Below are 114,205 nucleotides of genomic sequence, written 5' to 3'. Positions count from 1 at the left end.
GTCGACCAAAAGCGGCACCGACGCACCCGATGTGCTCACCGGTGTCGAGCAGATCAAGTTTGCCGACAAAACCATCGACATCAAGTACACCGAGCTGACCCAGTCCCTGTACGTGAGCTATTTCGGCCGCGCCGCCGATGCGGGCGGGCTGGTCAGCTTCCAGGACCAGCTGGCGAAACTGAACGCACCGACCACCGTCAACGAGCTGGCGGCCAAGTACAACACCGACCAGAACATCCGCAGCCTGATCGATTCCTTCGGCCTGAGCGCCGAATCTAAAGCCCTGTATTCGGGCGACAGCAAGGCCTTCGTCAACGCCATCTACACCAACGTGCTCAACCGCGCTCCCGACCAGGAAGGCCTGGCCTTCTGGGCCAACGCCATCGATTCGGGCGCATTGACGCGCGCCAACGCCTCGCTGTCGATCATGGCCGGCGCGCAGAACAACACGACGGCCCAGGGCTTGTCGGACAAGGCGATCGTGGCCAACAAGGTCGACATCGCGTCGAACTTCACCTTCACGCTCGATACCCCTGAAAAAGCGGCGGTGTATTCGACCGCCTCGGCCGCCGCCACCGTGCGCGACCTGCTGGCGTCGGTCAGCCCATGGAGCAATGTGCCGAACTTCCAGAAGGACGTCGACCGGGCCCTGGTCAAGATCAGCACGCCGAAGAGCGCACCCGACCATGCGGGCGATGTGCCGTTCGCGCAGGCGGACAGCCCGGCGATCGAACTGGTCGGCCTGGAAAGCGCGGGCGACGCACCGGCCCTGTTCTTCTAGGACCCGGGCGCCGGCGTCACCCCGGCCCCGGGGTGACGCGGCCATGTCGGCCCGCCGCAGCGCAATCGACATGCGCTGCGGCGGGCCGCCGCCGTTTACGGCGCCGGTTTACTGCGCCGCTTTACTGCGCCGCTTTACTGCGCCGGTTTACTGCGCAGGCTTACCGCGCCGGTTCACTGGGCCACGATCCGCAGCAACTGGCCGTTATCTTCGTCCGTCATCACGTACAGATGGCCATCCGGCCCCTGGCGCACATCGCGCACGCGCTTGCCGATATTGAGGCGTTCCTGCGCGACCACGTTCGCATCCTTGTCGAGCACGATGCGTCGCAGGTCCGTGGTGGCCAGGCCGCCGCTGAACAGGCTGCCGCGCCATTGGGGGAACTGGCTGCCGCTGTACTGCACCAGGCCGGACGCGCCCGGCGATGGCACCCACGCAATCCGGGGTTGGGTCATGCCGGGCACCACCGGCTGGCCGACCGCTTCGCCCGTGCGGTAATCGCGCCCGTAGCTTTGCAGCGGCCAGCCATAGTTTTGACCGGCTTCGACCAGGTTCAGTTCATCGCCGCCGCGCGGTCCGTGTTCGGTCGCCCACACGCGGCCGCTGGCGTCGAGCGCCATGCCCTGGATGTTGCGGTGGCCGTAGCTCCAGATTTCCGGCAGCGCGCCCGGACGGCTGGCCAGCGGATTGCCCGGTGCGGCCTTGCCGGCATCGGTCAGGCGCAGGATCGAACCGTTGTGGCTGCCCAGGTTCTGGGCCTGGTCGCGCGCCAGCATGCCGCCGATCTGCTGCGGCGGATTACCGCCATCGCCGATGCTCATCAACAAGGTGCCGTCCTTGTGCCACAGCAGGCGCGAGCCGAAGTGCTGGCCGCCGCTCTTGTCGGGCTGGGCGCGGAACAGGGTCTTGATGCCGCTCACGCGCTTGCCGTCGAACACGCCCTGCACCAGGGTGGTCCGGTTGGCCTCGTCGGTACCGGTGGCCATGGTCATGTAGATGCGGGGATTGGTCTTGTCGCCCGGATGGACGGCGATGTCGAGCAAGCCGCCCTGCCCGTTGGAGAAGACCGGCGGCAAGCCGTCCATCGGCACCTCCTCGAAGCGCTTGCCCTTGAGCAGATACAGCTTGCCGTTCTTGGTAGTGACCAGCAGGCGGCCGTCCGGCAGCCAGCCCATGGCCCAGGGATGCGACAAGCCTTCGCTCACCGTTTCCGCGCGCCAGCCTTTGGCGGCGGGCGGCGCATCGCTGGTGGGCAACTGGGCCAGCGCGGCGGGCAGCGCCAGCGCGCTCAGTGCGGCAGCGATACAGCAAGACAATGGGGTAGGCAACATCAGGTTTCTCCTTCGACGATTGGGGTTCTCCCTTCATCGTACCGGATCGCTGCCGAATGCGCACGCCCGCTCGCGGAGCCGGGCGTGCCGTATTGACGATGCGCCAGCCGTCACCGGCCATGCGCATCGGGGGAGTTACCGCTGTTTCAAGGGCGATTAGTGCTGATAGGCGCCGATGTCGAAACCGGTGCTGGTATCGCGCGGACGTTCCAGGAAGTCGTACGGCAACGCCTCGGTCGGGGTAGCGCGCCCGATCGCAGGCGAGCTGCTGCTCAGGCGCAGGTCCGGCGTGCCGGTGCGGGTGTACGACACGAACAGGGGCTCGGAACTGACGGTGCCCGAGTGGCTCAGGCCATTCTTGAGCTGGAAGTTGTAGGTCGAGTTCTTGAATACCAAGTTGTTGCGGTAGGTATTGTTCTTGCCCGTCTTGCCCTGCTCCGAAATGCCCATCTTGTTGTCGTATACGATGTTGCTGTACACGGCAATGTAATCGGCCGGTCCCCTGGTGTGATAGAAGTCGCCGCCGCCGACGATGATGCCGGTGTTCGAGGTCGTCACCGTGTTATTCGTGATGATCACGCGGTTGGCGTCGTGCCACAGGTGGATCGCGCCTTCCGACACGCGGTAGACCACATTGTTCTTCACGCTGCCCGAGGTGCTGACATAAATGCCCTGGATAAAGCGGCAGCCGGCCGGGCCGATATCGTGCACGAGGTTGCCGACCACGTCCGACTTGACGCCCTTGTAGTAGCTGTCCACGCCGATCGCCGACCCGCCGGCGCTGTTGCAGCCGACACCCTTGGCGACATGGTGCACGTAATTGCCGCGAATCATATCGTAGGAACCGCCGTTGTAGATGCCGCTGGTCCACTTGCCGCCGTTCCCGTTGACTTCGAAGCCGACGATATCGACGTAGTTGCCGCGATTATCCCAACCGGCCTTGCCGCTGGAACCGGCAACGACGATCTTCGCGCCCCATTTGGTGGTCGAGACAAAGTAGATGCGCCCCGAGGCATTGCCGCTGACGGTGGTCTTGATGCCGCCGGCGTAGGTGCCGGGCGCCACAAAGACGGTGGTGCTGGCCCTGGCGGCGCGCGCCGCCCGGGCGATCGTCCTGAACGGCGCGGACGCGCTGCCGGCGTTGTTGTCGTTGCCGTTCGGCGCCACGTAGAACTTGTAGGTCGTCGAGGGAATCACGGCCGAGGCCGGGGAACTGGCATCGGCGCCCAGGGGCGCGCCGGCGGCGGCCAGCGCAGCCGCATCGGTGGCGCCGTAGGCGGTGGCGCTGGCGGGCATGGCGTCGCCGGCGCCGTAGCCGACCAGGGCAAAATCCTTTTCGCTGTAATTGGCTGGGGCGGCGTCCGCCGCCTGGACGGCGATATCCTGGGCGACGACAGCAGCGGATCCGGATTGCTCGCCATCGGCACGGACGGCCATCAGCGCGTCGGCCGGCGACGCCTCGGTGGCGGCGGCGGCGACACTGACCATGGTGCCGGCGGTCTGCGTTTGTTGCTTAGCCTGGGACAAGCCCTGTTCGCCGCTGCCGCCGCCGCAAGCGGCCAGCAAGACCGTCATGCTGCTGCAAAGCAACGCGTTGACACGGATTTCCGAAGCAAAGGTGACAAATTTTTTCATTACAGGTTCCTTACCTTGTGACGTGAATGAGCAAGGTTTGAGCGGGATCAAATGATTAGGTTCAATGATTTGACAGGAAAATTTTTGTCAAGTATGTGAACCATACTTGTATTTTCCGGATGGAAATCAAACGCGGCGGTGCAACTCGCGTGCGTCGGGCTGCTCTAAGGAGGACAACCACCATGACGGAGCCCCCATGCGCGACTACACCGCTGTCAAACACACCCTCCCCGCCGGCGAGCACTACGCTGGTTTAATACTTGGAAAGAACAACAGCCGCGACCACCACCTGGTGCTGTTGCCGGAAGAAGTGGAAGATGTTCCGTGGGGAATCGCCCGCGATTGGGCGCTGGCCTGCGGCGGGGAATTGCCGACGCGGCGCGAGCTGGCCCTGCTGTACGCCAATCTGCACGAACATTTCCAGCGGGTATGGTACTGGTCATGCGAAACGCAGGAGCCGCGTGCGCACCTGGTGTGGGGGCAGAATTTCACGAGCGGCATCCAGACCATGTACGGCCGCCCCTTCCGCGGCCGCGCCCGCGCCATCCGCCGCGTCCCGGTCGACTAAAAACGCCCCCGCCGGCAACGACACCGCTGCCCAACGCCGAGTCCGTGTCCACCCCGGTGCCAGGTCTGACATTCGGACACGAGCTGAGCCACGTTGATGCCGAGGCCGTGTCCCACCCGGTGCCAGGTCTGACATTCGGACACGAGCTGAACCACGTTGATGCCGAGGCCGTGTCCCTCCCGGTGCCAGGTCTTGTCCCTCCCGGTGCCAGGTCTGAGATTCGGACACGAGCTGAACCACGTTGATGCCGAGGCCGTGTCCGATTGTCAGACCTGGCACTGGTGTGGACATGACATTCGGACACGAGCTGAACCACGTTGATGCCGAGGCCGTGTCCGATTGTCAGACCTGGCACCGATGTGGACAGTCAGACCTGGCACCGATGTGGACAAGCTGAACCACGTTGATGCCGAGGCCGTGTCCGATTGTCAGACCTGGCACCGGGGTGGACAGTGTCCGATTGTCAGACCTGGCACCGATGTGGGCAAGCTGAACCACGTTGATGCCGAGGCCGGGTCCGATTGTCAGACCTGGCACTGGTGTGGACCTGACATTCGGACACGAGCTGAACCACGTTGATGCCGAGGCCGGGTCCGATTGTCAGACCTGGCACTGGTGTGGACCTGACATTCGGACACGAGCTGAACCACGTTGATGCCGAGGCCGGGTCCGATTGTCAGACCTGGCACCGGGGTGGACAATTGTCAGACCTGGCACCGGTGTGGACACGAGCTGAGCTGCATTAATGCCGAGGCCGTGTCCGATTGTCAGACCTGGCACCGATGTGGACAAGCTGAACCACGTTAATGCCGAGGCCGTGTCCGATTGTCAGACCTGGCACCGGGGTGGACAATTGTCAGACCTGGCACCGGGGTGGACAATTGTCAGACCTGGCACCGGGGTGGACAATTGTCAGACCTGGCACCGGGGTGGACAGCTGTGGACACGAACCGAGCTGCATTAATGCCGAGGCCGTGTCCGATTGTCAGACCTGGCACCGGGGTGGACAGATGTGGACACGAACCGAGCTGCATTAATGCCGAGGCCGTGTCCGATTGTCAGACCTGGCACCGGGGTGGACAGTGTCCGATTGTCAGACCTGGCACCGGGGTGGACATCCGCCCGCGCCAGACACCGGCTTATGTGCCCTACCGAACGGATCGACGCATGCTTTTCCGATATCGTCGGTTCTGTCTACTCCGACGCACTACTTATATAACAACAGCCGTATAGGAAAACAACAATGAATATCCTCATCAGCCTCATCATCTACCTGGTCATCTTCGGATTGATCTGGTGGCTCGTCAGCATGCTGCCACTGCCCGCCCCGGTGGCGCAGATCGTCCGCGTGCTGTTCATCATTCTCCTGATCCTGATCGTCCTGTCGGTCTTCGGCATCATTCCAGGCGGCTACCTGCCACGCCTGAACCTGTAGTCGATCCACGCTCATCCAGCCCGGCCAGTTCCCAACGGAACCGCCGGGCTTTTTCACGCCTTGCCGCCGCGCCCGGTCAGCTTATAATCGCGCCATGACGACCGCCATCCATTCCACGCCAGCGCAGATCCAGCCCTTCTTCGACGACAGCACCGCCACCGTCACCTACGTGGTCCACGCGGGCCCCGGCACGCCATGCGCGATCATCGATCCGGTGCTCGATTTCGATCCCACATCCGGGCGCACGTCCACCACATCGGCCGACCGCGTCGTCGCTTTCGTGCGCGCGCACGCACTCACGGTGGCGTGGCTGCTCGAAACCCATGCCCACGCCGACCATCTGTCGGCCGCGCCTTACCTGGCCGCGCAACTGGGCGGACGCACCGCCATCGGCGCCGGCATCCGCACCGTGCAGCGCGCTTTTTCGGCGCTGTTTGCCGATGCGGGCGAGCCGACCCGCTTCAACCACCTGTTCGAACCGGACGAACAATTCGCCATCGGCGAGCTGCAAGCGCACGCGCTGCACGTGCCGGGACACACACCGGCCGACATGGCCTACCGCATCGGCGACGCCGTGTTCGTGGGCGATACCCTGTTCATGCCCGATGTGGGCACGGCGCGCTGCGACTTCCCCGGCGGCAGCGCATCGCAGCTGTTCCGGTCGGTGCGGCGCATCCTCGCCCTGCCCCCGGCCACGCGCCTGTTCATGTGCCACGACTATCCGCCGCAAGGCCGCGCACCGGCATGGGAAACCACGGTCGCCGACCAGCGCGCCCACAACATCCATGTGCACGACGGCGTGAGCGAAGCCGACTTCGTGGCGATGCGCACGCGGCGCGACGCCACCCTGGCCATGCCGACCCTGATCCTGCCGGCGATCCAGGTCAACCTCAACGCCGGCCACCTGCCGGACCCCGAGGACAACGGCGTGCGCTACCTGAAGATCCCGCTGAACGCTTTCTGAGCGGTCGCCTATTGTCTGGCGGCGTCCACCCAGCGCGCCACCGGCTTGTCGGTGTTGGCCAGGAACCAGGTGGTGGCGGTCATCAAGGCCACATGGCGGCGCAGGTTTTCCGGGTCGACCTTGTCGAGCGTATCGGCCGCCGTATGGTGATAGTGGAAGTAGGTCGATGTGTCGATCAGTGGCGAAAAACTCGGCACGCCCGCCTGTTCGAGTTCGTGCAGGTCGCCCGTGCTGAGCACATCGGCGCGCTGGAAGGCGCCGGCGCCCATCGGTTCCAGCGCGGCCTGCAGCGGCGCAAATTGCGCCACATCGCGCGCGAGCACGCTGGCGCGCAGGCCGAACGGGCGCCCGGCGCCGGAGTCGCTTTCGATGGCGGCGATCTGCTTGCCCACCGCCGCCTTGTTCGCCTCGTAGTAGGCTTGCGCACCGCGCCCGCCGTTTTCCTCGTTGGCCCAGGCGATCACGCGGATGGTGCGGCGCGGGCGGTAGTCGAGCTTTTTCAGCGTCTCGATCACCGCCATCGCGCTGGCCACGCCGGCGCCGTCGTCGTGGGCGCCGGTGGCCAGGTCCCAGGAATCGAGGTGGCCCGAGACGATCACGATTTCGTCGGCCTTGTCGGTGCCGGGCAGGTCGGCGATGACGTTGAAACTGTCGGCGTCGGGCAGGTTCTGCGGCGTGAGCGTCAGGCGCATCGAGAGCGGCCCGCGCGCGGCCAGGCGCACCATCAGCATGGCGTCTTCGGCGCTCACCGCCGCCGCCGGAATCCGCGCGCCGTCCTGCATGCCGCCGGTGCCGGTGTGCGGCAGGCGGAAGTCGGCGCCGCCGACCGAGCGCACCAGCGCCGCCGCCGCGCCCATCTCGGCGGCCATGCGCGGCCCGCCGACCCGGTAGCGGGCGCCCTGGCGGTAGGCTTGCGAGGCTTGCCCGCGGTCGGCCATGCCCTGGTCGAAGGCCACGTCGAACAGCACGATGCTGCCCTTGACGGCGGCGCCGCGCGCCTTGAGTTCGTCGAAGCTGCGCACCACGATCACCGGCGCCACCAATCCCGCCGCCGGGGTGGCCGACGAGCCGCCCAGGGCGGTCAGCACCACGCGCTGGGTCACGCCGGCCGGACGCCCGCGATAGTCCACCAGTTCGCCCTTTTCTTCGCCGCGCACCCAGTGCGGCACCTTGACCGGCTGCAGCGTGACGGTGGCGCCCAGCTTGCGCATGGCGTCGGCCACCTGGGTCACGGCGGCGGCGGCGCCGGCCGATCCGGACAGGCGCGGACCGATCAGGTCCGTCATGTCGGCCAGGCGCTCGTAGGCCCAGTCGCTTTCGAGCGCGGTGTCGCGGATCTTCGCCAGCGCGGCGGGGTCGTTGCCGGGTGCGGCGGCGAACGCGCCGCCACTGATCATGCTGGCGGCGAGAAGGGACAAGACGGGCTGGCGGAGCGTGCGTGACATGCGTTCAATCCTTGAAGATGGCAGAGGGATGCCAACGATAGCGCATTTGCGCCATCCGTGCCGGGGATGGTTGCGGTCAGGCTGTCACCAGGCGCACGCGCGTGATCTCGGACGGCGCGCCGAAGCGCTTGGGCGGCCCCCAGTAGCCGGTGCCCCGGCTGGTGTACACCCATAGTTCGCGCATGCGGTTCAGGCCCGCCGTGAACGGCTGCTGCAAGGGCACGAACAGGTTCCACGGGAAGAACTGGCCGCCGTGCGTATGGCCCGACAGTTGCAGGTGAAAGCCGGCGTCCGCCGCCGCCGGCGCGCTGCGCGGCTGGTGCGCGAGCAGGATGCGCACCGCCACGTGAGCGGGCGCGCCGGCCGCCGCCGCGCGCGGATTGCTGCGGTGCGATTCGTTGAAGTGGTGGGCGGTGAAGTCGGTCACGCCGGCGATCATCAATGCCGCGTCGCCGCGTTCGCACACGACGTGCTGGTTCATCAGCACCGTCAGGCCGAGGCGGCGCATCTCGGCGATCCATTCGTCGGCGCCGGAATAGTATTCGTGGTTGCCGGTGACGAAAAATGCGCCGTCGCGGGCCGACAGGCGCGCCAGCGGCTCGGTGTGCAGGCGCAGGCGCCGCACGCTGCCGTCGACCGTGTCGCCGGTGATCGCGATGGCGTCGGGTTCGAGCGCGTTGACCTTGGTGACGATGGCGTTCAGGTAGCCGCGCTTGATGGTCGGGCCGACATGCAGGTCCGAGATCTGCACGATCGAGTAGCCGTGCAGCTCCGGCGGCAGGCCGGCGATCGGCACGTCCACCTCGACCACGCGCGCCACCCGGCGCGCGTTGACCAGGCCGACCAGGGTCACGCCCAGCGCCACCAGCGGCACCGCAATCGCCGTGCCGCGCACCACCTGGTCGCCGGCGGCGCCGAACACGGTCAGCGCCAGCAGCGCCAGGTCGCGCAGCAAGGTCAGGACCAGCAGCGACGAGAACAGCCCCATGGTCAGCATGCCGGCCCACGCCAGCTGGTCGGACCAGCGCCAGCGCTTGAAGCGGACCGACAGCAGGCCGGCCGGCATCAGCAGGGTCGATGCCGCCAGCAGCGCGATGGCCACGGCCACGCCCGGCGGCCCGGGATCGATGGCGGGAACAAGCCGCATGCCTATATACACATGCAACATTGACAGAAGTGCCAGTACGATGAAGATGGCGCGCGCATGCATGGGCAAGTCCGGAATCGGGAGGGTAACCGGTATCAGATGGGGCGGCGGGCGGCATACGCAAGGGGAAAGATCGCTGGCCGGCCTTGTTACACGATGCCCGGATTTGTAAGATTATGTATTAAGAATGGTGTTCGCATGAAGCGGGACTATAGTGGAGTCATGCCCCAGCGCTTGCGTGATCATCCCGATCTCGGTTGAGGCCAAAGGAAACGCTATGTTGAATACAAAATTTGTTGGTGCGGTGATGCTGGCCGCAGCGGCCCTCTCCTCCACCGCAATGGCTAGCGACCGTGGCGTCAATACGGCGATCGGCGCAGTGGCCGGTGCAGCCATCGGGCACAGTACCGGATCGCGCAACGGCGCCCTGGTCGGCGGCGTGCTCGGTGCGGTGGTCGGCAATTCGGTCAGCACCCGCGACAGCAACCGTGGCTACTACGACAACCGTTACGATACGCGCTACGAGACCCGCTACGACGAGCGCCGCTACGAGCGTCCGTACCGCGAGCCGGCACGCGTGTATGTCGAATCGCGCAGCTACTACCAGCCGGCCCCGGTGTATTACGCGCCGCCTCCGCGCTACTACGGCCCACCGGCGGTCGTGTATGTCGAGCGTGGCCGCCGCCACCATCACCACGGCTACGGCCATGGACGCGGTCGCGGTCATGGATACGGCCACGGATACGGCCGTTAATCGCGGCCAGCGCTTCCTGTTTTGCCCGGGGCACGAGATTATCGTGCCCTTTTTTTGTCGACCCGCCCCTTTCTCGCCCCCTCCGCTATTGACCTGCTGACGGCAGGTGCCGGCGCCACGGGGGGACAGCATGGAAACAGCGGAAGCGATCATCGCACTCGGCGCGGGCCAGTACCGCCTGTGCGGCCAGTTGGGCGGCTCCGCCTACGGCGTCGTGTGGAGGGCGATGGGCCCGCGCGGCGAAGTGGCGCTCAAGCTGGTCAACCGCGACCAGATGGCGCGCGCCCATCCCTTGCAGCAGGAACGCTGGATCGCCAGCGCCCGCAAGGAAATCGCCTTCCTGCGGTCGCTCGCGCCATGGGACGAGCGTCACCTCGTGCGCCTGCTCGACAGCGGCGAACACGATGGCCTGCCGGTCATGGCGCTCGAACTGCTCGACACCGACCTTGGGCGGCATATCGCCATCGAACGCGATGCCGGCCGGCCGATAAGCAACGCGCAGCTGCTCGACTGGCTGGCGCAGATCAACCAGGCGCTGGCCAAGGTGCACCAGTACGGATGGTCCTACCTGGACCTGAAGCCGGCCAACGTGCTGCTGTCGCGCCGGCACGGCAGCGTCAAGCTGGCGGACTTCGGCACCAGCCGCCTGCTGGCCGACGGCCGGGCCGGCACCTACGCCGGCACGGCCAGCTGGCAGGGGCCGGAACAGTTTTTCCCGGATGCCGACGGCAGCTACCATACCGACACCCGCACCGACTACTTCGCCCTGGGGGCGCTGTTCTACTACCTCGTCACGGGAGGCCTGCCGCTGCGCTTTTGCAGCGACTGCGGCCAGGCGTACCGCGAACACCGCGGCGAAGGCGCGGCCATGCTGCTGGCACGCCACGGCAACCGCCTTCCTCCGACCCTGCACGACGATGAAGCGGCGCATTTCGCGCGCGCCTTCGGCCGCCAGGGCGACGGCGGCGCATCCGAGGCGCTGCACCTGCTGCGCACCCTGCTCCAGGCCGAGCGCGCGCAACGCCCATCCCACGCCATGCAGGTCAGCCGCATGATCGGCGCCATCCGCGCCGTCCTGGCGCCGGGCGCGCAGCCATGATGCGCCTTGCCGGCCGTTCTCCCGGTTTTCTCCTGACCGCCGCCCTGCTCGCGGTCCTGTGCCTGCTGCAGCTGGTCTGCCTGTGGCGCGCGCCGCCGGCCTGGTCGCCCGAGCGGATTTCGGTGACGCTGCGGCCCGGGGAAGCGCTCACCGTGGGCGGCGCCGAACTGGCCGCGCCCCAGGCCGACCACGCCCACCTGGGCCTGCGCCGCGCCGCCGACGGCAGCTGGTGGGCCAGCAACGTCAGCGCCGGCAAGCAAGTGCTGCTCCAGCGCGATGGCGTGGATCGCCGCATGGGGTCGACCGCGCTGCGCGCCGGCCAGAGCTTGCGTATCGGCGCGGCGCGCTTTGTCGTGAGCGAGGCCGACCCGCGCCGGCTTGCCTTTTCCGGCCCAAGCGCCGAATGGCGCTACGACGGCGCCACCCTGTACCGCAACGGCGGCGCGCAGGCGGCCTGCCCGGACGCCGGCCTCGCCGCGCGCGCCATCGCGCTGTGGAACCGCGCCATGCCGCAGGCGCTGACGGTGGCGCGTCCGCTCAGCTTCGGCGGCAATCTGTACTGCGGCAACCGGCTCGGCATCGCTTATGTGGAAGGCGCCAGCGCCAGCATCGCGCGCGCACGCGACGGCCTGCTGCTGTCCGGCGCGGCCGAACGCGCGCCGCTGATGATCTCGACGCCCGAAGGACAGGCCGACCTGGCGCGCAGCGCCGAAGCGCTCGATGGCGTGCAGACGCTGGTGGCCGGCCGCACCCGCATGGGCGTGCGGATCGACGGCGCCGTGCTGCACCTGCTGCCGCAGCGCCATGTGGCGCTGTATGCCGAAGCCGACGCGCTGCTGCCGCCGCAAGTGGCGTGGCAGTGGCGCAAGCGCGGCATCTGGACGCTGCCGTCCGGGCGCCCGTGGACGGTGGCGCTGGGCCTGTGCCTCCTGCTGGCGGTGGCGGCGGGGGTGAACTGGCAGCGCGGAGCCTGGCCATTTATGCGCGATACCGGGCGTGCGATCCGGCTGGCGGCCGGCGCCAGTGCGCTCTTGGGCGTCGCCGGCGTGGCCGCGCTGCTGTTCCAGCGCTCCGGCAGCGCGCCGGGCGTGGGCTGGTCGATGCTGCTGGCCTGGGCCGCGCTGTGGGGCTGCCTGCTGGTGCCGGCGCGCCTGACCCTTGCCACCGCCGCCGGCGTGCTGCTGCTGGCGGTGGGCCTGCTGGCGCAGCTCGAACTGGGCTTCGGCGGCGCCGAATCGGCCGCGCTGCGCCACTTCCAGAAATCGGTGGCCTTGCTGGCGATCGGCCTTGGCGCCGGTGCGCACCTGCGCCTGCGGATGCGCGCCACGGCGCCGGCCATGCCGCAAAATCGCCTCGAATGGGTGCTCGCGCTGTTCGCGCTGGCGGCGCTGGCCGCGTTGCTGATGCAGGTCGTCTTCGGCGACGAGACCGGCGTGTTCGACCTGCAGCCGGTCGAATTTGCCAAGCTGGCCCTGACCGCCCTGAGCGCGCATTGCCTGGCCATCGGGCTTGGCTGGCATGCGCACATGCCGGAGCATTCGAGTCCCGCGCGGCGCTGGCTGCGCCTGGCCGCGCCGGTGCTGCTGTTTGCCGCGCTGCTCGGGCTGGCCCTGGTCCAGGTGGACGATTATTCGCCCCTGATCCTGTTGCTGGTGTGGTGCATGGCGATGGCCCTGGCCTGGTCGCTGGCCACCCGCAAGCACGCCGCCACCGCCGCCCTGTTCGGCGCGGCCTGCGTGGCCGCCGGCAGCATCGCCTGGCTGCGCAGCGCGGGCGTGGCCGAAGTGGCGCAGTGGGGCTTTTATGCCGACCGCTTCATGGTGTGGCTCGATCCGGCCCGGCACCCGCATACCGGCCAGCAGTTGCTGCTGGCCGCGCGCGCCATCGCCGAAGGCGCGTGGTGGGGTGCCGACAGCCGGCTGGGCCTGGGCGCCATGGGCCAGCCGGGCGGCAGCGCGCTGCATATTCCGGCGGTGCAGGACGATTTTGCGCCCTCCTTCTTCCTGAACCGCCACGGCTTGCTGGGCGCCCTGGCCCTGTGGGCGCTGCAGGCGCTGTTCCTGGTCGGGCTGCTGCAGACGGCGGCGCGCTGTTTCGGGGCCAGCGAGCGCACGCGCGACTTCCGCCAGGCCTGGCTGTGGCGCTTCCGCTGCTTCGCCCTGTGCGGCGGCGCGGCTTTCGTGCTGGGTCATTTTCTGCTGTCGTGGGGGACCAACCTGGCGATCTTCCCGATCATGGGCCAGCCCATGAGTTTTCTGTCGGCCGGCGGCAGCCACCTGCTGTTTTTCATCTGCCCCCTGCTAGCGTTCAGTGCAATCAGTGCGCAATCATTCGAGGAGAATCAACCATGCCGGTCTACGTCCAACATGAAGTCCTGGGCAAGGTGAACGATGTGTTCAACGCCGAAACGCTGTGGCAGGCGCCCGGCCTGGCCCTGTTCTCGCGCCGCCCCCTGCTGCGCGACCTGCTGGAGCGCTCCCCGCGCGAGCATCGCGGACGCGCGCCGACGCGCTGCTTCTCCCACATTACCCTCATGCTGGCGCAGGACGAACTCGACGACGACCGCCACCTGACGCGCGGCGCCCGCGTGCGCGACCTGGCGCAGTCGCTCACGGCCCTGCACCAGAAGGACTTCGGCGACCTGCTCGGCAGCGACGACGTGCGCTACGACGTGGTCGGCACCGATGCGCTGGAACCGGGCCAGGTCGAAGTCAAGTTCGGCCACGCGGTCTACCTCCCGGCCGCCGGCGAACAGCCCTTGTATACAGTGGAGACCTCGCGCGACAGCGTGGTCTGGCAGGCGGTATGCCCGATCTACCCGCAGCAGCGCCTGGCGCTGATCGGCCACGACGCCGACAGCGCCAGTCACGCGGTGCCGGCCTGGCCGTTCGGCGGGGCGGGCGCGATCTTGCTGGTGAACGATGGCCCCGACGCCCCGATCGAGGTACAGGTGCGGCCCAAGGGCGCATTCGACTGCGCGCTCGACGCGCTGACCGGCCATTACGTCGCCAGCGCCAAGGGCGACCCGGCGGCGCGCCTCCTGATGCGTGTACGGCGCAGCGGTTCGGCTCCGATCCCCGCCCCGGCGGCAAAACCGGCCGCCGTCTGGAAGCCGCGCGCCACCCCCGGCATCGACAGCGGCGACACCGCCGTGCCGTTCAGTCATCGTCCGGCCCCCAGCGACGCCACCTACGCCCCGCTGGCGCAACAGCGGGTCAGCCTGGTCGGCCTGGCGCTGCCCTGCCTGTCGCGCTACCGCGATACCGGCGCCGTGTCGATGGAAATCGGCCTGGCCCCGTCGCTGATGCTGGCAAGCGAAGGCGAAGCGGCGGTGCTCGGTGTCGGCGTCGATGCGGACGACCAGCTGTACGCGCTCAGCGGCGCCGGCCGCCAGCCGATCGCCGCACCCGCCACCTTCACCCCGGCCGACGCGCGCGCGGTGGACCTGCTGGCGGTCGCTCCCGCCATGGCCGAACGCTATTGCGCCATCCTGCGCCTGCCGCACCCGGTCGCCGAGCCGGTGGCCGGCGGTGCGCGCTTCGCCTTCGGACGCAGCGCGCCGATGCTGGCCGCGCTGCGCGTGCTCGATTCGCCGCGCTTCCTGCGCCTTGCCGGCGGTGCCGACAGCGCCAGCGCCGACCGCATCGGCCTGTCGCGCAGCGCCTTCAGCTTCGAAGCGGGACCGGGCGGCTACCTGATCGGCCGCCTGTCCGCCACCCAGGCCCTGTATCACCTCGACGAGAAGCTCGCCTTTGTCGCCAGCATCGGCGAGGCCAGCGCCGACCAGCCCTACCTGCTGCCCGCCGGTCACCATCTGGTGGCGGGCCACTATGTGCTGCGTTTCGACGCATAAGGAGACAGCCATGCCAAGCGCCACCTACCTGACCGTGCTCGCCTATGCGGCCGGCCTGATCGCCACGCTGGTGCTGGCGGCGTGGCTCACGCCCGCGCGCTGGTGGCGCCGCCCGAACCTGCGCGCGGCCAGCATCCTGGCCGCCGGGACCTGGGGCCTGGGCGCCCTGCTGCTGTCGCTGCTGCCGGCGGCGCAGCCGGTCATGGCCGCGACGGCGCAGCCGCTGCTGGCGGGCGTGAGCTACACCGTCTTCGACGACCTGAACCTGCGCGCTGGCAAAGGCATCGGCGCGCCGCGCATCGCGGTGGCGCCGGCAGGCACGGTGGTCACCACGACCGGCCTGCGCGACGGCGACTGGTGGCAGGTCAGCGCGCGCATCGACGGCAGGGACGTGCGCGGCTGGTCGAGCAGCCTGTGGCTGCGGCGCGCGGAGGAAGCACGGCGTTGACGCAGCGTCAGGCCGGCCGCTGCATCGGGTTGAAATACAAGCCATTGACGCACTGCATCGGCGCGCTGCGCTCGAAGCCCATGGCTTGGTAGACCGGCAGCGCGTAGTTGGAGGCGTTGACGGTAAAGCTGCCGTCGCCGCCGGCCACGATCGCCGCGCGCCGCGCCACGTCCCACAGGGCGCGGGCGACGCCGCGCCGGTGGAAGCGCTTGGCGACGAACATGTGATACAGGTGCTGGCGCTCGCGAATGGCGATGAAGCCGGCCAGTTCGCCGTCGATCTCGGCGACGTGATAGGCATGTCCCAGGCGCAGAAAACCCTGGAAACCTGCCTCGTCATTGTCGCGCAGGAAGGTGGCGGCCGCTTCCGGCGGCGATTCGTGGACAATGAATTCGGTGGCCAGCGCGCGGAATAAAGCGGCCACGGCCGGGACATCGCTGTGCTCGATAGGACGGATACGCATGCTCGCTCTGGTCGGATTGGCAAGCCGCCATTGTGCACCTTTGACCGCGAATGTGAAACCATTTGTGTCTGCGTGTTGACGCACGGCACGGGCGCGCCGTAGACTGGAACGATCATGTCCAAACCGAGCCTGTCCGTCCCCTTGCCGGCGCCGTCGCTGCGCGCAAAGGTGCCCTTGTCGAAGCCGCTGCGCCACGCGCGCTTCCGGCAGCTGTGGACCGCCAACCTGATATCGAACCTCGGCACCTGGACCCAGACGTTCGCCTCGGCCTGGCTGATTACGCTGGTGGCCAGCTCGGCGTCCACGGCCAGCCTGGTGCAGACCGCCAGTTACATTCCCATCTTCCTGTTTGCCCTGTTTGCCGGCGTGATTGCCGACGCCGTCGACCGGCCCAAGTTTTTGTTCTTCTGTAATCTGTTCATGGCCCTGTGCGCCTGCGTCATGGCGGCGCTGGCGATCAGCGGGCGGATTTCGGCGGGGCCCGTGCTGGCATTGACCTTCTGCATGGGCACCGGCGCCGCCTTCATGTGGCCGGCATGGCAAGCGTCGATGTCCGGCCTGGTCGAGCCGGACGAGGTGGAAGCGGCGGCCACCCTGAACAACCTGAGCTACAACGTGGCGGCCATCCTCGGGCCGGCACTGGGCGGCTTGCTGTTCAACTGGGTCGGCGCCGGCGCGCTGTTCCTGGTCAATGCACTCTCTTTCGTCGGTTTGCTGACGGTGTACTGGTCGTGGTGGCGCGACGGCGTGCCCGAACCGCGCGGCAGGATCGATTTTGCCAGCAGCCTGAAACTCGGCGTGTCGACCGCGCTCGGCTGCGGGCGCTACCGGCACATCCTGCTCAACGTCTGCACCGTGTTTTTCTCGACGATTGCCTTTGCGGCCTTGCTGCCGGTGTTCGTCAAGCAAGTGCTGCACATGGATTCGAGCGTGTTCGGCATCCTGATGGGCAGCCTGGGCGCGGGTGCGGTGTGCGGCGCCTTCGTGCTGCCCTCGCTGCGTTGCCGCATCGGTAAGACGCGCCTGCTCAGTGCCTCGCTGCTGGTCTACGGCGCCATGCTGTGCCTGCTGCCCATGATCCGCTCGCTGATGGTGCTGGTGCCGCTCATTGTCGTGGCCGGGATGGCGTGGTCGGCCACGGTGTCGACCCTGAACGCGGCGGCGCAGCTGGCTTTTCCGCCAAGCATACGCGCACGCACCCTGTCGATCTACCTGTTCGTCATGGCCGGCGGCTACACGCTCGGCAGCATGGTCTGGGGCGCGCTGGCCGACAAGGTCGGCGTGCAGGCCGCGCTGGCCGCCGCCGGCGCCTGCGTCATCGTCAACGCCATCGCACTCGCGACAGGAAAGCGGGAAACCTCCATCTGATCGTCGTTTTGCTGCGGCAAGGTCTCGGATAAGCTGTCACCATTGCCACACACTGCGTCAAACGCGATGACAACTGTCACTCCCAGCCTCGATTGCGGCCCCTATCTCGACGTGTCGGTGCAGTCCAGCGCCGGCGCCGGTGCGCCGCCACGCCTGGAGAACCAGGATAATTACCTCGTCATCGACAGCAGCGGCAGTGCCGCATTCCTGCACGAACAAGCCGGGCAGCGCCAGCAGGTGGCGGACTGGCCGGCCGGCCACCTGCGCGTGGCGGTGCTCGACGGCATGGGCGGACATGGGCGCGGGCGCGAAGCGGCCGAAGCGGTCGTCGGCGGCCTGCTGGCGATGCCGGCCTGCCATTCGCTGGGCGAACTGTCGGCGCGGCTCGACCTGCTGCACGCCCAGCTGCAGGCGCATTTCGGCGTCGACCCGGCTTCCGGCAAGCGCCCCGGCACCACCCTGACCATGCTCGAACTGCGCCCCGGCAAGCCCGCCCTGCTGTACCACGTGGGCGATTCGCGCCTGTACGAAATTATCGATATGCAAGTCACGCCGATGACCATCGACCATGTTCCGGCGACGGCATTTGCGATGTGCGGCCTGCTGGGCGAACACGAGTGGTGGCAGCAGGTGCACGGCGAGCATCGCTGCCAGATTTCGCAAGCGTTCATCCTCGGCAATGCCTTCGCCAATCCGGCCGAACTGGCCGATGGGCTGTACGAACTGTCGCCGCGCAACCTGCCCTCGTATCTGTACCACCTGCCCGACCGGCGCGCGCTGGAACTCGATCCGCGCGCGGTGTACCTGCTGGCCAGCGACGGCTTCTGGGCCTGCGCCGATCCCTGCGCCTGGCTGGCGCGCTGGCCGGGCTTGTTCAAGGCGCAGCACAGCGCGCGCGCCATGACCGAGGCCCTGTTTGCCGAAATGACAAGCAATCCGCCGCCCGAGCTGCATATCGACAACCTGACCGCCATCGTGCTGCGCCCGCTGATGAACGATGACACGGCGGCGCCGATAGCGAGCGAACAACTTTGTCGCGGAGCACCTTGATGACCCGACAATATGTTGTTTCAAAACACAAATATTGTTGTTAGGCACAGACGTTTGGCGTGCCACACTTCAAGAAAAGCGCGTAAGCTTTGACACTCACGAACGGCGAATATTGCTATGAAAAAATGCAACAATCCCTTGCATCCGCATTGCACCTTCTGGGTCATGCCAGGGGAAACTGCATGCGCGAACGGTCATGCCCAGGCTGCCATTCCGGCGCCGGCGGCCGTGGCACCGGCCAATTCCAGTTATGAGCTGATCACCGCCCTGCGCAGCGCGCGCCCGAGCGCCAAACCCGAGGCGGCCCCGTTCAGCTATCCGGACGAGGCGCCGCCGCTGCTCCAACGCCCTCACCTGCACGTCAGCGGCTTCGACCCGCGCGCCGCCGGCGGACGCCAGGCCATCAAGGTCGAGCTGCGCGGCATGCCGCCCGACAGTGCGCCGCTGGTGACGATGCAACTGCAATCGGCGCTGATCGCGCAGGGCAATGCGCGCCACTCCTTCGTGCGCACCCTGCGCGGCGACTGGCGGCCGCTGTTCATCGAATTTTCCTCGCGCGACAAGGAACACGGGCAATACCGCATCGAAGTCGAGCTGTTCAACCAGCAAGACGGGCGGATTCGCCACAAATGGGTCTGCACGCTGGTCATCCTGGTGCCGCGTCCGGACGCCACCCTGACCGAAATCCACCAGACTTTCCTGTCGACCCACAAGAACGTGCGCGTGATGGCCGACGACGCTTCCATCGCCCGGGTCGACGCCCAGGCCGGCGGCGGCCGGCTCGACATCGACGTGCATGCGCGCAATGCGTCGATCGCCAACCTGAACCTGGACGCCAAGCCGGGCAAGGTCGACATGGGCTTTTCGACCATCGCCTGGGACGAAGACCTGATCGAGATCGACGTGCCCTCGCAGGCCGAGCCGCATCCGCACCCGACCGCCTGCGCCTGCCTGGTCAACGCGGCGCCCGAGGCCGGTTCGCAGCGCCAGGTGCGCCTGTTCGCCATGCCGGAATGCGTGCTGGGCCGTTTCGAACTGTACGACCCCGAGGCGGACGTGCTGCTGACCCACTTTGGCGAAGACGGACAGGACCGCGACGGCCTCACGCGCCGCCTGTCGGGGCGCCACGCGGTGATCCGGCGCGGCATGAACGGCTTCGAGATCGAAGATGTGTCGCGCTACGGGATCCTGCTCGACGGCGTCTGGCCGGGCAAGAACAAGCCGGTGCCGCTGCGGCTGGGGATGCGCATCGAGCTGTCGGCCAGCATCAAGGGGATCGTGGTGCTCAATGTCACGGCGGTGATGCCGCACGGGGTGATCGTGCACCGAATCGACCAGGGCGCGCATGCCGAGTGTTTTTACTTTTTAGAGCCGGGCAAGCATCCGGGTTTCCCGCTGGCGCCGTTCGGCGCGGCCCCGAGGGCGGCCGTGATGCCGGTCCTGTATCACCAGAATGGCGGTTTCTGGCATCTGGACCCGGCCACCGGCAAGGAAACCGCGCTCAGTCCCGGCGCGGCGCTCGACCGGCTGGCGCAGTTCCCGCGCCATACGCGCTTTGCCAGCGAGTCGTATCCGGAATGCTGGATCGTGCGCACGGCGCTGAAATCGACGCATGCGGCGGTGGAGATGTACACCGCGTAGTCAGCTGCCTTGCTTGATGCGCCGCAGCTGGGCCGCCTGATACGCCCCGAAAACGTCGTTGAACAGGCAGCGGATCAAGGGGTCGTCCACCAGTTCCGCATCGCGCAGATCGGCCTCGGTCTGCGCATCGAATACCGCATCGTTCATGCGCATGTACATCGACGTCAGCGCCTCGCCCAGTTCCAGCGCCGCATACAGCCTGGCGCCTGGTACTTCGGTCGTCCACGACAAGGCATCCGGCGCGCCGTCAATCGGCTCGATAGCGTCGCCCTCGATCCGGTAATGAAAATGCGTGCCCTCTCCCGCATGATCGAAGACCGATAAACGCCACACGCGCGGCTTCTCGAAAAAACTCTCTTCCGGCAGTTCCATGCCGCGATATTTGTCCAGCAGGCCCGATGCGCAGTAATCCATCACGCGCGTTTGCTGGGCCGCCGTCAGCGGCGCGAAATGGCGCGCAATGTCGGCCGTGCGCGGCGGCGCCGCATGGCCTTGGTAGCGGTAATCGACATCCTGCTCGCCCACCGGCACCACCCACGCCAACGGCGGCGCAGCGGTAAGCCCATCGCGATCGAGTACGAACGAGACCGAGGGATTCATGCGCACGATCCGGGCATCCGGCAAGGCCGCGCCCACTTCCTCCTCGAACTGGCGGTAGGCGATCGGGAAAAACGCGTGGTTATACCAGGACCACGGCTCCTGCACGAACTGGCAGGAACTGGGCACCACATAGCGCGGCTTGAGCGCCGTCAGCTGGTCGATCCATTCTTCCGGCAGGCGCGGCGGCGCGGGTGCGGCGCGCGATGGCGACAGCACCTCGATTTCGCGCATGGTCTGGAATGGCCACAGCACCATGTCCCACGGCGCAAAGCGCGCCAATGCCGGCAGCATGTGCGGATCGATCCACGAATCGACGACATTGAGCACATTGAGCCCGCCGGCCTGGATGTGGAACATCGAATCCACGTCCGCATCCATCGCTTCGCGCGGGGTCACGGTCATCGCGCCGACCTGCACCGGCGTGTCGATGCGCAGCGGGTAAACGTGAACGAAGCCCAGTTCGCGCACCATGTCGAACAATTCGTCGAACAGGCAGTAGATATACATCGGCGTGGCGCGGTCCAGCAGGTCCAGGCTGTCGAACGAGCAGTGGTCGTCGTGGAAGTGCGAAATGAAGACGGCGTCGAAACGCACGTCGCGCAACTGCGCATGATCGAAACGGACGTCGGGAAAGGCGTGGCAATTGCGGCTGAACGGATTTTCGACCACGGGATCGAAAGCGATGCGCGCACCCGCGCATTCGAACACGTAGCCGGCGTGGAGAATCCTGGAGATGGTAAGCGTCATGGCGGCCATTATCTCACGCGCCATGCCATCCCGACATGCCGGCTGCTGCTGCGGCGGCGGATCGCCTATCATGGCGGTATTGGCCGACCTCCGGCGACTCACTTTCTGCAAGCGGACAAACAATGACGATCATCGAACTCCCGTTTCGGGCGACCACCGAACAATCCTGCGCCTGGCTGGAACAGCAAACCGGCACGCCGTGGACCCTGGCCAGGCTGCTGGAAAACGGACTCACGCCTTACGTCTGGCTCGATTACGACGCCAATCACGCCGACCTGTTCGGCGACGCCAACGGCGGCTATGCGGCGCCGATCTTCCTGGAAGCCGACACCGCGCGCCTGGCGGCCGGCAGCGAGGATGTGCTGATCACGGTCACCAAGGACGTCTATAGAATCGTGGCGCAGCTGCCGGCGCCGGGTTTCCGGCGCGCGCTGCACGAGCTGCGCTTTCTCAAAAAGGAGCTGGAACGGCTGGTCGTCAAACTCAAACGCGATGCGGAACCGAAGCCGGCGATCGTCGAATCGGCGCTTGAAGCGCGGGTCGGCATCAGCAAGGATGAGGCGATGGCGGCCTTCAGCGCCATGCTGCGGATCGACATGAGCCGCGCGCTCGACGACGCCGGCGGGATCTTCGGCGATGAAGGCGCGCGCATCAAGGGCAGCGCGCGCAAATCGAAAAAGCAGGCCATGTGGAATCCGGTGACGCTCGCGCTGGGAATGAACGATGTGTACCGGGTGCCGATTTCGCAGCTGAAACGCGCGTTCCAGGCGCACGATTTCCTCTATCCGTGGCTGGGACAGTGGAATGCGTCGCTCGCCCTGCTCGGCAAGTAAGTTAAACTACGTCCCTTACACTCCAGTTTCGAACCTATGACCACCAAAAAACAGCCTCCGGCCAAACGCGCGTCCGAGGAACCAGCCGGCCGCCCGGACAATCCCTTCCTCAGCACCGAGTTTTTCTCGCGCATGCGCGATTACACCGAGCGCGATGCCGCCTTTTCCAAGGAAATCAAGGCGATCGGCGACCGTGGCGCTGGCAAGCTGTCGACCGATGCGCGCACCGCGCCGTCGCTCGAACCGCTGCGCGGCGTGATCAAAAAAGGCTTGCCGCTCAAGGATATGTTCGACCGCATCGTGCAGGGCGTGGAATCGGGCCTGTGGGAACCTTGGCTGACCGCTTTCGGCTTCGAACTGCGCGGCGTCAGTTACGCCAAGACGGGTGCGCGCAATGCCCGCCTGGCGCTCGATATCAGCCTGGCGTCGAAAGCGACCGCCGTGTTTGCCAATGCCGGCATTCCCAACTGGCGCAGCCTGGTGGCGGAAGACAGCGCCCAGGTCCAGATCGAAAAGCCGACCGAAAAGACCCCGGCCAAGGCCTACGCCATCTTCTGGCTGGACGCCGACGACTGATCGGCCGCAGCGAGCGCCTTCCATCCCCACCAGGTGTAATGCGATTCGCGCTCTTGCACATGGAAGCGGCTCCCGCAATGGCGGCAGGTGCAGGCGAGGTCCGCGCCCCATGCATCTTGCGGGGTGGTGACGGCGTCGATGCGCACGTGTCCATCCTGCTCTTCCCGATGCGGGTTATACATCAGGTATTCCGGGTACAGCGCGCACAGGCAGCCCTGCCGGTCGCGATGAAATTCCAGCTTTCTCAGCGCGAAACGCAGGTGCTCCGCATTCGGAAACACGGCCCCGCCCAGCGCGAGCGTGCCTGTCGCGCGCCGCATGTCGTCGCTATGCGCAGCGAGCACGTCGAGCGCCGCGCTGTCGCGCAGCCGAATCACCGCTCCCGCTGCGGACCACACCCGATGCGGGTCGCGCGAGAGCATATCGTCAAGTAGTTTTTTCATCACCGTGCAGCATGTTGGACCTTGCCGCATTTTATACGACAGGCGAGGCGGCCACGTTAATGCCAGCCGCCTCGCCCTTGCCGCTTACTTCATCGTGAAGGTCTGCTGCGCCGTATCGACGGCGTAGTTCTTCGCCACGTCCCAGTACGTAAAGTTGTACCGGACCACATCACCCGCCTTGAGGCCACCTGCGACATAGGTGTTGTTACCCGCATCCTGGCGCAGGCGGATGTTTTGCTGGCCGCCGTTGTTGACCGTGTAATGCACGTCCGCCCAGCTCGACGTGCGCACCGAGAACTGCAGCGTCGCCGCGCCGGTCTGGGTGGCGCTGACCGGGGCCGGCGTTGGCGTCGGCGTTGGCGTCGGCGTCGGCGTTGGCGTCGGCGTCGGCGTCGGCGTCGGCGTCGGCGTTGGCGTCGGCGTCGGCGTCGGCGTTGGCGTCGGCGTCGGGGTCGGCGTCGGGGTAGGGGTCGGGGTCGGCGTTGGGGTCGGCGTCGGTGTCGGCGTACCCGACTCCCACACGATATCGTCGATCGCCATCTGGAACGGCGCCGTCGGCAGTTGCGTCGCTTCGCTCGAAAACTGGAACAGGTCCAGCATCGACTGCAAGGCCACTTTCGGTCCGACCAGGGTCGATACCGGAATCGTGGCAGTGGCCCATTCGCCGTTGCGCACCAAGCCATAGGTGGTCGCGTTGGCCGGGAACTTGACCGCGTTCTGGTTGGTGTAGGTATCCTGGATACTCACATTGAACGCCACATTCGCCGGGATCTTGATGCGGAACTTGAGATTGCCGTTCCTGAAATTGCTCATGTCATGCGCCTGGCGCGACTGCACGCTGCCGCCGAACCACTGGTTTGGCGCAGTGTAGTTGAGCGCAAAAACATTGCTGCCCTCGTAGGGCGCGATATTCCCGGCCGACGTCGATGCATTGTTCCACACGAAGACATCGGAACTGGTACCGGCCACCTGCTTGTTGTTGACCGCCGTATTATCGGTAAAGACCCCGAACTTGCCCACTTCCGGCGTCGACTGGTTGCCCAGCTTGACCGATCCCTTGCCGTCGAGCTGATACACGCGCACATAGTCGACATACATGGTGCCCGGCAGCGGCGCGGTCACCTGCCCCGGCGAGGCGGCATCGGTAAAATTACCGCCCACGGCGAGATTGAGCAGCAGGTAGAACGGCGCCTGCAGCGCGGTCGAATTGACCGGCAGCGGGTTATCGTACAGATTGCGTTCGACGCCGTTGTCGATGGCCGTAAAGCGCATCTGCGACTCGGTCCAGTACAGGCGATAGGTGACGAAGCGGTTCGCCATCGAGGTCGGCGCGATATACCAGTTCTTGGTTTGCCAGGCGGTCGACGCGGCGCAGCTTTCGTTGCCCGGCACGCAGGCGGCCTGCTGCCAGGTGATCACATTGGCGCCGACGAAACTGTCGATCGGCGCATTGCCGGCGGCCGCGCGCGAACTGGCGCGGTGGCCCATCTCGATAATATCGATCTCGCCGTTGCGCGGCCAGGTTTGCGGGCTCACGCCCAGCATCCACGCGGCCGGCCACAAGCCGGTGCCGAGCGCCGGCGTGCTGACGCGTACTTCGATCATGCCGTACTGCACCTGGACCTTGCCGGCCGAGGTGATCTTGCCGGAGGTGAAGGAGTTGCTGCCCACCGTCTGGCGCTGGGCCTTGATCGCCAGCGCGCGCGAGTTCGATTCGAACGGCACGTTGACGATGGACAGGTTGTTGGGGCTGTAATACTGCAATTCCTGGTTGCCGTAGCCGCACAGGTTGATCTGGCATCCGTTGCCGTCGTCCGCCGTCCAGACCGAGGTGTTGAGGGCCGGGCCGTTGAATTCTTCCGACCACAGCAACTGTCCGATGACGGGATTGGTGACGCTGGCGCCCGCGCCGCTGCCGTAGAGGGCGAGGATGCCGCCGGCAATGGCGGAGAGCACGAATTGACGGGGTTTCCGGCTGGCCTGCATGTTATTTTGATTTTTCACAATGTCTCCTGATGACTACGCTTCATAAAAATGCGGCGAGGCAGCGGAAACCGTTGTGGGAACGATTCCAATATCGTCTTCGCCGCGCTGTGCCCGGCGCTCGCAGGGAGCCGGGCAGGATACGCGTGGAACTGGGGGGCGGCCTCGGGCGTAGTGCGCGGGACGGCAGGGGTTGAGCGGAACAAGCCAGGTGCGCGGGCGCCTGCTGCATGGGCGATTCAGGTGCGGCAACGGTCTCCTTGCCTGCCGCAGTGCAAGCCCATGGCATGGGCGCTTTATCGATTATTGGAGCGAAGAAACTTCACATTCTTCCCGTTATGGAAACGCTTCCAAATCAGGAATGTGAAATATATGCCGATTGAATTTTGATGTCAAGATAAAAAGAAATGGCTGTCGCGCGCACGCCCTACCAGCGCGACGCGTGGTCTTCGGTCACGCCGGGCAGGCGTGTCACCACGCGTCTGGGCGCAGCGGCGCTCGCCCTCACCCATCCGGAAAAGCTGCCGATGGGCTGCACGTAGCGGCTTGCCGCCACCAGCAGGTTCTTGTCCTCGCGCCGGCAGCCTTCCGGCGTAAAATGCAGGTCGAGCAAGCCGTCATCGGTGAAGACATGCCAGGGCGCCATCGGATCGGCCGCGTCGAACACGAACGTGGCGGCGCCGAGGCCGATCAACTGCCCGTCCAGCCACAAGGCATTCTCGTGCGCGCCGAAGTAGCCGGCCTGCAAGTTGAAGCCCAGCGCCAGGCTGTGCGCCGAGGCCCAGCGCCACGCGGTCTCGCGCGCCAGCAAGCCGTTGGAATAGTCGAAGCTGGCCACCCCGCCAGCGAGCGAACAAGCCTGTGCGCCGACGCGCAGCATGCCCGTCAGCGCCAGCCCCGACGATTTCTGCGTCGCATGCACCGCCCCGCCCTGCACCGGGCCCACGGCCAGCAGCAGCGGTGCGCCAGGCGCGCCGAAGGCGGCATCGATCTCCAGCCCCTCGCAGCGCAGCGACAACTTGCTGGCCGACATCTCGATCCGCTTGCCCGCGAAGCGGAAACGGCTGCCTCCGCCCGCATGATCGGCCAGCCGCGCCGTCAAGCCCGGCAAGCCGTCGCGCGAAAAGCCGGCCGCCAGCGCGCGCCGGCTGCGATCGAACACATAGGCGAAAGCCGTGTTGGTCCAGCCGACATCGACAATGGCGATGCCGCAGAAGAATTGTTCGGTCGCCAGCGCCGTGTAATGCCAGCGCTTGTGATGAAAGCGCCGCCACCATCGGCCGCGCGCGTACGGCGCGCCCAGGCGCGACCAGTCGACATGCGTGGCGGCGCCGGCAAAGCGGCCGAAGACGGGCTGGCCGTCGGGTCCGGGAACGGTCAGGGGCGCGGCGGGAAGTGGCGTCATCGCAATGGCATGGTGAGCGGCGGGCCGCGGTCGCCCAGCCTAGCAGATGCCGTTCAATCTCGGCAAGGCCTGTGCGCCAGAAACGACAAAGCCCTCCCGGACTGCGGAGGGCTTGCTGCGCCTGGACAAGGGCGCTGCTTACTGCACCGTCAGGATCACCTTGACCGTGTCGTCCACGGCCGACTTGTCGATGTAGCCGATCGCGCTGACGTCGGCGGCAACCGCCTTCTTGACTTCGGCCGCCGTGTGATATTCCTTGGGCGCCGTGCCCTTGCCGGTGAACACCAGCTTGGACCAGATCGCCTTCACCTGGGCCGGTTCCTTCTGCAACACCTTGCTGTAGAACTCGTTGCGGATTGCCGCGCCTTCATTGAACTCGATCGGCGTGAACAGGGTCGATTTGCCGACGAAAAACTGGCCCGCCTGCTCGCTGAACATGCGCGTTGCCGGGTTCTTGGGATTGACGATCACCACGATTTCCGCGAAGGCAGGGACACCCGCCGCGAACAAGCCTGCAGCCAGCAGCATCTTGCCGAATGTTTTCTTCATGCTGCTCTCCTTAAAATACGAAATCGATGCCGGCGGCATACACATTGACGGTATCTTGAAAGCCCGGCCTGGCGCGCAGGAAAGTACCTGCACCGTCACGCGGTTTGATGCGGTCGATCTGCACTTTCAGTGCCGCCGACTTGGCGAAGTCCCAGCGCACCCCGATCGCGTTGGTCGATTGCTGCGCCGCCTTGACCACGCCGTTCACGCCGGCCGTAATCGGCGCCAGCGGGCCGCTGGTGGGCAAGCCGGCATACGTGCGGGCATTGTCCTGCTTGGTATCGCCATAGTAGTAATACGGGGTGATCTTGCCGAAGCGGTAGCCGAACATGGCGTAATAGGAATTGGTATCCGGAACGATGCGCGAATCGGTCCGGCGGATCGCATACTCCGCCTGCACCAGGATGTTCTTGTAATCCATGGTGAAGCCGGCCGAGGTGAACGACCCATCCACATCGGTAATGCTGAGGTCGTTCGCGACCTGGGACAGGCCGACCCGGCGCAGGGTGCCCAGCAAGCCTTCGAGCTGTTCGCTGTCCTCGATCGTGACCTTGGCGTCGGCGCGGCCGACGCGGAAGGTGAACGGACCGTTTTCGGCAACGATGTGAATCATCGTGGCCGGCTTGTACTTGACCCGGTTGTCGTCGGTGATCTTGGCCGACACATTGCCGATGCCGGCCTGCGCGGTCACCGTGGTGTCGCCGAAACTGCGCTGGTAGACGAGGTCGACGCCGTCGAAGGAGTCGCCGTTGACCTGGCGATACACTTCGGTGGGCGGACGGATCATGGTGTTGGCGTAGCCCACCTGGCGGAAGTCGGAGATCATATATACCGGCATGCCCATGCGGCCGACCCGCACCGACAACTCATCGTTGACCTTGAATTTGGCAAAAGCCCAGGCCAGTTCAGCACCCCAGGAGTCGCGCGCATTCTTGCGCGCCAGTCCCTGCACCGTGAACGATAGCCAATTATTCATCTTGGCCATGCCCTGGATGCCCAGGTTCGAATCGACACCGGTACGGGGGCTTTTGCCGACACCGGCCTGCTGGTTCGGCCGTGCGAATTCGACATCGTCGGTATCGGTCGCGGTCAGGGCCGCGGTGCCGAAGCCGCTGATGGTGTAGGTCGGACCATCGGCCGCATGCGACGACATGCTGAAGGCCGCCAGGAGTGCTGATACAAGGGCAAGACGCTGTGGTTGATTCATACTTTCTCCTCAATGGTTCGCAAGTGCTGAGGCCCTAGTGTGGGCCACGGGTAACTATTTGTGTACAGCGGACGCAGCATAATTAACGAAAGCGTTGTATCGAAGGAACATAGACAGGCATTGGCGCGCTTGAATATGGCCGAACAAATAAGCTTCCTGCTCAGCCGTATTTTTATGGCATGCAAAAAGATAAAAGCTTTGAACGTGACGAAGCGCAAGCGTGAATTACGCTTGGCAAGCAAAGGCGATCCGAAGGGAAAAAGAGGATGACTGCGGAGATGCTGCGAGGAGACATTGCGCGGCCGTGAAGGCCGCCGCAATGGATGAGCGTGCGACTGCTTGCCGGACCCGCAGGCCCGGCCAATCGATTACTGCACGGTGAGGATGACCTTGACGCTGTCGTCCACGGCCGACTTGTCGATGTAGCCGATGGCGCTGACATCGGCGGCGACCGCCTTCTTGACCTCGGCTGCCGTGTGGTATTCCTTCGGCGCCGTGCCCTTGCCGGTGAACACCAGCTTGGACCAGATGGCCTTGACCTGCGCCGGTTCCTTCTGCAGCACCTTGCTGTAGAACTCGTTGCGGATGGCCGCGCCTTCATTGAATTCGACCGGGGTAAACAGGGCCGATTTGCCGATGAAGAACTGGCCGGCCTGCTCGCTGAACATGCGCGTGGCCGGATTCTTCGGGTTGACGATGACCACGATGTCCGCCATGGCGGGCACGGTTGCCGCGAACAAGCTCGCTGCCAGCAGCATCTTGCCGATCGTTGTAGTCATGCTGCTCTCCTTAGAAGACGAAGTCGATGCCGGCGGCGTAGACATTGACCGCATCGCGCAAGCCCGGCTTGGCGTTGAGGAAGGTGCCCGAGCCGTCACGCGGCTTGATGCGGTCGACCTGTACCTTCAGGGCGGCCGACTTGTGGAAGTCCCAGCGCACGCCGACCGCGTTGGTCGACTGCAGGCCGGCCTTCATGGCGGTGTTCACGCCGGCGCTCAGCGGCGCCAGCGGACCGGTCGATGGCAGGCCGGCGTAGGCGCGGTCGCTGTCCTGCTTGACGTTGCCATAGTAATAGTACGGCGTGACCTTGCCGAAACGGTAGCCGAGCATCGCGTAGTACGACGTCGTGTCGTGAATCACCAGCGAGTCGGTCTTGCGCACGGCGTATTCGGTCTGCAGCAGGACGTTCTTGTAGTCCATGGTGAAGCCGAGCGACGTGAACGAGCCGTCCACATCGGTCACCGACAGCTGGTTGGCGACATTGCCCATGCCAACCTTGCGCAGGGTGGCCAGCAGGCCGTCCAGCGTTTCGCTGTCTTCCAGGGTGACCTTGGCGTCGGCGCGGCCGAAGCGCAGCGTGAACGGGCCGTTCTCGGCGACGATGTGGATGGTCGTGGCTGGCTTGTATTCGATGCGGTTGTCGCCGACGACCTTGGTCGACATCTTGCCGACGCCGACTTGCGCGGTCACGGTGGTCTCGCCGAAGTTGTGCTGGTACATCGCATCGATGCCATCGTAGGAATCGCCGTAGACCTGGCCGTACACTTCCTGCGACGGACGGATCATGGTGTTGGCGTAGCCCACCTGGCGGAAATCGGAAATCATGTAGACCGGCATGCCGATGCGGCCGACGCGGATCGACACTTCGTCGCTGACCTTGAACTTGGCGAACGCCCAGCTCAGTTCGGCGCCGTAGGAATCGCGTGCATTCTTGCGGGCCAGGCCCTGCGCGGTGAACGACAGCCAGTCGTTGATTTTGGCGGTGCCCTGGATGCCGAAATTGGAATCCACGCCGGCGCGCGGGCTGTTGCCCACGCCGGCGGCCTGGTTGAAACGCGCGTATTCGACATCGTCGGTATCGGCGGCGGTCAGGGCGGCAGTGCCGAACCCGCTGATGGTGACGGTTGGCGCATCATCGGCTGCATGCGATGAAACACTGAAGGCTGCCAGGATCGCGGTGACCAGGGCCAGGCGCAGTGGTTGATTCATTCTTTTCCTCAATTGGTTGCTTGTTTCGAGGGAAAGGATTGTGGACTACGGGCAACTTTTTAGATACCGAGGATCACTTCAAATTCGCTAAATCGTTGTATCGAAGGAACACAAGCGGGCACGGGCGCGCTTGAATATGGCCGAACCAATAATCTTCCGCGTGGAAGCAGTGGTTATGGCATGCAAAATTGCATATGCATTGTCACAACGGGGCGCGTGCATACCTTGCGGTCCGGCGCAACGCGGCTTGATTGAAGGAAAATGCGCGGAGCAAGGAAGGGAAAAGCCGGCAGCGCGAAGCCGCCGGCCGGGTGCGTGCTCAGTCCGGCAGAAGCACCAGGAATACCATCGCCACGCCGATCAACAGCGCTGCCTGCAAGCTGAACACGACGGCGGGAATCTGCAGCTCGTCGGGAATCTTCATGATCGCCTCCACACGGTTGTTTGCGTGAAGGCTTGGATGCATACGATGCTGAAAAGTTCCCGTCAGTGCCTCATGCCGCCGAGATAAGCTGTTTTGCCCCGCGCCTCGGCTCCATCATTCCCGCGCCAAGGGGGCCTGACCGCCAGTGCCTGCCTGGCGTTTTGGAAAAGGAATGAATTCGGTCTCGCCGGGTACCTGGTCGAAGCGCTGCTGTTCCCAGTCCTCGACCGCGCGCGCGATGCGCTCCTTGCTCGACGATACAAAATTCCACACCATGTGGCGGTGGCCGTCCAACGGCGCGCCGCCGATCACCACGAACTGCGCGCCGGCGGCGGCGTACACGCTGGCGCCGCTGCCGGCGTCGAGACAGGCCATCGTGTGCGGCGCCAGCAGCTCGCCATCGATGGCGATCTCGCCCGTGACCGGATAGATCGCCGCTTCCTGCGGCAGGTTGTCGAGCTCGATGCTGCGGCCCGGATCGAGGGTGATGTCGAGATACAGCGTTTCGCTGAAGGTCGCCACCGGCGAGGTATGGCCGTAGGCGCTGCCGATCAGCACCCGCACCAGCGCGCCGTCGAGCCGCTCCACCGGAATCGCGTCCGCCGGCGTGTGCGCGAAACTCGGCGCGTCCTCCTCGTGCGCGCGCGGCAGCGCGGCCCACAGCTGCAGGCCGTGCGAGCGGCGCGGCTTGCCGGCCAGGTCGGGCGGGGTGCGCTCGGAGTGGACGATGCCGCGCCCGGCCGTCATCCAGTTGATCGCGCCCGGTTCGATGCGCTGCACCGAGCCGACGCTGTCGCGGTGCTCCATCGCGCCTTCGTACAGATACGTCACGGTGGCCAGGCCGATGTGCGGGTGCGGGCGCACATCGTGGTTGGCCTCGGCCGGCGCATCGATCGGACCGAAGTGGTCGAAGAAGATGAACGGCCCGACCGCCTGCTTGGCGGCCGCCGGCAGCACGCGCCGCACGCGAAAGCCGCCGCCGATGTCTTTTTCGTGCGGCTTGAAGAAGTGGACGACGCTCACGGCTGCACCAGGGTGGTAGTGATTTCGGTGGTCACGCCGGTCATCAGTTTCTGGATCGGGCACTTTTCGGCGGCCGCCAGCAGGTCGGCGCGCTGCGACTCGGACAGGTCGCCGCCCAGGTGCAGCGCGGCCGACAGGCGGTACACGCCCTTGCGCTCGTCGCTGGCGTCGCGGTCGATGGTCACTTCGATGTCTTCAACGGGAATGCCCTTGCGCTTGGCGTACCAGACCACCGTGAGGGCCTTGCAGGCGCCGAGGGCGGCGTCGTACAGGTCGTGCGGGGACGGACCGGCATCGGCCCCGCCCTCCTCGACCGAGCCGTCGGCGGGAATGAGGTGGTTGCGCACGTGGACGATGTGGCGCATCGGCTGCGACAGATCGCGCTTGACGGTAATGGACATGGGTTTCCTTCTGGATGAGGGTGGGTGTTGGCGGAATTTACACCGTTTCGCGCGATTGCGCATCCCACGGAATGGGGGTGTCCCCGGCCCCATCCCGAAAATCCATACGGCCGCCACCAAGCGGCCCTGGGCAAGTCAGGTAAAAACGACTGGTTTGGCGTGTGGCAGACCGGCAGGCGGCATGCTCATGATGGGGTGACGATATTGCGCGCGACCCGAAAGCCCACGATATCGTTACTTAACTGCGCCGAAAACCCGTTGCGCAGGGCCGAGCGCAGGTAGCGCGGGTTGTACAGCCACGATCCGCCGCGCAGGATGCGCCGGCTCTGGTCCCCGCCCTGCTCCCAGGCGTCGCCGGTGTTCGGCGCGCCTTCGTAGTTGTCGTGCACCGGGTCCTGCACCCACTCCCACACGTTGCCGTGCATGTCGTACAGCCCCCACGGATTGGGCGGGAATAATCCGCCGCGCGTGGTGCCCTGGCGGTACTCGCCCTTGGGACTGCCGTTGTAGGTGTAGTTGCCGTCGTAGTTGGCCAGGGTGGTGTCGATCTCGTCGCCGAAGCTGAAGGCAGTCTTTGTGCCGGCGCGGCAGGCGTATTCCCACTCCGCCTCGCTCGGCAGGCGGTAGAGCTGCCCGGTCTTCTCGCTCAGCCAGCGCACGTACTGCTGCGCGTCGTGCCAGGTCACGCCGACCACCGGATGCTCGTCGGTCTGGGCGAAACCGGGATCGGCCCAATTGACTTCGCCATGCGGCTGCCAGCCGGTGGCGCGCACGAACTGGCGCCACTCGCCCACCGTGACCGGAAAACGCCCCATCGCCAGCGGCTGCTCGATGCCGACCCAGTGCTGCGGCGTTTCGCGTTCCACCCACGATTGCTGGGAGCCGGCCCGCATCGCGATCTTGCGTTCGTGCTCGGGAGACCCCATCTGGAAGCGCCCGGTCGGCAGCAGCACCAGTTCCGGCCCCTTGCCCGTGCCGTCCAGGAAGCGGTCGCGCAGCACGCCGTCGGTATCGGCCACCGGGCCGCTTTGCTCGGGCAGCTGGGCCGTCACTTCGGCCACGCTGCGTTCGGCCATTTCTTCGCGCGCGCGCTGCTGCTCGGCGCGATAGGCAGCCACCGCCTTGGCCTGCATCGCCTTGCGCTGCTGTTCCTCGCGCGCCTTGCGCGCCTTTTCGGCGTCGGCCTCGCGCCGCTCGCGCAATTGCTTGCTCAGCGCCTCCTTGCGTTCGCGCTTGGCCGCATCGGCTTCGGCGCGCTCGATGGCTTCCTGTTCCTTGCGCTGCTTTTCCTTGAGCAGATGGGCGGCGGCGGCCGCTTCCGCCTCGGCCTTGCGCTGCACCGCCAGCTGCCTGGCGCGCAGTTCTTCCTGCGCGCGCTGGGCCGCCTGCTGCGCCGCGTGCGCCACCTGTTCCTCGGCCTGTTGCGCGGCATGCTGCGCCGCCAGCTCCTGCGGCGACGGACCCACCGCACCGCGCAGGGCGGCCAGCAGGTCCGGCACCGTGGCCGGGCGCTGGTCGGGATCGAAGGCGAAGCCGCTGCGCAGCGCATCCCATTCGCGTGCGGACAGCGCCTCGGGCCGCGGCGGCTCGTGACTGGCGCTACGCGGCCCGTCGAAAGGCATGCGCCCTTCCACCATCTGGTAGATCATCACCGCCACCGCGTACACGTCGAGCGCGCGGCTGGGCTGGCGTTGCAGGGTGCCCGCCTCCGGTGCGCGGTAGCCGGCGGTGCCGGAATTGCCGGGCGCTTCCAGTCCGATGCTGCTTGCGCTGCTGCGCGCGCGCGCGGCGATGCCGAAGTCGAGCAGCTTGATCTCGCCTTTTTTGGTGACGAAGACATTGCCAGGCTTGATATCGCGGTGCACCAGCTTGTGCTTCTCCCATGCGTACTGCAAGGCGTCCGAAATGGGCGCCAGCAGCGCCTGCACCCGATCCAGGCTCAGTGGCCCCTCGCGCGCCAGCAGGCTGTCGAGGTCCTCGCCTTCCAGGCATTCCATGATGATGAAGTAGCTCGACGTGGCAGGGTCCTGCGCCCACTCGTAGACCCGCACGATGTGTTCGTGCGCGAGGCGGCGCGCCTGGGTCGCTTCTTCGATCAGCAGCTTGGCGTGGGTGGCGCTTTGCGTGAGCTGCGGCGGCAGGATCTTGAGCGCAACCATCGCGCTGTGACCGAGTTCTGCGTGCGTGGCCAGGTCCATCGCCTGCCACACCTGGCCCATGCCGCCCTGCGCGATCAGCTGTTCGAGGCGGTAGCGGCGGTTCTGCGGGCCGATTTCCTGCCCCACCATCAGCCCGATCTCGGTGCCCTGGCGGATGTGGATCGCCGGCGCCATGGGCGTACCGCTGCCGCCGGGCGGCGCGTACTCCGCATCCAGGATGGCGTTCTTGCGGCTGTCGAACTCCTGCTGGCTTAACAGGCCATCTTCGTGCAGGCTGCGCAGTTCGCGGATCTTGTCTCTTGCCGTTTGCATCTGTCCTGTCAAGGTTGGATCGCCGCGCCGCATTCGGCGCAGAATTTATCGTTGGGACCGGCCCGGTGCCCGTTGACGCACATGCGCACCTGCGGGCGCGGGGCCTGATCATAGCGCACCTGCGCGCCGCCCTGCGCCACGCCGGTGCCGAGCGCCGACTGCGAGGCCAGCGCCGCCTTGTTCACGTCGTTCTGCATGCCCAGCAGGTCGAGCTGGTGACGCCGGTCCTTGTCCACTTCGGCGTCGCGCAGGGCGCGTTCGCGCTCGGCCCTTTCCTGCGCCCCGCGCGCCGCTTCCGCCGGCGTCACGCTGTAGGTCGCGGCCACCACCGACGCCAGCGCCGCCAGCTGGTGCGGCGTCATGCCGGCGTGGACCTGGGTCTTCATCACGTCGGCCAGCGCCAGCGCGTTGGGACCGGCCGCCAGCGCCACCTTGCCGGTGTCGCTCAGGTTGCCGATGGTCGAGACGCGATCGATCTCGATGCGCGCCAGTTCCGCTTCGTGCGCCTGCCGCGCGAACTGGGTCTCGCGTTCGTGGGCGAGGCGCTTGAGTTCCTGCTGCCAGGCCGCTTCCTGCTCCTGCTGGCGCAAGGCGTGGCGCCGCTCTTCCGCTTCCAGCGCGATCTGCTGCGACTGGCGCGCATGGCGCCCGTCCGCCTCGATCGTGCGCAGCAGCTTTTCGTGCTGGGCGATGGCGTCCTGCTGCGCGCCGCCGCGCCGCAGGGCCGCGATCTTCTGGTTGATGTCTTCGGCGTCGGCCTTCGCGCCCGCATCCTTGAGCATGTCCGCCCGCAGCAGGTCGCGCTTGCGGTCCAGCGCCAGCTCCTCTTCCCATTCGGCGATGCGCTCGGCCTCGCGCTTGTAGGCCGCGTTGGCCAGCGCCAGCGACTGCCATTGGGCCGTGTGCTGCTCCGCTTCCATGGCCGCCTGGCGTTCGTTGGCCGCTTGCTGCGCCTGGTGCAGGCGCGCCACTTCGGCGCGTTTGCGCGCCTCGTCCTCGATCCCCAGCGCCTGCGCGATCTTGTTGTCGATCTGCTGCTGCAGCAACTGGTGCGAAAAGCGCTGCTGCGCCAGCTGGCGCATCTCCAGCGCGCCCTGCTGCGCCACTTCGAGCTCGGTGCGCATGCGGATCTGGGCCAGGTGGCGCAGGTGCGCCCACTCGGTCGATTCGTCCTCGCGCGCGGCGCCCTTCTTGGCCAGTTCGTGTTCCAGTTCGGTGACGATGTCGCCGGCGCCGCGTTCCAGCGCCTGCTTGCGGTTCCTGGACTCGACGATGCGCCCATACAGGTCGATCTCGCGCGCGCGCAGCGCCTGCAGGCGCTCGGCGTTTTGCAAGGTCAGCTCGGCTTTTTCGATGCTGTCGTCCTGGCGCAGTTCCTGGCGCCGGTAGCGCAGGCGGTTCTGCTGCTCTTCGACCCGGATGCGCTGCCATTCTTCGTCGTTGTAGAGCTGGTCGAGCTGTTTGGCGTGTTCGAGCTTGACGTGGCGCTCGTCGGCCACCAGCCACAGGGTGCCGATGCGCGCCTGGTGGGCGTCGAATTTATCGTGGCGCAGGGACAGCGTATCGACCTGGGATACCGCCAGCCCGTACTGGGCCAGGCGCAGCTTGAGCGATCCTTGCAGGCGCTCGTCGAGCTGCGGGCGCAGGTCGCGGTTGCCGGCCATGTCGCGGATCGACTGGCCGGCGATGAATTCGGCCGCCAGCTGGCGTACCGAAGGCGCCAGCAGTTCGCGCAGGTGGCTTGCGCCGACCGCGCCCGGCATGGTCATGAAGTGCTGGGCAAAGGCGCTCACCTGCTCGATCTTCACGCTGACCGTCAACTGCGCGCCGATGGCCAGGTGTTCGGCCGTTTGCAGGTCGTCGAAGGAAAATTCGACCGGCATTGCGGCGGTGCGGGTGATGAGGATTTCGGCGTGCTGGTTGCGCAGCAGGTGATTGAGGCGCGTGAAGAAGCCCTCGATCTCGTATTCGCCCTGCGGCACTTCGGTCGCCTTGCCCGCCTGGAGGATGTAGGCGCGCGTGGTCGCCGGCACCCGCAAGGTCTTGACGAACAGGCCCGAAAGCTGTTCGACGCCGAAAAACACGGCCAGTTCGTCGGGGCCGGGAATCCAGCGGTTCTCGCGGAATACCGGTTCGTTGCGCGGCGCGCCCAAGGTCAGCCCGCACTTGGCGCAATAGCCCGCATCGCCGGCATTGTGATGCTCGCAACGCGGACAGGTAAGTCCGCCAAAACCAAACATCTGCAACATATCGACTCCTGGTTGTTCAACTTGCACCACTTTTTACCAATCCAGCCCCGGCCGTCCCGATTTTAGCAGGGGACGCCACGCACCACCGCCGCGCACGCGGGTCATGTAAACGGGTGTTCAAATAATCCCGATCCGCTCGACCAGCGCCACGCTGGCGCCGCGCGCGCGCAGCGCCTCGGCAAACCCGGGCGCCAGCGCGCTTTCCCACGCTTTGGGCAGCAAAATGCGGTCGCCGGCCACGGTTTGCTGCAGGATCAGCGCGCACTTCGGCGCGCAGCCTTCGACCGTATCGACCCGCCCCGCATGCCAGGCGCCCGAACAGCCGCTGGCGATGAGCCGCCCGCGCGCCACAAATTCGCGTCCGCGCGCCATGCGGTCGGCCATCACCAGCGCCAGTTCGAAGGAATTGCCCTGGAAGCGCGCCTGGCCGAAGCGCACCACCGTGCGCCAGCGCCCCAGCGCGCGGCCGTCGAAGTGGCGCGCCCCGGCCAGCGCCTGGCGCACCGCCAGCAGCTGGACCGGGTCGAGGCCCGGCGCGGCGATGCTCTCTTCCTCATCCCCGCCCGCCCCGGCCAGCGGATGAACGCTCACCTCGACCCAGCACAAACTGTCGTTGATGCCGCCGCTGTGCAGCGGAAACCAGGCGCGCGCCGAGGCCACGCTGGCCGCGCTGTCGGGCTGCCCGGTCAGGGCGCCCAGCCATCCCAGGCCAGCGGGCCCGCCCAGCAGCGCGTGGGCCGGCGCATTGGCCACGTCATGGCCGCCGATGCGTCCCAGCTGCCATTGCTCGGACCAGCCGTTGGCCAGCACCGGGCCGGCGGGCTGCCATACTCCGCGCGCCATGCGGTCGGCCAGCACCACGGCCAGTTCCCAGTCGCGTTCATGGCGCCCGGGCGCGCGGTCGATGCTGATGACCACCTGGTCGCGGCTGTCGACACAGCCTTCGGTCAGGCGCGCCAGGCGCACCACCTGCTGCATGCGTTCGGCCACGGCGGCGTCGCCGGCGCCGCTGCATTTGACGTCGGCGCGGCCGGCGCGCGGGCGCACCGTGGCGCTGACGGTCAGCAGCGCCCCGCCGGCCAGCACGCTGCGGCATTCGGCGCCGTGGCGCTTGTCGTTTGCGCATCTCATGCCGGCTCGCTTTCGGCCGTGGGATTGGCCACGCGGCGCGCGGCGCATTCGTGTTCGAGATTGGCGATGATGCGGTCGGCGTCGTCGAACAGCGGCGCCAGTTCGCCCTCGCCCGCCAGTCCCAGGCGCGCCAGCAGCGCCCACGCTTCATCCAGGGCGGCGCTGGCGCGCAGGCTGTGGCGCGTGCGCGCACGCTGGCGTTCGGCCGCCAGCGGCTCGCCCGGCGCGGCCAGTTCCAGTGCCGGCATGGTGTTTACCGACAGGCTGACCTGGTCGAGCCGCTGGAGCAGCGCCCTATGCTGCTGGAACAGCGCCTGGCCCGGCGGCAGCACCGCCATGCGCAGGCCGTGCATCACGCAGGGCAGTTCCAGGAACAGGCGGCGCAGCGCCCTGGCATCGCTGCCCTGGGCGTCGACGGGCGCGGCGGCGGCCTTTGACGGCGGCGGCTCCGCCTGCGGCACGTCGGCCGCGCGCGCGAGCAGCATGGCGGCGTAGTCGACCCGGTCGCCCAGGTCCACCGGCACGCAATCGTCGACGCTGATGCCGAAGCGGGTATACAACAGTTGATTGAAGCCGCCCCGAAACGCATTCCATTCGTCCAGCGTAGTGCACGGCGGCAGCGCCAGGTGGCCCAGCGCCAGCTCCTGCTGGAGCGCCGACTCGACGGACGCGGCGAATGCGGAGAGAGCAAGCGTGTCGCCCGCCTCGCTGGCCAGGAACAGGTCGAAGCGCTGCTGCGCCACGCGCGGATCGGGCGCGTCGACGGCGAACGACAGGCGCAGGCCGAGTTCCGGCGCCCCCGCGAAGGGCAGCAGGTCGGCGCCGTACGGGCCGGGATGAAAGCAGAATGCGTTCTCGGTCTCGGCCAGGACGATGCGGGTGCCCTCGGCCACGCGGCGCGTGTGGCCGCCGCCGTCGGCCACCACGCCGGTGCAGCCCTTCGGCACCGTGCAGCCGGAACCCATGCGCAGCGCCAGCGTGGCCGTGCCGAGCGCCGACGTGTCGGGCGGGGTGGTTCTGGCGGGACGCTTGAACAGGCCGATCATGGCGTTACTCACACGTGCACCGGTTCGACCGCGAAGTGCGCGCCGAACTGCTGGAAGTGCGGCGCGGGCGCGCCCTCGAAGGGCCAGCCGCATTCCACTTCGCCATCGGCATCGAGCCGGCCTTGCAGCAGGATCGCGCCGCCGCCGTCGACCACGCGCAGCATCGGCTGCTCGCGCAGCAGGCGCGCGGCGAACGGCGCGGCGGCGTCGAGCGAGAGGATCAGGCGCCAGGCGCCGTCCTGCGCCACGAAATGCAAGCTCCAGTGGCCGTCGTCGGTCAGCAGGCGCTCAAGGTCGGCGCCATCGTCAGCGGCGCGCAGCATGCCGGCGCTGCCGCTCCAGGCCTCGTCGTTGGCCGCGCGCGCACCGTTGCGGCGCGCGATGGACAACTGGCGAAAACGGCGCAAGGTCAGCGGCGAGGCACGCAAGGCGGCCAGTTCGGCGCGGTTCAAGGGATGGCTGCCGTCGAGGGCCGCCAGCAGCACGGCATCGGCCAGCATCAGGCGGTCGCCCTCCACGCGGGGCGACAGCAGCAGCCGTTCGAGCAGCTTGCGGTCCGGTTCCTGGTTCACTTTCACATCATTCTCCTTCATGGAACTGCCTCCAGCAGGCTGGCGATGGCGGCGTCGCGGCGCTTGCGCAGGGTCGGCAGCGACACCTGGTCCAGCACCGCCAGCTGCTGCATGGTCGGCAGCTCGCCGGTGGCCGGATCCAGCCATTCGCCGGGATAGCTGTCGTCCAGCCCACCGATCGTCTTGAGGTACACCGCCAGCCGCACCGGCAGCGAATAGGCCGCCAGCGCGCGGGCGGTCCAGCTGGCGTGGTCCTGCGCCGACCACGCCAGTTCCATGAAGCGGGGGGGCAGTGAAAGGCTGGCCGCGATCGCGGTGTCGTACGCGACCGCTTCGGGCGCCTCGGCAGGCTCGGGATCGGGGTCCGGGGCTTCGCTGTCGGGCTCCACCTCCGCCAGGATGCGGCCCTCGCCCTCCTCGACGGCGGCATCGCTCACGCGCCACAGGTCGTCGAGCCAGTTGGCCGCTTCGCCGGCGTCGTGCAGCCAGTCGCTGTCGCGGTTCGACGACAGTTCTTCGTAGTCGCCGATCTCGGCCAGCATGGCGCCGATTTTGTCAGGGCTGGTTTTCAGGTTGGCGAAGCGTTTGGATTTGGTGTGCAGGGGACCGGCGGCGCCGCCGAAGCGTTCCAGCGACTCGCTCCAGCGCAGCACCCATTGCGCCTTGCAGGCCCCGATGGCGCGCATCTGGCGTGCTTCGATCGGCATTGCCGTCACCTCGCGCCCGAGGATGGCGCCGACCTGCTCGGGGTGCTCGCGCCAGGCGCCGAACAGGCGCGCGATATCGCTGTAGGCGGTATCGAGCATGCGATAGGCATACATCTTGTTCGGACTGCACGCCCGTCCGCAGGCGGCCTGGTAGTTGTCCGAATCGACCTTGTCGCGCAGGCCCGCGTACATGTCGTTGACCTTCTTGCGCAGGATGGCGTCGCCCCCGGGCGCCGTCCAGAAGGCGCCGATCTTCCCGTATTCCTTGTCCACGGCGTCGCACAGGGCGGCCCAGTCGGCGGGACGGGCCTGCAATTCGTACAACAGGCTGAGCGACAGTTCCAGCACGCTCTCGCCATAGCTGTTGGCCGGAGCCTCGGCACGCGCCGAGCGCGCGCAGGCGCGCAGCGCTTCCGCCGTCAGGTCGACATACCCGGCCAGCGCATCGGACAGGTGCGCGGGCGAGAGGACGCCGAACGCCTCCAGGGAACAGTGCCCAAGCAGTTTGCGCACCTGTTCCCAGCCTTGTTCCTGATACCGGGTTCCCGGCAAGCGCATACCATCCCCATCGTTGTTCGAGCATCAAAATGATGCCATACAACGGGGATCGGCAAGGCGCGCTTGAAAGCCCTATTTACCCTTCTGTTCCGGATTCTGCGCCGCCATCGCCCCCAGCACGGCGGCCACGATGGGCGCCGCGTGCTCGCCGCCGGTGGCGTCGGAATGGCTGACAAAAGCCGCCACCGCCAGGCGCCGTGTCTGCCCCGGCAGGCTGCCCGGTTCCAGCCAGCCGGTGAACCATACCGTGGCCAGCTCGCGCCCGTCGACCAGCGAGGGCGAGGTGCCGGTCTTGCCGGACAGGCCACGCCGCACCGCCTCCAGGTTCGCACCACGAAAGGCGCCGGCCGCCGTGCCATGGTCGACCACGCCCTTCATCCCGGCCCGCACCCGGTCCACCCGCACGCCCAGCGCCGGCCGCGCGCCCGCCTGCGCTGGGCGCCCGTCGAGCGAGAGCAGCAGGCGCGGGGCGATCACCCTGCCCTCGCCCACGGCGCCGGACACCAGCGCCATTTGCAGCGGGGTGACCTGCATGCGCAGGCCGATCGCCATCTGGCGCAGCTCGTGGCGCGTATGAATCGGATCGATGTGGGCGGGACTGGCTTGCAGCGCGTCCCAGGTCGACCACGCATAATCGGGCGGCAGCAGTCCGCCATCGAGGCGCGTAGCCTGTTCGAAGCCGAGGCGGTGCGCCATCGCCACGATCGGGCGCACGCTGTCCAGGGCGCCGCCATCGAGGGCCTGCAGGTCGGGCGCGCCGCCCTCGGGCCGGCCGAACAGGCTGCGGTCGCTCAATTCGCCGGACCAGGCGAACCAGGTATTGAGGCTGTAGGTCAGCGCCTGCGACAGGCCGAGCCGCCCATCCTGCGCGCGCCGGTCGAGGTGCTGGTCCTTGTAGTTGGTGATGTGGGCCAGCCGGGTGCCCTGCGGGTAGCTGGCTGCGTTGGTCTGGAAGGCGAAGCCCTTGGCCTGCGCCATGCGGTTGATCGCCGGCAGCGGCAGGCCGGCCAGCAGCGCTTCGAGCTGCGGATCGCGCCCGGCGGCCAGTTCCAGCCCCAGGGCGCTGATCACCTTGAAGGTCGAGCCGGGACTGCGGTGCGCCCCGCCGTCGTGCTGCAAGGCCGGCAGGCGCAGGGGGCTGCGGGCCGGATTGGCACGGTCGAAATCGCGCACCTCGTTCCAGTTGGCCGGGGTCACGGCGCCGCCGCCGGCACCGGCCGCCGCCAGCACGTCGCCGCTGGCGGTGTCGAGGATGACCAGGCCCGCCTGGCGGCCCGGCTCCGGCGCCCTGGCGCCGCTGCACGTTCCCCCGCTCCAGTGGCCGCGCCGAATGCCGATGCACTCCAGCGCCTGCTGGCTGGCCGTTTGCAGGGCCAGGTCGAGTGTCAGGCGCGCCTGGTGGGCGGCGCCGCCCTGCGCGGGAAGGCGCGCCAGCATCCCGGCCACGCTGTTGGCGTGCGCCGCGCGGATGCCCAGCAAGGGCGCCAGGCCCGCATCGAGCGCCGCGCGGGTCGGCTCGCCGCCGCTCCAGAGGACCGTGCCATGGCGGTCGGCCAGCGTCACCGCCGCCAGCGATGGCGCGCGCGCGGTGGCGCTGTTGGCCGCCAGCGGCCGCCAGCTCAACTGGCCGCCGGCCACGCGCAGGTGACGGTATTGCTGGTCGCCCGCCAGAGAGGCCATGCGCAGCGGCGCGGCGTCCAGGCTGACGCTGCGCGCCCCCGCTTCCAGCTCCAGCACCAGCGACTGGACCGACGCCGGCGACGGGCAATCGCGCCCGCTGCAGGCGTCGCGCGGCTGGCCGCGCACGCGCGCGCCCTGCACCGACAGCAGGCGCCCGAGCAGCATCAGTTCGATAAGCTGTCCGGCGTGCGCCGCGCGCGGCAGGGCCAGGGTCAGGCGCGCCGGCGCGCCGGCGGCGGCGTCCGGCCAGGCGCCGATGCGGGTCCAGGGCGCCCAGCCTTGCGGCACATCGGCGAACAGGCGCGCGGCGGCCGGCGGCATCGACCCCGTGGTCGAGGCCGGCGCGCCGGCCACGCTGGCCTGCCAGTCCCCGCCCTGCTGCGGCGCTTGCGGCTTCATGCGCCACGCCAGCAGGCGCCGTTCGCTGTTGAACACCCGGACCTGTTCGCGCACGTAGTCGCCGTCGGCCATGCGGTACAGGCGCTTGAGCAGTTTCAGGGATTCGGGATCGAGGCGCGCGCCCGGCCAGCCGGCCAGTTGCGCGGCGCGCGCACCGTCGCCGGCCGCCTGCCATGCCGCCAGGTCGCGCGGCGCCAGTTCGGCCAGCCCCCCGGCGCCGAGGCGCACCAGGCCGCGCTGCTGCAAGGCCTGGAACAGCGCCTGGTCCTCCAGGCTGGCGCGCGGCAGCAGCGGCACCTGGTAACGTCCCGGCGCCAGCCACGCCGACACGGCGGCACCCTGGGCCGGAAACGCCACGGCCAGTGATTTGGCGGCGCTGGCCGCGCCGCCCGTGCGAAACAGCTGGACCAGCAGTTCGCCGGCTTGCGGGCAGCGCGCGACGGGGCGGCGCTGGAAGCGCAGGGCCGCGTCCTTCCACACCAGCCAGCCCTCGCGCCGCAGTTCGACCGCGCCGCGCGCACCGGCAGACGCGCCGGCGCCCTCGCCCACCCAGCGCGTGGCGGCCTGCGCGCCATTCCAGTCGAGCCGCAGCGGCCCGGCAAGGTCGCCCGTGGCCTTGCCGCTCAGTTGAACCTGCGGCATGCCCGCCAGATCCGGACCGGCCAGGGCGATGTTGCGCAGCGTGACCGGGCTGGCCGCCGACGCGTTGCGCGCGACCCAGCGCGCGACGTCGGCGAACTGGTAGCCGATGCGCAGCGGGAGCAGGCGCCCATTGGCCGGATCGAGCATGTGCGTGCACAGGTCGATGCGCACCGGCGGCGCGCTGCGCAGGTTCGACGCGATCAGCAGCGTTGCGCCGCCATGCGACGTGACGCCGATGCCCGCTTGCGGCGCGACGCTGAACTGCGCCCCGGGCAAAGCGCCCTGGAAGGCCTCTGCCGATACCGGCAGGCCGGCGCCGTGCAGGACGGCGGCGCCGGGTTCCGACGACGCGGCCAGGTGGCGCGCGTGCTCTGCGATCAGCAATGCGCCGGCCGCGGCGGCGATGACGCCGGCGGCGCCGATCCGGTGCACCGGACCGATGGCAAAGGTGCTTGCCGCCCCCGCTGCGCGCGTCCCCTGGCGCAGGTGGCGCGCACGGCGCCATGCCGTCCGCCGTACGCAGCACGCCTGCACAACCGAATCGAACCAGCCTCTCATCATCTCTCCGCATCGTTTCGCATCGTTTCGCATCGTTTCGCATCGTTTCGCATCCCGCCCGGCACGCCGCGCGCGTGGCCTGCCTGGCACTAGCGGGGGGCGCACGAAAGCGTGCAAGATTGCAATCTGTGCAATTTTGCGGGACACGTAACGGAACTTACGTTTGCCTGCGATTCTGTTTCATTTGTAAGCAGGTGAATCAATCGTCCGTGCGCGCCGGACGCCTTGCTATATTGAACTCACAGGAATTCACTAGGAGAAGCAAAATGAAGCGCACCCTGACATTCGCAGCACTGATCACCCTTGGCGCCGCCGGTTTCATGCCGCTGCCGTCGGTCGCTCAAACCGATTTCCGCGTGATCATCAATACCGCCCCGCCCCCACCGCGCTTCGAAAGCGTGCCCGCCCCGCGCCACGGCTACGTGTGGGCGCCGGGATTCTGGAACTGGGAACACAACCGCCACGTATGGACGCCCGGCCACTGGGAGAGCGCGCGCAGCGGTTACGAATACCGCCGCACCGAATGGATCCGCGATAACGACGGCTACCGCCTCGACCGCGGCGGCTGGCGCCAGGTGGCGCAGCGCGACTACGACGTCGTGCGCGTCGCCCCGCCGCCGCCACGCTACGAACGCGTGCCGCGCCCACGGGCCGGCCATGTGTGGGTGCCCGGTCACTGGGAATGGCGCGGCAACCGCCACGCCTGGGTCGGCGGCCAGTGGATGCGCGAACGCGCCGGCTATGTGTACTCGCAGCCGGCCTGGATCCAGCGCGACGGCCACTGGTACATGGAACCGGCGCGCTGGAGCCGCCATGGCGAGGGACGTGACCGCGACCGCGACGGCATCCCCGACCGCCTGGAACACCGTGACCGCGACCGTGACGGCGTGCCCGATGCCTACGACCGCGATCGCGACAACGACGGTGTGCCCAACCGCGCCGACCGCGACCGCGATGGCGACGGCGTCCCGAACCACCGCGACGGCCGTCCCGATAATCCGCGCCGCGATTGATCCGGCCGTGTGACCGTCCAAGCGCCAGCCCGGCAACCCGGCTGGCGCTTTTTTTGTTGCGCGATGGCGCGACCGGTTATGCTGTCGGCATGAACGAACCGATTCACGCATTGCCGCAATTGCTGGCAGCGGCCTTCAAGGCCGAACTCCGGGCCAGCCGCACACTCGCCGCCCGCACCGGCATCAGCGCGGAACAGGCCTTGCGCGCCACGCTCGAACAGCGCGCCGGCACGCACGGCCTGGCGCACCTGCTGGAACAGCGCGCCGCGCTGGCCGCCACCGAAGCGGCGCGCCTGGCCGCGCGCGATACCAGGCGCGCACTGGCGCGCCGCGCCACCACTGCCCGGCACGACGGCCCGCCGTCCGCCTGGCGCGCCTGGTTCGACGGCTCGGCCCATCCGAATCCGGGCCGCTGCGGCATCGGCGCCCTGCTCACCGGTCCGGGCGGAGAACGGGTCGAGATCTCGCAGCCGGCCGGCTACGGCAACAGCAGCGAAGCCGAATACCTGGCCCTGATCGCCTTGCTCGAAGCGGCCGTCGGCGCCGGCGCGCGCGGCCTGACCGTGCACGGCGACAGCCGCGTCGTCATCGACGATATGAACGGCCCCGAGGCCGCCGCCGCTCCCTCGCTGCGGGCCTACCGCCTGCGCGCGCACGCCCTGCTTGGCCGCATCGACGGCGCCTGCCTGCGCTGGCTGCCGCGCCACAAGAACCAGGCCGCCGACGCCCTCTCGCAGCGCGCCGTGGCCGCGTTCGGCCAGGCGGACATGGCATAATCGCGCTCCCTACAAGGAGCAAGCAATGAACACCGACGAACTGCGTGCCTGGCAGCCGCGCCTGCAGGCACTGGCCAGCGCCGCCTGCGGCGACGACGGCGCCCACGACATCAACCACCTGCACCGGGTCTGGCGCAACGCCCAGGCGCTGCTGGCCAGCCATCCGGAAGCGGACGCGCTGGCCGTGATGGCCGCGTGCTACCTGCACGACCTGGTCAACCTGCCCAAGAACCATCCGCAACGCAGCATGGCCTCGCGCCGTTCGGCCGAACTGGCGCGGCGCGAGCTGGCCGCCATCGGTTTCCCGGACGCGAAACGCGATGCGGTGGCCCACGCCATCGAAACCCACAGCTTTTCGGCGGCGCTGCCGCCCCACACCATCGAAGCGAAGCTGGTGCAGGATGCCGACCGCCTCGACGCCCTGGGCGCGGTGGGCCTGGCGCGCCTGTTCTACATCGCCGGCCAGATGGGCAGCGCGCTGGCCCATCCCGACGATCCGCTGGCCGAGCACCGCGAACGCGACGACCGCGCCTATGCGCTCGACCATATCGAGGTCAAGCTGGCCAGGCTGCCGGGCATGATGCAGACCGCCGCCGGCCGCGCGCTGGGGGCGGCGCGACTGGCGCAGCTGACCGGCTTCCGCGCCGCTTTCGCGGAGGAATGGACTTTGTAGTCACGGCTGCGCTCGCCGGAAGAACATTGCGTTAAGATAGGCCATCGCCCTTTCGCGCCCGGCCCCGGGCTTGCCTTTATGAGCAGTAGCCCAGACGCCCCCCAAGCCCCGGCCAACCTCAATTTCGTGCTGGTCGCGGTGTTCATCGACATGCTCGGCATCGGCCTGATCATCCCGGTGATGCCGCCCCTGGTCGGCCAGTTCGTCAGCGGGCGCGACGAACAGGCGTTCTGGTTCGGCGTGCTCTCCACCGTGTTCGGGCTGATGCAGTTCCTCTTCATGCCGATGCTGGGCGCCATCAGCGACCGCGTGGGACGGCGCCCGGTGATGCTCTATTCCATGGCCGGCATGTGCCTGAACTTCCTGTCCACCGCCTGGGCGCCCAACCTGGCCTTCATGTTCATCGGCCGCGTGATCGGCGGCATGTCCTCGGCCAGCATGTCGGTCGCCTCGGCCTACGCCTCCGACGTCTCGACGCCGAAAACGCGCGCCAAAAGCTTCGGCAAGGTGGGCGCCGCCTTCGGCCTGGGCTTCATCTGCGGCCCGGCGCTGGGCGGCCTGCTGGGCGACATCAACCTGCACCTGCCCTTCTACGTGGCGGCCGGCCTGTGCGCCGCCAACTTCGTGTACGGTTACATCGCGGTGCCGGAATCGCTGCCGCTGGCGCGCCGCTCGGCCTTGTCGCTGGCGAAGATCAATCCCTTTTCCTCGCTGCTGCGGCTGATCCGGCGCACCGAGGTGCGCACCGTGGTGATCGTGTACGCCCTGACCGCCTTCGCCCAGATGATGCTGCAGACGACCTGGGTCCTGTACACCACTTTCCGCTTCGACTGGAGCCCGGGCGACAACGGTGTCGCCCTGTTCTGCGTGGGGCTGTCCTCGGCCGTGGTGCAGGCGGTCCTGCTCGGCATGCTCATGAAGCGCCTCGGCGAGGTGCGCCTGGCGCTGCTGGGCATGGCCTCGGGCACGATTACCTATGTCCTGTTCGGCCTGGCGACCGAGGGCTGGATGATGTATGTCTTTATTTTGTGTAATTTGTTGTCATATACCACGGTTCCCGCGCTGCAAAGCATCATTTCGCGAGATTCCGACGCAAGTGCCCAGGGCGAACTGATGGGCTCGCTGCATTCGATCAGCGCCCTGGGCGTGATCTTCATGCCCCTGCTGGGCAGCGCCGTTCTGGGCATGGCCAGCCACCTGCCGCCGCACGACTGGCGCATCGGCAGCACCTTCTTCCTGTGCGCGGCGATGCAGGGTGTGGCGATCGGCGTTGCACTTTTTTATTTCAAAGCGCACCGGATGCGCACATGAGGCGGTCATACGCTAGAATTGGCAAATGGGCAAATCGTCGACTCCCAGCAGGATCCGCGCGGCCGCGTTCATCGTTGCCGCCTTCGCCGCCGGCGCCAGCGCTCCTGCGATGGCGATCTGCGAGCAGCCGTTCCTGGTGCCGGTCGCGCCCACGGGCATGAGCGTGGCGATCAGCGGCGAGTCGGTGAGCGGCATCTATCCCGACCTGCTGCGCGGGGTCAGCGCCAAAAGCGACTGCACCTTCACCTTTTCGGTGGTGCCGCGCGCGCGCCAGGAAGCCATGTTCGAAGCCGGCAAATCGCACCTGCTGATGCCGGCCGTGCGCACGCCGCGGCGCGACCAGCATGGCTATTTCGTTCCCGTGATCGGCACCCGGGCGACCCTCATGTCGGTCGACAGCCAGCGCGCGCCGGTGCGCTCGATCCGCGAACTGCTGGCGCGCAAAGAGCTGCGCGTGGTGCTGGTGCGCGGCTTCGACTACGGCAACGCCTACCTGGACCTGGTCAGCCAGCTGTCGGCCCAGGGCCGCCTGTTGCTCGAAAAGGACGGCGCCGCCGTGGCGCGCGTGCTCGATGCCGGCTTTGCCGACGTGACCCTGATGGCGCCCACCGTGTTCGCCAGCGCCATCGCCGACGACAAGCGCTTCGCCTGGATGATGCCGAAACTGCGCATCGAGCCGCTCGAAGAACTGCCGTGGGGCGAAAGCGGCATCTACATTTCGAAGCAGACCGTCAGCGCCAGCGACCGCGCCGCGCTGCAAGGCCTGTTCGCGAGCGCCGTCAAGTCCGGCGCCGTGTACGAGAGCCTCAAGCGCCACTATCCGCCCGCCGTCCTGGCCGGCGGCGTGCGTCCGCGCTGAGCAGCATCGCGCCATATCGCGCCATATCGCGTATTTTTAGCGCTTTGACGGTCCGTGCGGGCGGAAAGCGCTGCACCAGCGCGGCGCGCGTTTATAATTGCCCATCGTTTTTTAAACAGGTTGAAGCCCGTGTCCGATCGCATAAAAGTCATTCCCCAATATTTACTTCCGAAGCAAGGTCTGACCCGGTTCGCGGGGCGCGTCGCCGGCCACCAGGGCGGCCAGTACACCACCACCCTGATCCGCTGGTTCGTCGGCAAATACGGCGTGAACATGGAAGAAGCGGCCAATCCCGACATTGCCAGCTACGCCAGCTTCAACGAATTCTTCACGCGCCCGCTGCGCGCCGGCGCGCGGCCGCTGGCCAAGGCCGATTTCGTGTGCCCGGTGGACGGCGCGATCAGCCAGTTCGGCGCCATCGACGACGACCAGATCTTCCAGGCCAAGGGCCACAAATTCAGCACCACCGCGCTGGTGGGCGGCGACGCGGCGCTGGCGGCCCAGTTCCAGCATGGCAGTTTCGCCAACCTGTACTTGAGCCCCAAGGATTATCACCGCCTGCACATGCCGTGCGAAGGCCGCCTGACGCGCATGATCTACGTGCCCGGCGCGCTGTTTTCGGTGAACCCGACCACCGCGCGCGGCATTCCCGGCCTGTTCGCGCGCAACGAGCGCGTGGTGTGCGTGTTCGAGTCGAAGGAGCATGGCCCGTTCGTGCTGGTGCTGGTGGGCGCGACCATCGTCGGCAGCATGGCCACCGCCTGGCACGGCCTGGTCAACCCGCCGCGCCCGGGCGTGGTCAAGGAATGGCGCTACGACGACAAGAACATCGTGCTCAAAAAAGGGGAGGAAATGGGCCGCTTCCTGCTCGGGTCGACCATCGTGATGCTGTTTAAAAAAGACACGATCGGCTTCAATCCCGATTGGGCGCCCGAGCGTCCGGTGCGCCTCGGCGAGGTGATGGGCAACAAACCGGCCGTCAAACGCGCCTGATCCGACGAGGAAGCGGCATGAGCGACGCGGTGGTGGACGACAGCGCCGGTGCACCGGCAACGGTGACGGCGGCGACACCTGCGCGCGCGCCCCGTCCGGGCGTGCTGGTAACGTGCGACTGGCTGCGCGAAGGCGCACGCTCGGCGCTGTTCCTGGCGCCGCGCTGGGAAAGGCTGGCGGCGTCGCCGTGGCAGATGGCTTGCCAGATGCTGCTGCAGCTCGGCATGCTCGTGCTGTTCCAGCGCCTGACCATCGAGGGCGATGCCATCCTGGTCTGGCGCTCCTTGCTGGCCGGCTGGTGCGGTATCGCGATGATCGCGTGGTTGTGCTATCTGATCGAGCCCGCGCCGCATGTGGCGCGCCGTGCGCATGCCGCCCCCGGCGCGGCCCGGTTGATCACACTGGTGCTGGCGCAATCGACGATCTTCGGCCTGCTGATCTGGGGCGTCTACTTCGCCCTGGTACGCACAGGTGTCGCCGGCGAGAATAACGCAGTGGCCCTGCGGGCCACCTGGAGCCTGCCGCTGTTGTGGGCGTTCCTGGCAAGACTGGTCGTGCTGCTGCGCGCCGCGCGCCCGCTTGCATCGTGGCGCGCGCTCGCTACGCTGGTGGTGGTCATGTTCGTCTCGATGCTCGATTATCACTTCGATGTGACGCCGGACATCTGGCGCGCCGCCCCGCAGGCGGAGGCGCAGGAAAAGGAAGAACCGTTCGAGGTCAGCCAGGAAATGATGGAAGCCCAGCTCCCCCTGCTGGGCGAGCAGATCGACGCGCTCAAGCCGCAGCGCCCGGGCGTGATCGACATGTACACGATCACCTTCGCGCCGTACCAAGGCGAAGAAGTGTTCCGGCGCGAGAGCGCGATGGTGGCCGACGTGATGGCGACGCGTTTCGACGCCGCCGGGCGCGGCCTGCAACTGATCAACCACCGCAAGACGGCCGAACAGCTGCCGTGGGCCACGCCGCTGAACCTGGAGCGCGCCATCGACGGCATCGCCGCCGTCATGGACCCTGACGAGGATGTGCTGTTCGTCCACCTCACCTCGCACGGCGCGGCGGACGGCGAACTGGCGGCCAATTTCTGGCCGGTCGACGTGGCGCCGGTGATGCCGCCGGACCTGAGGGCCTGGCTCGACGCGGCCGGCATCCGCTACCGCGTGCTGTCGATCTCGGCCTGCTACGCCGGCAACTGGATCGCCCCGCTGGCGGCGGACGGCACGCTGGTGATGACGGCCTCGGATGCCGACCATACCTCCTACGGCTGCGGCAGGAAGTCGGCGCTGACCTTCTTCGGCCGCGCCATGTACGACGAACAGCTGCGCAGCACCACGCGCTCCTTTACCGAGGCGCACGCCGCGGCGCGCACGATCATCCAGCGGCGCGAGACCGAAGCGGGCAAGGACGACGGCTATTCGAACCCGCAGATCAAGGTGGGCAGCAAGATCGTGCCGGTGCTGGAGCGGATGAAGCAGCGGCTGGCGGAACGGCCGTGAGGGCGGGATTGCGTTCGGATAATTGAGAGTGTGCAAGGGCGCGCTGCGCGCGTCATGCCTTCGGATTTGGGGCTAGAATGAAGATGAATCAGCGGGTTCATTCTTCATTCAACACCTTGTCACTCGGCAGCGCACCATGGCCAAGCCTACTCGTTTATCTAAATCGACGGTCAATACCGCAAATGCGGCGCAGTCCGACAATCCGATGACCCGGCGCGTTACGGCTGAGGGCAAGCCGATGACGGTTGTCTCGATTGGCGGCGTCACCGTCGAAGTTCCGACGCCAACGGAGGCCGAACTCAAAGAGCGGCTTGCCGAAAGTGCGCGTGTGATGCGCGCATTTGCCGATGCCATGCCACGCCGTGGCGTGCGCTTGAACTTTCCTGATACAACGCCGCTCTACGAAGCCGATTCGAAGGACCCCAACCTGGTCGTGCGCAAGCTCGGAAAAACGCGGACTCTGGGGCGTTTCGACAAGAAAGGCCGCTTCATACAGGTGAAGCGATGATCCGGGTTTCAATCGACGAAGCGCTCGCCGCAGTGCTGCCACCGCACGAAAAACCGGTCGCGGTCATTCTTGCCGGTCACAATGGATCAGGCAAGTCAACGCTGTGGTACGGTTCCCTCTCCCCGCGCCTTCAGTTGCCCTTACTCAATGCCGATCGCATGATGATGTCCATCCTGCCCGACCCGGCCCCGTCGGGATTTCTGCCACCATGGGCACGTACCCTCCGCGACACCAGCCAGGCATGGATGCAGGTAGCCCAGCAAGGCGTCAGTGCCTTCACTAATTCGGCCATTGGCGCACGCTTGCCGTTCGCTATCGAAACCGTCTTCTCCCACTGGAACCGGAACGCGGACGGTTCGATATCGAGCAAGATCGATCTGATCAAGACACTGCAATCGTCCGGTTACTTCGTCCTGTTAGCGTTTGTCGGGCTATCGACCGTGACATTGTCGATAGCCCGGGTCGATACGCGTCAGAGTCGGGGCGGCCATGCGGTGCCGTCTGATAAACTGCTTCAGCGGTTTCCAAGAACGCAACAAGCGATCGGCGAGGCAATCAAGGTCGCGGATGCGTCCATTCTGGTCGACAACAGCCGAAGCGAAGCGCTGGCGTTTACACCGGTGCATATCCGACGCCGAAACAAGGTGATCTACGATGTGCGCGACTCATGGAAACGAACGCTTCGCCCGATTTCATCCTGGCTCGATATCATCGTCCCCCGCTAACCGCGCCGCCCCTCAACCCGAACGGCGCGGCCGGGGCCAATTTACGCCATGCGGGTAATGAACTGCTCGCTCGGACGACGCACTTTTTCCAGGTTGACCAGCCAGTCGCCCTCGGTTTCGCGATAGCCGAGCGCCATGATGGCCACCGAGCGCAGGCCGCGCGCGCGCAGGCCGAGCAATTCGTCGAGCTGCTCCGGATTGAAGCCTTCCATCGGCGTTGCGTCGACGTGTTCGAAGGCGGCCGCCGTCAGGCCGATGCCCAGGCCGATGTAGGCCTGGCGCGCGGCGTGTTCGAAGTTGACCTTGGGGTCGCGCTGCGGATAGATCGACAGGATGAACTTGCGGTACGCTTCCCAGCCTTCGTTGACCATGCCGCGCTCTTCGTTCACGAGGTCGAACATCATGTTGATGCGCTCTTCGGTGTAGTTGTCCCAGGCCGCGAACACCACGATGTGCGAGCCGTCGGCGACCTGCCCCTGGTTCGAGGCGATCGGGCGCATCTGCTGGCGCAGCGCGGGATTGGTAACCACGATCAGTTCGAACGGCTGCAGGCCGCTCGATGTCGGCGCCAGGCGCACGGCTTCGAGGATGCGCTCGACTTTATCTTCCGGTACGACTTTGGTGGCATCGAATTTCTTGGTGGCGTAGCGCCAGTGGAGTTTTTCAATCAGCACGGGATTTCCTTTGAATGGTCAGGTGTATTTCACAGCCAGGGCGCACGCACATCAGGCGCCCCCGGGAAATCATTATCGACGATTCCACGAACGTACGTATCCGGAGCGCCGAATCCGGCCCCTATTCCATCCCCATGCGCTTGCGCGCCTCGGTGCAGCACAGCCCTTCCATCGTGTCGAGAAAGGCGCGGGTCTTGGCAGGCATCAGGCGCCGTCCCGGGAACACGGCCCAGCCGGTCACCTGCGGCAGGTCCCACTCCGGCAGCACGCGCACCAGCTCTCCCTTGGCCACCGAGGGCGCGGCGAACAGGTCGGAACTGGCGGCAATGCCCGCTCCCGCACATGCCACGCGGGTGAGCAGATCGGGAGAATTGGCGGTCAGCCGTCCCGGCAGCTCGCGTTCCCACACGGTCTTGCCGCGCGTGAGGCGCCACGGCGACGGTCCGCCGCCACGGCTTAACAGGCACAGAAGGTCGTGCTTGAGCAGGTCGTCCGGGTGCTCGGGCAGGCCGCGCAGCGCCAGGTAGGACGGCGCCGCGTACAGCGCCATTTTTTCGAGCGCCACCCGGCGCGCGTTGAGCGAAGCGTCGTCCGGCAGGTCGCCCATGCGGATCGCGATGTCGAAGTTCTCGCTGACCAGGTCGACCCGGCGCGGCGACAGGTCCAGCTCCAGCGTGATGGCCGGGTACTGCGCCATGAAGCTGGTCATCACCTGGGTCATGCCAAGGCTGGCGAAATCGGCCGGCATCGAGATGCGCAGCCGTCCGCTCGGAGCCTGCTGGCGGTGCTGCACCAGCGCGCCCGCCGCCTCGACTTCCTCGACCACCTTGCGCGCGTGATCGAGCAGGCTGGCGCCGAATTCGGTGAGCATCAGCTTGCGCGTGGTCCGCTGCAGCAGGCGCTCGCCCAGTTTCGCTTCCAGCAGCGCGATCCGGCGCGACACGGTCGACTTGGGCAAATCGACCCGCAGCGCGGCCTGGCTGAAGCTGCCCGCCTCCACGATCCGCGCGAACAGCAGCAAGTCATTCGGTTCCACATCCATTTGATTGTCCCACTGGCTGAATAATGATATCCATTTTACAGGCTTCCGCGATGATTATGGGACGCGTAAAGTAGCTCCATCGCAGTTCAACGTAGAAAAAGGAAACAAAATGAACATCTTGCAAATCAATTCCAGCGCCCGTTCGACCGGTTCCGAGTCCACCCGCATGGCCGACGCCATCGTCGCCAAGCTGCTGGCTGCCAACCCTGGCGCGCAACTGACCCGCCGCGACCTGGCCAGCAACCCGCACCCTGCCCTCGACGAGCCGACCCTGGGCGCCCTGTTCACGCCAGCCGACCAGCGCACGCCGGAACAAGCCGCCCGCGTGGCCCTCGACGACGCCCTGATCGCCCAGGTGCAGGCGGCCGACACCATCGTGATCGGCGCTCCGATGTACAACTTCGGCAGCTCGGTGCAGCTCAAAGGCTGGTTCGACGCGATTGCCCGTGCCGGCGTGACCTTCGCCTACACCGCCACCGGCCCGGTCGGCAAACTGACCGGCAAAAAAGTCTACGTGGCGTTCGCCCGAGGCGGCATGTACCGCGACACCCCGAACGATACCCAGACCCCGCACACCAGGATGCTGCTCGGTTTCCTCGGCATGACCGACGTGACCTTCATCTACTCCGAAGGCATGGCCATGGGCCCGGAATCGGTCGCCAGGGCGCAGGCCGGCGCCGACGCCGACATCGAAGCCGCAGTAGCGTAAGCGGCCCGCAACGACGCTGCATCAATGTGAATAACGCAGGGAGAGAAAAATGACACAAACGTTGAATATGGAGCAGCAGCCGGTCGATGAGCGCGTGCTGCGGGCGCGCACCGTCGAACGCCTGGTGGGCGGGCAGTTCGTGATGGACGGCGCCGGCGTCAGGATCAACCGCGTGCTCACCCAAACCCTGCAGCGTCGCCTCGATCCCTTCCTGATGCTCGACGCCTTCGGCAGCGACAAGCCGGGCGACTACATCGCCGGCTTTCCGGAGCACCCGCACCGCGGCTTCGAGACGATTTCGTACATGATCGCCGGCAGCATGCGCCACCGCGACAGCGCCGGCAACGAAGGCCTGATCACCGACGGCGGCGTGCAGTGGATGACGGCCGGGCGCGGGGTGGCCCACTCCGAAATGCCGGAGCAGACCGACGGCCTGATGGAAGGCTTCCAGCTGTGGCTTAACCTGGCGGCCAAGGACAAGATGAGCGCGCCGTGGTACCGCGACATCCCCAGCACCGAGATCCCCCGCTTCACCACCGGGGCGGGGGTCAAGGTGCAGGTGATCGCCGGCGCCAGCCACGGCGTGCAGGGCGCGGTGCAGCGCGCCGTCACCGAGCCGCTCTACCTCGATGTCGACCTGCCGGCCAACGCCACCTTCGAACAGGCGCTCCCGCCGGGGCACAACGCCTTCCTGTACGTGTTCCGCGGCCAGGTGCTGGTCGACGACAAACCGGTGCCCGCCGGGCGCATGGCGATCCTGGCCAACGCGGCCCAAGCCGACGGCGTGCGCATCATGGCCGCCCAGGACAGCCGCCTGATCCTGATCGCCGGGCGTCCGCTGAACGAACCGATCGCCCAGTACGGCCCGTTCGTGATGAATACCCAGGCCGAGGTATTCCAGGCGGTCGAGGACTTCCGCGCCGGGCGCTTCGCCGACTGAAGCACCGGCTCCGCCGCCAGCGGCGGGGCCGCGCAAGCACAAGGAGAACATCTTGCGCTACACTGACGGGATGTTCCCAATCCTGACCCAGGCCCTGGCCTACGTGAGCCGCGTATGCGGCTTCGACACCGTCGACTCCTTCCCACCCGGGCACGTGCACGCGCGTACCCACTGGAGCGGCGCCCATTTCGACATCGCGTCCGACCTCAAGCCGGACCAGATCGAGCGCGCCTTGTGCGAAAAAATCGCCAACACGCCGCTGATTTTTTCGCAGATCGCCAATCCCACGCCGGACATGCAGCGCGTCATACTAGGGATGATCGGCACCCGCCTGCGCCATTCCGCCGCCCAGCCGCTCGACCTGGTCTCGCTGCTGGTCAATGCCTACCGCAGTCCGTACACCAGGGAAGTGCTGCCCGGCCTGCGCGCCGCCATCGAAGAGAACAACGGCGACCTGCGCAGCGTGCTCGATTTCCTCGGCGAGAGCGGGTCGGCTTTCGGCGTGATCGACGCCGCCCCCCATCAGAGCGGCTTGAAGTTGGTCGGCAGGTAGCGGCCGCGCACGGCCATGAAGGGCACTTCGACGCAGCGGTACAGTATCCAGCCGGACAAGACCGACAGCGCCAGCATGGCGCCGATCGCCAGCGGCGAGCCAGGCCCGTAGCCATGCTCCGCCAGCGGCCTGGCCGCCAGGATGCACACCTGCTTGTGGGTCAGGTAGATCGCATACGACCATAGCGCCATGCTGGCCGCACCCGGCACCCGGGTCGAGCGCAGCAGCGACTTGCGGCTCAGGGCCGCCACGATCAGCAGCGAAAAACCCAGCGCCAGCAGCGGATACCCGAACACCGTCACCCCGAAGGCCTGGCGCTCGTCGAGGAACAGCCAGATCGCCAACCCCAGTACCATCAGCCCGGCGCCGCCAGCCAGGTCTCCGCGCGAGGTGAGCGTGCGCCACCGGCGCGGATGAAAATTCTTCAGCAGCGCCAGCGCCACGCCCGCCACCAGTTCGTCGAAGCGGCACAGGGTGGAGTAATAAATATACTGGTAGTAGTTGCGCGAGCCGCGCGGATGGGCATCGACCAGTTCCTGCCAGGTGTAAGCGCGCACCAGCATGCCGGCCACGATGGCCAGCGCAATGGCGGCCCAGCCCCAGCGCAGGGAACGGCGCAGCGAAGCGATCGCCAGCGCCAGCGCCGGCAGCGCCAGGTAGAACTGCTCTTCGATGCACAGCGACCAGGCATGCGAGAACGCGGTGCCCGGCGCCAGGTTGATATTCTGGGTGAAGGTCAGGAAGCGCCACAGCGGCGGCAGTTCTAGCCCGGCGCGAAACCATGGCGAACAATAGTAAATCGCCAGCATCACGTAAAACACCGGCAGCGTGCGCAGCGCGCGGCGGCCGTAGAAGCGCGCCAGCGAAAATTCGCGCGGCGAACGCATGGCGGCGAAGATCTGGTTGCCGATCAGGTAGCCGGACAGGGCGAAGAACAGGTCCACCCCGATCCAGCCGACCTCCCCCACCCAGCCGAAGGTGTCGCTGCGGCTGACGAACAGCACGTAGTGGTGCAGCACCACCAGGGTGACGGCCAGCGCGCGCAGGGTGTCGAGACCTTCGATGCGCGCCGTGGATACGGGATTTTTCATGCGCCACATCATGCCACGGGGGCCCGGCAGGCGCCAGCGATGTCCGCTAAAATAGACGACCACCAACCACCAGGCCCAGGGCAGACCATGACCACCGCACGCGAGCTGCAGTTCAAATCGATCAACTACACCGGCCTTGGCGCCGGCCCGCGCCTGATCGTCACCGGCGCCGTGCATGGCAACGAGACCTGCGGCACCAAGGCGATCCTGCGCGTGATGGGCGAGATCGACAGCGGCGCGCTGCATGTGGCGGCCGGCAGCGTGACCTTCGTCCCGGTGACCAATCCCCTCGCCTATGCGCTGGAACAGCGCTCGGGCGAGCGTAACCTGAACCGCAACCTGTTCCCCAATCCGCAGCCGCAGGACTTCGAAGACCGCGTCGCCAACTGGCTCTGCCCCCTGCTGGCGCAGCACGATGTCCTGCTCGACCTGCACTCCTTCAATGCCCAAAGCGAGCCCTTCGTCATGGTCGGACCGCGCAACAACGAGGGCGCCTTGCAGCCGTTCCGCCACGCCGAACAGGAGCGCGCGCTGGCGCGCCGCCTGGGCGTGCGGCGTTTTGTGGATGGCTGGCTGGCGACCTACGGCGAGGGCGTGCAGCGGCGCCTGAAAAGCGGCGACGCCTCGACCCTGAACCTGGTGCTGCGTTACGGGATGGGCACCACCGAATACATGCGCAGCACCGGCGGCTACGCGCTCACGCTCGAATGCGGCCAGCACCTCGACCCGGCCGCGCCCGAGGTGGCGTACCGCGCCATCGTCAATACGCTGGCCTTCCTCGGCCTGATCGACGCGCCCCGGCCGGAGCCGATCGCGCTCGACCGGATGGAAGCGCTGTCGATGGTGGCGGTGCACGACAAGCTCGATGCCGGCGACCGCTTCAGCCGCGTGTGGTCCAGTTTCGACAGGGTGTCCAAGGGCGAGCAAATCGGCACGCGCGCCGACGGCACGCCGGTGCTGGCCGAGTTCGACGGCAAGATCCTGTTCCCCGCCGTGAATGCGGAACCGAACACGGAGTGGTATTACCTGACCCGCGCCATCACCGATTTCGAGCGCTTCGCCGACTAAGAGCCTATCTCGGCAGGCCGGCGTCGCAGCCCGCCTCGGCGCTCAGGGAATGCCCCAGACAAAAGGATCGCTCTCGTCGAACAAGAGCTGCGCCTGGGCGTTGACCCAGGCCTTGCCGCGAATGCTGGGCATGATGCGCGCGCCGTCGTAGCGGAACGAGGCGTCGAACACGCTGCCGATGATGCTCTCCTGGCGCCATTGCGCGTGTTCGGCCAGTTTGCCGTCGGCCGCCAGGCAGGCCAGCTTGGCGCTGGTGCCGGTGCCGCAGGGCGAGCGGTCGTAGGCCTTGCCGGGACAGAGGACGAAGCTCTGGCTGTCGGCGCCGGTGCTCGACTGCGCGAACAACTCGATGTGATCGATCATGGCGCCGTCGTCGCCGGTGACACCGTGCGCGGCGAGCGCGTCGCGCAGCGCCACCGCGTAGGCGGTGAGCGCGTCGACGTTGGCGCGCCGCAGCGCCAGGCCGTGGCCGGACACCAGGAAGAACCAGTTGCCGCCCCAGGCCACATCGCCCGTGACCGCGCCGATGCCGTCCACCTGCACGGCGACCGCGTGGCGCGTGCGGTAGGAAGCCACGTTGTCGATCGTGACCGCGCCGTCGTCGTGCAGCTGCGCCTCGACCACGCCGACCGGCGTATCGATGCGGTGCCGTCCGGGCCCGATGCGGCCCATGAACGCGAGCGAGACCACCACCCCGATCATGCCGTGGCCGCACATGCCGAGGTAGGCCACATTATTGAAGAAGATGACGCCGGCGGCGCAATCGGGCGCGAACGGCTCGCACAGGAGCGCGCCGACCAGCACGTCGGAGCCGCGCGGTTCGCACACGACGGCCGAGCGCACATGGTCGAAGTCGCGCCTGAAGCGCTCGCGCCGCTCGGCCAGAGGTCCGTGGCCCAGGTCGGGACCGCCGTCGATGATCAGGCGGGTAGGTTCGCCGCCGGTATGGGAGTCGATAATGGAAATCGTTTTCATGTCACAAGAATACGCCGGGATGGCGCGCTTGTCTTGTGCGGCAACGGCGGCGGTGCGGCGAAATTGGCACAAGCCGCACCGCTGCCGTCGACGACGACTCAGCCCGGCGAAAGCAGCTTCAGTCCCAGGATACCGGCCACGATCAGGGCGATGCAGCCAAGGCGCATGGCGCCGGCCGGCTCGCCCAGTACCAGCATGCCGAAGATCGCCGTGCCGACCGTGCCGATACCGGTCCAGATGGCGTACGCGGTCCCCAGCGGCAGGTTGCGCAGCGCCAGGCCGAGCAAGCCGACGCTGCCGGACATGGCGGCCAGGGTCAAAACGGAGGGAACGAGGCGCGTGAAGCCGTGCGTGTATTTGAGGCCGACGGCCCAGCCCACTTCCAGCAAACCGGCGACAAACAGATAGATCCAAGCCATGACACACTCCTTGATTGGCAAGGTCGTCCATGCCTGGCTCCGTCAGTGGCAGGGTCGTCCCTGCCGGAGAAAAAGGTGGCGCCAGTATATCACCGCCGGCGCCGAAGTGCCGGGCCAGCGCCCCAGCAGCAGCGCGCGGTACGCGGTGAAGGGGCGCAGCACATCGTCGTCTTCGCCCGGGCCGATGGCCACGGCCGCGCCCTCGTCGAGCAGGGCCAGGGCGGCGGCACACGCGCCAGGTCGAAGCCATGGTCGCCGATGCGCGCCGTCAGGCACAGCTCCTTGTCGATCAGGCGCGCGGGAATATGTTCGAGCAGGCCGGCGCAACGCGCGAGCGCCCCATGCGCCAGGGCGCGCGTGAACGCCTGTTCCGGGACCAAGCGGATAAAGCTGGCGTTGTCGCCGCACTGCCGCATCAGCCATTCGCACAGCGCCGCGCTGCGGAACGCCACGGGCACGCTGCCGAGCATGGACGGATTGCGCGGCTGCCTGCGCATGAAGTCATCCCAGTGGGCTTGCTCCTTCAAGCGCGTTCCGCGCGGCCCGGCGCCCGGCCGCTTCATGCCCAGTCAACCTCGCTCGGCTCTTGATAAAGACAGGCGGTGCCGCTCCCGGCATCGGCATAGGCGTCGAAACCGTGTTCGTACTTCGAGGCCGCCGCATGGCAGGCGCGCGCCTGTTGCATGTCGCCGCGCTGGTAATGGAAGAGGCCCAGCAGCCAGTGCGAGGCCGCGTCGCCGTTGTCGAGCTCCAGGGCGCGTTCCAGGTCGGCCAGCGCCTGCGCCGGGCGCTGCGACAACAGGTAGGCTTCGGCGCGGCAGCGGTAGGCGTAGCCATGATCGCTGTCTTCGCATCCGGCCCCGCTGTTGTGCGCGATCGACATGCTCGCCAGCGCAATCGCCTGATCATGGTCGCCCAGGTACAAGGCGCTCAGGGAGCCGTAGTTATATGCCAGGTTGACCAGTACGTTCTGGTCCTCCGGGAACAGCGTGCCCGCCTCCTTGTACGCCGCAAGCGCCTGGCGGTAGGCCCCCACCGCGAACAGCGCGTCGCCCATGCCAAGCCAGGCCTCGTAAAAGCCGGGGGAGACGGCCGCCGATCGCTTGTGCAGCAGGTAGGCGGCGCGGTGCTCGTCCTTCCCGGCCTCGATTTGGGCGGCGCGGTGATGCGGGTAGCAGGCGATGTCGAATCCGTCGCGGAAAATCGTCCGCCCCAGGCCCAGGGCCCGGTCGATCGCTTCGTTGATCCAGCCGTTGGCATCGGAGCCCTCCCCCTCGACGATGCGCACGAAGGGCTCGGCCAGCACGTGGATATCCTCGTGCCACTGAAAAACCGGATTGGGCAGGCGCAGCTTGTCGCAGTAGTAGCCGCTGCCGAGGATGAAGACGACGGTGGCGGGAGCGATCTTCAGGTCGTCGATGCTGTAGAACCAGGCGAACAGGAAGCGCGCGTGCACACGCAGCTCGGGCGCGGTGCGCATCGCGCAGTCGTCGTCCGCGCACAGCCAGGCGCTGTTGGCGACGATGCGTCCCGCCACGGCGTTGCTCGCAATCGCGCCCAGGTCGACCGAGGCGACGTGCAGGTCGCCGCCGACGTAGTACACCTTGTCGATGCCGCGCGCGTAAAAAACGTCGGCACCGCAGCCGTCCAGGTGCAGGTCGCCGTCGACCGCGATGTGGGTCCAGTCTGCGTCCGCCGCGTTGTCCAGCAGCGCGCTGTCGATGGCGACATTGCCGCTCAGGAGCACAACCCTGACCCCATCGCTGTCGACGGTGCGCGCGCCCCGGTCGACCGCCTCGGCGCAGCGCCTGGGCTGCGGATCGCGGCGCTGGCCGACGCACGCGGCCGGGAAGCGCTCGCGGAATTGTTCGGGCGTCAGACGCGCAACGCCGTCGAAACTGGCGATCTTCGTGATGTTCGGGTTCATAAGGACAGTCGAGGCGATGCATGCCGCGTGCATCAAAAGATTATTTTAACATTAACAAATTCTGCCTTGGCGGGCCGCCCTCCCCCCGCCATTCGCCACGCAGCTTGCACCCGGTTACACTACGCTTCCCCACATCCATCACAAGGAGCCATCGATGGCCATTGCCGCACAAGTACTGATCGCTTTGATTCTGCTGGCGCACGTCTACTTCGTCCTGCTCGAAACGGTGTTGTTCAAGACGCGCGGCCGGCGCGTGTTCGGCCTGAGCGCCGAAAAAGCCGAGATCATGGCGCCCGCCATGTCGAACCAGGGCTGCTACAACGGCTTTCTGGTGGCGGCGCTGGCGGTCGGCCTGCTCCATCCCGACCCCGCCATCGCGCGCGCCTTCGTCGTCTACGGCCTGGCCTGCATCATGGTGGCCGGCGTGTGGGGCGCGCTGACGGTCAAGAAGACCATCCTCTTCATCCAGACGGTCCCGGCGGCCATCGCCCTGGCCCTGTATTTCTTCTCGCACTGACCCGCGCAATCCCTCGTTTTCGTCCCTGCCCAGCAGGAATTTTTTATATATCGTAAGATGACGATATTAGATTCGGAAAAACCCGATATGCAAATCGACGCCATTCACAAGGCATTGGCCAACCCGATGCGCCGCCAGATTCTTGGCTGGCTCAAGGAGCCGCATGTGCACTTCGCACATCAGGAACACAACCTCGACGTCGGGGTGTGCGCCGGCCTGATCGACGCGCAGACGGGACTGGCGCAATCGACCGTATCGGCCCATCTGGCAGCGCTGCAGCGCGCCGGGCTGATTACGTCGCGCAAGGTAGGCCAGTGGATCTATTACAAGCGCAACGAGGAAGCCATCAAGGCTTTCCTCGACCATATGAACGAGGGACTTTAGGAGCATCGCATGACGACATTATTCGACCCGATCACCATTGGCGATCTGACGCTGCAAAACCGCATCATCATGGCGCCGCTGACGCGCGCCCGCGCCATCGGCGGCGGCCGCGTGCCGAACGCCCTGATGGCGGAGTACTACGTGCAGCGCGCCTCGGCCGGCCTGATCCTGAGCGAAGCAACCTCGGTCACGCCGCAGGGCGTGGGCTATGCCGACACGCCGGGCATCTGGTCCGACGAGCAGGTCGCAGGCTGGAAGCTGGTGACCGAGGCCGTGCACAAGGCCGGCGGCAAGATCATGCTGCAACTGTGGCACGTGGGCCGCATCTCCGACCCCGAACTGCTCGATGGCGACGCGCCGGTGGCGCCGAGCGCGATCGCGGCCAAGGGCCACGTCAGCCTGCTGCGCCCGATGCGCGAGTATCCGGTGCCGCGCGCGCTGGACCTGGAAGAAATCCCCGGCATCGTGGCGGCCTACCGCAAGGGCGCCGAAAACGCCAGGCTGGCCGGTTTCGACGGCGTGGAAATCCACGGCGCCAACGGCTACCTGCTCGACCAGTTCCTGCAGGACGGCACCAACAAGCGCACCGACAGCTACGGCGGCCCGATCGAAAACCGCGCGCGCCTGCTGCTGGAAGTGACCGACGCCTGCATCGCGGTCTGGGGCGCCGGCAAGGTCGGCGTGCACCTGGCGCCGCGCCGCGACGCGCACGACATGAGCGACTCCGATCCGAAGGCCACCTTCGGCTACGTCGCGCGCGAACTGGGCAAGCGCGGCATCGCCTTCATCTGCGCGCGCGAAGCCTTGGGCGAAGACCGCCTGGGCCCGTACCTGAAGCAGGAATTCGGCGGCGTCTACATCGCCAACGAAAAACTGACCAAGGCCAGCGCCGAACAGCTGGTCGCCAGCGGCGAAGCGGACGCGGTGGCCTTCGGCATCTGGTTCATCGCCAATCCCGACCTGCCGCGCCGCCTGCAGCTGGACGCGCCGCTCAATCCGGCGCGTCCCGAGAAGTTCTACGGCGCCAACGACGACGGCTACACCGACTACCCTGCCCTGCAGGCGTAAGTATCAGTCGGCCACGGCTTCAACCTGGATGCGCAGGTCGACATCCATCTTGAAGCCGTATTCCTTGCCCGCAGTCAGGCCGAACGCATCGCGCTTGAAGCTGCCGTAGGCATCCGCCCCGCACATCTCGCGCTTGAGCATCGGGTGCTGGATGCATTTGAAACTCTTGATCTCCAGATTGACCGGCATGGTCACGCCATGCAGGGTCAGTTCTCCCAGCAATGCGGTCGGCGCGCCCTCCTTGAAACCGGTCAGCTTGCCCTTGTAGCGCGCCGGACCGAACTTGGCCACGTCGAACAGGTCGGGACCTGCCGCCCATTTGTTCAGGACGTCATGGCCGAAATCCACGCTGGCCGGATCGATGCTGATATCGACCATGCCGTAGGCGGCGGCCTTGTCCAGGGTCACCTTGCCGGAACTGGTATTGAACTTGCCGCGCCACACCGACACGCCCATATGGTCGGCTTCGAAGCTGGGAAAGGTGTGGGTCGGGTCGATCTGGTACGTCACCGGTGCGGCCAGCGCCGCGCCGCTCATGCAGGCCAGCAGGAAAAAGAGGGTTTTTTTCATGGTTGCTAAGGTAAAAGCATCGGGTTGCGGGCAAGCGCCCGGAAAGATGGCGACACCGGGCCTGCGGCGCCCGGTGTCGCAAGTTTAGCTAAGCCTGGGCCGCTTTGACAGTGGCGAGATAGCTGTCGTAGACATCGTACATGCCGCCGAAACCCTGCTGCATCGAAGCGTGGCCGGACTTGAAGGTCTCGATCTCGATGGCGCTGGCGTCGAGCGGCGTCGACACCAGGCTGAGCGTGGTTTTGCCGCCGGCTTCGCTCAGGGTGACCGTGTTGAGCACTTCCAGCGGCCACGTCGGGCTCATGGCGTAATGAATCCGCTCCCCTTGCGCATCGGCGAAACCGTTGACGAACACCAGCCGTTCGGGCGGCGCGATCTCGCGGTAGTCGAACCTGCCGTACATTTCCACCCCCGGACCGAAGCGCATGCAGTAGTGGAACACGCCGCCGGCCTGCGGCTCGTGCCGGATCACGTCGATGGTGCAACCTTGCGGCCCCCACCATTTCTGCAGGTGCGCGGTCTCGATCATGGTCTTGAAGACAAGGTCGCGCGGGGCGTCGAACACGCGCGTAAGGGTGAAATCGACGCTGGAATCAGGGCTGGTCATGGTCTTGCTCCTTGGTTTGCAGGGTGGTGAGATAGTCGTCGAGCCGCTCCAGGCTGGCTTCCCAGAAGGGCCGGTAGTGCGCCATCCAGTCGGCCGCCGCGCGCAGCGGTTGTGCGTCGAGCTTGCAGGGACGCCACTGCGCCTGCCGCCCGCGGGTGATCAGGCCGGCCCGTTCCAGCACCTTGAGATGCTTGGTGACGGCCGGCAAGCTCATCTGGAACGGGGCCGCCAGCGCACTCACCGACGCTTCGCCGTCCGCCAGCCGCGCCAGGATGGCGCGCCGGGTCGGATCGGCCAGGGCCGCGAACGTCGTGCTGAGGTGGTCTTGCTCCATAATGAACCTGATGGTTAATTAACCAGATGGTAAATTATCACTGCCCCGGCGGCGGGTCAAGCGGCATTCGCGCCCATGCCCGTGCGCGCCATCGACATTTTTATCCGAGGCACTTTGACAATCCGCAAAACGTTGCTATAATCTTGTCTTTCGCGGCTGTAGCTCAGCTGGATAGAGTACTTGGCTACGAACCAAGGGGTCGTGGGTTCAATTCCTGCCAGCCGCACCATTATTCGTAAGTTGAAAGGCCTGAAGAGCAATCTTCAGGCCTTTTTTCTTTGCCGGCAACGCTTTGTTGTTGTGTCACATTCTCTTACACTTTAGCCGTTTCGCATAAGTTGGCGATTTACGTGCAGAAGCGCACTCTTCCAAGGAGATGAGCGCGTGTTTGTGTAGGTATTAGCCTACAGTCAATACATTAGCTTGGTAATATTTGTTTAATTGCATTAGAATCGGACGCGCTCCCCTATGAAAATGTCAAAATGGTCGTATAGGGGAGTAAATAGTTGATTAAAGCAACAATGCCGAGGTGTTGCGCGCATATCGCGTCGCAACGCCGATGTTGAACGCACCTTTGCTAGCATGAAGCTCCCCGATTCTTGATAAACCAAGCCGTCTCGCACGGCTGATTTTTTCTTACGAGGTAACATTTATGAAACATATGAAATCCCTGATTGCTGCGGCTGTCCTGGCGACCGCATCACTCGGTTCGACGGCGGCCTTCGCTGCCGACATCTCGAATAACCCACAGGCATTGCCTGTGCTGGACAACACTGCCAACTTCGGCAGCTCGTTCCTGCTGAACAACCAAGGCAACACCTTTGCCGACAAGTTCCGCTTCTCGGTCACCCGCGTCGACCACGACTTCGATGCCATCGTCTCGTCGATCACGCGTAACGCGCTGACCGGTCTGGACATCACCGGCCTGAGCCTGTTCAACAGCGCCGGCACCCTGATCACCAATGGCGTTCAGGAAAGCACTGGCGCCGTGGACATCTGGAGCCTGCGCGCGGACAGCCTGGGCCTGGGTAACTACTACCTGCAGGTCAGCGGCAAGATGGTGTCGGGCACCGGCGGCAGCTTCGGCGGCACCGTGATGCTGGCACCGGTACCAGAACCAGAAACCTACGGCATGATGCTGGCAGGCCTGGGCGTGGTCGGTTTCCTGGCACGTCGCCGCAAGGCAGCGAAACAAGCGTAAGCTGTTTCAAGCGGCATAAAAAAACGGAAGCCTCGGCTTCCGTTTTTTTCGTCCTCCGCCACTGCGCTAGCCGCGCACCTTCTTGATCACGCTGCGGTTGCTCAGTATCTCTTCGATCTGTTCGAAACGCACCGGCTTGACCATGTGATGGTCGAACCCGGCCTCGAAGGCCAGCTGGCGATCCTTTTCCTGGCCCCAGCCGGTCACCGCGATGAGCAGGGTCATCTGCCCGCACGAGAGGCGCCGGATGCCGCGCGCCAGGTCGTAGCCCGACATCTGCGGCAGGCCGATATCGAGAAAGGCGTAATCCGGGCAGAAGCGCGCCGCCGCCGTCAGCGCGTCCGGGCCGTTGTGGGTGATCACCACGCTGTGCCCCATGGCCGAGAGCAGGGCGCCGATGCTGTTTACGAAATCCACATTGTCGTCGGCCAGCAGGATCCGGTAGGTCTCCGAGGTCATGAAAGCGGCCGGACTGGTCTTGGTCGGCATTTCCGGCTCGACCACGATCGGCAGGCGCACCACGAATTCGCTGCCGCGGTTGATCCCGGCGCTGTGCGCTTCGATGCTGCCGCCGTGCAACTCGACCAGGCGGCGCGCCAGCGACAGCCCCACGCCCAGGCCGGCATTGGTGCGTTCCAGGGTCGAATCGACCTGCACGAACATCTCGAACACGTGATTGAGCATGTCGGGCGCGATGCCGATGCCGTTGTCGGCCACCTGGATCACCAGGTCGCGCTCTTCCACCCGCGCCGTCAGGCTGACCCGCCCGCCGCGATTGGTGTACTTGGCGGCATTGTTGAGCAGGTTCGAGAGGATCTGCGCCAGCCGCGTGGCGTCGCCATGCAGGAACACCGGGCGGTCCGGCAGGTCGATCGCCAGTTCGTGCCCGTGCAGCTCGATGTAGGAGCGCACCACTTCGAGCGCATCGTTGACCACCGCCTTGAGCTCGACCCGCCCCATCTTGATGGCGAACTTGCCGGTATTGATGCGCGACACGTCCAGCAGGTCGTCCACCAGCCGCACCATCTGGCGCAGCTGGCGTTCCATGATGTCGGTGGCGCGCTGGGTGGCCTGGGCGTCGCCGCTGCGGATGCGCAGGATGTCCAGGCCGGTGCGGATCGGCGCCAGCGGATTGCGCAGTTCGTGCGCCAGGGTGGCCAGGAACTCGTCCTTGCGGCGGTCGGCCACCAGCAGCGCTTCCTCGGCCCGGTGGCGCACCTGCATTTCGTGCTCCAGGGTCAGGTTGGCTTCCTGCAGGGCGTGCGAGCGGCGCCCGATCTCGGCCAGCATGTCGTTGAAGGCCGCCACCAGCACCCCGATTTCGCCGCTGTTATTGCCCGGCACGCGCAGGCTGAAGTCGCGCCGCTGCATCACTTCGCGCGCCACGTTGGTGACCGCCAGCAAGGGCCGCGTGATGCCCTGCTGCAGGCGCGAGGCCACCAGGGCCGCGATCACCAGCGAGATCAGCAGCACGATGCCGAGGATCGCGGCGTAGTTGAGCATGCGCTCGACCAGGCCGAAGCGCGCGCGCAGGTACACCGTGCCCAGCACTTCGCCATTGTCGACGATGTTGTGATACACCACCAGCTCGCCATGGTCGATGGTGTAGCCGGGCCGCCCCGGCTTGACCGGGTAGGACGGCTCCAGCGAGCCCTGGGTATAGGAAGCGAAACGCACCCCGGCGCTGGTGTACACCGCGCCCGACAGGATTTGCGGGCGCACCCGCAGCACCGCCAGGTTTTGCTGGGCGCTGCGGGCATCGTTGAAGGCCAGCGCCGGGGCGCTGACGCTGGCGATGATGTCGGCCTGGGTCATCAGGTCGTCGACCCAGTATTGCTGGAAGGTACGCATGTCGTACAGCAACATGGCGATCGAGGCCGACAGCAGGGCCACGAAGGTGGTCGAGACGGCCATGAGGATGAGTTTGCTACGGACGGAGCCGCTATCGTGTTGCATCACGGTGCTCCCTTGTGAACGTGATTTGCCACTGTCAGCAGGCGCGAACTGAGCTTGACGCTGTTCCGGTCGGCCGCTTCCAGCGAGACGTCGAAGCGCACGCGCTCTTCGACGATCCTGAAGTTAATGACACTGCCTTGTTGCAGTCCTTGTTGCGATTCGGTGACCACCAGGGTCGGCATGCCGCCGGTGGCGCGCAGCGCCTGGCGCAGGCGCTGCGGGTCGTCGCCGCCGATGAACAGCAGGTGCACGCCGGCCAGCGGGTCTTGCTCGCGCAGCGGGCGCACTAGCACCGGCCGCCCCTGCACCACGCGTCCGGCGACGATGCGCGCCAGGTCGGCCGCCAGCTCGTCGGCGCCGGTCACCCCGATCACCAGCGGCGCGCCGGCATCCGTGAAGGCCGCTGCCGGAAACTCGGCGTAACCGAGGAATTTGTACAGGAAGGCGGCCTTGATGCTGCGTTCCGGCAACACGCTGGCGCCGGCCGGGAGCGCGGCGCGCAGCGGCGGCGGCGCCAGCACCAGACCCATCAGCAGCGGCATGGCGCAGGCGGCCAGGCGCGGCAGCAGGCGGCGCGGCGCGCGCGGAGGGATGGCGGGCGCGGCGTTCAAAACCGCGCGCTCAGCTGGAGCGAGACGGCACGCTCGATCATGCGCCGCGTCGCGGGCGCGCCGAACTCGGCGTGCGACGCATGCAGCAGGTTGCGGCCGGCCAGCGCCAGTTCCAGGTGCCGGCGCGGCTGCCAGGCCATGCGCACATCGAGCTCGTAGTAGGCCGGCACCGGCGGCTGCGGCAACTGGCCGACCCGGCGCAGCGCCAGTTCGGCCTGCAGCGCATCGGACAGTTCGTGCGAGGAGCGCAGCGACCAGTAGCTGGCCGGATCGTTGGTGCCGATGCCGAGCGCGGCCGAGCTGTCGCGGCTGGCCGGATCGAGGCTGGCGTCGATATCCTGCAGCACCAGGCCGGCCACCAGGCGCCAGCGCGGGACCGGTTGCCAGCGGCTCCAGAATTCCAGGCCGCGCGTGTTGGCCTCGCCCAGGTTGGCGAATTCGGCACGCTGGGCCGCCCCGCCCTGCCCGGTCGCGGCGAGCGGCTCCAGGGTGCGCAGGCGGTCGTAGTCGCTGGCGAACACGGACATCGAATACGACAGGCTGGGCAACGGCTGGGCGCGGTAGCCGAGTTCGGCCACGCGCACCGTTTCGGCCACGAAGCCGGGCCCGCCGGCGATGCTGTAGCCGCCGGTCGCATTGCGCACCCATAAATCGCGGTCGAAGCGGGATGGCGCGCGCACGCTGCGCGAGACGGCCGCCCACAGCACGCTGGTCGGGCTCGCGTTCCAGGCCATGCGCATGCTGGGCAGCGTTTCCGTGCCGGTGTACGTATTGTGTTCCAGTTTCACTCCAATGCTCATCCGCAGGGTATCGCTCAGTTCTATCTTATCCTGCGCGAACACATTCGCCCAGCGCAGATCCTTGTCTGCGGGAAAAAAAGCCAGGGCCGTGCCACCGCTGACCCGGTCCCAGGCATGCCGGTAGCCGCCGCCCCAGACCAGACTGTGGCGCCGGCCCAGGCGCACGCCGTGCTGCCCTTCCAGGTCGACGATGTCGATGCGCTGGGCGCCGGTGCCGTCCTGCACCCGTTCGGTATGGTCGAGCGAGGCCTGGAGGCGCCAGTCGCTGCCGTCGCCCAGGGTGCCGCTGGCCCGTCCCAGCAGGTTGGCGCCGCTGCCGCGCATCTCGGCCCCGCCGCGCCGGTGCACGCTGGTGCGGTAGAGGTCGGCGCTGACGCTGGCGGCGCGCGCGCCGCTCTTCCAGTCGCTGCGAAAACCGGCCTGGCGCCGCTCCATGCCGCCGCCGGGCGCGTCCGGATAATCGTCGATCCGGCCGGCCTTGGCGTACACGCGGTAGGCGCCGCCGCCGTCGAGCAGGCCGCCCTGGCGCGCCGCGATGCCGCGCTCGAGGCGCCCGCCGTCCATCGACAGCAGCACGCCCTGGCTGTTGGCGGCGTTGCGCGTGATGATGTTGATGACGCCGTTGACCGCGTTGGCGCCCCAGATGGTCGCGCCCGGCCCGCTGATGACTTCGATGCGCTCGATGTCTTCCATGAGCACATCCTGGGCATCCCAGAACACGCCGGAAAACAGCGGCGAATACACGCTGCGCCCGTCGATCAGCACCAGCAGCTTGTTTTCGATGGTGGTGGCAAAGCCGCGCGCGGTGATCGCGTAGCTGGCGCCATCGCTGCGCGCCACCTGCAGGTTGGGCGCCAGGCGCAGCGCCTCGGGCAGGCTGCGCGCGCCGGCGCGCTCGATATCGCTGCCGGCGATCACGTACAGCGAAATCGGGGCGTCGGCCAGGCGCGCCGGCTGGCGCGACACCGAGCTGACCACCACGTCCGAGAGCTGTTCCAGCGAAAAATCGAGCAGCGACAACTGCTCCACTTCCGCACGCGCGCCAGCGGCATGCAAGAGCCCGGCGCATGCGATGGAAATGGTCAGGAAAGGCAGTTTACGCATGCTTGCTATCGTAGAACATTTTCTGTCATGCACAAAGCAGCGCACGTTAACAGCTATTCGCCGGCGTTGGTTTCTTGGGTGCCGTGGCGCTTTGCCGACAGGGGGCCGGCTGGCCTACACGCCGAACTCCGCCGCCGCCTTGGCCGCCCACAGGGCTTCCTGGTAGCTCGGGTAGGGAATGTCGTAGCTGTCGACCGCGCCGTCGTCGCCGATGAAGCTGGTCCACCAGCCGTCGGCGCCCGCGCGGATGGCGATGTCGCCCGGCTTGCAATGGTCGCCGATCGGCTCGTCCTGCTCGAGGACCACGATGTTGACCTTCCTGTGCTTGACGATACTTGCCATGAATCACTCCTTGTTTGTATTTGAGCTATAAATAGAACGGATAACTGACATCACAAACATCAATTAGATTTATTTTCCGCACCGCAGCATAATGCGTCTGTCTCCTCTATTCTCCTCCAAGAAAATAGATTCAGCCCGCTCTCTGAGCGGGCTTTTTTTTGCCTGTCCGTCATCGTTCCATAGCCGGCCCGCAAGCCATCGATGCGCAGTCATGCGCGATACCGTGCCCGTTGCCAGCGCAATGGTCGCGAAAGCGCCCGCCCGGCGACCCAGGCCGGCGGCGTCCCCGCACCTACCTCACACTTCCCTCCCCCAGCAAAAAGGCCTATTTCACCCCATTTGGTGTACGATTCGCTCATGTTTTCGTTTCTACAAATTCAACCTTTCCAATTTTCATGAAACAGCCTACACATGCACGCAACTGGTAACGCCGCCGGAGTCGCCAGCGCCGACTGGAGCACCTCCGACCTCGGCGAGCCGGGCGCCTGGCCGGGCGCCTTGCGCCTGTGCGTCGACATCGTCCTCAACACCCCGCTGCCGATGCTGCTGGTATGGGGGCCGCGCCGCGTGGTCGTGTTCAACGACGCCTATGCCGACCTGGCCGGGGCGCGCCATCCGCGCGCGCCGGGCGGGCGCGTTCCCGCCGTCTGGCCGGCGCCGCTGGCGGCCTGTCCCGGCGCCCTGGCCCTGGCCCTGGCCGGCTCCACCCAACGCCTGGAACGCCAGCCGCTCGGCTTCGTGCGCGACGGCGCGCTCGCCACCGCCGACTACGACCTCTACTTCACCCCGGTGCGCGACGGCGACACCGTCGGCGGCGTGCTGTGCGCGCTGGCGCCGAGCGCGCCCGCGGCCAGCCTGCCCGCGCCCGCCGAGGGCTTGCGCATCCTGGTGGTCGAAGACAACCTCGACTCGCAATACCTGGTGGTCGAAATGCTGCGCGCCTTCGGCCACGACGCCGACGGCGTGGGCGACGCCGAGTCCGCGCTGGCGCAGATGGCGCGCGGCAGCTACAACGTGCTGTTCTCCGACGTCAGCCTGCCCGGCATGTCCGGCGTCGACATGGCGCGCGAGGCGGTGCGCCTGCATCCGGGCCTGAACGTGATCTTCGCCTCCGGCTACGGCGACGCCCTGCTGCGCCATGTCGAGTTCGCGCACCAGTCGCTGCAAAAACCCTACGAACTCGAACAGCTGCAAGCGGCGCTGGCGACGATTATCCAGCGCCTGCCGGCCGGAGTATGATCAGACCTACTGTGTGGTTCGACGCGGCGCCGGTGGGCTAGAATCTTACGGCGCCGCCGATGCCGTGCGCAGGAGACGTTGCGGGCCCGCCCCGCCCATTCCTTCACGATTGCCGACAGACAGATGACGATTCCCACCGAGCCGATCGGAAGCATACCGCGGCCCACCGAACTGATGGACGCCGTCGAAGGCGGCACCCTGTCCGCCAGCGAACTCGACGCGTTGTACGAGGACGCCGTGCGCGATACCGTCGCGCGCATGGAAGCGACCGGCTCGACCGTCATCAGCGACGGCGAGCAGCGCAAGTACCACAACTTCTGGACCTACTGCGTGCACGGCTCGCCCAACACCGCGCCGGACGGCTTCCAGATTCCGTTCGCGGACGGCCACACGCGGCGCATGCCGCGCCTGACGCGCGCGCCGTTCCGCTACGAGCGCTACGCCGACAGCTACCTGGCCGTGGCGCAGCGCTATGCCACGGTGGCGGTCAAGCAAGCCGTCATCTCGCCCTCGGCGCTGTCGCTGATGTACCCGCCAGAAGGCTTGCCCGGCTACTCGCGCGACCAGTTCATCGACGACCTGCTGGGCGAACACGAGACCGAAATCCGCCGCTGCCTCGAGCGCGGCGCGCACAAGGTGCAGGTCGACTTCACCGAAGGCCGGCTGGCCATGAAGCTCGACCCGAGCGGCGCCCTGCTGTCGAGCTTCATCGACCTGAACAACCTGGCCCTGTCCCGCTTTTCCAGCGAAGAAAGGGCCCTGATCGGGGTCCACACCTGCCCCGGCGCCGACCGCGACTCGACCCATAGCGCCGACGTCGACTACGCCGAACTCCTGCCCAGCCTGTTCGAACTGAAAGTCGGCAATTTCTACATCGCCCTGGCGCGCGAGCGCGACCCCGAACGCGTGCTGGCCATCATCGCCGAGTGCCTCAAGCCGGGCCAGCGCGTCTTCGTCGGCGTGATCGACCCGATCGATGCGCGCATCGAAACGCCCGAACTGGTGCGCGAGCGCCTCCTGCGGGCGGCCGAGTTCATTCCCCCGTCCCAGCTCGGCAGCACCGACGACTGCGGCTTCTCGCCCTTCTGCGACGACCGCTCCACCAGCCGCGAGACGGCTTTTGCCAAGATCGCCGCGCGCGTGGCCGGCACCGCCCTCGCCAGCGCCATCCTGCGGGAGCGCCTGTGAACGACGAGCGCGACGAAACCGAATTGATGCGCGCCGTGGCGCTGCGCAACGCCAACAGCGTGCTGGCCGCGCGCCAGCGCGCCCAGCAAGAACTGATCGAAACCAAGGATGCCCTGCGCCAGGCCAATACGCGCATGGAAAACATGCTCGAAAGCCTGACCGACGGCTTTTGCGCGGTCGACCGCAGCTGGCGCATCACCTACATCAATGCGCGCGCGCTGCAACTGCTGTCGGCGCGCGGCAAGACCCGCGACACCCTGCTGGGCCGGGTGATCTGGGACGAATTCCCCGAACTGCGCAACAGCGCCATGGAAGACCAGTACCGGCGCGCCATGGATTCCCGCGAAACCGTCAGCTTCGAGTTTTTCTACCCGATCCCGGGCAGCTGGTTCGACCTGCGCGCCTACCCGTCCGACGACGGCCTGACCGTCTACTTCCAGGACATCACCAAGCGCAAGGCCGACGAACAAGCCCTGCTCGACGGCAGCAACCGCCTGCAGGTGGCCCTGTCGGCCGGGCGCCTGGGCGACTGGCGCTGGGACGCCGGCCCCGACCGCGTCACCCTGGGCGCGCGCGCCGCCGAAATTTTCGGCCTGCCGCCCGAGACCCCGCTGCCCTGGGATGCCCTGCGCGAACGCCTGCACGACGGCGACAAGGACATGGCGCGCACCGAATTCCTGCAAGCCTTCGCCCAGCACACCGACCTGAACATCGAATGCCGGGTCGACCGCAGCGACGCCGACCAGTGCTGGATCGCGGTGGTCGGGCGCGCCGACTACGACCGCGACGGCAAGGTGCTCGGCATGACCGGCGTGGTGCAGGACATCAGCACCCGCAAGAGCGCCGAAGACACCCTGCGCGAGAGCGAGGAAGTGCTGCGCGCGCTGGCCAATTCGATTCCCCAGCTGGCCTGGATGGCGCAGGCCGACGGCGCCATCGTCTGGTTCAACAAGCGCTGGTACGAATACACCGGCACCACGCCCGACCAGGTGGTCGGCTGGGGCTGGCAATCGACGCACGACCCCGACGTGCTGCCGCAAATGCTGCAGCGCTGGCACGAGTCGATCCGCACCGGCAATCCCTTCGAGATGGAATTCCCGATCCGCGGCGCCGACGGCCAATACCGCTGGTTCCTCACGCGCGTGAACGCGGTGCGCGACCGCCTCGGCCATGTGGTGCGCTGGTTCGGGACGAATACCGACGTCGACCAGGTCAAGCGCGTGCAGCAGGCCCTGCGCGACGAGTCGAACGTGCTCGAACTGCTCAACAGTACCGGCAGCGCCCTGGCCTCCCAGCGCGACCTGCGTTCGCTCCTGCAAACCGTGACCGACGCCGCCACCGGCATCAGCGGCGCCCGCTTCGGCGCCTTCTTCTACCACGGCAAGGATAGCGACGGCGACCTGTTCACCCTGCACACCGTGGCCGGCGCCGCCCCGCCCGAGTTCGAAACCGACGGCGAGCTGCGCAGCAGCGCCCTGTTCGGGCCGACCCTGCGCGGCGAAAACGTGCTGCGCTCGGACGACATCGGCGTCGACCCGCGCTACCCCGCCTTCCACGTCCAGGAAGGCGTGCCCGAGGACCAGGTCGGGGTGCGCAGCTACCTGGCGATGCCGGTCATCGCGCGCTCGGGCGAAGTGCTGGGCAGCCTGTTCTTCAGCCACCCGGAAACCGGCATTTTCAGCGCGCGCACCGAACGCATCGTGGGCGGCATCGCGGCCCAGGCGGCGGTGGCGATCGACAATACGCGCCTGTACGAAGCGGCCCAGCACGCGGCAGAAGAGCGCAAGGTGCTGCTCGAGAGCGAACGCTCGGCGCGCGCCGAGGCCGAACGCACCAGCCAGATGAAGGACGAATTCCTGGCCACCCTGTCGCACGAGCTGCGCACGCCGCTCTCGGCCATCCTGGGCTGGGCCCAGGTGCTGCGGCGCGGCAGCCGCGACCAGGCCGACCTGCAGCGCGGCCTGCAGACCATCGAGCGCAACGCGCGCGCCCAGGCCCAGCTGATCGAAGACCTGCTCGACATGAGCCGCATTACCTCGGGCAAGGTGCTGCTCGACATGCAGACCATTTCGCCCACCGTATTCATCGACGCCGCCATCGAAACCGTGCGCCCGGCCGCCGACGCCAAGAATATCCGCCTCGAAAAAGTGGTCGCTCCCGGCGTGGGCATGATCGCCGGCGACCCGGCCCGCCTGCAGCAGGTGATCTGGAACCTGCTGTCGAACGCCATCAAGTTCACCGCGCGCGACGGCATGGTGCGGATCGAACTGCGCGCGGTCGACGGCCATGTCGACATCGCCGTGCACGACACCGGGGTCGGCATCAAGCCCGAGTTCATGGCGCACGTGTTCGAACGCTTCCGCCAGGGCGACGCCTCCACCACCCGCAAGCACGGCGGACTGGGGCTGGGACTGTCGATCGTCAAGCACCTGATCGAGCAGCACGGCGGCACGGTGCGCGCCGACAGCGCCGGCGAAGAACGCGGCGCCACCTTCACCATCGAACTGCCGGCGGCCAACCGCCAGAGCCCGGCGGCGCGCACCGGGCGCACCCCCGCCGTGCCGCTGGCGCCGCTGGCGCCCGACATCCTGCTGCGCGACCTTTCTCACCTGAATGTTCTGGTAGTTGACGACGAACCGGACGCGCGCGACCTGATTCGTCGGATATTATCTGACTGCAACGCCACGGTGCGCACGGCGGCCAGTGCGGCCGAGGCCCTGGCGGCGTTCCGGGAGGGACCGCCGGACGTGCTGGTGAGCGATTTGGGCATGCCCGACGTGGATGGCTTCGAGCTGCTGCAGCGGGTGCGCGCGCTGGGCCCGGCCGGCGGCGGCGATGTGCCGGCGGTGGCGCTGACGGCCTTCGCCCGCTCCGAAGACCGCCTGCGCGCGCTGGAAGCGGGATTCATGGCGCATATCCCCAAGCCGGTCGAGCCGAGCGAATTGATCGCCACGGTCGCCAGCATGGCCGACAGTGCGCAGCGCTGAGCGTTACTTAACATACAATAGGATTCCTACCGGCGCACGCGGCGCTGTCCTACAAGAAATGTTCGATACACTGTTACACTAGCAACATATTAAAATCGCGCGTGCGCTTATTGCCGCACGCCCATCCGCCTTGACCGAGACTACGTATGCCAAGCCGAGAAGACATACTGAACGCAAAAATCCTCGTCGTCGACGATTCGGCGGACAATATCGACCTGATGGAAGCGATATTGCGCGAAGAAGGCTATAACTGCGTCAGCTCGACCATGCTGCCCGAACAAGTCTGTCCGCTGCACCGCCAGCACTGCTACGACCTGATCCTGCTCGACCTGCAGATGCCCGGCATGAACGGCTTCCAGGTCATGAAGGGCCTGAAAGAAATTGAACAGGGCGGTTACCTGCCGGTCCTGGCGCTGACAGCCCAGCCGACCTTCAAGATTGCCGCGCTCGAAGCGGGCGCGCGCGACTTCATCAGCAAGCCTTTCGACCTGCTGGAAGTGCACAAGCGCATTCATAACATGCTCGAAGTGCGCCTGCTCTACAAGGAGCTGGCGCAGTACAGCAAGGCGCAGCAGGAACTGGCGCTGCACGACCCGCTGACCGGGCTGCCGAACCGGCGCCTGCTGGAAGACCGCATCGAAACCACCTTGCAGCACGCCAACCGCAACCACCACAAGGCCGCGATCATGTATCTCGACCTGGACGGCTTCAAGGCGATCAACGATACCTACGGTCATGCCTACGGCGACGAGGTGCTGAAGATCGTCGCGCAGCGCCTGGTGGCGTCCTCGCGCAAGGAAGATACGGTGGCGCGCCTCGGGGGCGACGAATTCATGGTGGTGCTGGGCGAAGTGTCGGGCCTGGCCGACGCGCACGGACCGGCGGCCAAGCTGGTCGAGGCGGTGTCGGAGCCGTTCTTCATCAACGACCTGACCTTGCGCCTGTCGACCAGTATCGGGATCAGCATTTACCCGGATGATGCCGAGACGGTGGAAGCGCTGATCAGCATTGCCGATTACGCGCTGTACGAAGCCAAGCGCGGCGGCAAGAACCGCTTCTGCGCCACCTCGGCCACGCCGACCGCGCCGGTGGTGCAGGATACGCTGGGCGTGGCGCCACGGCGTTGAGATGCAGGGCGGTTGCAAGCCAGCCGCGCGCTGCCCCTATTTTGCTTCCAAATCAGGTCGCATTTCGTCCGACCCGCAACCGTAAAACCGTCGTTCCCGCGCAGGCGCTATGCTATGCCCATATTTCTGTAACATTGTCTTTGACGTATGTCTAGACGATGAGATTGGGTTGTGTGGAGGCGGCGATGGATACGGCAATGTTGACGACCAATGATTCTTGTATCGGGGAGTTCGGTGATAAGCGTCTTTGCAAAACCGGATCACTGCTCTATTGTCGAATGGTCGAACGTGGTACGGTGTGTTTGCGGCAGTTGAGCGATGATCGTGCCACACAGAGGCGCTTCCACCGATTACTGGAGCATCACAATGTGACTTCAGGTGAGATCATTCGTTACGGCAGCGAACGCACCGCGCAAGCGGCGGCCGGACGCCATGTGCTGGCAATTCAGGACACCAGCGAACTGGACTATAGTGCGCATACCCGACGCACTGGTGGATTGGGTGGCATTAGCAATAACAAGGGGTGCGGGCTGTTCATCCATCCGGTGCTGGCTGTCGATGCTGAAAACAACGCTTGTCTCGGCATCGCGCACGGGTTGGCATGGGTGCGTGAGGCGCGCAGCACAGCAAAGCCTGAGCGACGGCCCATCGAGGAGAAGGAATCGATGTGCTGGCTGGAAGGTGGGCAAGGAGCGAAGCGTTGCCTGCAACAGGCGGCGCTCGTGACGGTGGTGGCAGATCGCGAAAGCGACATCTATGAAGAGTGGGACCGTATCCCCGATGGTCATATGCATCTGCTTACGCGCGCACGATGGGACCGACAGATCGAAGAGGGTGGCACTGTGTTTGGGTCGTTGACCAGGCAACCTGCCATGGCTTGCCAGGCCCTTGATGTGTCGGCGCGGCCAGCGGGCAAGGCCTATCGGAGCACGGATGGCGCGCGCAAGCGCGCCCGTACGGCGCACCGGGCGCGCATGGAACTGCGCTATGGGCGTGTCCGGATCCGGCGACCACAAGGATGCCGCGCACGCCAGGCCAGCATCGCGCTGTCGGTGGTGGAGTTGAGGGAGCGCCCCGAAACAGTATTGCCCGGCGAGCAGCCGGTGCACTGGATACTGCTCACTTCCCACAAAGTAGAAACGGCCGAACAAGCATTCCAGGTGGTGAACTGGTATGAACAACGGTGGCAGATCGAGCAGTTGTTCCGTACGTTGAAGCGGCAAGGGCTGGGGCTGGAATCAAGTCAGCTAGCGGAGGCAAGCGAATTGGTGAAATTGGCCAGTATCGCAACGCTGGCGGCAACGCGCACGCTCCAGCTGACCAATGCCCGCGACGGCCAGACGCAACAACCGGCGAGCGACGCATTCGACGACGACGAGGTGGCCGTACTGGAAAAACTGCTGGGCAACTTCGAAGGGAAGACCGCCAAGCAGAAGAATCCCCACGCCATGCATAGCATGGCGTGGGCTAGCTGGATAATTGCCCGGCTAGGGGGATGGACTGGCTATGCCAGCGATGCCAAGCCTGGCCCGATCACCATGCTGCATGGATTACAGCGCTTCGACAGCATGGTGCAGGGCTGGAAACTTGCAAAGATGTGGGCATAGCATAGCGCGCAGGCGGGAACCCAAGTTGTCGGCGCAGCCAATAGATACAGCACGAACTTGGGTTCCCGCCTGCGCGGGAACGACGGCTCTTGGTGTAACGGCGACGGGCGCCAAACGCGCCCGCCTGCGCGGGAACGACGGCTCTTGGTGTAACGGCGACGGGCGCCAAACGCGCCCGCCTGCGCGGGAACGACGGCTCTTGGTGTAACGGCGACGGGCGCCAAACGCGCCCGCCTGCGCGGGAACGACGGCTCTTGGTGTAACGGCGACGGGCGCCAGACGCGCCCGCCTGCGCGGGAACGACGGTTCTTGGTGTAACGGCCACGGGCGCCAGACGCGCCCGCTTGCGAGAGACCTTAACGCCCCTTGCCCGCCTGCTTGGTACTGGCCTCGATCGACTTGGCATGCTGGTGATCGGTGCTGGCATTGACCATTTCCGGCGGTACTTCGATGCGCGTGATGCCCGCGTCCACCGAAATCGGATCGCTGGCCGGGAAGGTCATCTCGACTGCGTCGTCGAGCAGGGTTTCCTTGGCCGCCTGCTCGGTGGTATCGCACTCTTCTTCCGCCAGCACGTTGATCGCGCTGGCCCACTTCACGAACTTCAGGTTGGCGAGATCGCCGATGGTGGTGATATTGAACGCCTCGTGCAGGGCCTTGGCGTCCTTGGTGCTCAGCCCGCGCATGGCGGAGAGCGGCGCATTGCGCAGGTCACGGAAACATTTGCCGGTAAATTCGGCATCGACGATGGTGTTGATATTCATGGCTTACCCTTTCAATGTGCCACGCCACGATGGTGGCGATGTGCCGTACCTTGCGGTAGCGGTTGTCCTGATATCACTATCGCATACGCCCGTTCCCTCGTATGTGCGGTAGCGTACCGTGCTTGCCGATGCCCCTATTCGCTTGCATTTTGACATTGGATTACCCGGTTGCTATGATGAGCGCCGTACGGATATGACGGCCGCGTCCGCTGTCGTCCGAACCCCCATTCCGGTTCTGCTATCCGGCAGCATGGCAATCGAAGTGATTCAACCACCACCGCAGTGCAGGAATGACGTGACCAATTTAGACAAGCCGAAGATTCTCGTCGTGAACGACGACGCCGCCAGTCTGCTGGCCCTGACCAGTCTGCTGGACCAATGGGCCGACGAATCCGGCTATGCCGTCCTCTCCGCCCGTTCAGGCCAGGAAGCCTTGCGCCAGGTCTTGCTGCACGACTTCGCCGTGATCCTGCTCGACGTGAACATGCCCGGCATGGACGGCTTCGAAACGGCCGAAGCGATCCACCAGCGCGCGCGCTCGGCCGACATTCCGATCATCTTCGTGACCGCCTTCCTGGCCGACGAAATCGATCGCCTGAAAGCCTACCAGCGCGGCGCCGCCGACTTCCTGTTCACCCCGGTCATCCCGCAAATCCTGCACGCCAAGGTCCAGGTGTTCGTGGCGCTGGCGACCAAGAACGAGGAACTCCGGCGCCAGGCGCACAAGCTGAGCCAGCGCACCACCGAACTGACCGCCACCAACAAGCGCCTCACGCGCGAAATGGAAGAACGCCAGGCGGCCGAGGCGAAAAGCCATGCCAAGGATGAATTCCTGGCCATGCTCGGGCACGAACTGCGCAATCCGCTCAGCGCCATCAGCAGCGCCGCCTCGCTGATCGGCCTGGCGGGCGCCGGTCCCGAATCGGTCGCGCGCGCCAAGCAGATCATCCAGCGCCAGAGCCAGCACCTGTCGCGCATCGTGGACGACCTGCTCGACCTGTCGCGCGCCATGTCCGGCAAGATCTTGCTCGACAAGCAAACGCTCGACGTCGCCGCGCTGGTATCGGCCTGCCTCGACACCTTCAAGGCCACCGGCCGCACCGGCAACTACCTGCTCAATGTCGACATGGAGCCGGCCTGGGTCGACGGCGACCCGACCCGGCTCGAACAGATCGCCACCAACCTGATCGACAACGCCCTCAAATACACTCCGCCCGGCGGCACCATCGACATCGCGGTCTCCGACACCGAGGACGAGATCGTGCTCGAAGTGCGCGACACCGGGGTCGGCATCTCGGCCGAACTGCTGCCGCATGTATTCGACGTATTCGTGCAGGGCTCGATCACGCTCGACCGCGCCCAAGGCGGCCTGGGCATCGGCCTGGCGCTGGTGCGGCGCCTGGTCGAACTGCACGGCGGCAGCGTGTCGGCCCACAGCGAGGGCGCCAGCGCCGGCTCGAGCTTCGTCATCCGCCTGCCGCGCGCCGCCCCCGTGGCGGCGCTGCCCGGGGCCGCGCCGCCACCGGCGGCGCTGGAACACAAGCCCGCCATCCTGCTGATCGAAGACAACGACGACGGCCGCGAAATGATGGCCACCATGCTCGGCGCCTACGGCTACCCGGTGCGCCACGCGGCCGACGGCGTCCAGGGCGTGCAGATGGCAGCGAGCTTCCTGCCGGACGTGGCCCTGGTCGACATCGGCCTGCCCGGCATCGACGGCTACGAAGTGGCGCGCCGCCTGCGCCAGGGCGACGCCACCCGGCACATCAAGCTGATCGCCCTGACCGGCTACGGCCTGGCCGACGACCAGCGCCGCGTGCTCGAAGCCGGCTTCGACAAGCACCTGGTCAAGCCGGTCGACATCGCCCACCTGCTCGACGCCATCGGCCAGTGCGCCGCGCCCACGGCCCCGGCCTGAGGCGCGGACGCCTGCGCGGCGACAGCTGCCCACAAGCTGTTGTATGATTTAGGAAACATTCATTGAGCCCAGCATGACCTTGACGCCCTCCCCTCCGTCCGACGCCGCCGACCGCCAGCTTGCCGAGCGCAATGCCGAACTGAGCGAACTGCTCGGCCATCTGACGACCTGCTGGGATGAGGAACGGCGCCTGCTGGCGCGCAAACTGCACGATAGTCTCGGCTCGTCGATGACGGCCCTGACCATGCACCTGGCCCTGCTGACCCAGCAAATGCCCAAGGAAAAGGCGCTGCAGGACCGCACCGCCCAGATGAAGCAGCTGCTGATGACGATCATCAACACCAACCGCGACATGCAATTGTCGCTCTGGAACGACAAGCTGGAATTCCTGGGCATCAAATCGGCAATCGCCGAGCTGGTCGGCGATTTCGGCAAGCAGCACCAGCTGGTGGCGCGCTGCAGCCTGCCCGACGAAGACGAAAGCTACGCGCGCGAACACGGCGTCGCCCTGCTGCGCGCGCTGGAAGAAGGCTTGCGCAATATCGCCGCGCACGCCGGCGCGAGCGAAGTCGACGTCATCCTCGACGATGGCGGCGACGAGATCATGCTGACGGTGCGCGACAACGGCGTCGGTCCGGGCGACAAGCCCGGCGAGTCGGCCGGCTGCCACGGCCTGCGCCTGCTGCGCGAACGCGCCCGCTACCTGGGCGGGGCGCTGTCGGTGATGCCGGCACGCGAGCGCGGCACGGTGCTGACGCTGACCCTGCCGAAGGCGCCGGTGGCCGTCGGCGGCTAGGGCCGACGCGCCCGCAAACACGCTTGTCAAGCGGCCGGGCCGCCCCCGGACAGCAGCGCCATCTTCAGTGCAGCTTGACCTGCGGCGTGCTGCGCTTGATCAGGAAGCGCGCCAGCGCCAGCACGCCGGTGCGCACATGGCCGAGCACGGCCGCGTGATGCATCAGGTGCAGGCTGACATACATCATGCGCGCGAAGAACCCTTCCACGAACCAGCTCAAGCCCTTGAGCGAACCCATCAGGCTGCCGACGGTGGTGGTCTGGCCGAACGAGACCAGCGAGCCGTAATCCTTGTACGTATAGGGTTTGGTCTGGGGCGCCTGGCCGCGCTGCGCGCGCAGGAAGGTGGCGAGCAGGTAGTCGGCCTGCTGGTGCGCGGCCTGGGCGCGCGGCGGCACCATCTTGCCCTCGGCGTCGACGCAGGCGGCGCAGTCGCCCATGGCGTAGATGCCCGGCGCGTCCTTGACGCGCAAAAAGCCGTCGACCTCGATCTGGCCGCCCTTGGCCAGCGGCAAGCCGAGCGTGGCCAAAAATGCCGGGGCGCGGATCCCGGCCGCCCACACGCACAGGTCGGCCGGATACACATTGCCGTTCTTGTCGCTCACCTGGTCGGGCGCGATGCTGGTGACGCGGCACTCGTTGACCACCTTGATGCCGCGTTCGTGCAGGAGCTTCAGGGCCGCGCTCGAGACCCGCTCGGGCAGGGGCGCGAGGATGCGCGGCGCCCCTTCGAGCAGGGTGATGCGTACATCCTGCTGCGGCCGCAGGTGCTGGAAGCCGTAGGTGGTGTACACCGCGCTCGCTTCGCGCAGCTCGGCCGCCAGTTCGACCCCGGTGGCGCCGCCGCCGATGATGACGATGTCGACGCCGGCCGCCGGCTCCTGCGGCTTGCGCGCATCGGCCCGGGCCAGCAGTTTGAGCAGTTGCAGGCGGAAGCGCTCGGCGTCCTCGGTCGCGTTCAGGGAAATCGTGTATTCCTGCGCGCCGGGCACGCCGAAGTAGTTCGAGGTGCTGCCGACGGCAATCACCAGCGCGCCGAATTCCAGCGTCCGTTCGGGCAGGACTTCCTCGTCCTGCGGCGTGCGGATGGGGCCGATGGTCAGGCGTTTCGCAGCCTTGTCGAGACCGGTCAGGGCGCCGTACACGAAGCTGAAGCCATTGTCGTGCGCCAGCATCTGGTAGGACAAGCCTTCCTGGTGGATATCGAGGGTGCCGGCGGCGACTTCGTGCAGCGAGGGTTTCCAGATATGCGAGAGGCGGCTATCGACCAGGAACACCTTGGACGGACCCAGCTTGCGGCCCAGTTTGCTGGCCAACTCCAGGCCGCCCGCCCCGCCACCGACAATCACAATTTCGCCACGCAAGACAATCTCCTTCAATTTTTGACAACACCAGTCTACCGCGCCGGGGCCGGGCGCGCCCACGCAATACGCCCGGCACCGGCGCCGTGTCAGCGGAACCCTTGGGTTTCCCGGTCGCGCCCGTTGCCATTGCCATGGCCGTTCCCGTTCCCGTTGCCATGGCCTCGGTCGACGCCGCGATCGTCGCGCTCGTAACGGTCATGACGGTCATGACGGTCATGGCGATCGCGTCCCCGCTCGTGGTCGTGATGGCGGTCGCGCCCGCCCCGCATCTCGCGGTAGCGCGGCGCGTAGGTATTGGTGTACCAGTCGTCGCGCACGAAGTACACCTGGCGCCCGCAGGCGTCGTAGCGCGCGCAATGCTTGCTCCACTTTTTCATGTGCCCCGGCGGCACCCGCAGATACACCGGCTCCGGCGCCGCGCGCGCGTAGCGCTCGACCAGGATCGGCTGGTTGTAGACCACCGGCGGACGGCCGAAGTCGCCCAGCTCGATGCGTCCATAAAAACCGGGCTGCCCGATATCGATGCTGACATTGGTCTGGGCCTGCCCGGACAGGCTCGCGCCCAGCAGGGCGATGGCGACGATCATGTGTTTCATGCTTGCCTCACTTAAAGAGTAGGCGCGCCCGGCAGGCGCACCGTGGGCGCAGGCCGCCACGCGACTTGCCGCTCACATCCATTAGTTTAGCAAAGGCAACGGCGCCGTCGGTACGCCAGCGTACACAGCCCTCGACCGCGTCCCTACATGGCGCGGAACAAGGCCATGAAAGGCTGGCTGACCGCCAGGGTTTCCGGGCGCGTGCGCAGGCGCAGCATCCCGCGTCCGCTCTCGTCGCGCGCCACCGAAGCGATGGCCTTGACGTTGACGATGGTCGAACGGTGGATCTGGCGGAAGATGGCCGGATCGAGCACGTCGAGCAGTTCGCGGATCGGCTTGCGCAGGAGCGCCTCGCCCTGCGCCGTCATCACCACCGTGTATTTGCTGTCGGCCTGGAAATACGCCACATCCTCGACCATGATCAGGCGCGTTTCGGTGCCGGCGCTGGCGGTCAGCCACACCAGCGGCTCGTTCCTCGGCGCCGGCGGCGGCAGCGCGTTGCCCAGCTGGCGCAGCAAGGCCGCCAGGGCGCCGTCGTCCGGCTTGGCGCTGGCCAGGCGCGCCTTGACCCGCTGCACGGTGGCCGCCAGGCGCGCCGGCGCCACCGGCTTGAGCAGGTAATCGAGCGCGCCGCGATCGAAGGCGTCGATCGCATACTGGTCGTAGGCGGTGACGAACACCACCTGGGTGGCCGGGCTGACCTCGGCCAGCGCGCCGGCCACCTCCAGCCCGCTCAAGCCCGGCATGCGGATATCCAGGAAGGCCACCTGCGGCGTGTGCGCGGCAATCGCGTCGAGCGCGCTGCCGCCATCGTCGCACACGGCCACGATGCGCAGCTCCGGCCAGGCGCCGGCCAGCAACTGCACCAGCTCGTCGCGCAACAACAATTCATCTTCGGCGATCACGCAATCGATCATGCTACTTTCTCCAGTACCGGCGAGGCCGCCGCATTGCGCTGGTACGGCACGCTGATCGTCGCCGCCACCCCGCTCGGATAATTCGACACGATGGTAAAGCTGGCCGCATTGCCGTACGCCAGGCGCAGCCGTTCGCGCACATTGCGCAGGCCGATCCCGGTGCCGCCGCCCTCGCCGCTCAAGCCGCGCCCGTCGTCGGCCACCGTCAGCGCCAGCACGCCATCGACGACGCGCGCGATGATCCACACCGTGCCGCCGCCCGCCTTGGGCTCCAGCCCGTGCTTGATCGCGTTTTCGACCAGGGTCTGCAGCATCATCGAGGGCAACGGCGCCCCGTGCAGCTCGGGCGCCACCTCGACCTGCAGGCGCAGGCGCGGCCCCATGCGGATCACCAGGATGTCGAGATAGGCACGCGCCCGTTCCAGTTCCTTGCCCAGGGTCGAAAGCGCGTCGTCGGTGCGCGGCAGCGAGTTGCGCAGGTAGGCGATCAGGTTGCCCAGCATCTCGTCGGCGCGGGCCGGATCGCTGCGCGTGAGCAGTTGCGCGCTGGCCAGGGTGTTGTACAGAAAATGCGGCTCGACCTGCGCGTGCAGCAGGCTCAGTTTGGCCACCGTCAGCTCCTTCTCGGTGGCCGACTGCACGGCCGCCGCCTGCTCGCTGCGGCGCCGCTCGGCCACCCGGCGCGCCACCGCGCGGCCGATGGCGTCGGCGTTTTCCAGGTTGGCGCCGCCGTCGACCAGGAACCAGTCGGTCCAGGCGCCGCGCTCCGGTTCGCAGATCAGGGTGACGCTGCCGGCATCGCCGTTGGGCGTGACCGTGACGATCACCTGGTTGGCGCTGGGGCCGGTGTGGCCGGTCATCTGCCACATTACACCGCCGCCGTAGGGATGCAGGTAGCGGATCTTGGCGCGCACCTGCAGGCTGTCGCGCGCACTGTCGACCTGTTCCGCGCCGGGCAGGTCGCGGATGGCGGCGTCGATGATGTCGAAGGTCTCGCCCGCTTCGAACGGCACCTCGATCTGGCGCCGCTGGCGGCTGGCCAGGGTGCCGCGGTCGACCTGGCCGGTCAGCAGGCGCACCCGGCGCACGTGCGAGAACGCGCTGATCGCGGCAAACGCCATCGCCCCCAGCACCAGCAGGACCAGCATGCCGCCACTGTCGCGGTGGCTGAGGAGGGTCTGCGCCATGAACACGGCCACGGCCATGCTGGCCAGGGTCCAGGCAAAGGTGATACGGAAGATAAAAGAAAAACTCGTCATGGTCGGCATTCCAGTCAGGGAGAAGTGGAAACGACTATAGCAAGCGGCCGCGGGCGGATAAAACCGATTCCGACGAAACCGCGCCGGCGCCGACGAAACCCCGCTTTGCCCTCCCGGCCGCCGCCGCGCCAGTATTTCCCTTCTGAAAGATAACACATCCGGCAACGGCCTCCCAGCCGTCGCCGGCGCGCCACGCTTGCGCGGCAATTGCGCAACACGGCGGCCCGCCCGGGCAGCCTGCCTTAGATGCATATCAAGCTTTGGCGCAAGGTCCTGGGCACGAGGATTTTCGATGAAGGATCGCAGGTACTATTCCTTGGCAGAAAGAGCTTCTGCAAAGAAAAATCACCGACCAACAAGGAGCTGGAATGAAGACAACGATCCAACAGCAACGCACCCTGGCCGCATTGGCCGTCATCGCCATCGGCCTGGGCCTGGGCATGCCGGCCCACGCCGCGCAGGCGACGGCGGTGGCCGGCGGCACCGTGGTGACCCCGATCGCCATCGTGTCGAGCGTGCCGCTGGCCTTCGGCAGCTTTGCCGCCGCCGCCGGCGGGACCATCACCGTCAGCACCAGCGGCGTGCGCGCCGTCAGCGGCGTGGTGGCGATGGGCGCCTCGAGCGCCAGTGCCGCCAGGTTCGACATTACCGGGGAGCCGGGCAGCACCTTCACCATCACCCACTCGGGCACGGCGGTGTTGACCAACACCGGCGGCGGCGGCGAAACCATGGCGCTGGCCAAATTCAGCGACCTGACCGGCGCCAACGCCACCTCGGGCGAGGCCACGGCCGGCGTCCTCTCCGCCGGCGGCACCCAGTCGCTGTATGTGGGCGGCACCCTGACCGTGGGCGCCAACCAGGCTCCTGGCGTGTATGCCGGCGATGTGGTCGCCACCGTCGAATACAACTGAGGCGCGCCTCCTGGCGGCGCTGCTGGCGCTCCTGCTGGCGGCCCTGCCGGCGCGCGCCCAGCTCAGTGCCGCGCCGGCCGGCGGCCTGGCGTTCGGGCGCTTCGCCGCCGCCGGTCCCGGCAGCGTCAGCGTCGATGCACACGGCAGGCGCAGCGCCGGCGGCGCCGTCCTGCTGCTGCCGTCGGCGGCGGCCCCGGCCCGCTTCACCATCAGCGACAGCAAGCCGGAAAACGCCAACCTGGTCTACATCGTCAGCCTGCCGGCCGGCGCCACCATCAGCGCCGGCGCGGCCAGCATGGCGCTCACCGGTTTTACCAGCGCCCCTGCGGGCGGCGGCGTCCTGAGCGGCGGCAGCCAGCTGCTGTCGATCGGCGCCACCCTGCAGGTCGGCGCCGGCCAGGCCGCCGGCAACTACAGCGGCAGCTTCCACATCACCATCGAATATCAATAGCCGATCCCGTCCTGCGAGGCCCACCATGCATTCCACCTACTCTCTCCCGCGCGCCGCGCGCCTGCTCGCCGCCGTTGCCCTGCTGGCCGCGCTGCCGCTGCAGGCGCTGGCCGGCCTGATGCTCAACCCGACCCGCATCGTCTTCGTCAAGAACCAGCGCGCCGCCCAGGTCGAACTGATCAACAGCGACAGCACGCCCGCCACCTACCGCATCCGCCTGGTCAACCGGCGCATGAGCGAGAGCGGCGAATTCACCGGCGTCGACAGCGCCGGTCCCGACGACCGCTTCGCCGACGCGATGCTGACGTTCTCGCCGCGCCAGGTCACCCTGCAGCCGGGCAGCGCGCAAGTGGTGCGCGTCATGCTGCGCAAACCGGCCGAACTGGCGGCGGGCGAATACCGCTCGCACCTGCACTTCGAAAAACTGGCCGACAGCGGCGCCACCAGCGTCGAACAGCAGGGCGCCGCGCCGCAGCAGATCGGGGTCGTGCTCAACTCCCTGATCGGCGCCTCGATCCCGGTCATCGTGCGGCACCAGACCGCCGGCGCCAGCGTGACCCTGGGCGCGCTGGCGCTGCGCCAGGCGGGCCAGGGCACGCACCTCGACTTCCAGATCGCGCGCAGCGGCGACAGCTCGGTGTACGGCGACATCAGCGCCGTCTTCGTAGCGCAGGGCGGGGCCGAACAGGTGCTGGCCAAGGCGGCCGGCGTGGCCATCTACACGCCCAATCCGCTGCGCAAGGCCAGCCTCGCCATGCCCGCCGGCGTGAGCCTGGCGCGCGGCAGCGTGCACCTGCGCTATCGCGAACGGCCCGAAGCCGGCGGCGCCGTGCTGGCCGAAGCGACGCTCGCCCTGCCCTGAACGGCGCGCCGCGCGATGGTGCGCGTGCCCCTGCATTGCGTCCCGCTGCGACCGGTGCTGCCGGTGCTGCCGGTGCTGCCGGTGCTGCTGGTGCTGCCGGTGCTGCCGGTGCTAATGGTGCTGCTGGCGCTGCTGGCGCTGCCGGCGCCCGCGCGCGCCGCCGGCGGTCCCGACCTGGTGCTCGAAGTGCGGCTCGGAGAGCACCTCGTCGCCGACGCCGTCGGCGCCTACCAGCACGGCGACGACATCCAGCTGCCGCTGGGCGAACTGGCGCGCCTGCTGACCATCGCCATCCGCACCGATCCGGCCGCCGGCATCGCCAGCGGCTACATCCTCGACGAACAGCGCGGCTTCCGGCTCGACCTGGCGCAGGGTACGGTCGTCAGCGGCGAGCGCCGTACCGGCTTCGATGCGGCGCGGGTGCTGCGCCAGCCGGACGATCTCTATGTCGCCAGCGGCCTGCTGGCGCAATGGCTGCCGCTCGACCTCGAGATCGACATGGCCAGCCTGGTGCTGCGCGTGCGCGCGCGCGAGACCTTGCCGCTGCAGGCGCGCCTGGAACGCCAGTCGCGCGGCGGCCCGGCGCGGCGCCGCGACGGCGCCCCTGCCCCGGCCTACGCCCGCCTCGACACCCCCTACGCGCTGGCCGGCATGCCCTTCATCGACCAGACCGTGAGCGCCGACCTGGGGCGCGGCGGCGGCACGCTCGGCTACACCGCCTACCTCACCGCCGACCTGGCCGGCATGGAAGCGGCGCTCTACCTCGGCGCCGCCAGCCGCGCCAGGGCCGGCGCGCGCCTGACGCTGTCCCGCAACGACCCCGACGCCGGCCTGCTCGGACCACTGCGAGCGCGCACGATCCAGGTCGGCAGCGTGCTCGCCGGCGGCGTCGCCGACATCGCCCTGGCCAGCAACGACGGCGCCGGCGTGGCCCTGTCCAACCGCGCGCTCGGCCAGCCGGCGCGCGCCGACCGCCACACGCTGCAAGGCGACCTGGCGCCCGGCTGGGACGTCGAGCTGTACTTCAACGACGCCCTGATCGGCTTCCAGCAAGCGCGCCCCGATGGCCGCTACCGCTTCGACGACCAGCCCCTGATCTACGGCAGCAACGAATTCCGCCTGGTGTTCCACGGCCCGCTCGGCCAACTGCGCGTCGAACGCCAGCGCTTCCTGATCGACCAGGCGGTGCTGGCGCCCGGCGCCGTGGCCTGGAGCGCCAGCGCCCAGGGCGGCGGACGCGCGCTGGCCCAGGCCGAGGTCGGCCTGCTGCCCCAGCTGAGCGCCAGCGGCGGCCTGGTGCGCCTGGCGCTGGAGGGCGGCGAACGGCGCTACGCCAACCTCGGCCTGCACGGCTACTGGCGCGCGCTGCTGGCCGACGCCGCGATCGCGCGCGCCGATGACGGCGGCAGGCTGGCCCGGGTCGGCCTCAAGACGCGGCTTGGCGCGATCGCGCTCGGCGCCAGTCACGCGCGGCTGGACCGCTTTGCCAGCGAACTGTTCGTGCCCGGTCCCGACCCGCTGCGCAGCCGCGACGAACTGCGCCTGGACGGCATGCTGCCCGGCGCCGTAGCGGTCCCGCTGCCGCTGGCGCTGCAACTGCGGCGCGAACGGCTGGCGTCCGGCGCTACGCGTCACGAGGCCGGCGCGCGCCTGTCGGCCTACCGCAAGGGCACGGCCATGAGCGGCAGCGTGCACTGGCGCGCCGCCGGCGGGACGCGCCAGGCCGACGGCAGCGTGCAGGCGACGCGGCGCGTGGCCGGCATCGGCATCAGCGGCCAGCTGCACTACGCCATCCTGCCCGACGCCGGCCTGTCGACGCTGGCGCTGGCCGCCGACAAATTCATCGGCAACGGCTACCTCGTGAACGCTGCCGTCACGCGCAGCTTCGCCGACCCGCAGCTGCGCTGGAGCGCCTCGCTCAACAAGGGCGTGGGCGGCATCGGCCTTGGCGTGAGCACCTTCTACACCAGCCGCGGCGACTACGGCGGCGGCATCCAGCTCTTCATGGCGCTCGGCCAGGAACCGAGGAGCGGACGCTGGCTGCACGACGCCGTGCCGATGGCCGGCGGCGGCGCGGCCTCGGTGCGTGTCTTCCTCGACAAGAACGGCAACGGCGTGATGGATGGCGACGACGCCCCGATCGAGGGAGCGGGATTTGCCGTCAACGGCGGCGCCCATCCGGCGCGCACCGGGAGCGACGGCGTGGCCTACCTCAACCGCTTGCCGGCGCACCAGCACGCCGACATTGCGATCGACCCCGCTACGCTGGAGGATCCGCAATGGCAGGCGCGCGAAGCGGGACGGCGGCTGGTCCCGCGGCCGGGCAAGGTCGGCCGGCTGGAAGTGGCGGTCGGGATCACGGGCGAGATCGACGGCAGCGTCTGGCTGGATGGCGCCGGCGGCAAGCGCGGCATGGGCGAGGTCGAGATCGAGCTGCTCGACGAGGGCGGCAACGTGGCCGGCAGGACCAGCACCGGTGCGGATGGCTACTACGTGCTGGGCGGTATTGCGCCGGGAGATTATCTTCTGCGCATTGCCCCGGCGCAGCTCGCCAGGCTCGGCCTGCAAGACAGCGGCACGCACCTGATCACCATCGACTCCGCCGGCACCATCGTCAACGGCAAAGACTTCCACATCAGCAAATAATGCGCAACGACATACAGCCGCTTCAGAATGCTCTTACAACCAGGGTCAGAGCTTTAATTAGCAATATTTCATGACCTAGGCCGAACCGGGGTCAGAGCTTTGACCTGCAACATTTAACATTGGCCGCCAAATCCACGTCAACTCGTCTGCATAAGCTCATCGACAAGCGCATCAACGCTGTGGAAACGCCACGAAGCGGCAGTATTTGCCGCGCGTAATTTAACAAAAATGCTAGTCAAAGCTCTGACCCCGGTTGAGAAATATTGCCGAGGCCACCCTAGGATTTAACAAAATTTCTAGTTAAAGCTCTGACCCCGGTTGGGAGAGGTCAAGCGGGCTTGGCCTGGTCGGCGATCCATTGGTCGATGATTTTCGCAAGCACATCCATCGGCACCGAGCCGTTTTTCAGGATCACGTCGTGGAAGGCCGGCAAGGTGAAGCGCTCGCCCAGCGCCAGCCGCGCTTTTTCGCGCAACTCCAGAATCCGCAGCATGCCGAGCATGTAGGCACACGCTTGCCCAGGCCACACCACGTAACGCTCGACCTCGGCCGCACCGATGCCGTAGTCGATCGCTTGCTGGCGCGTCCAGCCTTTGCTGTGCAGGCCGGTATCGACCACCAGCCGGCGCGCGCGGAACAATTCGGAGCCGAGCGCACCCAGCAGCCCCGGCACGTCGCCTTCGTACCAGCCCTTTTCCACCGCCAGCCGCTCGGTGTACAGCGCCCAGCCCTCGGAGTGCGCACTGCCGCCGCCAAAAATGCGCTGCGTGCGGAACTTGGGCAGGCCGGCCAGCTCCTGCTGGATCGCGAGCTGGAAGTGGTGACCCGGCACCGCTTCGTGATACGCCAGGCTGCGCATGCGGATCATGTCGAACGCCGGCCCGCGCAGCGGTACCCAGAAAATCCCGGGCAGGCTGCCGTCCGGCGCCGGCAGGCTGTAGTGCGCCGAGGCGCTGCCTTCGGTCAGCGGCGGTTCGCGCCGCACTTCCACCGGCGCGCGCGGCATCAGGTTGAACAGGCTGGCGCTGCGCTTTTCCGCATCCTTGACCATGGCGACATAGCTGGCCAGAATCGCCGCGCGCGGATCGGGATCGGCGGCCGGCTGGAAGGTCTTGTCGAGCGCCTTCATGCGCGCGTCGATGCTGCCTTCGGTGAAGCCGAGCTGGCGCAGGTGGCGGTCCATCTCGCCTTCGATGCGCGCCACTTCGCGCAGCCCGATGGCGTGGATCTGCGCCGCCGTCAGGCTGGTGCCGGTGTAGCTGGCCAGCGCGTGGCTGTAGGCGGCGGCGCCGTCGGGCAGGCGCGCGATGCCGGCCTCGTCGCCGGTCTTCGGGTGCAGTCCGGCCAGCAGCGCCTGGGTCCGGGCATAGGCCGGCAGGATGGTCTTGCCGACGATGGCCGTGGCCTTCTCGATGGCGGCGGCGCGCGCGGCGGGCGTCAGGTCGGACAGCGCGGCAGTGCGTTCGGCCAGCGACAGCACCAGCACGTTTTTCTCGGCCGCCGGCTTGAGGAAGGCGTCGACCTGGCCCTGCGCGCGCTCGAGGATGAAGCGCGGCGGCAGCATGCCGCGCGCAGCGGCGGCGCGGGCGCGCGCGCTGGCCTGGTCCATGCGCTCGCCGATCTGCGCCAGGCGCGCCAGGTAGCTGTCGACATCGGCCGCGCGCCGCATCGGGTGGGTGCTGGTCATGAAGTTGACCAGCGCAATATGGGTCCCGCCGAATTGCGAGAACACGAAGGCGTGGTCCTCGAACGGTGCGCCGGCCAGGTGGTTGAGCAGCGACCAGCGCATGGTCTCGGCCGAGACGCGGTCGGTGGCGTCGAGCGAACCGGCCAGGAAGCGGTCGAGCCGCGCCACGCCAGCCTTGGCCAGTGCCGCGTACTTGGCGCGCTGCGCCGGCGTGATCGGCGCCAGCTGGCGGTCCAGCGCCTGCTGTTCGGCGCCGGCAAAGTACTGGTCGCCGGTGGCGCGCTGGGGCGACAGGCGCACCCAGTCGGCGGCAAAGCCGTCGGCCCATTTGTCGAAGGCGCTGTCGCGCTGGTCGACGCCGGCCACCGCGACAGCGCCCGTGGCGGCCGCCAGCACCGGCACGGCGGCGGCGCCGAGCGACAGGGCCACCAGCGCGGCGGTCAAGCGGGGCGCGAGCGCGCGGCGGAACGGTGTAGGCATGCGGGAATCTCCTGTGTCATTGTCATGGGCCCGGTTCAGACGGCCTGAACCCGAGCGCGACAGAATTTATCATGGATTGCCCCCGGAAACCACCACCCCGGCACGCAACGGCGCCCGTCAATACAGGCGAAACACCCGATCCGCACGGTCCGCCGCACGGCGCCGGCGCGACAAAATGCGACAATTGCTTACCGTAAGGGACTGGAATGACGGCCCCGACTGGGGTAGCATGGCGGGCCACGATGCCAGAGTCGCCGGCCCGAGCCGGTACAATCGCGCCATCCCCCAGTCATTCGTCAAAGGTCATTGCATGTATATCAAGAATACCGTCCTGGCGGCCGCCGCCCTGTTGCTCGCCACCAGCGCCCAGGCCCAGTTCGCCGTCACCGCCGAAGTCGGCACCACCGGCGTCGGCGCGCACGTGATTTTCCCAATGGAAAAAAGCCTGAACGCCCGTTTCGGCGCCAGCTATTTCCAGCGCGAATACAACGATACCGCCAGCACCCTGAGCTACACCATGAAGGCCAAGCTGCAGAATATCGACGTGCTGTTCGACTGGCACCTGATCGATAACAGCCCGTTCCGCCTGACCGGCGGCGTGGTGTACAACGGCAACAAAATCAGCATGGTGGCGCGCCAGGATTCGAACGGCAACTTCAACATCAACGGCAAGACCTATGCCGCGAACCAGGTCGGCATCCTGAACGGCGGCATCGAGTACAACAAGGGCGCGCCCTACCTCGGCATCGGCTGGGGCAATGCCCTGAGCACCGACAAGAAGTGGCAGATCAGCGCCGACCTGGGCGCGTTGTGGCAGGGTCATCCGAAGGGCCGCCTGACGAATTCGAACTGCGCCGGCACCGCCGCCTTCTGCACCCTGCTGGCGCGCGACATCGCCACCGAGCGCGTGAAGATGGAAGCCGACGTCGAAGCCTACAAGGTGTACCCGGTATTGCGCGCCGGTATCAGCTACCGTTTCTAAGCAGCCACTAAGACCCGCGCGCGGCAACAGCGCGCCGCGCGGGCGTGCTTGCGGGTAGCATGTCCTTTTTGCAAGGGAATGCGCCATGACACCACGCTCTCACCCGCTCGCGGCGCTGGCCGCCTGCTGCATGCTGCTGCTGGCCGTGGCCGGCTGCGGCGACAAGCACGAACCGACCAAGCCGACCGTCTCGGCGCCGGCCTCGCGCTAGGCTTTTGCGCCCCGGCAAGCGCCGGACAGAGTAAACTACGCCCTTGTTCTTTTGCTGCAAGGTCGCTTCCCCATGTCTTTCGATACCCTCGGTCTGATCGATCCCCTCGTGCGCACGCTCGACGCGCTCGGCTACCGCACGCCCACCCCGGTGCAGGCGCAAGCCATTCCCGCCGTGCTGGCCGGCCGCGACATGATGGCCGCCGCCCAGACCGGCACCGGCAAGACCGCCGGCTTCGCCCTGCCCCTGCTGCAGCGCCTGACCCTGCAGGGCCAGGTCGGCGCCAACGCGGTGCGCGTGCTGGTGCTGGTGCCGACCCGCGAACTGGCCGAGCAGGTGCACGAGAGTTTCCGGGCCTACGGCGCCGGCCTGCCGCTGCGCACCCATGTGGCCTACGGCGGCGTCAGCATCAATCCGCAGATGATGAAGCTGCGCAAGGGGCTCGACGTGCTGGTGGCCACGCCAGGCCGCCTGCTCGACCTGTACCGCCAGAACGCGGTCCGGTTCGAGCAGCTGGAAACGCTGGTGCTCGACGAAGCCGACCGCATGCTCGACCTGGGCTTTTCGCGCGAGCTCGACGCCGTGTTCGCCGCCCTGCCGAAAAAACGCCAGACCCTGCTGTTTTCGGCCACCTTTTCGGACGCGATCCGGGCGCTGGCCGGCAAGCTGCTGAACGATCCGCTCAGCATCGAGGTCAGTCCACGCAACAGCACGGTCAAGCGCATCCGCCAGTGGGTAGTTCCGGTCGACAAGAAACGCAAGCCGGAACTGTTCCTGCACCTGCTGAAAAAGCAGCGCTGGGGCCAGGTGCTGGTATTCGTCAAGACGCGCAAGGGCGTGGACCAGCTGGTCGATACCTTGCAGGCCCAGGGCATCGCGGCCGATTCGATCCACGGCGACAAGCCGCAGCCGGCCCGCCTGCGCGCGCTCGAGCGTTTCAAGGCGGGCGAAGCGAAGATCCTGGTGGCGACCGATGTGGCCGCGCGCGGACTGGACATCGACGACTTGCCGCAGGTGGTCAATTTCGACCTGCCGATCGTGGCCGAGGACTACATCCACCGCACCGGCCGCACCGGCCGCGCAGGCGCCTCGGGCGAGGCGGTCTCGCTGGTGTGTGCGGACGAGGTGCAGTTGCTCGCCGCCATAGAAATCCTGACCAGGCAGACGCTGGAACGGATCGAGGAACCGGGCTTTGCGCCGGAACACCGGGTGCCGGTCACGAATACGGCCGGCGAAGTGCTGAAAAAACCGAAGAAGCCGAAGAAAGCCAAGGTCGCCGGCGAGGTGTCGAACGTCGACGTGCGTTTCCGCCCGCGCTAGCCGATGCGGGTAAGCGCCAGCGCGGCCTTGTTGGGAGTTGCACAACGGCGCTGGCGATTATGACAATTCGCCGCGAAAAAACTGGCATCTGTACTGGGTAAAAGACGGCAACTGCACCGCTTATGGCCTGTGCGCCATGGTTCCACTGGGGTATCATACGGCTCAAGCCACAAATTGTCAGATGCCATGCCACAGCCACTTCCATTCGTTCCCGCAGCCCTGCTGAACGTCGCAGCCCTCAAGGCAAGCTGTGCGGGTTGCAGCATGCACCAGCTGTGCCTGCCGATGGGACTCGACAGCGACGATATCTCGCGCCTGGACAGCATCATCGGCAAGCGCCGCCGCCTCGCGCGCGACGAGCGCCTGTACCAGATGGACGAGCCGTTCCGCAACCTGTACGCGATCCGCTTCGGCCACTTCAAGACCTACCAGGTGAACGCGGGCGGCGAGCAGCAGATCACCGGCTTCCAGATGGCCGGCGAACTGCTGGGCATGGACGCCATCAGCGGCGACCGCCACCATTGCGACGCGGTCGCGCTGGAAGACAGCGAAGTGTGCGAAATCCCGTTCGCGCGCCTGGAAGAATTGTTCGGCGAAGTGCCCACCCTGTTGCGCCATTTCCACCGCATCATGAGCCAGGAAATCACGCGCGAGCAGAATGTCATGTTATTGCTGGGAAACATGCGGGCGGAGCAGCGCTTCGCCGTGTTCCTGGTCAACCTGTCGGCGCGCTATGCGGCGCGCGGCTACTCGGCCAGCAGCTTCCAGCTGCGCATGTCGCGCGAAGATATCGGCAACTACCTGGGCCTGACCATCGAGAGCATCAGCCGCCTGCTGTCGCGCTTCAAGAAGCAGGGCTGGATCAGCGTCGACAAGCGCGAGCTGACCCTGCTCAACCCGGCCATGCTCAAGGCGCTGGCCGCCGGCACCGAGCAGTGCAGCCCGATGGCGTGACGGCGGCGCCCGCAGCCGCGTCCGGCCCCTAGAACGGCGGGTGCGGATCGTCCGGGATCACCAGCAGGTAGTAGGTCAGCATGCTGGCGATCGCGCACCAGGTCCAGAAAAAGAAAAAACCGATGGTGTACACCGCCATCGGCGACAAGGCCAGCTCGCCCAGGTGCAGCGATTCGCGCGGATCGAACAGCGCGAAAAAACAGCCTTCGGCCAGCATCGCCGCCAGGAAGGCGGGCCACAACACTTTCATCGCAAGACGCATCGACACTCCCCCGTTTAGTTGGCTGTTTCCTGCACATCGGCCTTGATCGCCAGCGCCTGCTCGCGCGGCCAGTGCCAGGCCGCGGCCAGGCGCCAGTCGCGCTTGCCGCCTTCGATCACCACCTGCCAGCGGGCCCGCTCGAGCATCGGCAGCGCCACCGAAAAACGCCCCTGCGCATCCGGAATCACGTCCAGCTTGCGGTCCTTTTCGGGCTGGGTGGCGTGCGCCAGGTGGATGCTGAACGGCGCGTTCAAGGGCTGCCCGCCGCTGCTCAGGGCCCCCGCCAGCTTTTCGCCGGCGGGGTCGTAGCGCGCGTCGAACGCCAGGCGCATGGCGCTGGCCGCGCGGTCGCGCCGCAAGTCCTGGTTGATCGCCTTGCCCTTCTTGTAGTAGTCGTCGACAACCATGGCGTCCTGGCCGCGATAGGCCACGAAGCCGAGGTTGACGCCGGCCACCACCACGATGGCGGGACCGAGCATCAGGAGCCATGGCCAGCGGTGCTTGTACCACGGGCCGGCCGGGGGAGTGACGGGTAAGGCGGTTTGCATGCAAGTCTCCTTTTTTTGCGCTATTTTGGCACGATTATTCGGACACGCTTATTTGGGTACGCTTACTTGGGTACGATAAACACGGCTTTTTCACGCACCGTCAGCGAGGGGTCGTCGGTCGCCGTCAGTTCGAATTCGATCTGGTTCGAGCCCTTGGCCGCCGCGCCGCGCTCGACCTGCACCCGAACCGGCACCGCGCGGGTGCTGGCGCCGTCGAGCACCGCTTCCTCCGGCGTGGCCAGGCGCACCGAATCGATGCCCGAGACCTTGATGCGGAAGGTATGCCCGGCTTCGGCCGTATTCATGATCTGCAGGCGGTACACGTTTTCGATCAGGCCGTCGCCCACTTCGCGCCCCATCGATCCGCGGTCGCGGATCACGTCGAGCTTGAGCGGGGTGCGCAGCGCCAGCGCCGTGCCGAAGCCGGCCACGATCAGCACCAGCAGCGCGGTGTAGATCATCACCCGCGTGCGCAGGATGCGCTGGCCGATGCGCCTGGCCGACCATTTGTTGTCCATCGCGTTGTCGGTCGAGTAGCGGATCAGCCCGCGCGGCAGGTCGATCTTGTCCATCACGCCGTTGCAGGCGTCGACGCAGGCGGCGCAGCCGATGCATTCGTACTGCAGGCCCTTGCGGATGTCGATCCCGGTCGGGCACACCTGCACGCACATATTGCAGTCGATGCAGTCGCCCTTCTCTTTCGCGGCCTGGGCGGCATTCTTGGGACTGAGCGCGCCGCGCGGTTCGCCCCGTTCCTGGTCGTAGGTGACGATCAGGGTGTCCTTGTCGAACATGGCGCTCTGGAAGCGCGCATACGGGCACATATATTTGCACACCTGCTCGCGCAGCCAGCCGGCATTGCCGTAGGTGGCGAAGGCGTAGAAGAAGATCCAGAACCATTCCCACGGCCCCAGGGCGAACGCGCCGATGTTCGACAGCAGCGAACGCACCGGCGCGAAGTAAGCCACGAAACTGAAGCCCGTAAACAGCGCCACCGCGCCCCAGGCCACGTGCTTGGCCGTCTTGCGCGCCAGCTTGTCGGCGGTCCAGGGCTGGCGGTCGAGGCGGATGCGGGCGCTGCGCGCGCCTTCGATCTTGCGCTCGATCCACATGAAAATTTCGGTGTACACCGTCTGCGGGCAGGCAAAGCCGCACCACACCCGTCCCGCGATCGCGGTCACCAGGAACAGCAGGTAGGCGGCCACGATCAGCAGCGCCGCCAGGTAGATGAAGTCCTGCGGCCACAACACCATGCCGAAGATGTAGAACTTGCGGGCGCCGAGGTCGAACAGGACGGCCTGGCGGCCGTTCCAGTTCATCCACGGCAGGCCGTAAAAGACCAGCTGCGTGATCCACACGCAGGCCCAGCGCAAGCTTGCGTATCGTCCTTTCGCTTCGCGCGGATAAATCTCTTCGCGCGCCGCGTACATCCGGATCACCGCCGGCTTGGTGGGGGCCTCGTTCATTTCGGTGCTACCTCCGCTACCTTGGGCTGCTGGGCCGGATCGTTCGACAGGCTCCATACATACGCCGCCAGCACGTGCACCTTGGACTCGCCCAGGAACTCGTGGAAGGCCGGCATGCTGTTGGTGCGGCCCTTGCGGATCGTCTCCATGATCGTCTCGGCGCTGCCGCCGTACAGCCAGACCTTGTCGGCCAGGTTGGGCGCGCCCAGGGCCTGGTTGCCGACCCCGCCGGCGCCGTGGCAGGCGATGCAGGCCGCGAACTTGGGCTTGCCGAAGGAAACCTTGATCGGATCGGCGGTCAGGCCCGACAGGCTCTTGACGTAGTGCGCCACGTTCTCGATGTCCGCTTCCGAGCCGACCGCCGCGCCCATCGGCGGCATCATGCCGGTGCGGCCCTTCATGATGGTTTCCTTGATCACCGAGGGCTCGCCGCCATGCAGCCAGTCCTTGTCGGTCAGGTCGGGATAGCCCTTGTTGCCGCGCGCATCGGAACCGTGGCACTGCGCGCAGTAGGTCAGGAACATGCGCTCGCCGATGGCGTGCGCCTGCGGATCGGCGGCCACCACCTTCAGGTCCTCGCTGGCATACTTGGCGAACAGCGGGCCGTAATCGGCATCGGCCTTGGCCAGCTCCTGCTGGTACTCGCCGCTCGACTTCCAGCCCAACTTGCCGGCGTAGCTGCCCAGGCCCGGGTACAGCACCAGGTAGGCCAGCGCGAACACGATGGTGATGTAGAACAGCCACATCCACCAGCGCGGCAGCGGGGTGTTGAGCTCGGTCAGGTTTTCATCCCAGACGTGGCCGGTGGTGCCGTCGCTGCCCGGTTCGACCGTGTGGGTCGACTGCGACCACAGCAGCACGCCGCAGCCGACGATCGCCAGGATGGTGATGACGACGATGTACAGGTCCCAGAAACCGCTGGTGAAATCAGCCATGACCGTTCTCCCCGTCGCTGTCGCGGTTACTGTCGTTGCGCGTGTCGTTGCGCGTGTCGTCGGCAAACGGCAGCGCCGCTTGCGTCTCGAAATCCTTGCGCCCCTTCAGGACGAAGGTCCACAGCAGAATGCCGCAGAAGGTGGTGAAGCTGATGACGGTCATCACGCTGCTCGCACTGTCAAAAATATGTTCGATTGCCATGTCAGTTCCTGGTTTTGATCTGGATGCCGAGGCCCTGCAAATAGGCGATCAGGGCATCCTGTTCGGTCTTGTCGGCCAACGCGGCCGGTGCCTGGGCGATGTCTTCTTCCGTGTACGGCGTCGCCAGGCGCTGCAGGGCGCGCATTTTCGGGATCACCTCGTCCGGGTTCAACTTGGTCTTGGCCAGCCACGGGTAGCCCGGCATGTTCGACTCCGGCACCACGTCGCGCGGATTGTCCAGGTGGGTGCGGTGCCATTCGTCGCTATAGCGCCCGCCCACACGCGCCAGGTCCGGGCCGGTGCGCTTGGAGCCCCACTGGAACGGATGGTCGTAGACGAATTCGCCGGCCACCGAATAGTGGCCGTAACGCTCGGTCTCGGCGCGGAACGGACGGATCATCTGCGAGTGGCAGTTGTAGCAGCCTTCACGCACGTAGATGTCGCGTCCCACCAGGCGCAGGGGCGAGTAGGGTTTCAGGCCGGCCACCGGTTCGGTGGTCGATTTCTGGAAGAACAGGGGAACGATTTCCACCAGGCCGCCGAACGATACGACCAGCAAAACCAGTCCGATCAGCAGCCACGGATTCTTCTCGATAGACTCATGTGAAAATTTCATTGCAAGCTCCGGAATCAGGCGTGTGCAGGTAAAAGGGTCGGGATGCGCGAGTCGTCGGTCACGGTGCCGCGCATCGTCATGAAGGTGTTAAAGGCCATCAGCAGCATGCCGGTCAGGTACAGCAGGCCGCCGCCGACGCGGATCACGTAGTACGGATAGGTGGCCTTGACGCCTTCGACGAAGGTGTAGGTCAGGGTGCCGTCGCTGTTGACCGCGCGCCACATCAGGCCCTGCATCACGCCGGCGATCCACATCGAGGCGATGTACAGCACGATGCCGATGGTCGCCACCCAGAAGTGGGTGTCGATCAGGCGCACGCTCCACATTTCCTTCTTGCCCGCCAGGCGCGGGATCAGGTAGTAGATCGAGCCCATGGTAATGAATCCGACCCAGCCGAGGGCGCCGGCGTGCACGTGGGCGACGGTCCAGTCGGTGTAGTGCGACAGCGCGTTGATGGTCTTGATCGACATCATCGGGCCTTCGAAGGTGGCGATGCCGTAGAACGAGAGCGAGACGATCAGGAACTTGAGGATCGGGTCCGAACGCAGCTTGTACCAGGCGCCCGACAGGGTCATGATCCCGTTGATCATCCCGCCCCACGACGGCGCCAGCAGGATCAGCGAGAACACCATGCCGATCGACTGGGTCCAGTCGGGCAGCGCGGTGTAGTGCAGGTGGTGCGGTCCCGCCCACATGTAGGTGAAGATCAGGGCCCAGAAGTGGACGATCGAGAGGCGGTACGAGTACACCGGACGCTCGGCCTGTTTCGGGATGAAGTAGTAGACCATGCCGAGGTAGCCGGCGGTGAGGATGAAGCCGACCGCATTGTGGCCGTACCACCATTGGATCATCGCGTCCTGCACCCCGGCGTAGACCGAGTAGGACTTCCACATCGAGGCCGGCATGACCGCGCCGTTGACGATGTGGAGGATGGCGACGGCCAGGATGTAGCCGCCGAAGAACCAGTTGGCGACGTAGATGTGCTTGACCTTGCGCTTGACGATGGTGCCGAAGAAGACGATCGCGTACAGCACCCAGACCACGGTGATCAGCAGCGCGATGGGCCATTCCAGCTCGGCGTATTCCTTACCGCGCGTGAAACCCATCGGCAAGGTGATGGTGGCCAGGATCAGGATCGCCTGCCAGCCCCAGAAGGTCATCATGGACAGGGTGTCCGAAAACAGGCGTACCTGGCAGGTGCGCTGCACCACCCAGTAGGAAGTCGCAAACAGGCCGTTGATGCCGAATGCAAAAATGACAGCATTGGTATGCAGTGGACGCAAGCGCCCGTAGCTCAACCAGGCGATGTCGAAATTGAGGGCCGGCCAGGCCAGCTGCGCGGCGATGAAGACGCCGACCAGCATGCCGATGACGCCCCAAAAGACGGTGGCGATCGTGAAGTACCTGACGATCTTGTTGTTGTAGTTTAAAGCTCTGTCCACAAAGGCTCTCCTGAGAATGCAACGATGACAGCAGAAGAGTAAATTTCTGAGCTTCAAAAATCCTTGATGTGAATCAAAAACGCCGGAATCACACCTTGTCGTTGCGCAATGACTTTTCTGGCGCGGCGTGATTGGCGCAAGCGGGAGGCGTGGCGACGCTGTCGTCGTCGTCGAGGAGGATGCGCATGCCGGGGCCATCGAGGTCGTCGAACTGGCCGCTGTCGGCCGCGCCGAAGAAAATCCACGCCGCCAGCACGACGATGAAGACGCTCAAGGGGACCAGCAGATACAGCGATTCCATCACGCGCCTCCGCTACGCCGCAGGCGCAATGCGTTGACGACAACCACGGCCGAACTGAGCGACATGCCGGCCGCCGACAGCCAGGGATTGATCAGGCCGAAGGCCGCCGCGGGGATCGCCACGCAGTTGTAGATGCTGGCCCAGGCCAGGTTCTGGCGGATGATGCGCAGCGCCCGCGCCGCGCCCGTGGCGGCGTCGTCGAGGGCCGCCAGGCGGCTCGACAGCAGCACGCAGTCGGCGCTCAGCTGCGCCAGCGCCGCCCCGCCGCCCATGGCGAACGAGACATCGGCCGCGCGCAGCACGGCGGCGTCGTTGATGCCGTCGCCCACCATCGCCACCACCGCGCCCTGCGCCTGCAAGCGCTGTACGTAGGCCAGCTTTTGCTCCGGCAGCTGCTGGCCGATGGCGGTGCCGATGCCGAGCGCCGCGCCGGTGCGGCTGACCACCGCCTGGTCGTCGCCGCTTAACAGGATGACGGTCTGGCCGCGCTCCCTGAAGCGCCGCACCACCTCGGGTGCGTCGGCGCGCAGCGCGTCGGCCAGTTCGAAGCGCGCCAGCACGATGCCGCCGGCGCCCAGGTAGACGTTGCTCACGTCCGGCCACAGCGGCGCCGGGGCCGCGCCCGCGTAGCCGTCGCGCCCGAGGCGATAGCGCACGCCGTCGATAACGCCTTCCACGCCCTGCCCCGCTTCGCTGTGCAGGTCGGCGGCGCGCAGTTCCTGTTCGGGGGCCGCGGCGCGGATCGCCAGCGCCAGCGGATGGGCGCTGCCCGCCTCCAGCGCGGCCGCCAGTTGCAGGCAGCGCGCGCGGTCGATGCCGGCCAGCGGCTCCACATGGCGCAGCACCGGGCGGCCCTCGGTCAGGGTGCCGGTCTTGTCGAACACGATATGGGTGGCGCGCTGCAAGGTCTCCAGCACGTGCGGCTGCACCACCAGCACGCCGCGCCGCACCAGCGCGTCGGTGGCGGCGGCCAGCGCGGTCGGCGTGGCCAGCGACAGCGCGCACGGGCACGACACCACCAGCACCGCGATCGCCACCTGCCAGGCGCGCGCCGGATCGACCAGCTGCCAGCCGAAGAATACGAGTACCGTCAGCGCCAGCAGCCCCACCACGAACCAGGCGGCCACCCTGTCGGCCCACTGGGCGATCTGCGGCTTGCCCTGGCCGGCTTTTTCCACCAGTCTGACCAGGCGCGCCAGGGTGCTGTCGCTGGCCACGCGGGTCACGCGCAGCACGACGGCCTGGGTGGTGTTGATGGCGCCGCCGGGCAGCTCGTCGCCCGGCACGCGCGCCTGGGCGCGGCTCTCGCCGGTCAACAGCGCCAGGTCGACATCGGTATGCCCTTCCAGGATGATGCCGTCGGCGGCCACCGCGCTGCCCGGTTCGACCAGGATCACGTCGCCCTCGGCCAGGCTGGCGGCGGCGACCATGCTGGCCTGGCGCGAGGCGGGCCAGCCGTCCAGGCGCTGGGCCGCCGCCGGCAAGGCGCGCTGCAGGTCTTCCAGCGCGCGCGCGGCCTTGCGGCGCGCCATCAGCTCCAGGTAGCGGCTGGCCAGCAGCAGGAAGATAAACATCGTCACCGAGTCGTAATACACTTCGCCGCTGCCGCGCAGGGTCGCCACCACGCTGGCCCCGAAGGCGGCGCCGATGCCGATCGCCACCGGCAGGTCCATGCCCGGCATGCGCGCGCGCAGGCTGGCCCAGGCGCCCTTGAAGAACGGCTGGGCCGAATACAGCACCGCCGGAATGGTCAGCAGCAGCGAGGCCCATTGCATCAGCGCGGCCATCGGCGCATCCATGGTGCCGTCTTCGGCAATGTAGGCCGGCAGCGCGTACATCATCACCTGCATCATCGACAGGCCGGCCACGAACAGCTGGCGGAACTGCTTCTTGCGGTTTTTTTCCTGCTGCGCGCCGTGCTGGGCGGCTTCGTAGGGGTAAGCGCTGTAGCCGATCCCGCGCAGGGCCTGCACGATGTCGCTCGGCTTGCAGGCGGCGGGGTCGTAGGTCATGTGCAGGCGTTCGGTGGCCACGTTGACCTGGGCCTCGCGCACGCCGGGCAGGCGCGCCAGGCGCCGTTCGATCAGCCACACGCAGGCGGCGCAGCGGATGCCGTCGAGCGAGAACACGGCGTCGCGCGCTTCGCCGCCGGTCGCGGCGGCGGCGCTGTCGTACAGCGCCAGCTCGGGCGGCACCAGGTCGACGCCTTCGGCCCGCTCGGCAAAAGCGCTGCGGGTACGGTAGTAGTCGGACAAGCCGCTGTCGACGATGCCCCGGGCCACCGCTTCGCAGCCGGGGCAGCACATCGGGCGCGCCTGGCCGTCGATGCGCACCGACCAGGCGGCGCCCAGCGCCACCGGCAAGCCGCAGTGGTAGCACGCGGTCGCGAAAGGCAAGGCGCTCAATGGGCACCCGCCGTGATGCACAGGGCGTCGAGCCAGCCGGCCTGCCCGCCGCCGGCCGCGCGCACCAGGCCCAGCACGCCGAATCCCAGCACCAGCACGCCGGCGCCGACGCGCACCGCGCGCGTTTGCAGGGTGGCGCGCAGGCGGTCGCCCGCCATGCCCAGCGCCAGCAGCATCGGCAGCGTGCCGAGGCCGAAGGCCAGCATCACCAGCGCGCCGTCGGCGCCGGAGCCGGTGAACATGGCGGTCATCAGGACGCTGTAGACCATCCCGCACGGCAGCCAGCCCCACAGGGCGCCCAGCGCCAGCATCTTGAGTGGGCTGTCGAGCGGCACGATGAAGCGCATCAGGGGACGCGCGCGCTGCCACACGACCTGTCCGAGCGACTCGAGCCTGGCCAGGCCGCGCCAGGCATCCATCAGGTACAGGCCGAGGATGACCAGCATCAGGTTGGCCAGCCAGTAGCCGCCCGCCTGCAGCGTGGTCAGTCCGGCCAGGGTGCGCGCGCCGCCGGCCAGTCCGCCGGCCAGCGCGCCGGCTGTCATGTAGCTGGCGATGCGGCCGGTGTTATAGGCGAGGACACGGGCGGCGCCATCGAGCGCGGCGCGCTCGGTCACGACGGCCACCGGGAAAGGACGCGCGGCGAGGGGCGCCGCCGCGGGCGCCGCGGAAAACGCGCTGACGATCCCGCCGCACATGCCGACGCAGTGGACGCTGCCGAGCAGGCCCACCGTAAATGCCGGGATCAGATTCAGTGCGCTCACCGCCGCTCCGTCAGATGGTGCGCGAATACGAGGTCACCCCGCGCGGCGCCGGCGCGGCCTGGCTCAGGTAACGGTCGAACACCATGCACACGTTGCGGATCAGGAGGCGCCCTTTCGGCGTCACGCACAGCCACTCGGGACCGACCGTCACCAGGCCGTCGGCTTCGAGCGCCTTGAGGCGTTCCAGCTCGGGCGCAAAATACGTGGCGAACGCGATCGGGTAAGCCTGCTCGATGGCCGGCATCGACAGTTCGAAATGGCACATCAGCATCTGGATGATGGTGCGGCGCAGGGCGTCGTCCATCGACAGGCGGATGCCGCGCGCCACCGGCAGCTCGTTCTTGTCGATCAAATCGTAATATGCGTCGAGCGTCTTGACGTTCTGGCTGTAGGTGGCCGCCACCGCGCTGATGGCCGACACCCCGCACGAGACCAGGTCCATCTCGGCGTGCGTGGAATAGCCCTGGAAGTTGCGGTGCAGGCGGCCCTGGCGCTGGGCCACGGCCAGGTCGTCTTCGGGCTTGGCGAAATGGTCCATGCCGATGTACACATAGCCGGCCTGCTCCAGCTTGCGGATCGCGATCCCCAGCATGTCGAGCCGCTCGTCGGCGCTCGGCATGTCCGCTTCGTTGATGCGGCGCTGCGGCTTGAACAGGTGCGGCATGTGCGCATAGTTATAGATGGCGACCCGGTCCGGATTGGCCTTGATCACCTTCTCGATCGTCTGCGCCATCGTAAACACGCTCTGCTTGGGCAGGCCGTAAATGAGGTCGATGCTCACCGAGCGGAAGCCCGCTTCGCGCGCGGCGTCGATGATGGCCTGGGTTTCGGCTTCGGGCTGGATGCGGTTGACCGCCGCCTGCACCGCCGGATCGTAATCCTGCACGCCCAGGCTGACCCGGTTGAAGCCCTGGCGGCGCAGGCTCAGGACGCGCTCGCGCGAGACCGTGCGCGGGTCGATTTCGATCGAATACTCGCCCGTGCCGTCCGGGGCGAACTGGAACCAGCGGCGCAGGTGCTCCATCAGTTCTTCCATCTGCGCGTCGGTGAAGTAGGTCGGCGTGCCGCCGCCCAGGTGCAGCTGCTCGATCTGGTTCATGCCGGCGAACAGCCTGCCCTGCATCTCGATTTCGCGTTTCAGGTAGCCCAGGTAGGTGACCGCCTTGTCGCGGTTCTTGGTAACGATCTTGTTGCAGGCGCAGTAGTAGCACACCGATTCGCAGAACGGGATGTGCAGGTACAGCGAGAGCGGCTTGACCGTGCCGCGCGTGCGCAGGCCCGCCACCGCTTGCAGGTAGTCGCGGTAACCGAAGGCTTCGCTGAAACGGTCGGCGGTGGGATACGAGGTATAGCGCGGACCGTTCTGGCTCAACTTGCGGATCAGGTCCGCATCGAATTCGATGGAACGCTGGTTAGCGATGGGAATAACGTTATGCAGCATGGTGGGCTCCTGGGCGATGGACCGAGTGTAGGGGATCAGGGCGTGCGAAATCCTTGACCTGCATCAAAAACGGCCGAGTCGGCCCGCGCCGCCCTGCTGCGGACGCGGACGCCCCACCCGGCTCTCGCCGCCGAACTTGAACACCGAGATCGCCTGCGCCAGGTGCACCGCCTGTTCGGCCACGCTGGCCGCCGCGGTGGCCGATTCCTCGACCAGGGCCGCGTTCTGCTGGGTGATCTGGTCCAGGTGCGCCACCGCGTCGTTGACCTGGGCGATGCCGCTCCTCTGCTCCATGCTGGCGCGCTTGATGTCGGCCATGATGGTGGTGGCGCGCTGCACCGATTCGACCACGCCGGCCATGGTGCCGCCGGCTTCCTCGACCAGGCGGTCGCCGTTCCTGACCTTGGCGACCGAGTCTTCGATCAGGTGCTTGATGTCGCTGGCGGCGGCCGCCGAGCGCTGGGCCAGCGCGCGCACTTCGCCCGCCACCACGGCAAAGCCGCGTCCCTGCTCGCCGGCGCGCGCCGCTTCCACGGCGGCGTTCAGCGCCAGGATGTTGGTCTGGAAGGCGATCCCGTTAATCAGGCTGATGATATCGACAATCTTGGCCGCCGAATCGCTGATCTGCCCCATCGTGGTGCCCACCTGGGCCACCGCCTGGCCGCCCTTGCCGGCGATGGCGGACGCCGACAGCACCAGCTGGTCGGCCTGCACGGCGCGGTCGGCATTGTCGCCCACGGTGACGGCGAACTGCTCCATGCTGGAGGCGGTTTCTTCGAGGCTGGACGCCTGCGACTCGGTGCGCACGGCCAGGTCGGCATTGCCGATCGCGATTTCGCGCGTGGCCGTCTCGATCGAAGCGACGTTGCTGCGCACGTCGCCGATGATGGCGCGCAGGTTGATCGTCACCTGGCGCAGGCCGCGCAGCAGTTGTCCCATGTCGTCGCTGCGCGCGGAGGTGCCGGTGATCGACAGATCGCCGCCGGCCAGCGCCTGCACCGCTTCGGCGGCCTGGCGCATCGGCACCACGATGGCCTGATGCAGCGCGACCCAGCCGCCTAGCGCGAGCAGCGCGCCGAACGCACCCAGGCCAGCCGTCACGGCGCCGCCCGACGCGACGCCCAGCACCGCCATCAGCGTTGCCAAGCTGGCCATCAGAATGCCGAGCCTTACACCGATCGGCATATTGACAGCGGCGCGCAGGCGTGTTGCGAGACCGGTGCGCACGGCGCCGCCGTCGACAATCGCCAGGCCGTCGGCCTTGCCTTGTTTGAAACGCTGATACAGCTCGCCGGCGGCCTTGATCTGTTCGCGCGTCGGGCGCGTGCGCACCGACATGTAGCCGACCGCCTGGCCGTTCTCCTTGACCGGGGTGACGTTCGCGACTACCCAGTAAAAGTCGCCGTTCTTGCGCCGGTTCTTCACCAGCCCGGTCCAGGGGCGGCCTTCCTTCATGCTGCGCCACAGGTCGGCGAAGGCTTCGGGCGGCATGTCGGGATGGCGCACCAGGTTGTGCGGCTTGCCGATCAGTTCGTCCTCGCTGAAGCCGCTCACCTCGATGAACGAGGCATTCACATAGGTGATTCTCCCCTTCGTGTCCGTTTTGGAGACGATGGATTGGCCTTCGCGAAGCTCGTATTCGATACCTGTTACCGGCAGATTGTTACGCACGGAGATACTCCTTTTGCCCTAGAGCATTAATTTGACAGGTCGAGTCTAGGGAGCTTGGGGGCTGAAATCCTTGATTTGCATCAAAAACGGCAGGGCGTACGGGGCGTGCAAGGCTGCGGAAAATGGGCGCAGTGTGGCTTTTTGCGACATATTGACATGGCGCGATGGCGGATTGGCGCGGATGTCTTTACGGCAGGTCGGACGCGTAGCGCCACTCGCCGAATTCGCGCAGCAGCGTCGTGCCGCCGCGTGTGAGGATCAGCCCGGCCCTCAGGTGATGTGGTAGCGCGTTGCGCCCTTGCGGAGACGCGGCTGATGTTCAGTAGGTAATAGAGGCGCTACACCAAAGGGCACCTCGAATTACCGGTAAATTCCGCGTAATCGCCAGCGGCGATGCCGCAGTAGCGCTTTTTGATGTCAGACAGAGCCGCTTCTGGGCCTTTTTTATAGGCGCTGAACCTCGTTTTGTGCAGTCCGGACGGACTGCGGGCGTCAGAACGCCTCGACCCTGGCCTTCTTTAAGTAGACCAGACGCCGTACATTGTAAGCGGCGACCTTCCGATTAAGCTGCAACGTCGCGCGCTAGGCCGATCGTGCGCAGGCCCTTACCCCCATCTCGGCTAGGCCGGCAAACACATGCTCGATCCGCGCGCGGGTCTTGGCAATGCGCGTATTGCGCCGCTTCTGGGTCTCCGATATTGGCTTTTCCTTGCTGCCTTTGCGCTGGATCTGCAGGCGCCAGCCCTGCCGGGTCAGCCTATCCTCGCGCTCGCCATCTACGTAGCCCTTGTCTGCAGGACGTCGCGGTTGGTATTCGACGGGTCAAGCACCGCCTCGAAATGAAGGGTATCATGCTCGCTGGCCGCGCTAATCTTGATTGTGCGTACCAGCTTGTAGCGCTTGTCTGCATTGGCCGATACCTTGTAACCAAAGTAGGACTTGCCATGCTTCTTGGTCCAGCGCGCGTCCATGTCTTTCTGCCGGCGCTTTGCGGGTTTCCAGTCAATTGGCATGGCGCCTTCTCCAACAAGCACCTTTTCCTCTTTGCTCATCGACTGCTTCGGCGTCTGCACGATGCTCGCGTCGACCATCTGACCGCTACGCGCAATGTAGCCATGCCTGGAAAGCTGGCGGTTGACGGCGTCAAAGATACTCTCGCTGGCACCGGCCTTGAGCAGGCGCTCCCTGAACTTCCAGATCGTTGTCCGGTCCGGTATCTGACTACTGGAACGCAATCCAACAAAGCGCTGGAAGCTCAGGCGGTCGAGCAACTGGAATTCCACTTGCTCGTCGCTCAGGTTGAACAGCTGCTGGATAAGCAGAACGCGAACCCGCGAACCATCAGTTCGGTCGGGAACGGGGGACGCCCGCCGCGTTCGCGGCTGAGGCGCGGAGCTGCTTCGTAAACCGCATCGGCAAGCGCGACGAAGTCGACATGCTGCTCCATCACCTTGAGCGCATCACCGAGCTCGTTCAGCTTGGCTTCTCGTTCTTGGTCGGCAAACAGACTCGTCTTGATCATGAAATTAGGTCAGCAACGTGGAGCCGCCATGATGCCACGGCTGGGTTGGTTTTTCGAGGTGCCCCAAATAATGCGACCGGCCGCATGAAATAGCGTGACTGGATTCGCACACACATGAAATCGAGTAACAAAATTGGAGAGTCGTACACATGGCAGCTGCTAAGGGCTGCCGTTTGACTGGCCGCTTCGCCCCAAAGCAGACCATCGCAAAATTAAAAACTTGCAAAACACAAATTAGTAAATTTCCGTAAAAAAAAATTGACTAGGAAGTTAATACGTATTTTCGCTCAGTGGCTGCTTCATAGAGATGATCATTCAGATGATCCAACAAGCGAAGCAACCGCTCGCTACGTTCCAACATTGCATCCTTACTCAAGACCCTCATCTGACCATGAGCTATAGCATGACGGTCTGCGACCAACTGTTCATTTATGAATACCTTAGTGGTACTCCATGCTGCTTCGTCAAATCCTATCTGGTTATTAAGTCCAGCAGATCTTAAAATCTTATCAACCACATCAGTGCCTGGATTTCCCTCAGTATTAACATTCCACGCAGTATTAGAACTAAAGACCTTTTTATCAATCGCTGCCACAATTATTTTGGCCAACGATACATGGTTCAACTCACTTCCAGGGTATTTTGCCTCGGCTGCTTTTATTACGTCTCCATAAAACGCAACAGCAATTAGCTCCGGCCTTAATTTCCGCAACGACAAATCCTGAGAAAACACATGTTTCAAATAGAGGCTAACTGCCTTTTTTAAAAAACCTTCCCAATGAGCACAAAGCATTACCTGTGTGGATCTAAATATATGGTTTGCTGAATCATCTGCATTTCTCACCAGAGCACGATAATCACTAACTTCGCGCTTTCGCCACGCTAGCTCCCTGTGCAGTTTATTTTGAAAATCCGCTAGACTTTCCATACTTAAACCTATTTTTTCTTAACTACTGAGGGAGCCTTTTTAACGGCTAGTGAATTAGCAGGCGCAGAAGAAGACCCAACTTTTAAAAACTCATTAATAACTCGTTCCGCTACCGGCATCACTCTCAGCATTCGTTCACGTGCACGCAGTCCCGAAAAGCTCTTGTTATACTCGGGCTGACTCCACACTGTCTCAATGAATTTCTTCACATCAAATGATGATTTTTTTCGTCTAACTTTCGTCCAATGACGTCCAATGATGATTGCAATTCCCTCGTAGCCACCTAAGGAAAATCCACCACGGAAGCCTTTATCAGCACTCCAAGACCGGAATGCATCTGACCCGACAGACTTCTCCAAAAATTCAAAGACCTCATGAAAAGTCGTCGCAGCGGCTTCTTGGTCGTAAGATTCATCGAGGGCGATTTCCTCCATGCGCTCACGTAAAAAATCATGAACATCCACTACAACATTAATTGCTTTTGGCTCACGTAAAGTTAAAAAACGTAAGGCTAAATCCATGTCATAGCGCTCTTGCATTTGAGAATCACTAAGTAATGTGCAATTACGAAAATTTTGATCCTCAGACAATTTTTTAAGCCACCTAAATCTCTCTGGATTGAGGCTGACTAATACACAGTTTCGAAGTTCTTGTGGTGAAAGTGGTTGCCCATAGGTATTTAACCTTTCAAAAAGATCAAATTTTCCTTTGTTGTTGCCAAGCGAATCCCTTGAAAGCACTTTTACATCTAGTCGTGTCCGCTTGAATTCTAACCGCAAGGCTTGATCCAATGAGGAAAACAACATTTTGTCTAGCTCTGGCAGATGCTTCGTGGCCGAAAGTTTAAATGATGCCTTTTTTTCCAATTCATCCGACTTTTCTTTTGGGCCAAACAACTCACCCATAAACTCAAATATTGTTGATAGCCGCTGAACACCGTCGATTACTTCCCATTGTCCTCCATCGTTAGTCGCGACATAAATTGGCGGCAATGGAATCCCTAATAAAAGAGACTCAATAAGTCGAGATTTCTGCTCAGGTAACCAGCGGAAAACCCTTTGGAACTCTGGATGAATATCCAACTCGTCATCGCGGTATAGATTAAGAATTTCACCAATCGACATTGATATATTGTCAGATGAAATCTCGCGCCTCTTTTTATCCACGGCACTCTTAAGTAATAGAGAATTTTTCTTGGCATCAATATCAACTTTATTCTTAGTTGCAGCCTTAGCTGTAGCCTTAGTTGCAGTCTTAGTTGCAGTCTTAGTTATAGTCATGGTCGTGGTTGGAATAGCGCAAGATAGGAAGGAGGAAATCATTTCCAAAATTTTTTTATTCAACAATCGCGTCAAATCTAAAAATTTTTTCTGAGTATGAACTAATTGTGGCCAATTTGAAAGCGCTTTACCTCAGCGACTTGCTCTGAAGCTGCTGCAACTTCAAACCTTAACCCATGTCGTTATACACATCTTTTTTTACTAATAAAATCAATGGCTTGCAGCCGACAACCCTGGGGCTCCACCGATATGGAATGTGCGGAAAATCGGTGCGTTTGATACCAAAATATCCGTATTTTGCCTAATTTTTAGGCGAAACATCATGAAAATCTCCGCTCCGGGCTGAAATGGCGCTAAGCGGGAAAAGATGTGTATAACGAGATGACCTTAACCTTCGTACTGAGACCTATTTCGACAGTAAAATCTGTAGCTGGCCGAAGGTGACATTGGACAAATGTTCGGTTCTGGCCGAAATCGGAAGTTCGACAAGACCAGTGTACCTCAACAGAATTGCATACCGAAATCTTTCCGTCTGGGTCAGTCGTGCTTTTTATCATGCAGTCGCGCTTTTCCATGAAATTGGCAGCAGGAGCAGACCGCGTCGGTCTTGCGATCGGTCGCAGCGACTTTCATCTTCCGGCAATTAGTGTAGTCACAAATCGTGGCGCAATCGTCGTCGATGCGCACGATGGAACGAGGGCGTGAGCAGCACGTCGGCGCGCACGCTGCCGGTGGCGGC

104 protein-coding genes, 1 tRNA gene and 1 pseudogene (2 of these 106 running past the window's edge) are annotated in these 114,205 nt (G+C 66.3%); 48 read left to right on the top strand and 58 right to left on the bottom strand.

From position 1 onward, the window contains the following. Positions 1-781, top strand: the 3' portion of a protein-coding gene (locus EJB06_RS07300; protein ID WP_126073339.1) for a DUF4214 domain-containing protein. 587 nt of this gene lie to the left of the window's left edge; only the last 781 of its 1,368 coding nucleotides appear in the window; the start codon falls outside the window, past its left edge; it ends in the stop codon at positions 779-781. 173 nt (positions 782-954) lie between these two features. On the opposite strand, the gene EJB06_RS07295 is transcribed toward EJB06_RS07300, so the two are convergent. Then, the gene (locus tag EJB06_RS07295) at positions 955-2,112 is read right to left on the bottom strand and encodes a PQQ-dependent sugar dehydrogenase (protein ID WP_126073338.1); all 1,158 of its coding nucleotides are present in this window, start codon (positions 2,110-2,112) and stop codon (positions 955-957) included. A gap of 156 nt (positions 2,113-2,268) precedes the next feature. Further along, positions 2,269-3,747, bottom strand: a complete 1,479-nt coding sequence (locus EJB06_RS07290; protein WP_126073337.1) for a right-handed parallel beta-helix repeat-containing protein — start codon at positions 3,745-3,747, stop codon at positions 2,269-2,271. 196 nt (positions 3,748-3,943) lie between these two features. Here EJB06_RS07290 and EJB06_RS07285 point away from each other — a divergent pair, with 196 nt between their 5' ends. The 3 genes from EJB06_RS07285 (at position 3,944) to EJB06_RS07275 (ending at position 6,714) form a co-directional block, all read left to right on the top strand. Continuing rightward, positions 3,944-4,315 (top strand): DUF1566 domain-containing protein, encoded by a 372-nt coding sequence (locus EJB06_RS07285; protein ID WP_126073336.1) that lies wholly within the window; start codon positions 3,944-3,946, stop codon positions 4,313-4,315. A 1,243-nt stretch (positions 4,316-5,558) separates the two neighbouring features. Then, complete coding sequence (locus EJB06_RS07280; protein ID WP_126073335.1) at positions 5,559-5,750, top strand: Thivi_2564 family membrane protein; 192 nt, start codon at positions 5,559-5,561, stop codon at positions 5,748-5,750. 94 nt (positions 5,751-5,844) lie between these two features. Beyond that, positions 5,845-6,714 carry an MBL fold metallo-hydrolase gene (locus tag EJB06_RS07275; protein WP_126073334.1) on the top strand — a complete coding sequence of 290 codons (870 nt, stop codon included), beginning with the start codon at positions 5,845-5,847 and terminating at the stop codon, positions 6,712-6,714. A gap of 8 nt (positions 6,715-6,722) precedes the next feature. Here EJB06_RS07275 and EJB06_RS07270 read toward each other — a convergent pair whose 3' ends face one another. Both EJB06_RS07270 and EJB06_RS07265 read right to left on the bottom strand, forming a co-directional pair. Further along, on the bottom strand, positions 6,723-8,159 hold the full coding sequence (locus EJB06_RS07270) for a M20/M25/M40 family metallo-hydrolase (protein WP_126073333.1): 1,437 nt from the start codon (positions 8,157-8,159) through the stop codon (positions 6,723-6,725). A gap of 76 nt (positions 8,160-8,235) precedes the next feature. Further along, entirely contained in the window at positions 8,236-9,369 is a 1,134-nt protein-coding gene (locus EJB06_RS07265) for a metallophosphoesterase (protein WP_370660115.1), read from the bottom strand. A 214-nt stretch (positions 9,370-9,583) separates the two neighbouring features. On the opposite strand from EJB06_RS07265, the gene EJB06_RS07260 reads away from it, so the two are divergent. The 5 genes from EJB06_RS07260 to EJB06_RS07240 all read left to right on the top strand — a co-directional run bounded on the left by EJB06_RS07260 (position 9,584) and on the right by EJB06_RS07240 (position 15,460). Further along, a complete protein-coding gene (locus EJB06_RS07260) occupies positions 9,584-10,060 on the top strand; it encodes a YMGG-like glycine zipper-containing protein (RefSeq protein WP_126073331.1) in 477 nt (158 codons plus the stop codon). 130 nt (positions 10,061-10,190) lie between these two features. Beyond that, positions 10,191-11,159, top strand: a complete 969-nt coding sequence (locus EJB06_RS07255; RefSeq protein WP_126073330.1) for a protein kinase domain-containing protein — start codon at positions 10,191-10,193, stop codon at positions 11,157-11,159. Further along, a complete protein-coding gene (locus tag EJB06_RS07250; protein ID WP_229426970.1) occupies positions 11,156-13,546 on the top strand; it encodes an FtsW/RodA/SpoVE family cell cycle protein in 2,391 nt (796 codons plus the stop codon). The genes EJB06_RS07255 and EJB06_RS07250 overlap by 4 nt, the downstream gene beginning before the upstream one ends. Further along, complete coding sequence (locus tag EJB06_RS07245; protein ID WP_126073329.1) at positions 13,507-15,012, top strand: hypothetical protein; 1,506 nt, start codon at positions 13,507-13,509, stop codon at positions 15,010-15,012. Before EJB06_RS07250 ends, EJB06_RS07245 begins: the two co-directional genes overlap by 40 nt. Positions 15,013-15,022: 10 nt before the next feature. Further along, positions 15,023-15,460 carry an SH3 domain-containing protein gene (locus tag EJB06_RS07240; protein ID WP_126073328.1) on the top strand — a complete coding sequence of 146 codons (438 nt, stop codon included), beginning with the start codon at positions 15,023-15,025 and terminating at the stop codon, positions 15,458-15,460. A 7-nt stretch (positions 15,461-15,467) separates the two neighbouring features. Here EJB06_RS07240 and EJB06_RS07235 read toward each other — a convergent pair whose 3' ends face one another. Next, entirely contained in the window at positions 15,468-15,923 is a 456-nt protein-coding gene (locus EJB06_RS07235) for a GNAT family N-acetyltransferase (RefSeq protein ID WP_126073327.1), read from the bottom strand. A gap of 114 nt (positions 15,924-16,037) precedes the next feature. Here EJB06_RS07235 and EJB06_RS07230 point away from each other — a divergent pair, with 114 nt between their 5' ends. The 3 genes from EJB06_RS07230 to EJB06_RS07220 all read left to right on the top strand — a co-directional run bounded on the left by EJB06_RS07230 (position 16,038) and on the right by EJB06_RS07220 (position 19,982). Continuing rightward, positions 16,038-17,291, top strand: coding sequence for an MFS transporter (locus EJB06_RS07230; protein WP_126073326.1), 1,254 nt, complete (start codon positions 16,038-16,040; stop codon positions 17,289-17,291). 66 nt (positions 17,292-17,357) lie between these two features. Then, positions 17,358-18,341, top strand: a complete 984-nt coding sequence (locus EJB06_RS07225) for a PP2C family protein-serine/threonine phosphatase (protein WP_126073325.1) — start codon at positions 17,358-17,360, stop codon at positions 18,339-18,341. 165 nt (positions 18,342-18,506) lie between these two features. Beyond that, positions 18,507-19,982 carry an FHA domain-containing protein gene (locus tag EJB06_RS07220; protein ID WP_126073495.1) on the top strand — a complete coding sequence of 492 codons (1,476 nt, stop codon included), beginning with the start codon at positions 18,507-18,509 and terminating at the stop codon, positions 19,980-19,982. Here EJB06_RS07220 and EJB06_RS07215 read toward each other — a convergent pair whose 3' ends face one another. Next, positions 19,983-21,329, bottom strand: coding sequence for an MBL fold metallo-hydrolase (locus tag EJB06_RS07215; RefSeq protein WP_126073494.1), 1,347 nt, complete (start codon positions 21,327-21,329; stop codon positions 19,983-19,985). A 122-nt stretch (positions 21,330-21,451) separates the two neighbouring features. Between EJB06_RS07215 and EJB06_RS07210 the strand changes: the two genes are divergently transcribed. Together EJB06_RS07210 and EJB06_RS07205 are read left to right on the top strand one after the other, a co-directional pair. Then, positions 21,452-22,162: a hypothetical protein gene (locus EJB06_RS07210; protein WP_126073324.1), complete on the top strand. Its 711-nt coding sequence runs from the start codon at positions 21,452-21,454 to the stop codon at positions 22,160-22,162. Between the two features lie 36 nt (positions 22,163-22,198). Continuing rightward, positions 22,199-22,738 (top strand): hypothetical protein, encoded by a 540-nt coding sequence (locus EJB06_RS07205; protein ID WP_126073323.1) that lies wholly within the window; start codon positions 22,199-22,201, stop codon positions 22,736-22,738. Here EJB06_RS07205 and EJB06_RS07200 read toward each other — a convergent pair. The 5 genes from EJB06_RS07200 to EJB06_RS07180 form a co-directional block, all read right to left on the bottom strand. Beyond that, on the bottom strand, positions 22,705-23,181 hold the full coding sequence (locus EJB06_RS07200; RefSeq protein ID WP_126073322.1) for a hypothetical protein: 477 nt from the start codon (positions 23,179-23,181) through the stop codon (positions 22,705-22,707). The two genes, EJB06_RS07205 and EJB06_RS07200, sit on opposite strands and share 34 nt — an antisense overlap. Before the next feature lie 84 nt (positions 23,182-23,265). Then, entirely contained in the window at positions 23,266-25,185 is a 1,920-nt protein-coding gene (locus tag EJB06_RS07195) for a glycoside hydrolase family 16 protein (RefSeq protein ID WP_229426969.1), read from the bottom strand. 406 nt (positions 25,186-25,591) lie between these two features. Next, complete coding sequence (locus EJB06_RS07190; protein WP_126073321.1) at positions 25,592-26,569, bottom strand: DUF2804 domain-containing protein; 978 nt, start codon at positions 26,567-26,569, stop codon at positions 25,592-25,594. A 138-nt stretch (positions 26,570-26,707) separates the two neighbouring features. After that, positions 26,708-27,118, bottom strand: coding sequence for a hypothetical protein (locus EJB06_RS07185; protein WP_126073320.1), 411 nt, complete (start codon positions 27,116-27,118; stop codon positions 26,708-26,710). Positions 27,119-27,128: 10 nt separating this feature from the next. Next, entirely contained in the window at positions 27,129-28,325 is a 1,197-nt protein-coding gene (locus EJB06_RS07180; protein WP_126073319.1) for a porin, read from the bottom strand. A 129-nt stretch (positions 28,326-28,454) separates the two neighbouring features. On the opposite strand from EJB06_RS07180, the gene EJB06_RS31775 reads away from it, so the two are divergent. Beyond that, the gene (locus EJB06_RS31775; RefSeq protein ID WP_164557853.1) at positions 28,455-28,595 is read left to right on the top strand and encodes a hypothetical protein; all 141 of its coding nucleotides are present in this window, start codon (positions 28,455-28,457) and stop codon (positions 28,593-28,595) included. Between the two features lie 98 nt (positions 28,596-28,693). On the opposite strand, the gene EJB06_RS07175 is transcribed toward EJB06_RS31775, so the two are convergent. From EJB06_RS07175 to EJB06_RS07125, 11 genes are all read right to left on the bottom strand, one after another. Beyond that, positions 28,694-29,104: a hypothetical protein gene (locus EJB06_RS07175; RefSeq protein WP_126073318.1), complete on the bottom strand. Its 411-nt coding sequence runs from the start codon at positions 29,102-29,104 to the stop codon at positions 28,694-28,696. A gap of 10 nt (positions 29,105-29,114) precedes the next feature. Further along, positions 29,115-30,314: a hypothetical protein gene (locus EJB06_RS07170; RefSeq protein WP_126073317.1), complete on the bottom strand. Its 1,200-nt coding sequence runs from the start codon at positions 30,312-30,314 to the stop codon at positions 29,115-29,117. Between the two features lie 538 nt (positions 30,315-30,852). Continuing rightward, entirely contained in the window at positions 30,853-31,761 is a 909-nt protein-coding gene (locus EJB06_RS07165; protein ID WP_126073316.1) for a pirin family protein, read from the bottom strand. Continuing rightward, positions 31,758-32,162, bottom strand: coding sequence for an OsmC family protein (locus EJB06_RS07160; RefSeq protein ID WP_126073315.1), 405 nt, complete (start codon positions 32,160-32,162; stop codon positions 31,758-31,760). Before EJB06_RS07160 ends, EJB06_RS07165 begins: the two co-directional genes overlap by 4 nt. Before the next feature lie 185 nt (positions 32,163-32,347). Then, positions 32,348-34,633, bottom strand: coding sequence for an SUMF1/EgtB/PvdO family nonheme iron enzyme (locus EJB06_RS07155; protein ID WP_126073314.1), 2,286 nt, complete (start codon positions 34,631-34,633; stop codon positions 32,348-32,350). Positions 34,634-34,641: 8 nt separating this feature from the next. Then, entirely contained in the window at positions 34,642-36,882 is a 2,241-nt protein-coding gene (locus EJB06_RS07150; RefSeq protein ID WP_126073313.1) for an SPFH domain-containing protein, read from the bottom strand. 117 nt (positions 36,883-36,999) lie between these two features. After that, complete coding sequence (locus EJB06_RS07145) at positions 37,000-38,013, bottom strand: hypothetical protein (RefSeq protein WP_126073312.1); 1,014 nt, start codon at positions 38,011-38,013, stop codon at positions 37,000-37,002. After that, positions 38,010-39,071, bottom strand: a complete 1,062-nt coding sequence (locus EJB06_RS07140) for a hypothetical protein (RefSeq protein ID WP_229426968.1) — start codon at positions 39,069-39,071, stop codon at positions 38,010-38,012. The genes EJB06_RS07145 and EJB06_RS07140 overlap by 4 nt, the downstream gene beginning before the upstream one ends. Then, positions 39,068-39,652 carry a hypothetical protein gene (locus EJB06_RS07135; protein ID WP_126073311.1) on the bottom strand — a complete coding sequence of 195 codons (585 nt, stop codon included), beginning with the start codon at positions 39,650-39,652 and terminating at the stop codon, positions 39,068-39,070. Before EJB06_RS07135 ends, EJB06_RS07140 begins: the two co-directional genes overlap by 4 nt. Next, the gene (locus tag EJB06_RS07130; RefSeq protein WP_126073310.1) at positions 39,649-40,896 is read right to left on the bottom strand and encodes a hypothetical protein; all 1,248 of its coding nucleotides are present in this window, start codon (positions 40,894-40,896) and stop codon (positions 39,649-39,651) included. The genes EJB06_RS07135 and EJB06_RS07130 overlap by 4 nt, the downstream gene beginning before the upstream one ends. A gap of 72 nt (positions 40,897-40,968) precedes the next feature. Continuing rightward, a complete protein-coding gene (locus EJB06_RS07125) occupies positions 40,969-44,178 on the bottom strand; it encodes a penicillin-binding transpeptidase domain-containing protein (protein WP_307720440.1) in 3,210 nt (1,069 codons plus the stop codon). Between the two features lie 263 nt (positions 44,179-44,441). On the opposite strand from EJB06_RS07125, the gene EJB06_RS32960 reads away from it, so the two are divergent. The 9 genes from EJB06_RS32960 to EJB06_RS07080 all read left to right on the top strand — a co-directional run bounded on the left by EJB06_RS32960 (position 44,442) and on the right by EJB06_RS07080 (position 52,526). Beyond that, entirely contained in the window at positions 44,442-45,188 is a 747-nt protein-coding gene (locus EJB06_RS32960) for a hypothetical protein (RefSeq protein ID WP_307720439.1), read from the top strand. An 89-nt stretch (positions 45,189-45,277) separates the two neighbouring features. Beyond that, a complete protein-coding gene (locus tag EJB06_RS07115; protein ID WP_126073309.1) occupies positions 45,278-45,964 on the top strand; it encodes a ribonuclease HI family protein in 687 nt (228 codons plus the stop codon). Between the two features lie 25 nt (positions 45,965-45,989). Next, positions 45,990-46,637 carry an HD domain-containing protein gene (locus tag EJB06_RS07110; RefSeq protein ID WP_126073308.1) on the top strand — a complete coding sequence of 216 codons (648 nt, stop codon included), beginning with the start codon at positions 45,990-45,992 and terminating at the stop codon, positions 46,635-46,637. Positions 46,638-46,715: 78 nt separating this feature from the next. Then, complete coding sequence (locus EJB06_RS07105) at positions 46,716-47,948, top strand: MFS transporter (RefSeq protein WP_126073307.1); 1,233 nt, start codon at positions 46,716-46,718, stop codon at positions 47,946-47,948. A gap of 25 nt (positions 47,949-47,973) precedes the next feature. Further along, on the top strand, positions 47,974-48,807 hold the full coding sequence (locus tag EJB06_RS07100) for a transporter substrate-binding domain-containing protein (RefSeq protein ID WP_126073306.1): 834 nt from the start codon (positions 47,974-47,976) through the stop codon (positions 48,805-48,807). 129 nt (positions 48,808-48,936) lie between these two features. Further along, positions 48,937-49,800 (top strand): archaetidylserine decarboxylase, encoded by an 864-nt coding sequence (gene asd / locus EJB06_RS07095; RefSeq protein WP_126073305.1) that lies wholly within the window; start codon positions 48,937-48,939, stop codon positions 49,798-49,800. A 17-nt stretch (positions 49,801-49,817) separates the two neighbouring features. Then, positions 49,818-51,293: a C13 family peptidase gene (locus tag EJB06_RS07090; RefSeq protein ID WP_126073304.1), complete on the top strand. Its 1,476-nt coding sequence runs from the start codon at positions 49,818-49,820 to the stop codon at positions 51,291-51,293. A 136-nt stretch (positions 51,294-51,429) separates the two neighbouring features. After that, the gene (locus EJB06_RS07085) at positions 51,430-51,801 is read left to right on the top strand and encodes a hypothetical protein (protein WP_126073303.1); all 372 of its coding nucleotides are present in this window, start codon (positions 51,430-51,432) and stop codon (positions 51,799-51,801) included. Beyond that, positions 51,798-52,526 (top strand): zeta toxin family protein, encoded by a 729-nt coding sequence (locus EJB06_RS07080; RefSeq protein WP_126073302.1) that lies wholly within the window; start codon positions 51,798-51,800, stop codon positions 52,524-52,526. The genes EJB06_RS07085 and EJB06_RS07080 overlap by 4 nt, the downstream gene beginning before the upstream one ends. Before the next feature lie 41 nt (positions 52,527-52,567). On the opposite strand, the gene EJB06_RS07075 is transcribed toward EJB06_RS07080, so the two are convergent. Continuing rightward, the gene (locus EJB06_RS07075; RefSeq protein ID WP_126073301.1) at positions 52,568-53,200 is read right to left on the bottom strand and encodes an NAD(P)H-dependent oxidoreductase; all 633 of its coding nucleotides are present in this window, start codon (positions 53,198-53,200) and stop codon (positions 52,568-52,570) included. Positions 53,201-53,321: 121 nt separating this feature from the next. Next, positions 53,322-54,242 (bottom strand): LysR family transcriptional regulator, encoded by a 921-nt coding sequence (locus EJB06_RS07070; protein WP_126073300.1) that lies wholly within the window; start codon positions 54,240-54,242, stop codon positions 53,322-53,324. Between the two features lie 109 nt (positions 54,243-54,351). Here EJB06_RS07070 and EJB06_RS07065 point away from each other — a divergent pair, with 109 nt between their 5' ends. From EJB06_RS07065 to EJB06_RS07055, 3 genes are read left to right on the top strand one after another with little or no spacing between them, the layout of a single operon-like run. After that, positions 54,352-54,951, top strand: coding sequence for an FMN-dependent NADH-azoreductase (locus EJB06_RS07065; RefSeq protein ID WP_126073299.1), 600 nt, complete (start codon positions 54,352-54,354; stop codon positions 54,949-54,951). A 49-nt stretch (positions 54,952-55,000) separates the two neighbouring features. After that, positions 55,001-55,891: a pirin family protein gene (locus EJB06_RS07060; protein WP_370660114.1), complete on the top strand. Its 891-nt coding sequence runs from the start codon at positions 55,001-55,003 to the stop codon at positions 55,889-55,891. A 52-nt stretch (positions 55,892-55,943) separates the two neighbouring features. Next, positions 55,944-56,444: a hypothetical protein gene (locus EJB06_RS07055; protein ID WP_229426967.1), complete on the top strand. Its 501-nt coding sequence runs from the start codon at positions 55,944-55,946 to the stop codon at positions 56,442-56,444. Here the strand turns inward: EJB06_RS07055 and EJB06_RS07050 are convergent. Continuing rightward, on the bottom strand, positions 56,414-57,535 hold the full coding sequence (locus tag EJB06_RS07050) for an acyltransferase family protein (RefSeq protein ID WP_126073298.1): 1,122 nt from the start codon (positions 57,533-57,535) through the stop codon (positions 56,414-56,416). The genes EJB06_RS07055 and EJB06_RS07050 overlap by 31 nt on opposite strands. 87 nt (positions 57,536-57,622) lie before the next feature. On the opposite strand from EJB06_RS07050, the gene EJB06_RS07045 reads away from it, so the two are divergent. Then, positions 57,623-58,603, top strand: a complete 981-nt coding sequence (locus EJB06_RS07045; protein WP_126073297.1) for a M14 family metallopeptidase — start codon at positions 57,623-57,625, stop codon at positions 58,601-58,603. 42 nt (positions 58,604-58,645) lie between these two features. Here the strand turns inward: EJB06_RS07045 and EJB06_RS07040 are convergent, their stop codons facing one another. From EJB06_RS07040 to EJB06_RS07025, 4 genes are all read right to left on the bottom strand, one after another. Beyond that, positions 58,646-59,578 carry a 4-hydroxyproline epimerase gene (locus EJB06_RS07040; protein WP_126073296.1) on the bottom strand — a complete coding sequence of 311 codons (933 nt, stop codon included), beginning with the start codon at positions 59,576-59,578 and terminating at the stop codon, positions 58,646-58,648. Between the two features lie 98 nt (positions 59,579-59,676). Continuing rightward, a complete protein-coding gene (gene sugE, locus EJB06_RS07035) occupies positions 59,677-59,997 on the bottom strand; it encodes a quaternary ammonium compound efflux SMR transporter SugE (protein ID WP_126073295.1) in 321 nt (106 codons plus the stop codon). 89 nt (positions 59,998-60,086) lie between these two features. Further along, positions 60,087-60,524, bottom strand: coding sequence for a hypothetical protein (locus EJB06_RS07030; protein ID WP_126073294.1), 438 nt, complete (start codon positions 60,522-60,524; stop codon positions 60,087-60,089). A gap of 32 nt (positions 60,525-60,556) precedes the next feature. Next, entirely contained in the window at positions 60,557-61,924 is a 1,368-nt protein-coding gene (locus EJB06_RS07025; RefSeq protein WP_126073293.1) for a tetratricopeptide repeat protein, read from the bottom strand. 154 nt (positions 61,925-62,078) lie between these two features. On the opposite strand from EJB06_RS07025, the gene EJB06_RS07020 reads away from it, so the two are divergent. The 3 genes from EJB06_RS07020 (at position 62,079) to EJB06_RS07010 (ending at position 63,893) form a co-directional block, all read left to right on the top strand. After that, on the top strand, positions 62,079-62,441 hold the full coding sequence (locus EJB06_RS07020; RefSeq protein ID WP_126073292.1) for a DUF1304 domain-containing protein: 363 nt from the start codon (positions 62,079-62,081) through the stop codon (positions 62,439-62,441). 87 nt (positions 62,442-62,528) lie between these two features. Then, positions 62,529-62,825 carry an ArsR/SmtB family transcription factor gene (locus EJB06_RS07015; RefSeq protein ID WP_126073291.1) on the top strand — a complete coding sequence of 99 codons (297 nt, stop codon included), beginning with the start codon at positions 62,529-62,531 and terminating at the stop codon, positions 62,823-62,825. Positions 62,826-62,834: 9 nt separating this feature from the next. Continuing rightward, a complete protein-coding gene (locus tag EJB06_RS07010) occupies positions 62,835-63,893 on the top strand; it encodes an alkene reductase (RefSeq protein ID WP_126073290.1) in 1,059 nt (352 codons plus the stop codon). A gap of 3 nt (positions 63,894-63,896) precedes the next feature. On the opposite strand, the gene EJB06_RS07005 is transcribed toward EJB06_RS07010, so the two are convergent. From EJB06_RS07005 to EJB06_RS06995, 3 genes are all read right to left on the bottom strand, one after another. Beyond that, positions 63,897-64,463, bottom strand: a complete 567-nt coding sequence (locus EJB06_RS07005) for a YceI family protein (protein ID WP_126073289.1) — start codon at positions 64,461-64,463, stop codon at positions 63,897-63,899. 88 nt (positions 64,464-64,551) lie between these two features. Then, the gene (locus tag EJB06_RS07000; RefSeq protein WP_126073288.1) at positions 64,552-65,070 is read right to left on the bottom strand and encodes an SRPBCC family protein; all 519 of its coding nucleotides are present in this window, start codon (positions 65,068-65,070) and stop codon (positions 64,552-64,554) included. Continuing rightward, the gene (locus EJB06_RS06995) at positions 65,057-65,404 is read right to left on the bottom strand and encodes an ArsR/SmtB family transcription factor (protein WP_126073287.1); all 348 of its coding nucleotides are present in this window, start codon (positions 65,402-65,404) and stop codon (positions 65,057-65,059) included. Before EJB06_RS06995 ends, EJB06_RS07000 begins: the two co-directional genes overlap by 14 nt. 152 nt (positions 65,405-65,556) lie before the next feature. Here EJB06_RS06995 and EJB06_RS06990 point away from each other — a divergent pair. Together EJB06_RS06990 and EJB06_RS06985 are read left to right on the top strand one after the other, a co-directional pair. Beyond that, a tRNA-Arg gene (locus EJB06_RS06990) sits at positions 65,557-65,633 on the top strand. Positions 65,634-66,065: 432 nt separating this feature from the next. Beyond that, entirely contained in the window at positions 66,066-66,605 is a 540-nt protein-coding gene (locus EJB06_RS06985; protein ID WP_229426966.1) for an FxDxF family PEP-CTERM protein, read from the top strand. 66 nt (positions 66,606-66,671) lie between these two features. On the opposite strand, the gene EJB06_RS06980 is transcribed toward EJB06_RS06985, so the two are convergent. From EJB06_RS06980 to EJB06_RS06965, 4 genes are all read right to left on the bottom strand, one after another. Further along, a complete protein-coding gene (locus EJB06_RS06980) occupies positions 66,672-68,561 on the bottom strand; it encodes a sensor histidine kinase, YfiR-like protein-associated (RefSeq protein ID WP_126073285.1) in 1,890 nt (629 codons plus the stop codon). After that, complete coding sequence (locus tag EJB06_RS06975; protein ID WP_126073284.1) at positions 68,561-69,172, bottom strand: TOL_0243 family YfiR-like periplasmic protein; 612 nt, start codon at positions 69,170-69,172, stop codon at positions 68,561-68,563. Before EJB06_RS06975 ends, EJB06_RS06980 begins: the two co-directional genes overlap by 1 nt. Next, complete coding sequence (locus EJB06_RS06970) at positions 69,169-71,076, bottom strand: TOL_0244 family TonB-dependent receptor (protein WP_126073283.1); 1,908 nt, start codon at positions 71,074-71,076, stop codon at positions 69,169-69,171. The genes EJB06_RS06975 and EJB06_RS06970 overlap by 4 nt, the downstream gene beginning before the upstream one ends. 114 nt (positions 71,077-71,190) lie before the next feature. Continuing rightward, positions 71,191-71,418 (bottom strand): hypothetical protein, encoded by a 228-nt coding sequence (locus EJB06_RS06965; RefSeq protein ID WP_126073282.1) that lies wholly within the window; start codon positions 71,416-71,418, stop codon positions 71,191-71,193. Between the two features lie 411 nt (positions 71,419-71,829). Between EJB06_RS06965 and EJB06_RS06960 the strand changes: the two genes are divergently transcribed. The 5 genes from EJB06_RS06960 to EJB06_RS06940 all read left to right on the top strand — a co-directional run bounded on the left by EJB06_RS06960 (position 71,830) and on the right by EJB06_RS06940 (position 79,566). Further along, positions 71,830-72,657 carry a response regulator gene (locus EJB06_RS06960; protein WP_126073281.1) on the top strand — a complete coding sequence of 276 codons (828 nt, stop codon included), beginning with the start codon at positions 71,830-71,832 and terminating at the stop codon, positions 72,655-72,657. Positions 72,658-72,780: 123 nt separating this feature from the next. Continuing rightward, positions 72,781-73,845, top strand: coding sequence for a cobalamin-independent methionine synthase II family protein (locus EJB06_RS06955; RefSeq protein WP_126073280.1), 1,065 nt, complete (start codon positions 72,781-72,783; stop codon positions 73,843-73,845). Then, the gene (locus EJB06_RS06950; RefSeq protein WP_229426965.1) at positions 73,842-76,832 is read left to right on the top strand and encodes a PAS domain-containing hybrid sensor histidine kinase/response regulator; all 2,991 of its coding nucleotides are present in this window, start codon (positions 73,842-73,844) and stop codon (positions 76,830-76,832) included. The genes EJB06_RS06955 and EJB06_RS06950 overlap by 4 nt, the downstream gene beginning before the upstream one ends. 146 nt (positions 76,833-76,978) lie before the next feature. Next, positions 76,979-77,959 carry a GGDEF domain-containing response regulator gene (locus tag EJB06_RS06945; RefSeq protein ID WP_126073279.1) on the top strand — a complete coding sequence of 327 codons (981 nt, stop codon included), beginning with the start codon at positions 76,979-76,981 and terminating at the stop codon, positions 77,957-77,959. 197 nt (positions 77,960-78,156) lie between these two features. Then, positions 78,157-79,566, top strand: coding sequence for an IS4 family transposase (locus EJB06_RS06940; RefSeq protein ID WP_164557852.1), 1,410 nt, complete (start codon positions 78,157-78,159; stop codon positions 79,564-79,566). Positions 79,567-79,922: 356 nt separating this feature from the next. Here the strand turns inward: EJB06_RS06940 and EJB06_RS06935 are convergent, their stop codons facing one another. Further along, a complete protein-coding gene (locus EJB06_RS06935) occupies positions 79,923-80,330 on the bottom strand; it encodes a hypothetical protein (protein WP_126073277.1) in 408 nt (135 codons plus the stop codon). A 295-nt stretch (positions 80,331-80,625) separates the two neighbouring features. Between EJB06_RS06935 and EJB06_RS06930 the strand changes: the two genes are divergently transcribed. Continuing rightward, positions 80,626-82,248, top strand: coding sequence for a response regulator (locus tag EJB06_RS06930; RefSeq protein WP_126073276.1), 1,623 nt, complete (start codon positions 80,626-80,628; stop codon positions 82,246-82,248). Positions 82,249-82,321: 73 nt separating this feature from the next. After that, positions 82,322-83,044, top strand: coding sequence for a sensor histidine kinase (locus EJB06_RS06925; RefSeq protein ID WP_126073275.1), 723 nt, complete (start codon positions 82,322-82,324; stop codon positions 83,042-83,044). A 64-nt stretch (positions 83,045-83,108) separates the two neighbouring features. On the opposite strand, the gene EJB06_RS06920 is transcribed toward EJB06_RS06925, so the two are convergent. The 4 genes from EJB06_RS06920 to EJB06_RS06905 form a co-directional block, all read right to left on the bottom strand. Beyond that, complete coding sequence (locus EJB06_RS06920; RefSeq protein WP_126073274.1) at positions 83,109-84,407, bottom strand: NAD(P)/FAD-dependent oxidoreductase; 1,299 nt, start codon at positions 84,405-84,407, stop codon at positions 83,109-83,111. A gap of 86 nt (positions 84,408-84,493) precedes the next feature. Beyond that, the gene (locus EJB06_RS06915) at positions 84,494-85,003 is read right to left on the bottom strand and encodes a hypothetical protein (protein ID WP_126073273.1); all 510 of its coding nucleotides are present in this window, start codon (positions 85,001-85,003) and stop codon (positions 84,494-84,496) included. Positions 85,004-85,146: 143 nt separating this feature from the next. Next, positions 85,147-85,920 carry a LytR/AlgR family response regulator transcription factor gene (locus EJB06_RS06910; protein WP_126073272.1) on the bottom strand — a complete coding sequence of 258 codons (774 nt, stop codon included), beginning with the start codon at positions 85,918-85,920 and terminating at the stop codon, positions 85,147-85,149. After that, complete coding sequence (locus tag EJB06_RS06905; protein ID WP_126073271.1) at positions 85,917-87,179, bottom strand: sensor histidine kinase; 1,263 nt, start codon at positions 87,177-87,179, stop codon at positions 85,917-85,919. Before EJB06_RS06905 ends, EJB06_RS06910 begins: the two co-directional genes overlap by 4 nt. A gap of 368 nt (positions 87,180-87,547) precedes the next feature. Between EJB06_RS06905 and EJB06_RS06900 the strand changes: the two genes are divergently transcribed. The 4 genes from EJB06_RS06900 to EJB06_RS06885 are packed head-to-tail and all read left to right on the top strand — an operon-like array spanning position 87,548 to position 92,049. Continuing rightward, positions 87,548-88,090 carry a DUF4402 domain-containing protein gene (locus tag EJB06_RS06900; protein ID WP_126073270.1) on the top strand — a complete coding sequence of 181 codons (543 nt, stop codon included), beginning with the start codon at positions 87,548-87,550 and terminating at the stop codon, positions 88,088-88,090. After that, entirely contained in the window at positions 88,053-88,541 is a 489-nt protein-coding gene (locus tag EJB06_RS06895; protein ID WP_126073269.1) for a DUF4402 domain-containing protein, read from the top strand. Before EJB06_RS06900 ends, EJB06_RS06895 begins: the two co-directional genes overlap by 38 nt. Positions 88,542-88,566: 25 nt before the next feature. Beyond that, complete coding sequence (locus EJB06_RS06890) at positions 88,567-89,403, top strand: fimbrial biogenesis chaperone (protein WP_126073268.1); 837 nt, start codon at positions 88,567-88,569, stop codon at positions 89,401-89,403. A 15-nt stretch (positions 89,404-89,418) separates the two neighbouring features. Then, positions 89,419-92,049, top strand: a complete 2,631-nt coding sequence (locus tag EJB06_RS06885) for a hypothetical protein (RefSeq protein ID WP_126073267.1) — start codon at positions 89,419-89,421, stop codon at positions 92,047-92,049. A gap of 328 nt (positions 92,050-92,377) precedes the next feature. On the opposite strand, the gene EJB06_RS06880 is transcribed toward EJB06_RS06885, so the two are convergent. Next, entirely contained in the window at positions 92,378-94,216 is a 1,839-nt protein-coding gene (locus EJB06_RS06880) for a DUF885 domain-containing protein (protein WP_126073266.1), read from the bottom strand. Positions 94,217-94,526: 310 nt separating this feature from the next. Here EJB06_RS06880 and EJB06_RS06875 point away from each other — a divergent pair, with 310 nt between their 5' ends. The 4 genes from EJB06_RS06875 (at position 94,527) to fnr (ending at position 97,683) form a co-directional block, all read left to right on the top strand. After that, positions 94,527-95,198 (top strand): hypothetical protein, encoded by a 672-nt coding sequence (locus tag EJB06_RS06875; protein ID WP_126073265.1) that lies wholly within the window; start codon positions 94,527-94,529, stop codon positions 95,196-95,198. An 85-nt stretch (positions 95,199-95,283) separates the two neighbouring features. Then, positions 95,284-95,409: a hypothetical protein gene (locus tag EJB06_RS32860; protein ID WP_267876893.1), complete on the top strand. Its 126-nt coding sequence runs from the start codon at positions 95,284-95,286 to the stop codon at positions 95,407-95,409. Positions 95,410-95,481: 72 nt separating this feature from the next. Then, positions 95,482-96,729 carry an RNA helicase RhlE1 gene (rhlE1, locus tag EJB06_RS06870; RefSeq protein WP_126073264.1) on the top strand — a complete coding sequence of 416 codons (1,248 nt, stop codon included), beginning with the start codon at positions 95,482-95,484 and terminating at the stop codon, positions 96,727-96,729. A 186-nt stretch (positions 96,730-96,915) separates the two neighbouring features. Beyond that, positions 96,916-97,683, top strand: coding sequence for a fumarate/nitrate reduction transcriptional regulator Fnr (gene fnr, locus EJB06_RS06865; protein WP_126073263.1), 768 nt, complete (start codon positions 96,916-96,918; stop codon positions 97,681-97,683). A gap of 28 nt (positions 97,684-97,711) precedes the next feature. Here the strand turns inward: fnr and EJB06_RS06860 are convergent, their stop codons facing one another. The 16 genes and pseudogenes from EJB06_RS06860 to EJB06_RS32855 all read right to left on the bottom strand — a co-directional run. Next, positions 97,712-97,945 carry a hypothetical protein gene (locus tag EJB06_RS06860; RefSeq protein ID WP_229426964.1) on the bottom strand — a complete coding sequence of 78 codons (234 nt, stop codon included), beginning with the start codon at positions 97,943-97,945 and terminating at the stop codon, positions 97,712-97,714. A gap of 14 nt (positions 97,946-97,959) precedes the next feature. Continuing rightward, a complete protein-coding gene (locus EJB06_RS06855; protein WP_126073262.1) occupies positions 97,960-98,493 on the bottom strand; it encodes a FixH family protein in 534 nt (177 codons plus the stop codon). Positions 98,494-98,555: 62 nt separating this feature from the next. Further along, positions 98,556-99,959: a cytochrome c oxidase accessory protein CcoG gene (ccoG, locus tag EJB06_RS06850; RefSeq protein WP_126073261.1), complete on the bottom strand. Its 1,404-nt coding sequence runs from the start codon at positions 99,957-99,959 to the stop codon at positions 98,556-98,558. Then, positions 99,956-100,894, bottom strand: a complete 939-nt coding sequence (gene ccoP / locus EJB06_RS06845) for a cytochrome-c oxidase, cbb3-type subunit III (RefSeq protein ID WP_126073260.1) — start codon at positions 100,892-100,894, stop codon at positions 99,956-99,958. Before ccoP ends, ccoG begins: the two co-directional genes overlap by 4 nt. Then, positions 100,887-101,096: a cbb3-type cytochrome oxidase subunit 3 gene (locus tag EJB06_RS06840; RefSeq protein WP_126073259.1), complete on the bottom strand. Its 210-nt coding sequence runs from the start codon at positions 101,094-101,096 to the stop codon at positions 100,887-100,889. The genes ccoP and EJB06_RS06840 overlap by 8 nt, the downstream gene beginning before the upstream one ends. A 1-nt stretch (position 101,097) precedes the next feature. Next, positions 101,098-101,712 (bottom strand): cytochrome-c oxidase, cbb3-type subunit II, encoded by a 615-nt coding sequence (gene ccoO, locus EJB06_RS06835; RefSeq protein ID WP_126073258.1) that lies wholly within the window; start codon positions 101,710-101,712, stop codon positions 101,098-101,100. A 14-nt stretch (positions 101,713-101,726) separates the two neighbouring features. Next, positions 101,727-103,154, bottom strand: a complete 1,428-nt coding sequence (gene ccoN / locus EJB06_RS06830; protein ID WP_126073257.1) for a cytochrome-c oxidase, cbb3-type subunit I — start codon at positions 103,152-103,154, stop codon at positions 101,727-101,729. Between the two features lie 88 nt (positions 103,155-103,242). Continuing rightward, positions 103,243-103,455: a cbb3-type cytochrome oxidase assembly protein CcoS gene (gene ccoS, locus EJB06_RS06825; RefSeq protein WP_126073256.1), complete on the bottom strand. Its 213-nt coding sequence runs from the start codon at positions 103,453-103,455 to the stop codon at positions 103,243-103,245. Further along, positions 103,455-105,860 (bottom strand): heavy metal translocating P-type ATPase, encoded by a 2,406-nt coding sequence (locus EJB06_RS06820; RefSeq protein ID WP_126073255.1) that lies wholly within the window; start codon positions 105,858-105,860, stop codon positions 103,455-103,457. The genes ccoS and EJB06_RS06820 overlap by 1 nt, the downstream gene beginning before the upstream one ends. Beyond that, positions 105,857-106,624, bottom strand: coding sequence for a sulfite exporter TauE/SafE family protein (locus EJB06_RS06815; RefSeq protein WP_126073254.1), 768 nt, complete (start codon positions 106,622-106,624; stop codon positions 105,857-105,859). The genes EJB06_RS06820 and EJB06_RS06815 overlap by 4 nt, the downstream gene beginning before the upstream one ends. A gap of 10 nt (positions 106,625-106,634) precedes the next feature. Beyond that, complete coding sequence (gene hemN, locus EJB06_RS06810) at positions 106,635-108,065, bottom strand: oxygen-independent coproporphyrinogen III oxidase (RefSeq protein ID WP_126073253.1); 1,431 nt, start codon at positions 108,063-108,065, stop codon at positions 106,635-106,637. A 63-nt stretch (positions 108,066-108,128) separates the two neighbouring features. Beyond that, positions 108,129-109,736, bottom strand: a complete 1,608-nt coding sequence (locus EJB06_RS06805; protein WP_126073252.1) for a methyl-accepting chemotaxis protein — start codon at positions 109,734-109,736, stop codon at positions 108,129-108,131. A gap of 492 nt (positions 109,737-110,228) precedes the next feature. Beyond that, a pseudogene (locus EJB06_RS06800) lies at positions 110,229-111,258 on the bottom strand (IS5 family transposase). Positions 111,259-111,520: 262 nt separating this feature from the next. After that, a complete protein-coding gene (locus EJB06_RS06790; protein ID WP_126073250.1) occupies positions 111,521-112,186 on the bottom strand; it encodes an MAE_28990/MAE_18760 family HEPN-like nuclease in 666 nt (221 codons plus the stop codon). An 8-nt stretch (positions 112,187-112,194) separates the two neighbouring features. Next, entirely contained in the window at positions 112,195-113,529 is a 1,335-nt protein-coding gene (locus EJB06_RS06785) for a DUF262 domain-containing protein (protein ID WP_229426962.1), read from the bottom strand. Between the two features lie 589 nt (positions 113,530-114,118). Then, positions 114,119-114,205, bottom strand: the 3' portion of a protein-coding gene (locus EJB06_RS32855) for a hypothetical protein (protein WP_267876892.1). 39 nt of this gene lie beyond the right edge of the window; only the last 87 of its 126 coding nucleotides appear in the window; its start codon lies off the right edge, out of view; its stop codon occupies positions 114,119-114,121.

Origin of the sequence: Massilia atriviolacea (assembly GCF_003953935.1) — a bacterium.
GTDB lineage: Bacteria > Pseudomonadota > Gammaproteobacteria > Burkholderiales > Burkholderiaceae_D > Telluria_A > Telluria_A atriviolacea.
Note: the sequence above shows the minus strand (reverse complement) of the source record. Positions and strands in the feature narration are given on the sequence as shown.

Coding starts and splice junctions, on each gene's coding strand:
- EJB06_RS07185 (WP_126073320.1), bottom strand. CDS start 27,118: ATGAAGAAAACATTCGGCAAGATGCTGCTGGCTGCAGGCTTGTTCGCG.
- EJB06_RS06840 (WP_126073259.1), bottom strand. CDS start 101,096: ATGGCAATCGAACATATTTTTGACAGTGCGAGCAGCGTGATGACCGTC.
- EJB06_RS06880 (WP_126073266.1), bottom strand. CDS start 94,216: ATGCCTACACCGTTCCGCCGCGCGCTCGCGCCCCGCTTGACCGCCGCG.
- EJB06_RS07020 (WP_126073292.1), top strand. CDS start 62,079: ATGGCCATTGCCGCACAAGTACTGATCGCTTTGATTCTGCTGGCGCAC.
- EJB06_RS06935 (WP_126073277.1), bottom strand. CDS start 80,330: ATGAATATCAACACCATCGTCGATGCCGAATTTACCGGCAAATGTTTC.
- EJB06_RS07135 (WP_126073311.1), bottom strand. CDS start 39,652: ATGAAGGAGAATGATGTGAAAGTGAACCAGGAACCGGACCGCAAGCTG.
- EJB06_RS07070 (WP_126073300.1), bottom strand. CDS start 54,242: ATGGATGTGGAACCGAATGACTTGCTGCTGTTCGCGCGGATCGTGGAG.
- EJB06_RS06885 (WP_126073267.1), top strand. CDS start 89,419: ATGGTGCGCGTGCCCCTGCATTGCGTCCCGCTGCGACCGGTGCTGCCG.
- EJB06_RS06985 (WP_229426966.1), top strand. CDS start 66,066: ATGAAATCCCTGATTGCTGCGGCTGTCCTGGCGACCGCATCACTCGGT.
- EJB06_RS06895 (WP_126073269.1), top strand. CDS start 88,053: ATGCCGGCGATGTGGTCGCCACCGTCGAATACAACTGAGGCGCGCCTC.
- EJB06_RS06925 (WP_126073275.1), top strand. CDS start 82,322: ATGACCTTGACGCCCTCCCCTCCGTCCGACGCCGCCGACCGCCAGCTT.
- EJB06_RS07065 (WP_126073299.1), top strand. CDS start 54,352: ATGAACATCTTGCAAATCAATTCCAGCGCCCGTTCGACCGGTTCCGAG.
- EJB06_RS06995 (WP_126073287.1), bottom strand. CDS start 65,404: ATGGAGCAAGACCACCTCAGCACGACGTTCGCGGCCCTGGCCGATCCG.
- EJB06_RS07225 (WP_126073325.1), top strand. CDS start 17,358: ATGACAACTGTCACTCCCAGCCTCGATTGCGGCCCCTATCTCGACGTG.
- EJB06_RS06965 (WP_126073282.1), bottom strand. CDS start 71,418: ATGGCAAGTATCGTCAAGCACAGGAAGGTCAACATCGTGGTCCTCGAG.
- ccoO (WP_126073258.1), bottom strand. CDS start 101,712: ATGAAATTTTCACATGAGTCTATCGAGAAGAATCCGTGGCTGCTGATC.
- hemN (WP_126073253.1), bottom strand. CDS start 108,065: ATGCTGCATAACGTTATTCCCATCGCTAACCAGCGTTCCATCGAATTC.
- EJB06_RS07145 (WP_126073312.1), bottom strand. CDS start 38,013: ATGAGATGCGCAAACGACAAGCGCCACGGCGCCGAATGCCGCAGCGTG.
- EJB06_RS06900 (WP_126073270.1), top strand. CDS start 87,548: ATGAAGACAACGATCCAACAGCAACGCACCCTGGCCGCATTGGCCGTC.
- EJB06_RS07010 (WP_126073290.1), top strand. CDS start 62,835: ATGACGACATTATTCGACCCGATCACCATTGGCGATCTGACGCTGCAA.
- EJB06_RS06955 (WP_126073280.1), top strand. CDS start 72,781: ATGACGATTCCCACCGAGCCGATCGGAAGCATACCGCGGCCCACCGAA.
- EJB06_RS07210 (WP_126073324.1), top strand. CDS start 21,452: ATGACGATCATCGAACTCCCGTTTCGGGCGACCACCGAACAATCCTGC.
- EJB06_RS07050 (WP_126073298.1), bottom strand. CDS start 57,535: ATGAAAAATCCCGTATCCACGGCGCGCATCGAAGGTCTCGACACCCTG.
- rhlE1 (WP_126073264.1), top strand. CDS start 95,482: ATGTCTTTCGATACCCTCGGTCTGATCGATCCCCTCGTGCGCACGCTC.
- EJB06_RS06915 (WP_126073273.1), bottom strand. CDS start 85,003: ATGAAACACATGATCGTCGCCATCGCCCTGCTGGGCGCGAGCCTGTCC.
- EJB06_RS06970 (WP_126073283.1), bottom strand. CDS start 71,076: ATGCGTAAACTGCCTTTCCTGACCATTTCCATCGCATGCGCCGGGCTC.
- EJB06_RS07130 (WP_126073310.1), bottom strand. CDS start 40,896: ATGCGCTTGCCGGGAACCCGGTATCAGGAACAAGGCTGGGAACAGGTG.
- EJB06_RS07060 (WP_370660114.1), top strand. CDS start 55,001: ATGACACAAACGTTGAATATGGAGCAGCAGCCGGTCGATGAGCGCGTG.
- EJB06_RS06905 (WP_126073271.1), bottom strand. CDS start 87,179: ATGACGAGTTTTTCTTTTATCTTCCGTATCACCTTTGCCTGGACCCTG.
- EJB06_RS07290 (WP_126073337.1), bottom strand. CDS start 3,747: ATGAAAAAATTTGTCACCTTTGCTTCGGAAATCCGTGTCAACGCGTTG.
- EJB06_RS06855 (WP_126073262.1), bottom strand. CDS start 98,493: ATGCAAACCGCCTTACCCGTCACTCCCCCGGCCGGCCCGTGGTACAAG.
- EJB06_RS32960 (WP_307720439.1), top strand. CDS start 44,442: ATGAAGCGCACCCTGACATTCGCAGCACTGATCACCCTTGGCGCCGCC.
- EJB06_RS06980 (WP_126073285.1), bottom strand. CDS start 68,561: ATGCAACACGATAGCGGCTCCGTCCGTAGCAAACTCATCCTCATGGCC.
- EJB06_RS07000 (WP_126073288.1), bottom strand. CDS start 65,070: ATGACCAGCCCTGATTCCAGCGTCGATTTCACCCTTACGCGCGTGTTC.
- EJB06_RS07215 (WP_126073494.1), bottom strand. CDS start 21,329: ATGACGCTTACCATCTCCAGGATTCTCCACGCCGGCTACGTGTTCGAA.
- EJB06_RS07275 (WP_126073334.1), top strand. CDS start 5,845: ATGACGACCGCCATCCATTCCACGCCAGCGCAGATCCAGCCCTTCTTC.
- EJB06_RS07230 (WP_126073326.1), top strand. CDS start 16,038: ATGTCCAAACCGAGCCTGTCCGTCCCCTTGCCGGCGCCGTCGCTGCGC.
- EJB06_RS07245 (WP_126073329.1), top strand. CDS start 13,507: ATGCCGGTCTACGTCCAACATGAAGTCCTGGGCAAGGTGAACGATGTG.
- EJB06_RS07155 (WP_126073314.1), bottom strand. CDS start 34,633: ATGCAAACGGCAAGAGACAAGATCCGCGAACTGCGCAGCCTGCACGAA.
- EJB06_RS07255 (WP_126073330.1), top strand. CDS start 10,191: ATGGAAACAGCGGAAGCGATCATCGCACTCGGCGCGGGCCAGTACCGC.
- EJB06_RS07125 (WP_307720440.1), bottom strand. CDS start 44,178: ATGATGAGAGGCTGGTTCGATTCGGTTGTGCAGGCGTGCTGCGTACGG.
- EJB06_RS07265 (WP_370660115.1), bottom strand. CDS start 9,369: ATGCATGCGCGCGCCATCTTCATCGTACTGGCACTTCTGTCAATGTTG.
- EJB06_RS07110 (WP_126073308.1), top strand. CDS start 45,990: ATGAACACCGACGAACTGCGTGCCTGGCAGCCGCGCCTGCAGGCACTG.
- EJB06_RS06790 (WP_126073250.1), bottom strand. CDS start 112,186: ATGGAAAGTCTAGCGGATTTTCAAAATAAACTGCACAGGGAGCTAGCG.
- EJB06_RS07105 (WP_126073307.1), top strand. CDS start 46,716: ATGAGCAGTAGCCCAGACGCCCCCCAAGCCCCGGCCAACCTCAATTTC.
- EJB06_RS07250 (WP_229426970.1), top strand. CDS start 11,156: ATGATGCGCCTTGCCGGCCGTTCTCCCGGTTTTCTCCTGACCGCCGCC.
- EJB06_RS07220 (WP_126073495.1), top strand. CDS start 18,507: ATGCCAGGGGAAACTGCATGCGCGAACGGTCATGCCCAGGCTGCCATT.
- EJB06_RS32860 (WP_267876893.1), top strand. CDS start 95,284: ATGACACCACGCTCTCACCCGCTCGCGGCGCTGGCCGCCTGCTGCATG.
- EJB06_RS07115 (WP_126073309.1), top strand. CDS start 45,278: ATGAACGAACCGATTCACGCATTGCCGCAATTGCTGGCAGCGGCCTTC.
- EJB06_RS07005 (WP_126073289.1), bottom strand. CDS start 64,463: ATGAAAAAAACCCTCTTTTTCCTGCTGGCCTGCATGAGCGGCGCGGCG.
- EJB06_RS07015 (WP_126073291.1), top strand. CDS start 62,529: ATGCAAATCGACGCCATTCACAAGGCATTGGCCAACCCGATGCGCCGC.
- ccoP (WP_126073260.1), bottom strand. CDS start 100,894: ATGGCTGATTTCACCAGCGGTTTCTGGGACCTGTACATCGTCGTCATC.
- EJB06_RS06910 (WP_126073272.1), bottom strand. CDS start 85,920: ATGATCGATTGCGTGATCGCCGAAGATGAATTGTTGTTGCGCGACGAG.
- EJB06_RS06960 (WP_126073281.1), top strand. CDS start 71,830: ATGCACGCAACTGGTAACGCCGCCGGAGTCGCCAGCGCCGACTGGAGC.
- EJB06_RS06940 (WP_164557852.1), top strand. CDS start 78,157: ATGTTGACGACCAATGATTCTTGTATCGGGGAGTTCGGTGATAAGCGT.
- fnr (WP_126073263.1), top strand. CDS start 96,916: ATGCCACAGCCACTTCCATTCGTTCCCGCAGCCCTGCTGAACGTCGCA.
- EJB06_RS07160 (WP_126073315.1), bottom strand. CDS start 32,162: ATGTCCATTACCGTCAAGCGCGATCTGTCGCAGCCGATGCGCCACATC.
- EJB06_RS07200 (WP_126073322.1), bottom strand. CDS start 23,181: ATGAAAAAACTACTTGACGATATGCTCTCGCGCGACCCGCATCGGGTG.
- EJB06_RS07285 (WP_126073336.1), top strand. CDS start 3,944: ATGCGCGACTACACCGCTGTCAAACACACCCTCCCCGCCGGCGAGCAC.
- EJB06_RS07205 (WP_126073323.1), top strand. CDS start 22,199: ATGACCACCAAAAAACAGCCTCCGGCCAAACGCGCGTCCGAGGAACCA.
- EJB06_RS06860 (WP_229426964.1), bottom strand. CDS start 97,945: ATGCGTCTTGCGATGAAAGTGTTGTGGCCCGCCTTCCTGGCGGCGATG.
- EJB06_RS07040 (WP_126073296.1), bottom strand. CDS start 59,578: ATGAAAACGATTTCCATTATCGACTCCCATACCGGCGGCGAACCTACC.
- EJB06_RS07295 (WP_126073338.1), bottom strand. CDS start 2,112: ATGTTGCCTACCCCATTGTCTTGCTGTATCGCTGCCGCACTGAGCGCG.
- EJB06_RS06945 (WP_126073279.1), top strand. CDS start 76,979: ATGCCAAGCCGAGAAGACATACTGAACGCAAAAATCCTCGTCGTCGAC.
- EJB06_RS06890 (WP_126073268.1), top strand. CDS start 88,567: ATGCATTCCACCTACTCTCTCCCGCGCGCCGCGCGCCTGCTCGCCGCC.
- EJB06_RS07025 (WP_126073293.1), bottom strand. CDS start 61,924: ATGAACCCGAACATCACGAAGATCGCCAGTTTCGACGGCGTTGCGCGT.
- ccoS (WP_126073256.1), bottom strand. CDS start 103,455: ATGGAATCGCTGTATCTGCTGGTCCCCTTGAGCGTCTTCATCGTCGTG.
- ccoG (WP_126073261.1), bottom strand. CDS start 99,959: ATGAACGAGGCCCCCACCAAGCCGGCGGTGATCCGGATGTACGCGGCG.
- EJB06_RS07045 (WP_126073297.1), top strand. CDS start 57,623: ATGACCACCGCACGCGAGCTGCAGTTCAAATCGATCAACTACACCGGC.
- EJB06_RS07280 (WP_126073335.1), top strand. CDS start 5,559: ATGAATATCCTCATCAGCCTCATCATCTACCTGGTCATCTTCGGATTG.
- EJB06_RS07175 (WP_126073318.1), bottom strand. CDS start 29,104: ATGACTACAACGATCGGCAAGATGCTGCTGGCAGCGAGCTTGTTCGCG.
- EJB06_RS07240 (WP_126073328.1), top strand. CDS start 15,023: ATGCCAAGCGCCACCTACCTGACCGTGCTCGCCTATGCGGCCGGCCTG.
- EJB06_RS07085 (WP_126073303.1), top strand. CDS start 51,430: ATGGCCAAGCCTACTCGTTTATCTAAATCGACGGTCAATACCGCAAAT.
- EJB06_RS07170 (WP_126073317.1), bottom strand. CDS start 30,314: ATGAATCAACCACTGCGCCTGGCCCTGGTCACCGCGATCCTGGCAGCC.
- EJB06_RS07100 (WP_126073306.1), top strand. CDS start 47,974: ATGGGCAAATCGTCGACTCCCAGCAGGATCCGCGCGGCCGCGTTCATC.
- EJB06_RS07150 (WP_126073313.1), bottom strand. CDS start 36,882: ATGTTGCAGATGTTTGGTTTTGGCGGACTTACCTGTCCGCGTTGCGAG.
- EJB06_RS07260 (WP_126073331.1), top strand. CDS start 9,584: ATGTTGAATACAAAATTTGTTGGTGCGGTGATGCTGGCCGCAGCGGCC.
- EJB06_RS07090 (WP_126073304.1), top strand. CDS start 49,818: ATGAGCGACGCGGTGGTGGACGACAGCGCCGGTGCACCGGCAACGGTG.
- sugE (WP_126073295.1), bottom strand. CDS start 59,997: ATGGCTTGGATCTATCTGTTTGTCGCCGGTTTGCTGGAAGTGGGCTGG.
- EJB06_RS07180 (WP_126073319.1), bottom strand. CDS start 28,325: ATGAATCAACCACAGCGTCTTGCCCTTGTATCAGCACTCCTGGCGGCC.
- EJB06_RS07080 (WP_126073302.1), top strand. CDS start 51,798: ATGATCCGGGTTTCAATCGACGAAGCGCTCGCCGCAGTGCTGCCACCG.
- EJB06_RS07190 (WP_126073321.1), bottom strand. CDS start 26,569: ATGACGCCACTTCCCGCCGCGCCCCTGACCGTTCCCGGACCCGACGGC.
- EJB06_RS07270 (WP_126073333.1), bottom strand. CDS start 8,159: ATGTCACGCACGCTCCGCCAGCCCGTCTTGTCCCTTCTCGCCGCCAGC.
- EJB06_RS06875 (WP_126073265.1), top strand. CDS start 94,527: ATGTATATCAAGAATACCGTCCTGGCGGCCGCCGCCCTGTTGCTCGCC.
- EJB06_RS07235 (WP_126073327.1), bottom strand. CDS start 15,923: ATGCGTATCCGTCCTATCGAGCACAGCGATGTCCCGGCCGTGGCCGCT.